Here is a 115,343-nt window from a genome sequence, read left to right on the forward strand (position 1 = left end):
CCCTACTCTTTTGATTGTTGGCTTTATGTTGTTTAGAGTTCAAATTTTGGAAGCCATTTTATACTTTATTAATTATATCACACCTAAGGGAGTCCCTGTTTTCGATAGGATGGATACCAAAATACTGAGGTTTATTAGGAAAATTAACAACCAAGAATTTGTGTTTTTTACAAATCATGATAATGTTGCTACATTAAATAAAGTCTTGCAATACATAGAACGAAATGAACACACAAGACGTCTGAAAATAGTTTCAGTCGTTCCTCCCGGAACAGAAGTAGTCCACAATTTAGTAGAAGATCTACAGGTCCTTGACCGCGCCTATCCAGATGTCTTCATTGAATTTGTAAAAGAAGAAGGCTCCTTTGGCCCGGAGAAGATTAAAGAACTTTCCAAACGATGGAACATTCCGGTAAACTTTATGTTTATTGGTACGCCGGGTGAAAATTTCAAATACAGGGTTCAGGAGTTGGGAGATGTAAGGGTAATCATCTAGGACAGTAGTTTTTTTAAAGTTACATTTGCATATGCAAGAAACTTCCCAAGAACACAGTAAACCAAATATAGAATTTATTGCACTAATGGCCTCTTTGATGGCCATTGTAGCTTTATCCATTGATGCACTGCTACCTGCTCTTCCTGATATCGCTGAAGATTTAAATGTAACCGATCCAACAAAAAACCAACTGCTCATTACCATGATCTTTTTAGGACTGGGGTTTGGACAATTGATTTTTGGACCACTGTCAGATAGTTTTGGAAGGAAACCCATTATTTATACGGGATTTTCGCTTTTTGTAATTGCCAGTATCTTATGTGTCACGACCAATTCATTTGAAATATTGGTATTTGGCCGTATTTTACAGGGAATAGGGCTTTCGGCACCGCGAACCATCAGTATTGCGATGGTAAGGGATACGTATAGCGGAGACCGGATGGCACAGGTTATGTCTTTTGTGGTCATGATTTTTATTTTGGTTCCAGTAATAGCTCCTACAATGGGGCAATTCTTGATTACTTTTTACGATTGGCATTCCATTTTTAACCTTAACCTTATTTATGGTTTATTGGTCTTGTTTTGGTTTTGGAAGCGCCAACCTGAAACACATACTGCAGAAAACAGAAATAAACTCTCCGTAAACCTATTTATTAAAGGCACCAAGGAATTCTTCAAATATAAAGAAGCGGTTGTGTACACCATTGTTTCGGGCCTAATTACGGGGTCGTTTATGGTATACCTGAGTACTTCGCAACAAATTTTTGAAAATCAATATAATTTGGCCGATTTATTCCCCTACATCTTTGCCAGCTTGGCTATTGCCATAGGGTTTTCTACCTTTTTGAACAGTACTTTGGTCATTCGTTTCGGAATGAAACGCATTGCGTTTGTGGCGGCCATAGCCTATTCCATAGTTTCTATACTGTATGTATTTTTGTTTTGGTCTGGAGTAAACCCTCCTTTATCCATCCTTTGGACGTTCTTTGGGTTTCAATTTATTTCTATAGGGTTCCTTTTTGGCAACCTAAGATCTTTGGCCATGCACCCTATAGGGCATATCGCCGGTATTGGAGCAGCCATCAACGGTTTTGCATCCACCATTATGGCCGTTCCTATTGCTAATTACATTGGTAGTTTTGTTATTGACACCGTCCTGCCTTTATTTATAGGATTTTCGGTTTGCGGTATCTTATCCGTTTTGCTCTTTTTGTTGCTCAAAAACAAAGACAGTGCTTAATATTGACACCTCTAAACAATCAATAGAGATTTAATAATATCCATAACAGAGCCAATTATGTATTCCACACCAATGGCTATGACAATAAACCCAATAACACGAGATAACGCATTGATGCCAGAGGCTCCCAAGAATTTCACAATATAATGGGAACTCTTTAAAATGAAATAGATAATAAGTGTTACGGCAACCAAAGCGCCTAAAATAGTACAAATTTGAAAGGAAGCCTGATATTCTTGATTATAGGTAATTAGCAGTGAAATAGTACCAGGCCCTGCCAACATAGGAATGGCCAAAGGTGTTAAAGCTATCGCTTCCCGGGTTTGGATATCCCGTTGCACGCGTTCCCGCTTCATCCCTTTATGTTCCCTAAACTTTCCCGTAAGCAAAGCAAAACCTGAAGAAGCAATAATTAGGCCTCCAGCAATCTTCAAAGCGGTTAAACTGATTCCGAAAAAAGACAAAATATATTTGCCTGCAAAAAACGACAGCAATAAAATGATTAAGGCATCGAGTGCGGTCCAAAAGGCTGTAACGGCCCGTTCCTTTTTGCTGTGTTCCATTGTCAATCCAACAAACACGGGTACTGTACCCAAGGGATTCATTATTGAAAATAAAGCTCCAAAACTCACTAAAAATAACTCCATTGTTTTTTCTGCAAAGTCAATACTTTTTAGCAGATCAAAAGTTACCTTACATTTAAACAATAGTGAGTAAATTGTTAGTTGTTCAGTGGTCTAATCACCTATTTTTTTCTTCGGTTAGACCTACGCTTGGGCTCCTTGATTCTAACATACATCAACTTAAACCTACCATTACCGCTTTCGCGTTTATCTATTTCGAAGTTTTTTATAGAACTTATCAGCGGAGTAAGTTTTTGAAACCCATAATTCCTCGAGTCAAAATTAGGTTGTTTCTTTTGAAGTAAGCTTCCAACATCTCCCAAAAAGGCCCATCCATCATCATCGGCCAAATCGGATATTGTTGAGGCTATGAACTTGATATCCTTTTCCGTGATTTTGTCATACCTACTTTTTGGGGCTGCTGTTTTTTCTTCATTATTATCTTCAGTCTCCTCTCCTTGTGATTTTAAAATTTCTATATAGATAAATTTATCACAAGCCACAATAAAGGGATTTGGGGTTTTCTTTTCTCCCATTCCATAAACCGACATACCGGCTTCCCGCAAACGGGTAGCCAATCGTGTAAAATCACTATCACTGGATACCAAACAAAATCCATTGACCTGACCAGAATATAAAATATCCATGGCATCAATAATCATTGCCGAATCGGTAGCATTTTTGCCAGAGGTATATCCATATTGTTGTATTGGCGTAATGGCATTTTCAAGCAATACGGTCTTCCACTTGGTTAAATGTGGATTGGTCCAATCTCCATAGATTCGTTTTATAGTAGGATTTCCATATTTAGCTATTTCTTCCATCATTTCCTTTACATAGGCAGACGGAATATTGTCTCCATCAATAAGTACGGCAAGTTTTATATCCATAGGTTGTAGTTATTTTCCTTAAAGGTAGCATTATTTTAATGTTTCCAAATTGTCTAGGATATATAAAAGAAAAAGCCGCTTCGATTTTTCGAAACGACTTTCTCACTCACCAACCAATCATTTGTTAAAATTGAAGGTCTGCTACAATATCGAATTCATCATAGATTACCTTATCCTTCAAATCGTCATAGAAACTTGAAGACCCATATCTCACGTTATATTTACTACGGTCAATTTTTAAAGTAGCACTAGCTTTACTACCATATACCGAAATCTCAAACGTTGCAGGATGTGTTTGTCCTTTAATGGTTAAATCTCCTGTTACTTCGTAAGAATTTTTTCCTGAAGGTTTCACAGAATTAAACACCATTTTAGCTGTTGGATAATTGTTTACTCCAAAGAAATCATCAGACTTCAAGTGACCGTCCAATTTGTCTTTGTATTCTCCTGTTAAATCTGTAGTTTCCAAAGAAGTCATATCTATAGTAAACTCTCCTCCTGTAAGAGTTTCTCCATTAAATCTTAATGTACCTGATTTTATAGCTATGGTTCCTTCATGAGATCCTGCCACTTTATACCCTTTCCATACTACTTTACTGTCTGTAGTATTTACGGTTTTTTGTTGGGCTTCCATAGTTGCTGTAAATGTTGCAAATGCAAGGATTGCAATTGTTAATCGTTTCATTTTGTATCTGATTTTTATTGTTAAATAATTACAGTACAAAATTGCAGCAGGACTGCTACAAATAAAATAGCATAGATTACAAAAAGAAGTTAATCTAGATTAACTTTTAGGCATCGGTGGCCAATTGACGCTTGATTTTGCTGAGGAATTCCTTTGTAATACCTAAATAGGAAGCAATCATATATTGAGGGATACGTTGTTCTATTAAGGGATACGTTTCTTTAAAATACAGATAACGTTCTTTAGCTGGCATACTAAAATTACGAATGATCCGCTTTTGGGAAGCTGCTAAACCACGTTCCAAAATCTTTCTAAAAAAGCGTTCCAGTTTGGGTACTGCGGCATACACCTCTTCTATGGTATCTACATGAAACTGGGCAAAAGTAGTATCTTCCAAACACTGTATATTGAATTGGGCCGGCTCTTGACTAATAAAACTTCCGATATCCGAACTCCACCAATCCTCAACACACAACATAATAATGTGTTCTTGCCCTTCATCATCCACATAAAACATACGGGTGCACCCTTTTAAGATAAAGCTACTGTATTTACACACATCTCCTTGTTGCAGGGCATACTGCCCTTTAAGATAGCGACGAATTGTAATATGTTCTGCCAAATATGCTTCCTCTTCAGGAGTTAAGCTCACATGTTTTCCTATATATTCTAACAGCGGTTGAATATCCATAAAATTGTATGAAAAGTAGGCTTCAAAAATAAGGAAAAATACGGAGGTACAGTCTATCACAGCTATGCCTTTACAGAAAAACAGTATTGTTAATTTTTAACAGTTAAGCCCAAGAATTTCCACGCATAGTGGGTATCAGTTATCAACAATTCTCTTTTGTTCCATTTTTATTTCTTAAATTAGAAACACATAGCCCATTTCCTACCCGTTGCCTTACAAAATTAATAGTGAAACATGAAGCCATTTACGATCAAACAGGCCCCTATCCCTATTGATATTTATCAAAAACTGAGAAACCGTTGTGGACTCTCTGACAAAACAGAAGAGGCCTGTAACATTGGTCTTAAAAATTCTTTGTATTCTGTTGTAATTGAATTGGACAGCACCATTATAGGTATGGGGCGCCTTGTGGGGGACGGTGGCTGCTTTTGCCAAGTCGTGGATGTTTGTGTTTTGCCAGAGCATCAGGGCAAAGGATATGGCAAAGCCATCATGAGTAGCATTTCCAAGTATATCAATAAAAATTTACCTTCATCTTGTTCCGTAAGTCTTCTTACCGATAGGGATGCTCCTGCCTTATACAAAAAATTTGGTTTTCAAGACACCCTACCCATTACTAAAGGCATGTACATAAAAACATAGTTTTAGCATCAAAAAAATGTCGTTTCGAAAGTTTTCATGCCTATCAACCGTTAACAACACCATGTCACTTGTAAACTTTTAACTACTAGATATTTTCATTTATAATCTTCAAGAAAGAAGCTGTTTGTTTAAAAAGTGTCGATATCTTTTAACAAAATCAAAAGAATATTCTCACAATTTTTCAATCAAACTTTTATATTTGATATATATGACCCAATCATATTATTAACTAACCAACTTCTTTTTATGAAAACCGACCAAATCAAACTATCTCCTGAATTCAAAACTCAGACTACTAAATCCATAATAGTAATTTGCTTTTTTACAATTACTTATATATTACTTCTAGCCTTGGCTTGTGCATTAACTGCGTTATGTGTATATGCTGGGATCATGCTCATCATTTCAGTGCCTAGGTTCATTACATTGGCCTTGGGTGTAGGATTGGCAAGTTTAGGAATTCTTATTCTTTCCTTTCTTATAAAATTTATATTCAAATCTCATAAAGTCGATCGCTCTCACCTAATTGAAATAACCAAGGAGGAACAACCTACCTTATTCTCCATGATTCAAGAAATTGTAGATGAGGTGGGCACCAATTTCCCTAAAAAGGTTTACATGTCTCATGATGTGAATGCCGCCGTTTTTTACGATTCCAACTTTTGGAGCATGCTGTTTCCTATTAAAAAGAACCTATTAATTGGTATGGGGCTAGTCAATACCGTATCCAAGGAGGAACTAAAAGCTATTTTATCTCATGAATTTGGTCATTTTTCACAACGAACCATGAAAGTTGGCAGTTATGTTTATAATGTAAACCAGGTCATTTTCAATATGCTTTATGATAATGATTCCTATGAAAAAGGCGTTCAAAGTTGGGCTAATATAAGTGGCTACATAGCCATTTTTGCAATTTTGGCCATGAACATTATTAGCGGTATTCAATGGGTTTTAAGAAAACTATACGAAGTTGTCAATAAAAGTTATTTGGCCCTTTCAAGAGAAATGGAATTCCATGCTGATGAAATTGCTGCTAATGTTACGGGTATAGAACCTTTAAAAACATCGCTATTAAGAATGTCTCTAGCAGACCATGCTTTCAATAACGTTCTCTCCTTCTATCAAGAAAAAATATCCGAAAATATTAGTAGTGAGAATATTTATAAAGAGCATTTGTTTATAATGAACTTTTTTGCAAAAGATGCCAGCATCCCAATTGTTGAGGGGCTACCGGATGTTTCCTTAGGGGAGTTAAACAAGTTTAACAAATCAAAATTGGTAATAAAAGACCAATGGGCATCACACCCCAGCACCGAAGAAAGAATAAAAAAATTAGAGGAAACCCGAATCACTACTGAGCGAGCAGAACACATTCCGGCTAACGTCATATTTCATAACATTGAAGCGCTCCAACAACAAATTACTCAATTAATTTTTAAGGATATAGAGTACAAAGAAGAAGTATCCCCTTTGCCATTTGACAAATTTGAATCCCTCTTTTGCAAAGAATTTGTAGACAATTCATTTTCAAAAATATACCAAGGTTATTATGACAATAAAAACCCTTTGTTTTTTGACATAAATAAAATTGATTCCGACGGAAGAGCTGTAAACATAGAAGAACTCTTCTCCCAAGAGATGATCGATTTAGTCTATACTTCTATAGGTTTACAAAACGACATTGAAACCCTAGAACACGTTTCAAATAAAACAGTCAAAATAAAGACCTTCGACTACGACGGTAAAAAATATAAAAGAAAAGAGACTAATGCCCTTTTACGAAAACTTCGTCTTGAATTAGAAGAAATAAACAAGATAATTACAACCAATGACATTGCGGTTTTCAAATTCTTCAAAAGAAATGCTCAAACCGAAAGCCATCTTACAAAGTTGGAAACATTGTACAGGCATTTCTTTGAATTTGATAAAGCCTATGAAGAAAAACTTGACATCTACAATAAACTTTCAACCGAACTACAGTTTTTAAGTGTTACCACCTCTTTTGATCAAATTAGAGCTAATTTTATAAGTATAGCTGGTTTGGAATCAAAGCTAAAACGAGCCATAAAGGAGATGTTACAAGATCCCACCTATGAAAGCTCTATAACACTTGAAATGAGAGAGAATTTTGATTTATACCTTTCCAAAGAATGGAAATATTTTGGCAATGAAAATTATTTTGAAAGCAACTTAGAAATGCTCTTTTCAGCGTTAAACAACTATGTGTATTTATTGTCAAAAGGTTATTTTTTACTTAAAAAGAACCTCTTAGGGTATCAAGTTGAATTATTTGAAACCATGCCAAAAGAACCAGTATTATCGGAAAGATGACCATTTAAACAGAAAGCGTTCCCAACCAATAATGGTGTTCGATTTTAGAATGCTTTAAAAGTGTCAGTTATTATTTCAATTTCCTTAGCTTAGGTAACAGAGGTGCATTTTTATCTTGATAAGGTTCCATATGCTGAATAATTTGATCCAACATATCAATGGCTCGTAATATGTGCGGGCCTTTGTTCAACATGATACATTCTGCTTTTGTTGCGGTAACGGCATCGGTAATTTCGGAACGGCTGGGCAAGCCTTTTTTAGCCAAATTCTCAAGTACCTGTGTGGCCCAAACTATAGGGATATGACAAGCATTGCAAAGAGCCAACATCTCCTTTTGAATATACCCCATGTTTTCCCAACTAGTTTCAATAGCTAAATCACCTCGAGCAATCATCACCCCTACTTTAGGAGCTTTCATGGCTTCCAAAAGAATAGCACTTAGCTGGTTGTAGGCTCCCTGAGTTTCTATTTTATATATAATACCAAGAGTTTCTAAAACCCCTAATTCTTCCAAATAGTGGTGCATTTCCTTAACATCCTCAACGGTGTTGACAAATGAAAAATTTACTATATCGGCATATTGGGCAATAAACTTTAAATTCTCTTTATCGGTATGGGTTAAGCCACGAATATTCAAATTGGAATCCGGAAAATTAATGCCTTTATCCGGTTTTAACTTCGAACCTTTTTCGCTGGCCCTTACAATTTTAATTTCAGCGCCTTCTTTAATTAATTTTGAAACAGTTCCTTTTATTGCACCATCATCAAAATAAACCCTATCACCTTCTTTTATATATGAAAACACCTCTGGCAAGGTACAGGATACCATACAAGGCTCTTTTCCCTTTTTATTTTTTTTGGCCATCATTGGGGTTTTGGACAACAGCAACGTATCGCCTTCCTTTAAAACAATGGCCTTTTCCATTTCACCCGTACGGATTTTTGGTCCGCCTATATCCATAGCTATAATGGTGCGTTTGCCCAACTCGATATCAGCTGCTTTAATATGTTCTATGATATGCAGCCAATCGTTCTGTGAATCATGGGCACAATTAATTCTGGCAATCTTCATACCTTTTTCAATCATCTGCTTGACAAATTCAGGATCATTAGCAGTAAATCCAGGCATGGTAACCATTATACGTTGCTTTCTGTTTCGAGGAGGCTCCCCAAATAAAAGTTCAGTGTTTTTTGCTAGAATCTTGTCGCTTTCTTCAATTGAAACCGTGTATTTCTCTGGCCATTTACTAGGGGCATCCAATAATTTAGACAAATAAAAACGGGTGATTTTTACACTGGCCTCTGTATGGGCTTCTGCCCTTGCCAAACGCGACATCCCTAACACGCCCAAGGCGTATTGCAGATTCCGTAAATCAAAAGATCTTAAAGAAAGATAATTGACTAAATTCAAGGCACTTTTTTGATGATTGGAATGTATCTCCTCCAATCTTTCCAAAAAAGTTTGTCCGTCAAGGTGCATTTTTTCAAGGATTGCATCCAATTCTTGAATCATTGCTTGCAGGTCTTTAGTCCCCATGGCTAATGTTTCTACAAAGTTCTAAAATTAAAAGGTGGCACTAGATGATATCCCTCATATCCAAGGGAATTTTTCAATAAGTTTAAAGATACTCATTTTGATGAGACCACTAACCAATTAAATACAATTCGATCTAAAAATATCATCGACAAAATAAAACCAACTCCCTAACTTACAACTTGTTAAAGAACACCGATTTGAGTATCTTAGTACAAGGTATTGCCTTTACCTACAAATCATTAGGTATAGGGTCTACCATAATTAAAATTAAAACTAAAAATCAATGAAACTTAAGATGCTGTTTTTGTTGTTAACAGGAATTGTATTAACAACATCTTGTAAAGAAACTCCCAAGGCCCCCAAAACAGACACTTCTACCCCTTTAGAAACCTCCAATGCTAAGGTTTATTACAACGGGGATATTATTACCATGGAAGGAGATACACCTGAATATGTGGAAGCTATTGTTGTAAAAGATGGAAAAATTGCCTTTACGGGTAAAAGCGATGAGGCTATGACTGTAGCTGGACCAGGCCATAAAATGATCAACCTTAATGGACATACCTTACTTCCTGGGTTTATGGATGGTCATGGTCATGCTTGGAATGCCGGATTTCAAGCCGTATCTGCCAATTTATTACCGGCACCAGACGGTGAGGGCAAAAGCATCGACGATATCATACGTTTACTCAATGATTGGAAAGCAAACAACACTGACGCCATTTCAAAATATGGTGCTATTGTAGGGTTTGGATATGATGACTCTCAATTAAAGGAAAAAAGGCATCCAACAGCTGATGATTTAGATAAAGTTTCCACGGAAGTACCTGTTTTTATCATTCACCAATCAGGCCATTTAGCCTCTACCAACCATAAAGGTTTGGAAGCAGCAGGTTATACTGAAGGTGTCCAAGATCCAGCGGGAGGTTCTATCCGCAGAGAGGAAGGCACCGATATTCCAAATGGCGTATTGGAAGAAATGGCCAGTTTTATTCCTCTAATAAAGTTCATGTCCACTTTAGACACTAAAGCCAATGAACTTATCGCCAAAGCAGGAATTGACGCTTACCTCAAGTTTGGTTACACCACCGTCCAAGAAGGAAGAGCAACATCAGACAATTGTGAAACTTGGAAAACCTTGGCCAGCAGGAATGAACTCCCTGTAGATGTAGCAGCTTATCCAGATATACAATCTCAAATGGATTATATGTTGGCTAATGGCGCTAGTGACAACTATACTAATCATTACAGAATAGCGGGTGTAAAACTATCCTTGGATGGTTCTCCTCAGGGGAAAACCGCATGGTTAACCCAACCTTATGTGGTACCGCCTACTGGAAAATCTAAGGATTATAAAGGATACCCTGCTATAAAAGAAGATACGGAAGTTACTAGATTTATAGATTCAGCCTACGCCCACAATTGGCAAATTTTAACACACTGCAACGGTGATGCTGCGGGTGACCAATTGATAAAAGCTGTTACAAAAGCTACGGAAACGTATGGAAAAGAAGACAGACGACCTGTAATGATACATTCGCAAACCGTTCGGTTTGACCAATTGGATAAGATGAAAGATTTAGGTATGTACCCCTCCTTTTTTAGTATGCACACCTATTATTGGGGCGATTGGCACCGAGATGAGACCCTAGGAAAAGAACGTGCCTATAAAATATCCCCAACGGCAACAGCCTTGAAAAAAGGCATGATTTTCACCGAGCACCACGATGCCCCTGTGGCTTTACCTAGCAGTATTATGATTTTACATACTACGGTAAATAGAGTGAGCAGATCTGGAGACATTATTGGACCACATGAAAGAGTAAGTCCATACATTGGTTTATGCTCCCTTACCAAATGGGCCGCCCACCAATATTTTGAGGAAAACACTAAAGGCACTTTAAAAGCAGGAAAATTAGCTGACTTGGTAATTTTGGACCAAAACCCTTTAAAAATTGACCCTATGAGCATTAAGGATATCACCGTTCTAGAAACTATTAAAGAAGGGAATACTGTTTATAAGAAGTAATTTTTCCTTGTCATTGTTACAGTAATATACCCTCAACTTTGGTTGGGGGTATTTTACTCAACAAGACTCCTATTTCACTCATTTTAAGTTAAATTATATTTCATAACCATATATCTTTAGAAAAACAACGTATATGAAATCAATTACCTTTTACGCCTTATTACTTTTTTGTGTTTTCACTCTACAAGCTCAAAACATCCAACAAAGATTTATAGAAGTTACTGGAAGTGCTGAAATGTTAATAGACCCTGATGAATTTACCTTTATTATTGGAATCCAAGAATATTGGAAAGAAGAATTTGAACCTAAAAAAGAATTTGAAGATTACCAAACAAAAGTCCCCATGAATGAAATAGAAAGTCAATTAATAAAGGATTTGACAAGCATGGGAATTTCCAAAGAAAATATCAAAGCCACAGAAGTAGGGAATTCTTGGAGACATCGTGGGAAAGAGTTTTTAATAGGTAAGCAGATTGAAATAAAACTAGTAAACTTTAATACAATAAACACCTTAATTTCTCAATTGGACTCCAAAGGAATAGATTACATGCGTATTGGAGAATTGAAAAACAACAACCTCTCAAATTACAGGAGAGAAGTTAAAACAAAAGCTCTATTAGCTGCAAAAGACAAGGCTTCATATCTACTTCAAGCTTTAGACGAAACTCTAGGCAATGTAATTTCTATTACTGAGATAAATTCAGACAACTACTTTTGGCAACCTGCTATGGCTAAAAGTAATGTTATGATGAGCTCTCCAGAAAACAGTCTAGTGGAAAACGAGAAAAAAATAAAATTACGTTATGAGATAAATGTAAGATTTGAAATACAATAATATTCTATATATTTAACCAAACAAATTAACTAACCTAACATTTTTTTCATGAAGAAACTACTTCTTTTAATGGCTTTGGTATTGGCATGTCCTTTCGCAAAGGCCCAAGATTTTTCAAAATTAAATAACTACGAGTTCAAAACCGCTGAAAGCTACCAACCTCAAGAAGACAATGTCCTGCTTTGCGCCAATTATCTATTTAACAATCCTGCTAATCAAAATGAAATGAATAGAAAAATCTCTATACAATTCATTACAAAATGGATGACCGGAACTCCAAATTATGATTTTGTTTTAGATGAAAATGTACTAGAGCTTACCAAAGGTAATGACGCCCTTTTTGGATTATATATGGCTGCTATGACCAAGGTCGTTTTGGAGCACAAAGGAACAACGCTTTCTCCTGACCAAGTATATCAACAAGTAGAAAACATCTTGGTTGACTATTGCGCTAACGAGGAGAACAATATGAAACCCTCCAAAAAAATCAAGAAACTCATTAAAAACGGAAAACGTTAATACTCATTTTAAAACTTATTTTTAAAGGGCGCCTATTGGCGCCTTTATTTTTATCCATATATATTGAATTTCAATTAATATAAATACGGAACATCATAAAACAAACTCGTTCGTTTTCACTATCTTAGATTTAGGCTAATTCAAACATCATAAATACAATGAAAACAAGCTTACGTTTTCTCTTATTCCTCTGCTTCATTCATATTACAGGTACTGCTCAAATCACAAAACAAGCTGTGATTACAAACATGGACGCCAAACAAGACTACTACTCTGGGATAGCCAAACAACTTTGGGAAGAACCGGAATTGAGCTATTTGGAAGAACGCAGTGCAACACTTCTTCAAAACGAACTCAACAAAGCAGGGTTTTCCATTGAAAAAGGAGTCGCTAATATTCCTACTGCTTTTGTGGCTTCTTATGGATCAGGAAGTCCTGTAATTGCCGTTTTAGGAGAGTTTGATGCCCTTCCGGGAATGTCTCAGGAAGCAGTCCCCTATCAACAACCTAGAATTGAAGGGGCCCCAGGGCAAGCTTGTGGACATCATTTATTTGGAGCTGGAGCTCTTGCGGCGGCCATAGCTGTTAAGGACTGGCTGCAAACCACCAATACTTCTGGCACTATTCGTTACTATGGTACTCCTGCGGAGGAAGGTGGCTCCGGAAAAGTGTATATGGTGAGAGCTGGCCTTTTTAATGATGTAGATGCGGTATTGACCTGGCACCCTTGGAATGAAAACAATTCCAACCCTAGCACCAATTTGGCAACCATTTCTGGAAAATTCAGATTTAAAGGAACATCTGCTCATGCTGCCGCTGCCCCCGAAATGGGAAGGTCGGCATTAGATGCCGTGGAAAGTATGAACATGATGGTAAATTTGTTACGCGAACATACCACAGAATCCACGCGCATTCATTATGTAATTACCAAAGGAGGAGATGCTCCCAACATTGTCCCTGCCGAAGCCGAAGTTTATTATGTGGTGCGACATGCCAATAGAGACGAAGTCAAAAATGTTTGGAACAGAATTGTAAAAGCCGCCGAAGGTGCCGCTTTGGGCACAGAAACAACCATGAATTACGAAATTATTGGGGGAACCTATGACAAACTCCCCAATGAGGCCTTAGCCCAAATAATGCATGACAACTTGACCTTGGTTGGAGGCGTCCACTACACACAAAACGAACTGGATTTTGCCAAAGCCATTCAAAAAACACTCTCCAAGCCAGAGCCTTTGGATAAGGCAGAAATCATCCAACCAATGGCCTTTACCTATGGAAAAGCTTCTGCCGATACCGCTGACGTTAGTTGGGCTGTGCCACTAAGCCAAATTAGAACGGCAACCTGGGTACCCGGAACGCCAGCACATAGTTGGCAGGCCGTTGCAGCAGGTGGCAGCAGTATTGGCTTTAAAGGTATGATGGTAGCCGCCAAAACATTGGCATTGTCTGCCATAGATTTATACACTTCTCCAGAATTATTGAAAGACATCCGCACAGAGTTTAACCAAAGGCGCGGAACAGATTATAAATATGAAGCACTATTGGGAAACAGGCAACCAGCCTTAGACTATCGCAAATAGACAGCACCAAGAATCCTCTAAATTAATAAACAGTGAATTACAGCATTTACACCCCCGACGACTTTAAACCAAAATCTTGGAGTGGAGGCACCACTACTGAACTGTGCATTTTTCCCTCTGAAGCTTCCTATAAAGCATTGAATTTTGATTTCAGATTAAGCACAGCTACAGTAGACATTGAAACTTCAAAATTTACCAAACTGCCGGGAATCTCACGTCAATTGATGGTTTTGGAAGGCAATATTACCTTAAAGCATCAAAATCATCATAACGCTACGCTTAATGCAGGAGAGATTGATTGCTTTGATGGTGATTGGACAACTACTTCCAAAGGGACTTGTACAGATTTCAACCTAATGACCTCCAAAGACATCAAAGGAAAACTGTCTGCTCTGGACTTAAAACTCTATAAACGTACAAGTTTTGAAATAGATAAGTCAACATCGTTTTTCGGTTTGTATCTCTATACCGGTTCTTTAAGTATTTTCTTTGAAGACCAGCAGGTGAACTTGCAAAAAGGGCATCTATTTTGTTTTAAAGATCCAATTCCAACATCCTTGTCTTTATTTGCAAATGCGAATTGTCTGGGAGCTATTGTTGACATTAAAAAACATTGAAATGCGATGACTTTCCAATGAACAAATCCCTACAATTTAAATTCAATCAATAGTTTTTATTAATTTCACTGAAGCAATTAAACTCCATATGAAAACCGAAAGAGAAAAAATGATAGCTGGAGAGCCTTATGATGCGCATTGTAAAGAAATGATAGACTTAAGAACCAAAGTCAAGCGCATTCTTCACAAACTAAATGTCACCGAATACTACACCGATAAATTTCAGGAGACCATAAATGAACTTTGTCCTAACTCCGCAAAAGACATTCATCTAGAACCGCCTTTCTATTGTGATTATGGTGAACACATCTTTGCTGGAGAAGGTGTATTTGTGAATTTTGGAGCCGTCATCCTTGATGGCGCCAAAGTAACCATTGGTAGAAAAACCTTGATTGCACCTGGTGTACACATTTACACGGCACAACATCCTCTAAATATTGAAGACCGTCGAGTTTGGGAAGACTGTAAACCCGTAACCATTGGTGAGGAATGTTGGATTGGAGGGCACGCCACCATTTGTCCGGGCGTAACCATTGGAGACCGAAGTGTTATAGGTGCTGGTTCCGTAGTCACTAAAGATATTCCAGCAGATGTTTTGGCGGTTGGCAATCCTGCAAGAGTAATTAGAAATCTGAATGAAGCATAACAATCCGTAACTATTTTGAAATTCATTGTATTCCCTCTAATAGCGTTTCTAATTTCTACTTCCGGTATATTGTGCCAAACAAAGCAAAAAGATGCACCTAGCTCCTATTTGGATGACTTCCATTTTAAGTGGATAACTAAAAAAGATACTTTCCATCTAAAGGCTCAAAGCAAATCCTATGCGCCCATCGAAATCATTATTAGCGACAGACAAACCGAAAAAGAACTGTATTCACTGTTGCTTCAACCTTTTGACAGTGTTGCTATTTTAAAATTAAAAGGAAATGACTTAAACTCGGTAAAACAAAAAATTTCAGACAGTTTGAAAATTGGATACTATTTTGGGCATCCAGACATCATTAAACCCAATTTAAACCATCCCTACACGTTACCTTTCAGTAAAGGTAAAGCTTATGAGGTAAGCCAAGGTTTTAATGGAAAAACATCCCACAACCATATAGCTTCAAGATATGCTATAGACTTCCAACTAAATATTGGAGAACCTGTTTACGCAGCTCGTTCAGGAACTGTAGTAAAAGTAATCGACTGGTTTTCCAAACAAGGAGGCCCTGAATTAAAAAATGCAGCCAACAAGATTATAATCTTGCATGAAGATGGCACTATAGCCAATTACGCCCACCTAGATTATAAGGGATCTTTGGTACAGGAAGGTATGTATGTAGAAGCTGGACAAAAAATAGGCACTTCTGGTTTAACTGGATATACCAATGGTCCTCACTTACATTTTGTTGTTAGGAAGGAACGTGACATAGCCATTCCAATCCAATTTGAAGGATATGAAAACCGTAACCTCAAAAAAGGTAAGCGTTATATAAGAAAACAATAGAAAAGTTCGATTTCTCTTTAAAAGCCTCCACAACTATTTCATGAGTTGAATGTCTGCAATTCGCTCCATGCGATTACGTTCCAAAAAGGCATCGATCGTTTCAAAATGCTCAATCACACGTTGATCCTTAAATTCGAATACTTTTTGTGACAAGCCTTGAAGGAAATCACGATCGTGGGATACTAGAATCATTGTTCCGTCGAAATCTAAAAGAGCCTCTTTCAACACCTCTTTAGATTTTAGGTCCAAGTGATTGGTAGGCTCATCCAGAATCAAAAGGTTCACAGGTTCCAATAACAACTTTACCATTGCCAAACGTGTCTTCTCCCCTCCTGAAAGTACGCCTACTTTTTTATCGATATCGTCTCCAGAGAACATAAAACGTCCCAATATATTCTTGATTTGGGTTCTAATTTCTCCTTGTGCCACTTCATCTACGGTTTGGAAAATGGTCAGTTCATTATCCAATAATGACGCTTGATTTTGGGCAAAGTAGCCCACTTTTACATTATGCCCTAATTGGCAAGTTCCTTCAACCTCAATTTCATTTAAAATAGCCTTGATCATGGTCGACTTTCCTTCTCCATTTCGCCCAACAAAACATACCTTCTCACCTCTTGAAATAGACATGCTGGCATTTCGAAACACCACTTTATCTCCATAGGCCTTAGATACTTCCTGAACCGTTACAGGATAATCCCCTGAACGAGGTGCTGGCGGGAAACGTAATTTTAATGCTGAGGTATCGATTTCATCCACCTCAATAATTTCCAATTTTTCCAACATCCGTTCTCGCGAAGCTACTTGATTGGTTTTGGAAAACGTCCCCTTGAAACGCTCAATAAACGCCATGTTATCGGCAATAAACTTTTGCTGTTCTTGATAGGCCTTCAATTGATGAGCACGGCGTTCTTCACGCAATTGCAAATAATGGGAATAGTTGGCTTTATAATCATAAATGCGGCCCATGGTTACCTCAATGGTCCTGTTGGTAATATTATCAATAAACGCCTTGTCGTGAGAAATTACCAACACCGCATTGGCTTTATTCACTAGGAAATCCTCTAACCAAATCACCGATTCAATATCGATATGGTTGGTAGGCTCATCCAAAAGGATCAAATCCGGTTTTTGAAGCAAGATTTTGGCCAACTCAATACGCATACGCCATCCACCACTAAACTCCTTTGTTTGTCTTTTAAAATCTTCCTGCTTAAACCCCAATCCCTTCAAAGCCTTTTCAACCTCGGCATCATAGTTCACTTCCTCCAAAGCATAGTACTTCTCTCCAAGATCGGCAACTCGTTCAATTATTTTCATGTATGCCTCACTTTCATAATCGGTTCTGGTTTCCAATTCCTTGTTCAGGGCATCCATTTCATCACGCATAGCAAACACATGTTTAAAGGCTTTGGCAGCCTCTTCAAACACCGTGCAATTATCTTCCGTCAACAAATGCTGTGGCAAGTATGCAATCACGGCATCTTTAGGGCTTCTCACATGACCTCTGGTAGCTTTTTGTGCTCCAGCGATAATTTTCATCATGGTAGATTTTCCCGCACCGTTTTTTCCCATTAAGGCAATCTTATCGGTTGGATTAATCACAAAGGAAACATCTTTAAATAAAGTTGTTCCGTTAAATTCTACTGCTAAATTATCTATCGAGATCATGGTTTCATTTTTAAAGGCGCGAAGGTACTAAAAAGGGCAATGCTGTGGAAGATTTTATAAAAAATCACATTCCCTTATAGCATTGCCCAATAAACTTAAAATATGTTGTGTTTTTAAAAGTCCTTAGTTCAAACTAGGAACCTCAAACGTCCCAAAAGGACTCTCTTCTTTCATCAAAGATTCAATCCCCTCAGAGGTTCTTGGGGCTTCCGCTGAAAGGTTTACCGGACCGTTTTGGGTAATTAGAATATCGTCCTCGATTCGCACCGCAATGCCCCACCATTTTTTATCGCAAGGACTACCCTCCTGAATATAGATGCCGGGTTCCACTGTAATCACCATATTAGCTTCCAAATCGCCTCTAAGTCCCGCGTCATGAACATCCAATCCTAAATAATGAGACGTTCCGTGAGGGAAATATTGTCTGCCTTCCTCCAATGATTTTGTGATGCCTAATTTCATAAGTCCTTCGTAAACCACCTCTCGAGCGGCCTTGTCTGGAGCTTTATAGGCACTACCTACTTTGGAAGCTGCAATACCGGCCTCCTGAGCCTTGTATACCAAATCATAAATTGCTTTTTGTTCTTTCGTAAATTTTCCATTGGCAGGAATGGTTCTAGTCACATCGGCTGAATACCCATGATACTCCGCCCCCAAATCCATCAACACCAAATCGTTTCCAACTTTGGTTTTGGAATTCTCAATATAGTGCAGCACACAACCGTTATGCCCGGCGCCTACAATACTCGGGTAGCCCTCATACTCGCTGCCATATCGTTTGTAAATATACTCATGAACTCCCTGAATTTCAGTTTCGGACATTCCAGGGTGCATTGCCTTCATAATTTCTCGTTGCCCCATGGCAGAAATTCGGATGGCTTTGGTCAGCAATACCAATTCTTCTTCTGTTTTAATCTGACGCAACCCTGCCATTAAATTGGACAAGGTTTTAGTATCTGTTTTTACGTTCGTATTTTTTAAGATAGCTTCATCAGGAAGTTCTGGATTTTCACCTGTATGGGAAATGCTGTAATTCGTTTGCCATTGTACTTGGCTTTTAAAGGATTTGATCAAATCAAACAAATCGGCTTTATCTCCTTTGGAATCTCTATAATCATCCTGGAATGGTTTGAATAAAACACTATCAAAACCAGCATAGTCAATTCCTGAATCCAAAAATTCTTTCCCGTTAAGAGCTGTTTCAAATTCCAACTGTTTCTTTGCGCCTTCTACTCCCAAACGATAGCCTGTCCATTGTTCTGCCTTAGCATTACGCTCCTGCACATAAATAATTTCATTATAAGAATTCCCCTCAGCATCCGTTTGCATTTCAGAAAAAATTACCAAAACGGCATGTGGTTCCTTATAGCCTGTCAGATAATAAAAATCCGGATCTTGGTGGTATACGTAATCCACATCATTGGCACGATTTCTAACCGCATTGGCAAAAAATACAGCCACACTGTGTTCTGGCATAGACTCACGCAAAGCCTCTCTTCTTTCTTTGTGGAATTCAGCCGACAAATAATCTTGTGGAACATCTTTTTGAGCCTGTACCGTTATACAAAACAGACTACTTAACACCATAAAAACGAGAGATTTCATATACTATAAATTTGTTAGCGTGTAAAAATAAGAACATTCTTAAATGTACAGCCCAATGCTTTTCTGTTTAACATAGTTTTAAACCCATTTTATGGGATGCCCTTTCTTCAAAACCAGATAAAATTCTCTACTTTTGCGCAACATTCAATATAATTTAGAAATGAAAAATACAGCCTTAACAGCCACTCATGAAGCACTTGGCGCCAAAATGGTTCCGTTTGCAGGATTTAATATGCCCGTACAATATGAGGGTGTTAATATAGAACATGAAACCGTTAGAAAAGCCGTTGGTGTTTTTGATGTAAGCCATATGGGCGAATTCTTGATTGAAGGGCCTCACGCTTTGGAATTGATACAAAAAGTAAGCAGCAACGATGCTTCCAAATTAGCAATCGGAAAGGCACAATACAGTTGCATGCCAAATGACGATGGTGGTATTGTTGACGATTTAATTATCTACCAACTTAAGGAAGAAACCTATCTTTTGGTGGTAAATGCTAGTAACATTGAAAAGGATTGGAACTGGATTTCTTCCAAGAATGATGTTGGTGCAGAGATGCGCAATTTAAGTGACGATTATTCGTTATTGGCTATACAAGGTCCCAAAGCCGTAGAAGCTATGCAATCACTTACAAGCCATGATCTATCCGCAATCAAATTCTACAATTTTGTTGTAGGTGACTTTGCTGGGCTTGACAACATCATCATTTCTGCGACTGGCTATACTGGAAGTGGTGGTTTTGAAATTTACTGCAAAAACGACCAGGCTCAACAAGTTTGGGACAAGGTGTTTGAAGCTGGTGCCGACTATGGTATCAAACCAATTGGTTTGGCTGCTCGCGACACTTTGCGTTTAGAAATGGGATACTGTTTATACGGTAACGATATCAATGACACAACCTCTCCTCTTGAAGCAGGTTTGGGATGGATTACCAAATTCACTAAAGACTTCACCAATAGCGAAGCTTTAAAACAACAAAAAGAAGAAGGTGTACAACGTAAATTGGTTGCCTTTGAACTTGACGAGCGTGGTATTCCAAGACAAGGTTACGATATTGTTGACGCTGAAGGCAATGTGATTGGTCAAGTTACTTCTGGAACCATGTCTCCTTCATTAGGAAAAGGTATTGGATTGGGTTACGTTCCTACTGCCCTTGCTGGAGTAGACAATAAAATCCACATTCAAATTAGAAAAAATGCCATTCCTGCAACGGTGGTTAAATTGCCCTTTTATAAAGGCTAGCAAACTATTGGGAAAAGACGGAAATTAATGCAGGAGGCCACAAATAAACATAGGATTTTAATTTTAGGAGCAAGCGGCTTTTTGGGCAATGCCCTTTATAAAGAGCTTTGCTCCTATTTTAAAACCTTTGGCACCTACCGAATTCCTAAAAAAGACTTTGAAAACAACGCTCATTTTTTTCCTTACAATGTAGAAGAAGATGACGTTATAGAAATCATTGAGGCTGTTAAGCCAACGATTATCATTTCTTCTCTACGCGGCGACTTTCATGCCCAAACTATTGCACATCAGCATATCTCGGATTATTTACTATCCCATAAACAATGTAAACTAATCTTTTTGTCGTCTGCCAATGTGTTTGATGCTTATAGTAAGTTCCCTAGTTACGAACTGGACAAAACCTTTAGCCATAGCATTTATGGGCATTTCAAAATAAAAATTGAGAACATGCTATTACGGCTTCCCAAAAAGCAAGTCGTTATTGCTCGCTTACCAATGGTATTGGGAACACAATGCCCTAGAATCAAAGAGCTTAAGCAACATATTGGAGAAGGTACCGCTGTAGAAGTGTTCCCAAACATTATCATGAACGTTACCACAGATGCTAAAATCACCCAACAACTCCATTACATTATCAACAGGAACAAGTCGGGAGTTTTTCATCTTGGTAGTACAGATTTGGTGCACCACGACGAATTTATTAAAGACATTGTAAAACTGCTCACGGATAATAAAATCAATTTTAAGCAGGTCTATACCACCAATGAAGATCGTTATTTGGCAGTTTTACCTAAATACAACCTTTTGCCAAAGCACCTTCAAATTTCCAGTACTCAAGTTTTAGAAGAACTCAACAAATAAAACAAGGCTTCCTCCAATTATTTTTTTAAATTTAAGGGTAACCAATTTTATATTTTATGAAAGCATTAACCCAAGAAGCCATTGAAAAAAAATTATTGCGTTTCCCTGACTGGGAGTATTACGAAAACGCCATTCATGTTGAATTTGAATTTGACAACTTTAAGGATTGTTTCAGCGCTATGAGCCGAATAGCTTTTGAGTGCGAAGCCTTAAACCACCATCCCAATTGGACAAATGTCTACAATGTTCTTACCATTTCACTGTCTACCCATAGTGCCGATGGTGTAACCGAAAAGGATTTTGAACTAGCACAAGCCATAGAAACCATTGTTGAAGTGCAAGAATAAGAAATTGGCAACCTTATTTTTATAGCATCACTTTTTTGCTAAATTTGCGTTGCAATTTAAAACCACAAGATTTTTCGCATTAGCGAAACACTAATAATATTTATCCTATGGGAAGAGCTTTTGAATTTCGTAAAGCACGTAAAATGAAACGTTGGTCGGCAATGAGTAAGGCCTTTACACGTATTGGTAAAGACATTGTAATGGCCGTAAAAGAAGGTGGACCAGATCCCGATAGTAATGCTCGTCTTAGAGCGGTAATCCAAAATGCCAAGGCAGTAAACATGCCAAAAGACAATGTGGAACGTGCCATTAAACGTGCGTCCGACAAAAGTCTTGGGGACTATAAAGAGGTCCTTTTTGAAGGGTATGCACCTCATGGAATTGCCATTTTGGTAGAAACCGCTACCGACAACAATACCCGTACCGTGGCTAACATTAGAAGTTACTTTAACAAATGTGACGGAAGTTTAGGAACCTCAGGCTCTGTAGTATTTATGTTTGACCATACCTGTAACTTCAGAATTAATGCTGAAGGTTTGGATGCCGAAGAACTAGAACTTGAATTGATCGATTTTGGTGCCGAGGAAGTATTTGTTGACGAGGATGGTATTCTGATCTATGCCCCATTTGAGTCTTTTGGAGCCCTTCAAGCTGAATTGGAGTCCAGAGATATTGAAATCCTATCTTCAGGTTTTGAGCGCATCCCTCAAGTGACCAAAGAGCTTACCCCAGAACAAGCAGCCGATGTAGAAAAGCTTTTGGAAAAAATTGAAGAAGACGACGATGTTCAAAACGTGTACCACACAATGCAAGAACAGACCGAATAATAAAAGATTCTTAAAATTATTACAAAAACCTAAACATATGTTTAGGTTTTTTTATATTCATACGTTACAAAACCCAATCAAACTCGTTATTAATTAAAAAGAACGTATGAGTAAAACGTCTACTCCAAAATTCACTTTAGCATTTTTGCTAATTACAGGGATTCTTTCTATTCAAAACATAACAGCTCAAAATGTATCGGGCAGAGTGCTCACAAAAGAAAATAATCCTATTTCTTTTGCTACCATCCAAATTGGAGAACATCATGGTACAATAAGCAATGAGGAAGGCAACTTTTCCTTAGGAACTACGGGATTCAAACCAAAGGATTCTGTGTATATTTCTTGTTTGGGCTATGAAAAATTAGGGATGGTTGTAGAAGAGTTTACTTCCAAAGATTACTTCTTGAAAGAACAGGTCAATGAGCTTTCTGAGGTATTTTTAACCAATAGAAAACTTAGCGTTGACTCCATCCTGTATTATGTTAATCACAACTTATCCAAAAACTACAAAACAGAACTAGTGGATTATGAAGTTTTCAGTAGAAAAACCGAATTCATACAAGGTAAGGATGTAAATTTTGAAATCGATAAGTCCACGGGGTTTTCAAGAAAGCAATTAAAAGCCTTTAACCAAGATTTCAACCAATTAGAATCCGCACTTTTAAACAATAAATCCAAACAATACACGGATTTTGTAGGCCATTTAAATATACAAGACGAAAAAGCCTCCAAACTTGAGGTAGAAAAGGCCGTACGGCTTTTGGACAAAAACAACAGTCAGTCCTTGGAAGTACTAGCCGATAAAGGAAAAGAAATCATCTCAAAACATTTGGACAAAGACAAGGTATATACTATTAAAACGGGCTTACTCAAAATCTCTGATTCTGTCACCCTTTCCGGCGGAAACGATAAAATGCAGGACACCATCAATTCCATAGGAATTTTAAAGAGTAATGTAAAAAGTCCGTTGGAGCACCATGGCTTCAAAAACAATTCCAACCTTAATTTTGTACTGGAAACCAAATTGTATAAGTATACTTTAGAGGACATTACATTCCTGGGTAACGAAATGGTATACGTTATTTCCTTTATTCCTAGACGCAGCTCGGCCGATTACCAAGGAACTCTATACATTTCCAACGAAACATTTGCGGTTCTAAAAGCCGATTATAATTTTTATAAAGGCCGTGTTGGAGAGAAATTCAACTTAAAACTACTGTTGGGAATTAAGTTTGTAGAACAAAATCACCAAGGCTCTGTTATATACCAGCAAGATGCAGATGGCTTCTATTACCCAAAATATATTTCGGAACAAACCGACAGTTATTTTTACATAAGTCGTCCTTTTAAATTTATTGAAAACGACAACAGACGTAACAAAGTCGCTTTTGAATTTAAGGTAGAAGGAGTGTTCAAGGAACGTTCGGAGGTTTTGATTTTATCCCAAAAACCTATCACTGCCGCTCAGTATGTTGAAACCGTAGAGCGCAAACATGTCGATTACGAAACTCCAAAACAATATGATCCAAGTATCTGGGCAGACTATAATGTGTTGGAGCCGCTCAATGAAATGAAGTCTTTTAAAGTTGAAGAATAGCGTCACAAAGCTGGCTTCAATTTTCAATTAATTATCATATCTTACAGCCCAGAACTAAATTTAATCTGCATATGAAATGTAACTACTATTCTCCGCGACTCCTAACCGTGGTGATGGCTGGTCTTCTTGCCTTTTCCCCAATGAATATGGAGGCACAACGCAAAAACAAAAAAAAGAAGTCCAAAGACAACCAAGAAACGGTTCAAAAACCAAGTAACAACGGAAAGTCCATTAGCGATTTAATTAAAACTTCCAAAGTTAATGAAGGACTCTTTACAGTGTACCAAGATTCCATAACAGGATCCATTAAAATGTTGGTTTCCGAAGAGCAATTGGACAAGGAATTCATCTATTTTTCACAAATCATGGATGGTGTTATGGAGGCTAACAGCTTTAGAGGAGCCTATGGCGATTCAAAGGTCATTAAAATCAAAAAGTATTTTAATAACATTGAGTTCGAAACCCAAAACACTTCTTTCTATTTCGACCCAAATAGTCCTTTGGCCAACGCTAAGGATGCCAATACCAGCAATGGTGTTTTGGCCAGTTTAAAAATTGAAGCTCATGACAGTGACAAGGGCCTATATTTAATTGATGCCGACGACTTATTCCTGAAAGAAACCTTTACACAAATTAAGCCTCCTAGATATCCAGGCCAATCGCCTATGGCTTTTAGCTTAGGGAATCTGGATAAAGGAAAATCAAAAATCCTAAATATCAAAAGTTATCCAAACAATACGGATTTAGCAGTTGAGTATGTGTACTCCAATGCCTCCGTACTTAATGGAGGTTCTGAAGCTATTGCTGATGGTAGAAACGTGAGTATTGAAGTTTACCACAGCTTAATTGAAATGCCTGAAAATGATTATGAAATTCGCTTTGACGATCCAAGGGTTGGATATTTTACAACTCAAGTAGACGATCAAACATCAACAAGCACAACTCCATATAGAGATTTAATTCACCGTTGGAATTTGGTAAAGAAAAATCCAGCTGCCGATTTATCGGAGCCTGTAAAACCAATTACATGGTGGATTGAAAATACCACTCCTTTGGAATGGAGAGAAACTATCATGGAAGGAGTTTTGGCGTGGAACGAAGCTTTTGAAAAAGCAGGATTCCTTAATGCTGTACAAGTTAAATTCCAACCGGACGATGCGGATTGGGATGCAGGAGACATCAATTACAACGTATTGAGATGGGCCTCTTCCAGTGCCCCAAGGTTTGGAGGTTACGGACCTAGCTTTGCCAACCCTAAAACTGGGGAAATTTTAGGTGCCGACATTATGTTGGAATACCTTCACTTTACCAACAGAGTATTTTATGACAAGCTATATGGTAATGCACAGGGCGCTACAAACATGGAAGCCCAACAATTTTCAAAAAACAGTCCAATGTACTGTTCTATGGGCCATGTAGTTCATGAAAACTTAATGTTTGGGAACACCATGTTGCAGGCCTATAATGCCTCTGATATGCAAATGGAACGTATGAAGAAGGAAGCCATGAAAGCTTTGATCATGCATGAGGTAGGTCATACCTTAGGATTGAACCACAACATGAAGGCCAGTCAAATCTATACGCCTGAGCAATTGGCAGACCCCGAATTTACAAAAGGTAAATGCCTTACTGGCTCTGTAATGGATTATGCTCCTATCAATTTAAGTAAGGATCCTGCAAACCAAGGTCAATTTTACGACACAGCTGTAGGTCCATACGATGTTTGGGCTATTCAATTAGGGTACACACCGTTTAAATCAAAAGCAGAGCATGAAATGCTTTTAAACATGTCCACAAGACCAGAACTTGTTTTTGGTAACGATGCCGATGATATGCGTAGTCCTGGAAAAGCCATAGACCCAAGAGTTAATGTGGGAGATATGTCTAGTGATGCCATTCAGTATGCCATCAACACCATTGAACTTTCCAAAGACTTAATGGATAATATCCGTTTGAAATTTTCTACCAAAGGCAATTCATACGACGATTTAAAACGTGCCTACTCCAACTTAATTAGACAAGAATCCAATGCTGCAAATGTCATTTCCAGATACATTGGAGGTGTTTATGTAGACCGAGCTATGATTGGTCAGGAAGGTGCCACTCAACCGTACACTCCAGTAAGTTTAGAAGACCAAAAACGGGCTATGGACGCTCTTAACAAGTATGTATTTGCGCCAGATGCATTCACCGCTCCAAATGAGCTTTACAATTATCTGGCAAGCAGACGAAGAGGTCAAAATTTCTTCAGAGGACCAGAGGATATCAAAATTCATGACCACATCCTTTCCAGTCAGAAAAATGTATTACGCCATTTATTGCATCCTAATACCCTACAAAGAATTACAGATTCCGAAATGTATGGCAACCAATACAAAATGTCTGATTTCATGGTAGATTTGACCAATGCTATTTTTAAGGCGGACATCTATGGAGATGTATCTTCAACCCGTCAAAATTTACAAGTTGAATACACTAAAATGTTAATTGAAATGCTTACTGGTAACCAAAGTGCCAGATTTGACAACAATGCTAAATCCATGGCTCTATACAACCTGAATAGAATTAAGATTATGGCTGCCCCTTATGGAAATATTTCATCGAAAGCACATAAACTTCATTTAAAAACGTTGGTTGAAAATACCTTAAAGGAAATTAAATAAGTATAATAACATCCTATTAAAAAAAGGCTATCCAAATGGATAGCCTTTTTTATGAATATTCAGGAATTTTACCTTTTACTCCCTTAAAAAAAGCCTGCATATATTTAAAATCAGCTTCTTTATCATCCGTAGGGTAAAAGGGCTCTGATATTAAGTTCTGTTTATTCTTAAAATCAAGTGTGAACATAATAATAGGAACATTTGCAGCCTTAGCAATATAATAAAACCCTGTTTTCCACTCCTCGACTTTCTTACGAGTTCCTTCTGGAGCCAAAGCCAACCGGAATTCATCTTTATCTTTAAAAATCCTAGCAATGGCATCTACCTTATTCTCTTTCGTTCCTCTGTTGATTGGAGCTCCTCCAATAGCTTTCATGTACCACCCCAAAGGTCCTACAAACAATTCCTTTTTGGCTATAAAATTAGATTTGATTCCCACCACTTGGCGCAACAAAACGCCAATATAAAAATCATGCCAACTGGTATGGGGTACTGCAATAAGCACTGCCTTTTTAACCGCGTCCTTAGACATGGTAACATTTCCTACCACTTTCCAGCCCAAGATTCGGAAATAAATGAATTTGGCCAGCTTACGCATACTACATCTTTTTATACAAAGCTTTTAACCGTTCCCGAGTAACTGTCTGCTTCCAGTTTTTTCCAACAGCATTTTCCCATAAAGGTTCCAAACTCATGGCTACATCAATCATGATATCGAACTCTGAGTCTTCTAGATTTGCACACAGACCCTTTGGCAGGGTAACATTGTGCAGTTTTTTCATTTTCTTGAACAACTTCACCCCTTCCGGATAAAACTCTTCCAAATGATCAAATACAATACAATTTCCAATCCCATGCTTGGTTCCCAACAAATAGCCTAAACCATAACTCATGGCATGGGCCACTCCCACTTGAGAATATGCTATACTCATTCCACCGTGCCAGGAAGCCATCATCAACTTATCCTGCATATCTTCTTCACTCAAGGAATTTTCTATAAAAATTTCCTTACATAGTTCCAATGCCTTCTCTCCATAACTTTGGCTAAAAGCATTCAAATAAGTCCCATTTAAGGATTCTATACAATGAATATAACAATCCATTCCTGTATAGAACCATTGGTCTGTTGGTACATCCTTTGTAAGTTCTGGATCCAAAATAACCTGATCAAAAGGTGTATGGTCGGAATTGATACCCAACTTTTTATCTGGGCCAGTCAATACCGTAGTGCGTGACACTTCCGCACCAGTACCTGAAATGGTAGGAATCCCTACATGATAGATAGCAGGATTTTTAACCAAATCCCAACCTTGATAATCCTTGGATTCGCCTTCATTGGTAAGCATTATGGCTACGGCTTTGGCCAAATCCAAAATAGTTCCTCCTCCAATTCCTATAATCCCCGAAGGTCTATCTTTATGATCCAAAATAATCTTCTCCACCAATTCATCCACTTGAGATGTTTTGGGCTCTTCATCGGCCGAAATATAAATTAACTTATCGTCGTAGGCCAATGGAATTCTTCCGGTAATCCAAGCATTTCCCTCAAAAACATCATCCACCAAAAAAATGAAAGGCGCTTTTGAATTGATACGCTTAGGCGCCAACATATCTTCTATTTGATTAAAACTACCGCGTCCAAAGACCACTCTGGATACCATTGGATAATTTTTAAAACTCATGTATTTCTTTTATTGTTCAGTTAATACCTGAATAATTTCAGGCAAACTATTTACTGTTTTGTAATTTTTATTTCTTGTTTCTGTTTCCGATACCTGCTCATGTATCCATGTGGTATGAAACGGAACATGTATGGCCTTTGCCTTAAGGTTTACCAAAGGCAAAATATCTGATTTTAAAGAGTTCCCGACCATAAGGAACTCTGATGGTTTGATATCTAAATGGTTCAACAACTTGGAATAATCCCGTTCTTCCTTTTCGCTTACCACCTCAATGTGGTGAAAGTAATTTGAAAGACCCGATTTTTGTAACTTGCGCTCCTGATCCAATAAATCGCCTTTGGTCACCAATATCAAACGGTAATCCTGTGATAATATTTTTAGGGTTTCCTCTACTCCATTCAACAATTCCACCGGTTTGTTGATCATATCCTTACCAATGTTCAAAATTGAGGAAATCGTTGCATTTGAAACCGAATTATTAGATAGTTCCAAAGCCATTTCCACCATGGACAACACAAAACCTTTCACGCCATAGCCATAAAGGGGCAAGTTTTTGATTTCCATTTTGAACAGTTCCTGATCTATCTTATTGGCCGTCTCGTAAGGCGCCAATAATTTAGCCACCTCCAATTCAGCTTCCCGGAAATAAGTTTCGTTCACCCACAATGTATCGTCGGCGTCAAACCCTATAACCTTTATATCTTGATATTCATTCTTCAAACTAGTTCAAAATTAGAATGGCTTACTTCCAAAGTTGTTTGGCACGTTCCAAGTCTTCGGGTGTATCAATTTCAACACCTTCCACATTGGTTTCTACCATTTTTATTTTTTTCCCGTATTCCAAATACCTAATACATTCTATCTTTTCTGTGGCTTCCAAAAATTGCATTGGCAACTCATAAAAATCCAACAAGGCTTGTTTTCTAAACGCATAAATCCCTTTGTGCTTAAAGTATCTTGCTCCCGCCTCCTTATCTCTTGGATACGGAATAGGACTTCTCGAAAAATATAAGGCAAAGTTTTGCTGATCGACAATCACCTTGACTGTGTTGGGGTTGCTAATTTCGTCCCAATCCTTGATTTCCACCATCAGAGATGCCAAATCGATTTCCTTGTGAGGGTCTTCTTTAAACACCTCAATCACCTTTTGAAGACTCTCTCTTTCTGTAAAAGGTTCATCTCCTTGTACATTTACTACAATATCCACATCCAAATTGGCCACTGCCTCGGCAATTCTATCACTGCCCGATTGGTGTTCCCTTTGACTCATAATAGCTTTCCCTCCATTGCTTACAATTTCATCATAAATGATATCGCTATCGGTTACCACATACACATCATCAAACAATTGCGTCGCCACAGTAGCTTCGTAAGTCCTAAGAATTACCGTTTTACCGGCCAGATCTTGCATTAGTTTTGCAGGAAATCTAGAGGCACTGTAACGTGCCGGAATCATGGAAATTATTTTCATATCAGCTGATATATTTCAGTCCAAAAATAAAACTTTTTGGAGGATTTTATAATTAGGACCTCTTAATCTTTTTGTAAAGTCTGAAAAAGACATATAACAAGGTAAGTGTCAAAATGAAAGCAATAACGGGCAGAAAAATTGACATAACCGACATGACTGCAGAAGCCCCCGTTTCTATTGAAGATACAATGGGATTTCCCAATCCAGCTGTAGAAACCGAGGAAGTAGCCCTTGTAGCCGAAGCTCCACTTTTAATGGCTGCCGCCGTTCCGCCACCTGCAATAATGGCTAGAGACCACATGACTACAGGATCTAAATTGGTGGCTGTGACAACCACTACCAAAGTACCTGCAATGCTGGCCAAAGGAATGGCAATAGTATCCAATAAATTGTCTACAAATGGAATATAATATGCTACGATTTCCACTAAAGTTGCTATACCTAAAGTAACCAAAGCTGTGGAACTACCTACCCATAGCCAAGCTTCATTGACTTCCCAAAGACCAAAATGTGTTACCAAACTTAAAGCAAAAAGAGGTAAAAACACCCTAAATCCCACAGAAGCGGACAAACCTATACCTAGACATATACCAAGGATTGCATCCATTGTCATAACATATCATATAAGAACTCGACTAAGTCTAAAAACTAAGCTTCAAAATTTTCGTCTTTAAAACCTATAAGGTACAACTTTTCTTTAGCTCTTGTTACTGCTGTATACAACCATCTCATATAATCCCGATCCATTCCGTTGGGCAAATAAGGTTGTTCAACAAATACCGTGTCCCACTGCCCTCCTTGTGATTTATGACAAGTAATGGCATAGGAAAACTTAACCTGCAAAGCATTAAAAAAACGATTCCCTTTTATTTGTAAAAACTTACGGTAATTAGACGTCTCATTTTCGTAATCCTTCTGAACCTCTTGATACAACCTGTTAGAGTCCTCATAAGTTAACGAAGGGGTTTCAGCTTCAATGGTATCGAGCATCAGCACTGTTTCAAAAGGTTTCATTCGTGGGTAATCTACCATTTTAACTTTCACTTCGGCAAACCTAAATCCATAGAGCTCCTTGATGCTAAAAATCTCCAAAACCTCTATAATATCACCATTGGCAATAAACCCAGCTTCGGTTGTGGGTTTAATCCAAAAATAATTGTTCTTTACAACCATTAAATAATCACCGGCAGACAATTCATTCTCTTTAAATAAAATCCGGTTCCTTATCTGCTGATTATATAAATTGGCGCGTTTATTACTTCGTACAATTATGGTAGTTTCTTCATGTCCCTTGTCACTATAGGCATCATTGATGGCATCCATTATTTCATGGCTATCAATTAATCTAACAATATCATGGAAACCTTTTAAGTTAAACTTAAACCCATCATAAAAATGGTCTTCCAGAATTTCACGAATATTGGTTGCATTCCATAAAATGCCCGATTCCTGACCTTGACGCATTACTTCATCCAACTCAATGCTGGAAACCTTTTTATTGTAATTAAGGTCTAGACGTTGTCCATCCAAGGCTGGACTTAAATCGGATTTGACTGGCGGAAGCTGAGCCTTATCGCCAATTAGAAGCAATTTGCATTGGTGACCAGAATACACATATTGCATTAAATCATCGAGCAGCGAACCGTTGTCCATCAATTTGGATTCTCCAGGAGTATCAGGAATCATGGATGCCTCGTCTACAATAAATATAGTATTGCGGTGTTTGTTAGGCTGAAGCACAAACTTAACGCCTCCTCCCTTTTCTTTTTTAGGAAAGTATATTTTTTTATGAATTGTAAAGGCTTCCTTTCCCGAATAATTGGAAATCACCTTGGCGGCTCTTCCCGTAGGTGCCATTAAAACGGCACTTTTTTTGGCCTCCCAAAGATTAGAAACAATAGTTCCAATAATACTGGTCTTTCCCGTTCCCGCAAACCCCTTCAACAAATACAGAGCATTTGGCGATTTATCAAAAATAAACTCCGATAACTGTATTAAAACAGTATTCTGCTTTACAGTAGGTTCAAAAGGAAACTTTTTCTTGATGAGTTTATAGAAGTCGGCAGCCGTCATTAATCTTTTAAAATTGAATTTTTGGCAAGATACTATATATATAAGAGAGGGCTAAAGCATATCTAAATAAAATTAAACCCCAATAATGTGAAACAAATTTCATATCTTTCTTTTTTAAATGAATTTTATTTGCATTGGTTTTCGTGAATAAAAAAAAGTTGTAGATTTGCGTATCACCTTTAATAAAATAAAAATAACTAACTATGTTAACAATAATTATTGCTGTTGTAATTATTATTCTAGGTACGATAGGAATCGTATGGTTGATTGATAAATTTGTTCCGAAAAAAGTTAAGCCTTTGATCAATATAGCCTTATGGATCCTTATTGGCTTTTTGGCATATTCTACATTTATGTCTGTTTATGGAGAAATCCAATTCAACCAACTTAAAAAGAAGCGCTATGCGGCAGTAATTGAAAAATTGAAAGATATTAGAGATGCCGAATTAGCACACAAAACCGTGACTGGTAAGTTTACTGACAATTTTGACAATTTAGTAAAGTTCATTGATACGGCGCAGTTTACCATTACGCAACGTAGAGATTCTAGTATTGTTGATGAGGAGCTTACAAAACGCTATGGTGGTGTAGAAATGAGAAAAGATATTATCATTATTGACACCTTGGATTTTGTTCCTGTAAAAGACTCTCTTTTTGGGGCAGACACTCGTTATAAAACAATGATGAATGTACCTGTAGGAAAACCAGGAGCTAAATTTGAATTAAAGGCAGGAACTTTAGATGAAATCCCTGTATTTGAAGCCTCTGTTCAAAAAGACGTTATTCTTTTTGACCAAGATCAAAACTTAGTAGCGAAAGAAAACGAAGTGATTTCTGTGGACGACGTAAATGGTCCAGCGCTTAAAGTAGGTTCCATGAACGAAGTAAACACAAATGGAAACTGGCCTAAAAACTATTCAAACGAGTAAAAAATTGCATCAGAACGATATTAAAGAACTGTCCATTCAAATTAGTTTGAGTGGACTTTCTTTTTGTATTTTAAATAGATCCAAAAATACCATTGGGCACATTCAACACGTTCCTTTTGATAAGAAACTAACGCCTTTTGATATTTTGGAACGTATCATTGCAACTTTGGATGAAGGTGCCGTTTACGACCAGACCTTTAGTGAAGTGCTTCTTATTTATCAAAACGAACTGTCTTGTTTGGTTCCAAAACCCTTATTTGATGAAGCCCATTGTGCAGACTATCTAAAATTCAATGCCAAGATACTAACCACCGATTACATCTCATTTGATGACATCCACTTTAACGATTCGGTAAACGTATACGTACCTTTGGTAAATGTCAACAACTTTATGTTTGACAGGTTTGGCTCTTTTGAATACAAACATTCTTCTACCATTTTAATAGAACATATTCTAAAGCACCAACCGCTATCCAACGTTCCCAACATCTATGTAAACGTTAATGAACACAGTTTTGAAATTGTAGTCGTGAAAGATTACAACTTGGTACTTTACAACACGTTTGAATACATAACCAAGGAAGATTTTATTTACTACATCCTGTTTACCATAGAGCAATTGAAAATGGATCCCGAAACCTTAAAGTTAAAATTAATGGGAACCATAGCAGAAGGAGACGACCTCTATCAAATAGTCTATACCTTTATTAGAAATGTTGAGTTTGTCATGCCTCACCATAAATTTAATTTCATTGAAGAACCTAGCGTTGCCCATAACGATTATGTTCTTTTAAACAGTTTTAAGTAATGCGCATTATTTCTGGACAATACAAAGGAAGACGTATAACACCTCCCAAAAAACTCCCCGTGCGGCCAACTACCGATTTGGCTAAGGAAGCCTTGTTCAACATTCTCAACAACCTGTATTACTTTGATGAAATTTCGGTAATTGATCTATTTTCAGGAACTGGAAGTATTAGTTACGAGTTTGCCTCCCGCGGTACCGAGCAAATTACTGCAGTAGACCAAAATTTTGGATGTATCAAATTTATCAATGAAACATCCGAAGCTTTTAACTTGCCAATCTCCACCATAAAAAGTGACGTTTTCAAGTTTTTGGAAAGTACTAGGTCAAAAGCTACAGTCATTTTTGCAGATCCTCCTTATGGTTTTTCCCAAGAACAATTTGAAACCATTCCCAATTTAGTCTTTCAAAATCAGTTGTTGGAAGACGATGGGGTATTAATTGTAGAGCATTCAAAGCATACCGACTTATCAAGTATGGAGCACTTTGCCTACTCCAAAAATTACGGTGGTAGCGTTTTTAGTTTTTTTGAAATAGAAGCAGAAGATCTTTCCGAAGAGGAATAAACTTAAAAATCTCAATTATTTATAAAAAACAAAGCCCATTAAAAATGGGCCTGTTTAAGTAAGTAAATCTATAAGCCGAATTCTGTACTCCGTATGGAGCCCTTATCATTTATCTGAGTCTACTGTTACCAGCACACTTTAGCTGCCTACCCTCCAACATCGAACGTGCCGCCCTCAAACGCTGGTATACATGACATTGCACCGTATAGAGTTTACATGATTTCACTACAGCATTACCTGTACATCCTTTCTGTTGCACTATTCCTAGCCTCACGACTGGTGGCCATTAACCACTATACTGCACTATGGTGTTCGGACTTTCCTAACCAATAAATTGGTTCGATAAGGCGATTTACTTGGATGCAAATTTACAAATAACAATTCCTAATTTCTACCATTTAAAAGGTATTTATTTTATTGCCTTTATTTCAGCAATCTCCTCTACTTCTAAATAAGTTGTTGATAACTCCTTTTAAAATTAGACCTCATAATTCCCTATTTACAATTGAATTTTTAATTTTGTTGTTCTAAGTTTTTTCAATGGAACATTTCATCGTATCAGCCAGAAAATACAGACCTCAAATCTTCAAAGATGTTGTAGGTCAACAGGCTATTACCAATACTTTGCTCAATGCCATTGAAAACAACCATTTGGCTCAAGCCTTACTGTTTACGGGACCTAGAGGAGTTGGAAAGACTACTTGCGCCCGTATTTTGGCAAAAATGATCAATAGTGACGGTAACGAAAGTGAAGATGAAGATTTTGCTTTCAACATTTTTGAGCTGGATGCCGCCTCCAACAACTCGGTAGACGACATTAGAAATCTTACCGATCAAGTTAGGATCCCCCCTCAGGTTGGAAAATACAAAGTTTATATCATTGACGAGGTACACATGCTTTCCCAAGCCGCTTTCAATGCGTTTTTGAAAACCTTGGAAGAGCCACCAAAGCACTGTATCTTTATTTTGGCAACTACAGAAAAACATAAAATCATTCCAACGATTTTATCCCGTTGTCAGATTTTCGACTTTAAACGAATTACGGTTAAAGATGCCAAAGAGCATTTAAAGTATATAGCCGAAGAACAAGGCATCACTGCCGAAGACGATGCCCTGCATATTATTGCCCAAAAGGCAGATGGAGCGATGCGTGATGCACTTTCCATTTTTGACAGGGTAGTAAGTTTTTCTGGAACCAACTTGACGCGTCAAGCTGTTACGGAAAACTTGAATGTTTTGGATTATGAAACGTACTTAACCAGTACCGATTTGATTTTGGATAACAAAATCCCAGATTTGCTCATCCAATTCAATAGTATTTTAAGTAAAGGCTTTGATGGCCATCATTACATTGCAGGTTTAGCATCGCACTTTAGAAACTTGCTAGTCTGTAAAAACCCAAAAACGATAGAACTCTTGGAAGTTGGCGAAGATGCTTCTCAAAGATATTTGGAACAGTCTCAAAAAGCTTCACAAGATTTTCTGTTAAAGGGTATAGAACTTGCGAACGATTGCGACCTGAAGTATAAAACGAGTAAAAATCAACGCCTACTCGTTGAATTATGCCTTATGCAGCTTGCCTCTATCACTTTTGATGGAGAAAAAAAAAATAGCAGACGTTACATAATTCCGCCTTCCTATTTCAAAAATAAAGGGATTACTCCAGTTCCTGTTTCTGTACCGAAAGCTGAAGTTGCTCAAAAAACTGCTGCTACACCTACTAAAACAAGTAACGAAAACCCTAAGCAACCGGTCGCCCAAGAAGCACTTACTGCAGAAGAAATCATCGCCAAAAGGGAAGCCAATAAAGCGAGAACCTCAGGTCTTTCACTAAAAAGTATCCGTGCCAAACGAGAGCATCAAATAAAACAGCAGGAAGTAGTATTGAATCCAGCCGACCTTCCTACAGAGGAATTTACTCCAGAGGAATTTATGGATGCATGGCACGCCTATATAGAAAAACTTCACGCAAAGGGCGAAAAGATTATGGTATCCATCCTTGAGATGAATACACCAAAATTGAACGGAACAACTATTGGATTGGAATTCCCAAATTCCACCTTAAAAGTAGAATTGGAACGCGCTCAAAACCCATTGATGGAATTCCTCAAAAAGAGGTTAAGAAATTTTGACCTAAATTTGAATATCGTAGTCAATGAAGAAATTGTAAAGCAATATGCCTTTACCCCTGAAGATCAATATGAAAAACTAAAGGAAAAAAATCCTAATATTGAAGTCTTAAGGAATATGTTTGGACTTGATATTTAGCACTACCATGAAATATATTTTATTACTTTTTACGCTTTCTGCAATGGTTCTTACCAGTTGCGACGGACGTCAAAGCTCAACGGAATCTTTGCAACAATCTATTTCTGAATTCAATCAAAAACAAACCCCTTTAGAGCTCATCAGTTTTTATCCAAAAGAATATACTGAAGTTGAAACCGACACTATCATGTACAATAACCTTAGAGTAAACATCAAAAATTACAGTTTGATGAACCAAGAAGTAATTCTACACAAAAAAACTATTGGAAATAATAAGGACATTCAATACCATAGAGCATTTGAATCGGAAATTATAGTCTATAATACCAATCAAAAAATTTATACCACCACCATTAACGCACATCAATTCCAAAATAAAGACAAGTCATCTTTTTGGAATAATGCAACTTTAGAGCATGTTTGGGTAAATCAGGAAACTTCTGGCTTAGATTGGGTGAATTTAGAAATTACCTTTATCGATCCCCAAACACATGCCTACAGAGTTTATGAAATGACCATCAACCAAAATGGTAAAGAAAATACAATTTTAAAGGAACAAAATAGTTAAACAGATGTTAGGCTTAAAACTCCCTACAGACCCACGTTGGGTCAATATCGTTGAAAAAAATATTGAAGATATCCTTACAGACCATGCTTTCTGTGAGCAAAAGGCAACCAGCACTGCTATTTCCCTAATAGTAGGATTCCCAGAATATACTGAATTGGTTCAGGAAATGGTAGCCTTGGTAAAAGAAGAAATAAGCCATTTTAAAATGGTCCACGACAAAATATTGGAGCGTGGCTGGACATTAGGTCGTGACCGCAAAGATGACTATGTCATTGCCTTAATGAAATTCTTTCCAAAAGGAGGTAGTAGAACCACTCAACTAGTTAACAGGTTGCTGTATGCAGCTTTAATTGAAGCTAGAAGTTGTGAACGCTTTAGATTACTTTCAGAAGAGTTGGAAGATAAAGAACTTGCGGAATTTTACAGAAAACTTATGGTAAGCGAAGCCAACCACTATACTATGTTTTTAGGCTTTGCCAGACAATATGGAGACCGCACGGAAGTGGACAAAAAGTGGCAAGATTTATTGGATTTTGAGGCCCAAATAATGAAAGATTTGGGCAAAAAAGAAACCATACACGGTTAAATAATGCACAAAAAAAATCCCAATAACAAAACCTACTTTGTCAATTGGGATTATACCATTTTATAAAAAAAACGATTAATAGCCTTAACTAAAACACTCTAAAGTTCACACCAACTTGAATCACATTATTAGTTGCTTCGGGGCTAAGGTCATCATCAAAAACATTTGAAAAACCATAATTATATCGAGCATCGACATACCAGTCTTCGCATACTTTAAATTCAATAATTCCTACTCCAGAAAACACAAAGTTTTTAAAGTAATCTCCTTCTTTATGCACCTTTAAACCTGCTTGAGGTCCAACACCAAGTGCCACCCTTCCATCAAACATAGCGTACTTAAAAAGTACAGGCAAGTTAATGTAGTCGTTAGCAAAATCTTCAACATTTGCTCCTTCAGGCGAAAATTGTAACTCTGGCATAACAGAAAACTTCTCGCTTAAACCAATATCTGCATGAACGCCAAACAAAAATCCGTTTCTATGCGGATTTCTAACAATTGGGGCATCTTTATAATCTAAATTTGAAATGGTTACCCCTGCCCTTACTCCATATTTAACTTCTTGAGAATATCCAAGTGTCGCGCACAACACTACCAATAAACTAGTAAAAATTGTCTTCATAGTTTGAATGATTTGAGTGTTCGAATATAATTGGAAATAACAAATAACTGTTAAATATTAGATATGTAACAAAAAAAATAAGATAAAGTGCTTATTCTTATTCCAAAGAGGAACTAGAAACCGTTTTAAAGTACATACTTTTAATAATTCCATCCGAAAGTCCAATTTTTGGCACATAAATATCCTTGGCACCACTCCATTTCATGGCCGACAAATATATTCGGGTTGCCGGAATAATTACGTCTGCTCTATCCTGGTTAAGATCCAATTCCGTTATCCTTTCTTCATACGAATAGGTCTGCAGCTTATCATAATACGAAGATAAATAAAAGTAGGTCAAAGGTTTCCCCATGGCCTTTCCTGAAATTTTGAAAATTTTATTGATGTTCCCCCCGGAACCAATTAGATCGAGTTTGTCATATTCCCTGGTATGTTCTTTTATCCAAGACTCCAATTCTTGCCAAGTTTCTTTATTGACAATATCATTTAATAATCTAACGGTTCCTATTTTAAAAGACTTGGATTCTACTTTTACTCCAAGGTGGATTACAGAAAATTCAGTACTTCCCCCTCCCACATCCACATATAGGTAGGTTTTGCTTTCGTCAATGTAGCTATGTAAATCTGTAGCTGCAATAATAGCAGCTTCTTCCTCTCCATCAATAATATCGATGTCTATTTGCGCTTGCTCCGAAATTAATTTGGCTACTTTACTACCGTTTTCCGCTTCACGCATGGCCGAGGTGGCACAAGCTTTATAGGCTACCACTTTATGGGATTTCATCAACAACCTAAAAGCTGTCATGGTATCCAACATGCGGCGCTCGTTTTCCTTTGAAATCTTTTGCTTTAGGAACACATCGGCTCCCAAGCGAATGGGCACCCGTACCAATGAATTCTTTTTAAACCTTGTTGGTTTTCCTTTTTGCTCTATAATGTTAGAAATTAGCAACCTCACTGCATTGGAACCAATATCAATAGCCGCATATTTTTTAATTGAAAGCATTTATTCTTGTAATTTTTTTAAATAATAATCATAAGTTGCAAATTGAGCTCTCACCTTAGGCTTGTTATTACGCCTATATTTGTTGTCTTGGAACTCATCCAAAATTCTTGCTTTCACGTTATCATTCCAACAAATATCAAAGATTTCCAAAAGCTCTTCTTTTATGGCATCATCGTAAATAGGACAAGTTACTTCTACTCTGTTTTCGATATTACGAGTCATCCAATCGGCTGAAGAAATGTAAATCTTAGGGTCATTGTCATTACAGAATACATACAGTCGTGTATGCTCCAAAAACTTATCGACAATGCTAATCACTTCAATATTCTCGCTCATGTTGGGAATTCCAGGAACCAAACAACAAAGTCCACGAACAATCATTTGAATTTTCACGCCAGCCCTACTCGCTTCATATAGTTTATCAACCATGGCATAACTTGAAATACTGTTCATTTTCAACTTAATGTAAGCTGGTTTGCCTTCCTTTACATTCTCTATTTCCTTATCAATAAGTTTAAAAAACTTGGACTTGGTATAATGAGGCGAAGTAATAATGTGCTTATATCTGAAAATTTTATAGTTGATTTCAAAGAAGTTAAACACTTTATTAAGGTCCTTTAATATTTTTTGATCGGCCGTAAACAAGGTGAAGTCTGTATAAATCTTTGCTGTGGATTCATTAAAATTACCTGTACTAATAAAGCCATAACGTTTTAGTTTATGATTTTCCTCACGCTCTATCACACACATTTTACTGTGCACCTTCAAACCGGCTACACCAAACAACAAATTAACACCTTCATCCTGCATCTGCTCGGCATAAGCTATGTTAGCAGCTTCATCAAAACGCGCTTGAATTTCGATGGAAACCGTTACCTTTTTTCCATTTTTAGCCGCATTAATCAAGGAACTAGCCACATGCGAAATTTGCGCCAATCTATAAATAGTAATGTTTATAGTTTTTACTGTGGGATCTAAAGCCGCCTCTCTTAAAAACTTTACTACATAAGAAAAGGTATGGTAAGGAGTGTATAATAAATAATCCCTTTTCGAAATATTTTCAAAAATACTACTCTCCAAACTAAGCCCTTTTATAGGCAATGCTTTAATTTTATCATAAAGTAAATCCGTTCTGCCCAAACTAGGGAAATTCATATAATCCCTTCTGTTATGATATCGTCCTCCCGGAATGACACTGTCCTTTGCATCAATTCCCATTTTGTCCAATAGATATTTCAAGGTTTCCTTATCAATTGTTTTATCGTAGACGAACCGAACAGGATCACCAATTTGACGATGTTTAACGCTTTCGGATATCTTATCAATAAAACTTTTACTTAAATCACTATCAAAATCGAGCTCTCCATCCCTAGTGATTTTGATCATGTGCGTAGTAATGCTTTTGTAATCAAAAATATTAAAAATGTCATCTAAACAGTAACGCAACAAATCATCCAAAATAATGATATAATCCTTATTGTCCTGCTTTGGAAGTACTACAAATCGCCGAATGGATTTAGGAATTTCTATGAGGGCAAACTGTTTTTCGTCATTGGCCAAAATCATCTTAACGGCCAAATAGGCCGCACTGTCCTTCAACATTGGTAAGTCAACAGTGTCGTTAAGTATGATGGTTACCAAAGCTGGACTAACATGTTGCAGGTAGTAATTCTTAATAAATTCATGCTGATTGGGATTAATTTGATTTTCATCTATGATGAAGATATCATAGTCCTCTAACTTTTTATGAATGTTATGAAGAATATCCAAACTTTCACTTTGCTGCCTAATAACCACCTGAGTGATTTTCTCCAATAATTCACTAGCCTTTATACCTCCAAGTTCACTTTTCCCCGCTTTTCCAGCCTCATCAATACGTTTTACAGTTGCATAACGAACTTTAAAGAATTCATCTAAGTTATTTGAAAAAATTCCTAAGAACCTTAAACGCTCTATCATAGGCACAGATTCATCAGCGGCTTCCTGCAAAACTCTTGCATTAAATTGAAGCCAACTCAATTCTCTGTTTACATATATATTTTTGTCCTTAACAGTTATATTGGTCATCGTTGATTGTTTACACAAATATATTCTATTTAACTTTGAAAGTCCTTTGAGAATAGGTGATATTTATATTATGTTTTGAAAATTTACCATGCTAAAAAGCTACACCAACAAAAAATTTTAAAGCAAGACATTTGGATTCATCCTCGTTTAAAATTTCATACAACTTTTACTTTAGTTTACTGTTTCAAATCTCGCGGAAAGATCATAACATCGGTGTGTCCTTTGGCTATATATTTCCAATCTTCAGCATAAAAGTCAATTTTAACCAAACCGCAAGTCGGTAAGTTTCCAATGAACTGGTCCCCTAAATCATTGACAATTGTGGTTAAGGCATGATTATGTCCAAAAACCATTATTTTATTTAAGGAATTGTCGTTTATCGAATGTATGAAATTCATGACTTTTTCTCCACCAAAATCATACAAATCCTTCACAATTTCCAACTTGGCTTCAGGCAAATTTAGGTACTTCATCACCCCTTTGCAGGTCGTTAAGGCCCTGTTTGCTGGACTCGAAAACACCTTGTCTGGGTCATAATTATAAGATTTATAGTGGTTTGAAACCAATTTTATATCATTAATTCCCCTACTACTTAGGGGGCGGTCCAAATCGCTGAATCCCCCATCCCATGAGGATTTCGCGTGTCTGACAAATACTATTTCTTTCATTTTTCACTCGATTAAATGCATTTTTTACCGATAAAGTGTTGTTTATCTTCGTTTTAACGATTATTTTAGTGCCTTTAACATTTATTTTTGTTCAAGATTTGATTAATGAGTTGCTTTGTTCTGTAAAATTAATGTAAATGGCCCCAAATCAACAACATATTAATTTATCCATCTATAATGCATTGATTTCCAATGCACTTCCCTCAACACGTTTTAACAATTTTATTTTTAGACATTTAACGCTAAAAAGAGCTGTATTTATATTGTAAGAACAATTGCCTAAACGGGCTATTATATATATTAATTAACATATCAACTTAAATGAGTTTACAAATTTCATCAATCAACCAAAGTAACCCCTTGCACCAAAGTGAAAGGCAATCTAATTCTGAAACAATAAATAAACGAAATATAATTAGTTCTTACTAATTAATCCTATAAACTAAAATTAGGGCTTATGAAAACAAATACACATAGAATTTGGTATAAACATTCCTTGATTCTATTAATGGTACTTATTCAAAGCTTTGCATTTGCTCAGGTGCGAACCCAAAGGACCTTTAAGAGAATCAATTTGGATGCTCCCCTAACAACATTCAATACCTCTAGTACCACTTTGAATGATACCGACAGAGCTTTGAGTGGCTGTTCTGCAAACGACTTTACCCTTAGTAATTTCTATTTGGCCGATGCCAATGGAAATCCTTTGGATAACGACTGTACCCCGGGAACACCTCAAACGGCATACATATATGCATATTTTGATGCAAATACCAATGCTGACAGATATAGTTTATATATGAATTTTGACATTGAGGTCAATGGTGCCTTCACAGAAAACATTGACCAATGTTTATACGATTCTACGCCAATTCCAGTAGGTCAAAACCTTCCAGTATTTGAATTGACCTGGAATTGTGGAGATCAAATAGAATTGGTAAACTTCTATATGGCATGGCAATCCAATGCCAATCAGGCGTGTGGTGAAAACCCATCAAAATGTTACTCCAATCCTCCTGGATTTATTGTAAACGCTCCTTTAATCACCAACTTTACCTACACTCAAAGTTGTGACACCTATTCAGTTGCATTTACAAACATAACCACCGGTGGAAATCTGCAAGGTGGTTACACTTATTCTTGGAATTTTGGGGATGGAGCAACCTCAACGGCTGCCAACCCAACACATACCTATGCTGGATCTGGAACTTATACTGTAACATTAACCGTTAATGATTCAGATGGGGATTCAGATGTGCATACAGATACAGTAATAGTAACTCCTCTTTTAACAGGTCTAACGCTAACTGCTACTAACATTGAATGTACTGGTGGAAACACAGGAACCATTACTCCTAGCGGTGTTAGTGGAGGTACCGCTCCGTATACTTATAGTATTAGTCCACAAGAAGGAAGTTTCCAGTCTGGAATGTTTGTTAATTTACCTTCGGGAACATACACAGTTACTGTTACCGATGCTAATTCATGTTCTATTAGTGAAGACATTACAATTTCAGTTGATGACAATACACCACCTGTAACCAATGCTCCTTCAGATTTACAAGTTGAAGGTTGTACTGCTGCAGATGTTACCAATGACAACTTAACCTCTTTAGCCTATAGCGAAACTCCTCAAACTATTTCTGAGTTGATTTTCTTGGCAGAAGGCGGAACTTTTACAGAAAACAATGTAAACGAAATTACTTATCAAGACAGTGCTTCTGGTACTTGTCCTGTAGTAATTACAAGAACTTTTACTATCACAGATGATTGTGGTCTTTCTAGTTCTGACACGCAAACAATAAACATTCAGGATACCACAGATCCTACAATTGATACTGCAGCTGCCGATACAACGGTTGAATGTGGTAGTGATACAACAACCGCCTTAAATAGCTGGTTGACCTCCAATGGTGGAGCCATTGCTTCAGACAACTGTTCGACCATTAACTGGACAAATAATTACAATGAATTAGATGCTGATTGCGGAAATACAGGTTCTGTAACAGTTATCTTTACAGCAACTGATGACTGTGGCAACTCTGTTACCACAGAAGCTTCATTCATTATTGAAGACACCACTCCTCCAAGCATTGACACTACGGCTTCAAGTCTTACTGTGGAATGTGACGGCAGTGGAAATACTTCAGATTTATCAACTTGGTTAAGCTCTTTTGGTGGAGCCGCTGCCTCTGATACCTGTGGAGGTGTTACCTGGACAAACGATTATAGTGCCTTAAGTGATGATTGCGGCGCTACAGGATCCGCTACAGTAACGTTTACTGCAACCGATGATTGTGGAAATACAGCAACCACCTCTGCAACCTTTACTATCGAAGACACTACGGCCCCGTCCATTGATACTGTGGCTGCTAACCTGACCGTTGAATGCGACGGTTCTGGAAATACTGTAGAATTAAACGACTGGTTGGATACTGCGGGAGGTGCTGCCTCTTCAGACACTTGTGGAAGTGTGACTTGGAGTAACGATTTTACTGCCCTTAGTGATGATTGTGGTGCTACAGGTTCGGCAACGGTAATCTTTACTGCTACTGATGATTGTGGCAATACATCAACTACTTCCGCGACATTTACTATTGAAGACACTGTAGCTCCAGCTATGGATATTGTAGCTGCCGATCAAACGGTACAATGTAATGGTGCAGGAAACACGGACGAACTTGAGTCTTGGCTAAACACACATGCTGGTGCCATGGCTTCTGACGATTGTTCTGATATTACATGGTCTAATAATTTCACGGAACTTACAGATGCTTGTGGAGAAACCGGATTGGCTTTAGTAACCTTTACCGCTACTGATGAATGTGGAAATGCAACCAGCACAACAGCCTTGTTTACAATTTTAGATTTAATAGCACCAACTATTGAAACCCAAGCTTCTGACATTACTGTGGAATGTGACGGAACTGGGAACCTTTCAGAATATACAGATTGGTTAAATGCCAATGGAGGAGCCACTGCTACAGATTCTTGTGGAACCGTTTCTTGGTCTTATGAAGAGGGAGCCTTAAGTGATGACTGTGGGCTTACAGGAACCAGAACAGTAGTATTTACCGCTGAAGATGGTTGTGGTAATTTTGTAACTACAAGTGCTACCTTTACTATTGAAGATACAACTGCTCCAACATTTACAGTACCTGCTTCAGTGACTTTGGAATGTGATCAAGATCCAACAGACTTGGCATTGACTGGTGACGTAACCGATGAAACTGACGGTTGTTCTGCAGATCTTGAAGCAACCTTTACAGATGCAACTGCTCAAGGAGCCTGTGCCAATGAGTCAATCATAACACGTACTTGGACTTTGACTGATGACTGTGGCAACACAACTACTCAAGTTCAAACCATCACTATTCAAGATACTACAGCACCTACATTTACTGTACCTGCTGCCGTAACCATTGAATGTGACCAAGATGAAAACGACTTGGCACTAACTGGAGATGTAACCGATGAAGCGGACAACTGTTCTGCTGATTTGGAAGCAACCTTCACCGATGTAACTGCTCAAGGAGCTTGTGCTAATGAAACTATCATCACACGTACTTGGACTTTGACTGATGACTGTGGAAACACTGCTACAGAAGTTCAGACGATCACCATTCAAGATACTACTGCGCCTACTTTCACAGTACCTGCTAGTATAACCCTTGAATGCGACCAAGATGTTACTGATTTAGCATTAACTGGAGATGTAACTGATGAAGCGGACAATTGTTCTGCCGTTTTAGATGCTACTTATACTGATACAACAACTGAAGGTGCATGTGCAAATGAGTCAACAATCACTCGTACTTGGACTTTGACCGACGATTGTGGTAACTCCACAACGCAAACGCAAACAATCTCTATCCAAGATACTACTCCTCCTATTATTGAAACGGCTCCTTCCGATATCGTTGCTGAGTGTGACGGTTCTGGAAACAACGGAGCTATTGAAAACTGGTTGGATAACAATGGTGGAGCCACTGCTTCAGACAATTGTGGTGAGGTCACTTGGACCAACGATTATAGCGGAGCAAATTCTGATTGTTCTGCCCCAGTAACGGTAACATTTACTGCGACTGACGAATGTGGAAATGCTGTATCTACCTCTGCTTCCTATGCTATTCAAGATACTACTGCTCCAACTATTACCGAAGCTAATGATGTAACTGTCGAATGTGATGGATCGGATATCGATGCTGCTATCCAGGATTGGTTAGATACTTATGGCGGTGCTACTGCTACAGACGATTGTTCTGCAATCGCATGGTCTAACAATTATACTGGCCTAAGTGATGGATGTGGAACTACTGGTTCTGCCGAAGTAATCTTTACGGCAACTGACGGATGTGGAAACGCTAGCTCGACTACAGCCACTTTCACAGTTCAAGATACAACTGCTCCAACATTTACAGTACCTGCTTCAGTGACTTTGGAATGTGATCAAGATCCAACAGACTTGACTTTGACAGGAGACGTAACCGATGAAACTGATGGATGTTCTTCTGATCTTGAAGCAACCTTTACAGATGCAACTGCTCTAGGAGCCTGTGCCAATGAGTCAATCATTACACGTACTTGGACTTTGACGGATGATTGTGGAAATACAACTACTCAAGTTCAAACCATCACTATTCAAGATACTACAGCGCCTACCTTTACTGTACCTGCTGCCGTAACCATTGAATGTGATCAAGATGAAAACGACTTGGCACTAACTGGAGATGTAACCGATGAAGCGGACAACTGTTCTGCCGATTTGGAAGCAACCTTCACCGATGTAACTGCTCAAGGAGCTTGTGCTAATGAAACTATCATCACACGTACTTGGACTTTGACTGATGACTGTGGAAACACTGCTACAGAAGTTCAGACGATCACTATTCAAGATACCACTGCTCCTACATTTACAGTACCTGCAAGTGTAACCCTTGAATGTGATCAAGATGCTACAGATTTGACATTGACAGGAGATGTAACTGATGAAGCAGATAACTGTTCTGCTGATTTGGAAGCTACTTATACGGATGCCACAACTGAAGGTGAATGTGCTAATGAGTCAGTAATAACACGTACTTGGACCTTGGTTGATGCCTGTGGAAACACAACAACGCAAACGCAAACAATCTCTATCCAAGATACTACCGCGCCAGTTATTGAAACCACTCCTTCTGATATCGTTGCTGAATGTGACGGTTCTGGAAACAACGGAGCTATTGAAAACTGGTTGGATAACAATGGTGGAGCCACTGCTTCAGACAATTGTGGTGAGGTAACTTGGACTAACGATTACGATGGAGCGAACTCCGACTGTTCTGCCCCAGTAACCGTAACATTTACGGCAACCGACGAATGTGGAAATGCTGTATCTACCTCTGCTTCCTATGCAATACAGGATACCAATGCACCTGTAATCACTGAAGCGACTGATGTAACCTTGGAGTGTGACGGTAGCGATATTGAAGCTGCTATCCAAGATTGGCTGGATAATTATGGCGGTGCTACTGCTACAGACGATTGTTCTGCAATCGCATGGTCTAACAATTATACTGGCCTAAGTGATGGATGTGGAACTACTGGTTCTGCCGAGGTAATCTTTACGGCAACTGACGGATGTGGAAACTCTAGCTCTACTACAGCCACTTTCACAGTTCAAGATACAACTGCTCCAACATTTACAGTACCTGCTTCAGTGACTTTGGAATGTGATCAAGATCCAACAGACTTGGCTCTGACTGGTGACGTAACCGATGAAACTGACGGATGTTCTGCTGATCTTGAAGCAACCTTTACAGATGCAACTGCTCAAGGAGCTTGTGCTAACGAGTCAATTATTACACGTACTTGGACTTTGACGGATGACTGTGGCAACACTACTACTCAAGTTCAAACCATCACTATTCAGGATACTACAGCACCTACATTTACTGTACCTGCTGCCGTAACCCTTGAATGTGATCAAGATGAAAACGACTTGGCACTAACTGGAGATGTAACCGATGAAGCGGACAACTGTTCTGCCGATTTGGAAGCAACCTTCACCGATGTAACTGCTCAAGGAGCTTGTGCTAATGAAACTATCATCACACGTACTTGGACTTTGACTGACGAGTGTGGCAACACTGCTACAGAAGTACAAACCATCACCATTCAAGATACCACTGCTCCTACATTTACAGTACCTGCAAGTGTAACCCTTGAATGTGATCAAGATGCTACAGATTTGACATTGACAGGAGATGTAACCGATGAAGCGGACAACTGTTCTGCCGATTTAGATGCTACTTATACTGATGCAGCAACTGAAGGTGCATGTGCCAATGAGTCAACAATCACTCGTACTTGGACTTTGACCGACGATTGTGGAAATACAACAACACAAACGCAAACAATCTCTATCCAAGATACTACTGCGCCAAGCATAGAAACAGAAGCCACTAGCTTAACTGTGGAATGTGACGGTACAGGAAACCAAACAGATTTCAATGAGTGGTTAGCTTCTAACGGAGGGGCTTCCGCAACTGATAATTGTAGCGAAGTAATTTGGACTAATAACTTTACTGAATTAAGTGCTGCCTGTGGAAATACAGGAGCTGCTACGGTTACCTTTACAGCTACAGATGCTTGTGGAAACACGGCTACGACCACTGCTACATTCAGTATAGAAGATACTATTGCACCTAACATTACAACTGAAGCTTCAGATATCGTTGCTGAATGTGATGGAAATGGCAATAACGATGCCATCCAGAACTGGTTAGACAGTAATGGTGGTGCTGTTGCCGAAGAATTATGTGGAGAAGTTACTTGGACTAACAATTATAATGGAGCAACCTCCGATTGTTCCGCTCCTGTATCAGTAATCTTTACGGCTACTGACAGTTGTGGAAACACAAGCACTACAACGGCTTCATATGCTATTCAAGACTCAACACCTCCTGTAATTACTGGAGGAGATAACTTGACAGTAGAATGTGATGGTACAGGAAACGACGCTGAACTTCAAGCTTGGTTATCTTCCAATGGAGGTGCCACTGCTACCGATAACTGTTCTTCTATTACATGGTCAAATGACTTTGAATCCTTAACAGAGGCTTGTGGAGCCACTGGTACTGCAGAAGTAACCTTTACAGCCATCGACGGATGTGGAAATGAAAGTACAACAACTGTATCCTTTACTATTGTTGACACTACTGCTCCAACATTTACAGTGCCTGCTTCTGTTACTTTGGAATGCGATCAGGAAATTACAGACCTTACTTTAACAGGTGATGTAACGGATGAAGCAGATAACTGCTCGTCTGAATTGGAAGCTACTTTTACCGATGCCACTGCAGAAGGTGAATGTGTAAACGCTTCTATCATTACAAGAACTTGGACATTGACTGATGACTGTGGAAACACGACTACTCAATTACAAACTATCACAGTTCAAGATACGACTGCACCTACTTTCACTGTACCGGCTTCTGTAACTATTGAATGTGATCAAGATGCTAATGACTTAGTGTTGACTGGTGACGTAACTGATGAAGCAGACAATTGTTCTTCTGAATTGGAAGCCAGCTTTACCGATGCAACTGCAGAAGGAGAATGTGCAAACGCTTCTATCATTACAAGAACTTGGACTTTAACTGACGATTGTGGTAACACAACAACTCAAGTGCAAACTATCACAATTCAAGATACTACGGCGCCTACATTTACTGTACCAGCTGCTGTGACTATAGAATGTGATCAAGATGAAAATGACTTATCATTGACTGGAGATGTAACCGATGAAGTTGACAACTGTTCTACCGAATTGGAAGCTACTTTTACCGACGCTACGGCGGAAGGTGAATGTGCTAATGCCGCTATCATCACACGTACCTGGACTTTAACCGATGATTGTGGAAACACAACCACTCAAGTACAAACCATCACCGTTCAAGATACTACGGCGCCTACATTTACTGTACCTGCTGCCGTAACTATAGAATGTGATCAAGATGAAAATGACTTGGCGTTGACTGGCGATGTAACCGATGAAGCTGACAACTGCTCTACTGAATTGGACGCTACTTTTACCGACGCTACTGTTGAAGGTGAATGTGCCAATGCATCAATCATTACAAGAACTTGGACTTTAACTGATGATTGTGGAAATACCGCTACAGAAGTTCAGACAATCACAATCCAAGATACTACAGCGCCTACATTTACTGTGCCGGCTGCTGTAACTATCGAGTGTGATCAAGATGTAAATGACTTGGTATTGACTGGAGATGTAACTGATGAAGCAGATAACTGTTCTGCTGAATTAGATGCAACCTATACTGACGCTACTGCTGAAGGTGAATGTGCCAATGCATTAATCATTACAAGAACTTGGACTTTAATTGACGATTGTGGTAACACAACGACTCAAACTCAAACTATCACTGTTCAAGATACTACAGCACCAACATTTACAGTGCCTGCTGCCGTGACTATTGAATGTGATCAAGATGCTAATGACCTAGCATTGACTGGAGATGTAACTGATGAAGCAGACAACTGTTCCGCTGAATTGGAGGCAACCTTTACAGATGAAACTACTGAAGGTGAATGTGCCAATGCATCAATCATTACAAGAACCTGGACTTTGATGGACGAGTGTGGAAATACCACTACCCAAGTTCAAACAATCAATATTCAAGATTCTATAGCGCCAACCTTTACAGTACCGGAAAACTTAACTGTAGAGTGCGATATGGATACAAGTGATTTAACATTAACTGGTGATGTAACCGATGAAGCCGACAACTGTTCTACTAATTTGGAAGCAACCTTTACAGATGAAGTTACTGAAGGCGCTTGCGTAGGAGAAAGCACAATCGAAAGAACTTGGACTTTAATCGATGAGTGTGGAAACACAGCAACACAAGTACAAACAATTAGTGTTGTAGATACTACGGCTCCTGAATTAATTGTGGATTTAGATCCATCAATCGATGTGAATTGTTCTGAAGTTCCTGATGCACCGGAATTGAGCTTCGAGGATGCTTGTTCAACTGATATTTCAGTAGTATTCAATGAAACAATCAATCCAGAAGAAGGATCAGAAAATTACAGCATTACGCGTAATTGGACTGTTAGTGATGATTGTGGCAATGAGGCAACTTACTCCCAAGTGGTTAATGTGAACGTTGAAAATGTAATTTCGGGATCCAATACTGCAATTTGTACTGAGGAGGGGCCATTAGATTTGTTTGACTTATTAAGTGGTGATGTTGATGAGAGTGGTATTTGGGAAGTTGTTTCTGGAAACACTACTCTAGATGGAAGCTGGTTCGACACAACGATAGTTGCTGAAGAAGATTTAGGAGATTTCATCTTCACTTACACAATCACTGAAGGTGACTGCCCAAGTGTGACAGAAGTTAATGTAAACGTTCATGACGATTGTATTGTATTCCCTTGTGGAGAAGAAGATGTTGTTATCTCAAAAGCTGTAACTCCAAATGGAGACAGTTACAACGAATTCTTTACAGTAACTGGTGTTGAAGAATGTGGCTTTACTATTGAAGTACAAATATTCAACCGTTGGGGTGCTAAAATTTATGAAAACTTCAACTATGAAAACGATTGGAACGGCTCGTCTTCACGATCATCTGTAGGTGGAGCTAACAAAGTCCCTTCAGGAACATATTACTATATCATTAATTTAAAGAATAGTGGATTAAAGCCTTTCTCAGGTCCAATCTACGTAGGAACTAAATAAATTATAACCTATGAAGTTATTAAAGTTTAACATAATCGCTTTTATACTGTTCAATTGCTGGACGGGAGTTGCACAACAATTACCGCAGTTTACACAGTATATGTACAACACTATCTCTATTAACCCTGCCTACGCTGGTAGTAGAGAGACGTTAAGTATCGTAGGATTGCACCGTAGCCAATGGGTAGGTTTAGATGGGGCCCCAACCACTCAAACCTTATCCATCCACTCCCCTCTTAGAAATGATAAGATAGGATTGGGACTCTCATTCATTAATGATGAGTTGGGGTATGAGAATTTCTCTTATCTGTATGGGGATTTCTCATACAGTATCCATACGGGAGAAAATACAAAATTGGCCTTTGGAGTAAAGGCCGGTTTTACCCACTATAATATTGATATGGCTTTGTTGAATGACCCTAGTATTGCTGAGGATCCCTTCTTCAACGATGTATCCAATAGATGGAGTCCAAACATTGGGGCCGGAATTCTATGGCATTCCACCAGATGGTATATCGGTCTATCTGCACCGAGACTTTTAAACACCGATTACAACAAGGGAACTGTAGGAGGTACCGATTATGTTGCCGTTGAAAGAAACAATTATTACCTGACTGGAGGATATGTGTTCGATTTGGGTGCAAACACCAAATTTAAGCCTGCAGCCTTATTGAAAGTGACTAACGGTGCTCCCCTATCATTCGATTTTACGGCCAACTTCCTATTCTATGAAAAACTATGGTTGGGAGCTGGTTACCGAGTTGACGAAAGAGCTGGAGAGATTAGTGGTATTGCCGATTTCCAAATCTCCAAACAAATCCGAATTGGATATGCCTACGGATATCCCCTTTCAGATCTGAGACCTTACACAAGTGGAACCCACGAGATTCTACTAATGTTCGAATTATTTAAAACGCAACGTGTTAAATCGCCTAGATACTTCTAAAAAAGCCTGTTATGAAATCAAGATTACTTATAATATTAATAGCATTCAGCAGTACGTTTATGGTTGCTCAAAAGCAACAGGTAAAAGTTGCCGATAAGTTCTATAAAAATTACGCTTATACTAAGGCTGAAGAATTTTACAAGGAAGCTGTAAAAAAAGGAGATAGTAGCGCCCACGTATTAACTAGACTTGGTGATTGTTACTACAACAATTCTAAATCTGCCGAATCTGCAGAGTGGTACGGAGAAGCCCTGAGACTTCATGAAGGTGAGCTGGATTCTAAATACATGTTTAGATACTCACAAGCCTTAAGAGGTCAAGGGAACTACGAAGAAGCCATTATATGGTTGGAAAAATATAAAGCTGCCAACCCTGATGATGACCGTATTGCCAATTTGGATTTTGACGATATTGCGATATACGAACAACTATCTTCAACAGATGGTATTTATGTACGAGTAGAATCACTTCCTATTAACACAAAATATGCTGAATTTGGAGCCTTCAGACAGGATAGCATTTTATATTTCTCTTCTGCTAGAGACGGCAAAGACAAAATCTATGACTGGAACGGAGAGCCTTATTTGGATATTTATGAAGTAGTGATCAATGAAGAAAATGGAGTGGAAAATTTCAAAAAAGTGAATAGTATCAACTCAAAGGCCATCAACTCAGAATTCCACGAGGCCAATGTTGCCATTACCAAGGACGGAAAAACAATGTACTTCACTAGAGACAATGTGAACAAAAACAACCGTCTTAAGACTGACAAGGAAGGTACCTCTCACTTAAAAATTTACAAAGCCTCATACAAAGACAGTATTTGGAAGGAGATTAAAGAATTGCCATTTAATGATAAAGTGTATTCTTCTGGACACCCAGCCTTAAGTCCTGATGACAAAACCCTATTTTTTGTATCTGACCGAGAAGGAGGTTATGGGGAAACAGACATTTACAAAGTGGCTATTTTAGGAGATGACAGTTATGGAGACCCTGTAAACCTTGGCCCATCCATCAATAGTGATGGAAAGGAAATGTTTCCTTACGTGGCAAAGGACAATACCCTTTATTTTTCTTCCGATAGCAATATCAATCTTGGATTCTTGGATATTTTTAAATCGGATATCCTCAATGATTCCAGTGCAGAACTTGAAAATTTAGGAGCACCTTTCAACACAGGGTATGATGATTTTGCCTTCTCAATCGATTCTGAAACTGAGAACGGATATTTTTCATCCAACCGTCCTGGTGTTGGCAGTGATGATATTTACAGCTTTACGGCTTGTTCCCAAATGGTGAGAGGTGTTGTTAAGGACAGCCTTACAAAATTGCCTTTGCCGTTGGCTACTGTAAAACTTATTGACGCAGATGGTAAGATTTTGGAGGAAAAAATGACCGATTCTACCGGTACTTATGAATTCAAATTGAAGTGCAAAACGGCTTACACCGTCATGGGTACAAAATTGGACTATAAAGATGAACTGAAACAAATCCTTACCGGAACCGATAGTGATGGTGATTTGCTTGTTGATTTGGAATTGGTACCATTAATCATCGAAAACCAAATTGTCATCAATCCTATCTTCTTTGACTTCGATAAATGGAATATTAGAACCGATGCTCAAGTAGAGCTTGAACATATTGTTGATGTAATGCGTACCCACCCTAACATGGTGATCAAAATTGAATCGCATACGGACAGCCGAGGAAGCGACAAATACAATATGAAGCTATCGGATCGTAGAGCTAAATCTACCCAGGAATATCTATTGTCTCGTGGTATCGCCCCAGAACGTATAGAAAGTGCTATAGGTTATGGAGAAACCCAATTGTTGAATCAATGTTCTAACGGTGTTAAATGTACCGAAGAAGAACACCAACTTAACAGACGTTCTTATTTCTATATTCTTTCGGAATAGAGAGTTTTAAGCTGAAGTAATAAAAAAAGGCAGACCCGTTGGTCTGCCTTTTTTTATTTCAAATAATGAAGCCCTTTCCTATCCTACCCAACTTGTACTGGAAACTCCCTTGTCCTTTGACATATTAAGAGAGCCCCAATTTTAAGTTTAATATATCGATAACAAAAAAGATCGTCATGGCACACATAACGATCTTTTAAGGAATTTAAAGTTAACAGCGGATTTATCTTTTTATGAATATATTGGTATAATACCATTTGCCTTCACTATTCTGCTCTGCAGAAATATCAAAATCTGTAAAATCACCTTCTATATTTTCTCTATGTCCTTCACTATTTAACCATGCATTTACCACTCCTTGTGCAGTACTATAAGCATAAGCCACATTTTCGGTTACTTTAGTGGCAGAAGCATTCTGTATTAAACTTTCTTTTCTTTGGTAAAAGTTATTGTGGTTTACTACATTTTTAGTTACCATATAATCTGTATGCGTATAGGCTACCGATTTAATGACATCTAGATTATTTAAAGGATTAAGTCCCTTTTCTATCCTATGGGCATTGATCAGTTCTAGAATTTCTATTTCAATGGTTTTGGCGGTTGGAGCATTTTCTAAAGTAATGGTATTGATATCCTCTTCAGAAAAGCTATCGGTAGTGCAGGAAAACGACAGCAAAGCCAGCAAAGCCAATAAAGGCCATAGAGTTTTGATAGTCATAAGTAGGTTAAATTTGATTTGGTTTAGTAAAATTAGTAGACTATCAGAAACTAACTGTTAAAGAAATGTTAAAATCGACAAAAAACATGTATTTCGTCGATTTTATGTGTCAATAATCGAAAAAATACTTGGTTTACAGTAAAAAACAAGCCTTATATCGGCAATATATGCTTTTTATCGACACAAGGCTTGATATGTTTATTTTCTATTTTCTAAAGCCTTTTTTAAGGAGCCAAACGTTCCTTAACCCAATTAAACTCTGCATCCAAAACACAGCGAATTCGATCGTGAAGTCTATTGGGTCTCCCTTGCCAAAATTCAATCTCTACCGGCTTTACTATATAACCACCCCAATAGTCCGGCCTAGGAACTTCTTTACCCTCATACTGTGCTTCCAAACGCTTCAACTTTGTTTCCAACTCCTCTCGGTCTTTAACCACCTCACTTTGGTTGGATACCATTGCTCCTAATTGACTTCCCTTGGGGCGCGATTCAAAATAGCCATCGCTTAAATTTTCAGCAATCCTTTCAGCTTTTCCCTTTATGATGATTTGCCGTTCTGCGCCATGCCAAAAAAAAGATAGACATACATTAGGATTTGCGGCAATAGCCCTTCCCTTTTCACTTAAGTAATTCGTGTAAAAAATGAAGCCTTCATAAGTAAATTGTTTCAATAGCACCACTCTACTTTTTGGAAAACCATCCAAACCAATAGTTGATAATGTCATGGCGTTTGCCTCCACATCCGGAAAAAATCGATCTATTTCATGGAACCATTTTTGAAACAATTCCAATGGGTTTTCCGATACATCTTTCAGAAGTAACTCCCCCTTTTCATACGATTTTCTGTAATTACTTAAGTCTGTATTCATTAGAATTTATTCTAGAAGTTTTGATTAATTTTAATTTTCAAAGTGAAAAAATTCCTATAGTTTTACCCCTATATTTCGCTTAAATGAGATTTGAAGACAGTAAATATTTTCACCAATTTAAACATGTAAAAGTAGAATTTTCCTTTGGGAATATATACTTTTTCGACAAATTTATCCTTTCTGAAATCAATGAGGGCGTCCATTTTGATTGGGAGAAAATTGAAGAAGTAATCGCCTTGGCTCAAGATCATTACGGTCCTCATTTTAAAATTGCCTATATCTCCAACAGAGTAAATTCTTATTCTTTAGATCCGCATTCCTGGAGTAGGTTTCAAGATGAATTAGACCATATTGTTGCTAGTGCTATTGTTTACTACTCCTACATCAACTTTATGAACGCCTCTATAGAAAAGTTGTTCTCACCGGCTAGTATGAAGCGTTGCGAAACCTTGGAAGAGGCTTTTGAATGGATTCATAGTTTGAGGGAATTTCAGTACATTAATCAAAACTAAAACTCTTGCCGTCTTCAGCTAATAGCACCTTTTTGAACACTGTCTGAGCTTCCTCTTTAAACGCATTCAAATTATCATACCGTGTGGAATAATGTCCTAAAATAAGTGTTTCCACATTACTTTTCTTGGCTATTGTTGCGGCCTCTATAGCTGTAGAATGTTTGGTTTTAGGAGCTAGGTGTCCATGCTTTTCCAAAAAGGTCGATTCATGATATAATACAGAAACATTTTCAATAATTGGAATTATTTTCTCATTATAAGCAGTATCACTACAAAACGCATAGCTTTTGGGGGCCGCTGGTGGTTTGGTTACACTGGCATTCTTTACCAAATTTCCCTTATTATCAAAAATATCATGGCCTTGCTTTAGCTTTCTGTAATATGCTACATCGATATCTTCATTCAGCACAGCATTCATATCCAATTTCCGCTCTCCTTCCTTTTCCTTAAACAAAAAGCCATTAGTATAAACCCTATGTGTTAAAGGGATGGTATGTACTTCTACTAAATCGTCTTCATAAATTAATTCAGATTCAGTTGAAGTCAATTCATGAAAGATTAAGCGGTAATTGGTCCAGGAATCTGCCAATTTCATTTGCAAAGTAATGACTTCTTTAATTCCTTTTGGCCCGTAAATATGAAGGTCTGTTTCCCTAGTCAACAACCTAAACGTAGAAATCAAACCTACCAAACCAAAAAAATGATCGCCATGCAAATGCGAAATAAAAATATGTTTGATTCGTGCAAACTTCACCCTGTTTTTACGTAATTGCACTTGAGTTCCTTCTCCACAGTCTATCAAAAACATATGGTTTCTAATTTCCAAAACCTGAGCTGTTGGATTGGTGTTGGCTCTTGGTGTTGCACTGTAACAACCGAGTATTGTAAGTTTCAAAATATTGCTAAAATTTATAGATTTCTGAAATGCCTAACCTCTTGTCCAAGGAAATGAAAGGGAACATATGGGTGTTCTCCAAACAATTATTTCCTAAGAATGATTGACATCTGAAATTTCCGAATTTTTTATGGAACCATCAATTTTTCTTATTATTTAAATCTTGCCATCAAAACAAGTGAAATTCCCATTAAGTTATAAAACAAAAAACCAGCAAGTTAATTTGCTGGCTTTATTTCTGTATTGTTATAATCTTACGTCCTAAATTCCTAAGTCACGTTCCATTTCCTCCATTTCAATAATGTCGTAGGCCTCTTTCATAGTTGGCACTACCATAATCTCATCGGGCATTTCATTGAAGTCCACCTTATCCGTTACTAAAACAAATGAATGTTTAGACCCTCTATGCCTGTTGGAGATTTCCAAAAATTCCACCACCTGTTCCAGTGGAATTTTATTTAAACTAGTTAAGTTCACTATAACATTGTCATTCTTGAAGCGCTCATAGAGCACGCCCAATTTCTTTACTAATTCTTGGGGGGTAGCCTTTTCCTGCGTAATGATGGTAATGTTTTCGTCTTTGTCAAAAATCATGATTGTTAGTGTTTAATTTTAGAAGCTAATAAATAAATTACAGCCATCCTAACAGCCACTCCATTTTGAACTTGATCCAAGATAATGGCTTGCTTAGAATCTGCAACATCACTCGTGATTTCTACACCACGGTTAATAGGTCCTGGGTGCATAATGGTAATCTCTTTGTCCAAAGAGTCCAATAATGCCTTGTTAACACCATACTGTTGAGTATATTCTCTAGTAGACGGGAAATAGCTTATGTCCATGCGCTCATTTTGCACCCTTAGCATATTGGCAACATCACACCAATTTAAGGCTTTGCGCAAATTAGTTTCAACCTTTACTCCTAATTTATCGATATATTTTGGAATCAATGTTTTTGGTCCACAAACCATTACATTGGCTCCCTGCAACTGCAATGCAAATATGTTGGAAAGCGCTACACGGCTGTGCAAGATATCTCCAACAATTACTACATTTTTACCTCCAACATCGCCAAGTCGCTCTCTAATGGAATAAGAATCCAACAAAGCCTGAGTAGGATGTTCATGGGCTCCATCTCCGGCATTTACAATGCTGGCATTTACATGCTTCGATAAAAACACGCCTGCCCCTGGGTTGGGATGTCTCATTACAACCATATCAACCTTCATGGACAGAATGTTGTTTACGGTATCAATAAGGGTTTCTCCCTTTTTAACTGAAGACTGCGCCGCAGAGAAGTTAATAACGTCTGCTGAAAGCCTCTTTTCTGCCAGTTCAAAAGACAACTTAGTCCTTGTTGAATTTTCAAAAAACAGGTTAGCAATAGTAATGTCCCTGAGCGAAGGCACCTTTTTTATAGGCCTATTGATAACTTCTTTGAAGTGATCGGCAGTTTCAAAAATCAATTGAATATCTTGAGAGTTTAGATATTTAATTCCCAATAAGTGGTTGACACTTAACTCGCTCATAGATTTTATTGTTTTCCCCATTACACTGGGGCTGATAATTTAAATTCGGTTATTCTTTCAAAAGTTTACTCGGCAACTTCCTTCTCTATTAAATACACAGAGTCTTCCCCTTCATTTTCCTTCCAGTTTACCTTGACTTTTTCTTTATTGATGGCATCTACCTGACGGCCGCTATAGGTTGGCTGAATTGGCAAGTGTCGGCTAAAACGACGATCTATCAGGGTCAATAATTCAATGTCCTTGGGCCTTCCAAAGGACTGTATTGCTGTTAAGGCGGCTCTTATACTTCTACCGGTGTACAGCACATCATCAATAAACACAATATTTTTACCCTCTACCAAAAAGTTGATTTCGGTAGTGTTGGCTTCCAAGGTTTTGTCACCTCTTCTAAAGTCGTCTCTAAAAAAGGTAATGTCTAAAAATCCTAATTGCAGATGCTCTACTTGGTATTCTTCCTGCAACATTTTAGCCAAACGTTGTGCCATAAACTTTCCTCGAGGTTGAATCCCTATAAGGACAGTATCGGTAAAATTATTATGATTTTCAATGAGTTGACAGGCCAATCGATGTAGAATGATATTAACCTCTTTAGCATTAAGTAATACTTTTTGACTCATATTGTTTCCAAAGGTATTTGGATTACAAATTTAAGCTAAAAAATCCTTGTACACAATGTAGATTTTGGATTTAGGCCATAAAAAAAGCCTTCAGATTTCTGAAGGCTTTTTAGGCTTAATGCGGTTTGAATTATTTCTTACCGTCCATTTTATCTTTAAGTGCCTGTAATGCGTCATTAGCATCTCCTAAAGTAGGTTTTGCTTCTGCAGCTTGTGCTTCTGCTTTTTCAGCAGCAGCTCTTACGTTGGCAGCTTCTTCAGCTCTAAAGATAGCAGTGTGAGAGGCTACAACACGCTTGAATTCTTTATTGAACTCAATAATTTTGAATTCAGCTTCTTCACCTTTCTTAAGTTTCTTACCATCTTCTTTTTCTAAGTGACGAGCAGGAACGAATGCTACGATATCCTCATTGAACTCTACAGTAGCCCCTTTATCTACGATTTCAGAGATTTCTGCTTTGTGAGTTGTGTTGATCGCGAACTCAGTTTCGTACTTATCCCAAGGATTGTCTGTTGTTTGTTTGTGACCTAAACTTAGTTTACGTCCTTCAACATCCAATTCCAATACTACAACGTCTAACTTGTCTCCTACGTTACAGAACTCACTTGGGTGCTTGATTTTCTTAGTCCAAGATAAATCAGAGATGTAGATCAATCCGTCAATACCTTCTTCCAATTCTACAAATACACCAAAGTTTGTAAAGTTACGCACGATACCTGTGTGGTGAGAACCTACAGGGTACTTAGAAGTAATGTCTGTCCATGGATCTGGAGTCAATTGCTTGATACCAAGAGACATCTTACGATCTTCTCTATCCAAAGTCAAGATAACTGCTTCGATTTCATCTCCAACAGATACAAAATCTTGAGCAGAACGCAAGTGAGTAGACCAAGACATTTCAGAAACGTGAACCAATCCTTCAACACCGTCAGCTACTTCGATAAATGCACCGTAATCTGCAATTACAACTACTTTACCTTTTACTTTATCTCCTACTTTAACGTCTTCTCCAAGCGCTTCCCAAGGGTGCTTGCTCAACTGCTTCAATCCTAATTGGATTCTTGATTTGTTTTCATCAAAATCAAGGATTACAACGTTAAGTTTTTGGTCTAGTTCCACAATTTCGTTCGGGTGGTTAATTCTTGACCAAGAAAGGTCTGTAATGTGAATTAATCCATCTACACCACCAAGATCAATAAACACACCGTAAGATGTAATGTTTTTAACAACACCTTCCAATACTTGACCTTTTTCTAACTGACCGATGATTTCTTTTTTCTGTTCTTCGATGTCAGCTTCGATAAGTGCTTTGTGAGATACTACTATGTTCTTAAATTCGTGGTTGATCTTAACAACTTTGAATTCCATAGTTTTATTTACATATTGATCGTAATCTCTAATTGGCTTCACGTCGATTTGAGAACCTGGCAAGAATGCTTCGATTCCGAATACGTCAACGATCATACCACCTTTAGTTCTACATTTAACGAAACCGTTAACGATTTCTCCACTTTCGTGAGCAGCGTTAACACGATCCCAAGCTTTGATTACACGAGCTTTACGGTGAGACAACACCAATTGTCCAGTAGCATCTTCACGAACATCGATCAATACTTCTACTTTGTCACCAACTTTAAGGTTAGGGTTGTAACGAAACTCGTTTAAAGAGATTACACCTTCAGACTTAGCGTTGATGTCGATGATAGCGTCACGATCTGTAATGTGAACTACTACACCTTCTACAACTTCATCATCTAAAGTGTCAACGAAATTTTCAGAAACTAATTTTTCAAATTCTTGTAATTGTTGATCGTCAACTTGGTCAATTCCTTCTTCGTAATTGTGCCAGTTGAAATCTTTTAAGAATTTTTCTGGGTTTGCTTGAGCTTCAGATACTGGAGCCTTAACAGTTTTAGCTTCAGTTGCTTCAACTTCTGCTTGTTTTGCGTTTTCAGCCATGTGCTGATAATAATTTGTATTCTGTATATTTGAAAAGTGTCATGCGGAAACACACAGAAGAATTATTGTTTATTTTTTTAAAAGTCCTTTTTTACTTTTCCAATCCGCCAAAAAGGAGTGCAAAAATACAACTATAAAACAAAATAAACAAACAATTCACTCAAAGGATAAACTTCTGATTTTAAATAATTAAAAAGAAGGATTTCTATTAGCTATTTTTTATAGAAATAGCCTTTTGTGCCAGATCTAAAATTTTATCGAACTGCTCTTGCAAGCTCAAGTAAGAATTATCAATTAAGATCGCGTCGTCAGCCTGCACAAGCGGTGAATCTTTTCTAGTAGAGTCCAAATGATCACGTGTTTGCACATTTTGCAACACCGATTCATAATCTACCTCATCCCCACGTTGCACCAACTCGTCATAACGACGTCGGGCTCTTGTTTCGGGAGAAGCTGTCATGAAAATTTTCAATTCAGCATTTGGGAATACCACAGTACCAATATCACGGCCATCCATAACAACCCCCTTATCCTCTCCTATTTTACGCTGCAAAGCCACTTGCTTTTCGCGAACTTCCGGCACCGCAGCAATTTGGCTAACCAAATTGGAGACTTCTAACGTCCTGATATCTTTTTCTACATTTATGCCGTTAAGATACACTTCGGCATACCCTAATTCTGGATTGAATTGAAATGAAATTGAAATATCTTCCAATTGATTTAACAGCCCTTCTTTATTGAAATTTGTTTCATCAATAAAATTATTCCTCATAGCATAAAGCGTCACCGCTCTATACATAGCACCTGAATCCACATAAACATAACCTAAGGCCTTGGCCAATGATTTTGCTACTGTACTTTTACCTGTTGAAGAAAAGCCATCAATGGCTATGGTGATATTCTGCATTATCTCAAATCTATTTGCAACCCAAAAAAATTAGTGTTTGAAGCACTGGTATATCTGGCATGGGTATAACTGAATCTTAATTTATTAAGTTTCAAGCCAACTCCAAAGGATAATCCCGAAAAATTACGCTGATCTTCAATACGCAACTCCTCCGATCGTCTAAAGTTATAGCCTAATCTTAAATTAAACCCTCGATCTGGAAACAGTTCTGCCGCCACAATAGTATGCCGCAATACTTGGTTGAAAAAACCAACCTTTTCTTGAGTTTGGTTGCCTTCCAAATCGGTAGTGGCTCTTGCTGGGTTTGAAACCCCAATGGGCCATTCCTGTAAATTCTCGAACGTTAAATGCCAACGTAATGGGACATTCTCCAATTGTTGCGACAATCCCAAATTCACTTCTAAAGGAAGGTTTTCATTTTGTCCGGCATAGGTTTTCAACTGAGCTCCTGCATTTCTAACCGTTATAGCCGCATTAAATCCTAAATCTTCATCGATATAAATCACCCCTAAATCTACCGCAGCCCCAATAGAGTTGTACTGCTCTAGTTTGGAGGTAATAAACTTTACATTCGCACCAAAATAAAAATCCGAATACCCTATTTGCCTTGCATACCCAAAGGATATTGCTGCTTCGTTTCCAGAAAAAGAACCTGTAGACACTCCATTTTCATCATAGCCATCAAAATCGCCATAATTAATGTAGGTAACTCCCATATGAAAGGTTTGCACCCTGCGGTCCCAAGTGTAAGCATAGGCACCTGTTCCATAACTGATCCCTCCTAAATAACTACTGTAGTTAAGAGCTAACTGATTATCCATTTCATTATTGATAGTTGCAGGGTTATAGATAGCTCCCGTAACATCATAATCGTAGTTGGTAATGACCTTTCCTCCTAAAGCGGCTTGCCTTGGAGAAGACACAAGATTTAGAAATTGATAGGTAGATTCACCGCCTAATTGCGAGTAAATGGTTGATACAGTGAAAAGACAAAAAAAAGTGGTAAACCTCTTTAGCATAGGTGTGCAAAGTAAACAAATCTTACTTAAAACGAATGCATGTTTGATTTATTTTTCTTGCATAAAAAAACCTCAATTTTCATTGAGGTTTTTTTATTGATTTAGACTCTTTTCATTACAAAGTCTTTGCATTATCCACTTTTTGATTGGTAAGTGCCAACTTAAGCACTTCACTCATATCAGTAACATAATGGAACTTAAGACCTTTTAAGTATTCGGCCTTTATTTCTTCAATATCACGTCTGTTTTCTTCACACAGTAAAATTTCTTTGATTCTAGCGCGTTTAGCCGCCAATATCTTTTCCTTGATACCACCAACTGGCAAAACTTTTCCTCTTAAAGTAATCTCCCCAGTCATAGCCAAACTATTCTTCACTTTTCGTTGTGTGAACAACGACACCAATGATGTCAACATCGTCACCCCGGCACTTGGCCCATCCTTAGGCGTGGCTCCTTCCGGCACGTGGATATGCACATTGTATTTATCAAAAACATCTGGATTAATATCAAATTCTTCGGCATGTGCTTTGATGTATTCCATGGCAATAGTAGCCGACTCTTTCATGACCTTACCTAAATTACCAGTAATACTTAAATTCCCTTTTCCTTTAGATAAAATAGATTCTATAAAGAGAATATCTCCCCCTACACTTGTCCAAGCCAAACCGGTTACTACACCGGCAACATTGTTGTTTTCATATTTATCACGCTCCAATCGTGGCGCCCCCAAAACCTTGATAATATCTTCATTGGTCACCTTGACATTATAGGATTCCTCCATGGCGATGTTTTTGGCCGCATGCCTTACCATTTTGGCAATCTGTTTTTCCAATCCTCTCACCCCAGATTCGCGTGTGTACCCTTCTACAATTTTTTCTAATTGCGGCTTAGCTATTTTCAAATCTTTAGTTGAGAGTCCATGTTCCTCTAATTGTTTAGGCAACAAGTGGCGTTTAGCAATCTCCACTTTTTCTTCAATAGTATATCCGCTTACGTTGATAATTTCCATTCTATCCCTCAACGCAGGCTGAATAGTATTAAGGCTATTGGATGTAGCAATAAACATAACTTTGGAAAGGTCATAGCCCATTTCCAAGAAATTGTCGTAGAACTCACTGTTTTGCTCTGGGTCCAACACTTCCAGCATTGCGGAAGATGGATCTCCTTGATGACTATTGGATAATTTATCTATTTCATCCAAAACAAATACGGGATTGGAAGTCCCCGCCTTTTTAAGACTTTGCAGGATTCTACCAGGCATAGCTCCAATATAGGTTTTACGGTGCCCTCTAATTTCGGCTTCGTCACGTAAACCACCTAATGACATTCTTACATACTCTCTACCCAATGCCTCGGCAATAGATTTCCCCAAAGAAGTTTTCCCCACACCCGGAGGTCCGTACAAACACAAAATAGGAGATTTCATATCGTTACGCAGTTTTAACACCGCTAAGTACTCCACAATTCTATCCTTAACATCATCAAGTCCATAATGGTCTCGATCCAAGATTTTTCTAGCACGTTTTAAATCGAAGTTATCCTTGCTATATTCGTTCCATGGTAAATCCAAGAACAAATCCAAGTAGTTACGCTGAATAGAATATTCGGCTACCTGAGGATTCATACGTTGCAATTTGGAAACTTCCTTATTGAAATGCTCCTCTACATCTTCAGTCCAAACCTTATCTCTGGCACGCAATTTCATTTCCTCAATTTCCTCTTCATATGATGTACCACCAAGCTCTTCCTGAATGGTTTTCATTTGCTGATGAAGGAAATACTCGCGTTGCTGTTGGTTCATATCACTTTGAACCTTGGACTGAATATCGTTTTTAAGCTCCAATTTTTGAAACTCGATATTCATATATTTTAGGGTCGCCAAAGCACGCTCCTTCAAATCGTTTATTTCAAGAAGCTTTTGTTTTTCTTCCACAGAAAGATTCATATTGGAAGACACAAAATTCACCAAGAAGGAATTGCTTTCAATGTTTTTGATCGCAAAGCTTGCCTCTGTTGGAATATTTGGACTTTCCTTGATAATTTGAAGCGCTAAATCTTTAATGGACTCAATTATCGCGGAAAATTCAGCATTATTGGGAGCTGGCTTTGCCTCTGATAAATCCTGGATCGTTGCCGTCATGTAAGGCTCCTCACTAACCACTTCGTTAATTTCAAAACGTTTTTTACCTTGAATGATAATGGTCGTATTTCCGTCAGGCATCTTTAATACCTTTAAGATTTTAGCTACAGTCCCCGTTTTGAAAATATCCTTTGCACTAGGATCCTCTACATTTTCATCCTTTTGGGATACCACACCAATTACCTTACCTCCGTTATTGGCATCGTTAATCAACTTAATGGATTTATCACGACCGGCGGTAATAGGAATCACAACACCAGGAAATAATACCGTATTCCTTAGCGGCAATATTGGCAATGATTCCGGTAGGACTTCATTATTGATTTCTGCCTCATCCTCAGGGGTCATTAAAGGAATTAACTCTGAATTTTCATCGAACTCCTGAAATGACAAACTGTCAAGACTTAAAAAATTAGATTTCGCCATAGATATATTTTGGTCATTCTGTCACCTCTTTAGTAACCGAATTTACATTTTACTTACGTTAAACAAAATTAAACACATACTGCAAACCAATGTTTTAGCATGTTTTCATATTATTTTCTGCTATATTTATTCAATAGTTATGCCATTGCTAAAAAAATACAACAGATTTTTTTAGCAAACTGTAACAAATTCCTTTCAACGCCATCTTTATACTAAACAATTGTTTTTTTGACCTTGACCAAGCAAAATATAGAGCAACTATTACAACTCTGCAATAAAGGCAACCAAAAAGCTCAAATGGAAGTCTATAACAGATATTACAGAGCCATGTACAATACTGCCTACAGAATTGTTCAAGACAAATATGAGGCTGAAGATATTATGCAAGAATCCTTTTTGACGGCTTTTACAAAACTGGACAGCTTGAAAGTTTACAGCACATTTGGAGCATGGTTAAAACGAATAACAATTAACAACAGTATCCACAGATACAACAAAAACAGTAAACATAATGATATCCATTTGGATGATGTCCTTTATAAAGTGGAAGACCAAAGTGGCATCACGGAAGATTATGAGTTTACCAACTTAAAAGCCAAACAGGTAATGGACACGATGAAAACCTTGAAGGAAAACTACAAAATATGTCTTACCCTTCATTTAGTTGAAGGCTACGACTATGAAGAAATTTCCGAAATCATGAATATTTCATATGCCAATTGCCGCACCATGATCTCTAGAGCTAAAGATAGCTTAAGACAAAAACTTCAGCTAATTGCTGAGCATTAAACAAAACGATGAAACGAGATAATCTAGACAAACTGTTTGACTCCATAAAGGACGATTTGGATTACGAGATGCCAAACCTTGGCCATCAAGGTCGTTTTTTGGAAAAGCTACAAACACAAAACCAAACTCCCCCTGTTGCCCAACCAAGGATGAAAGGTTCCTATTGGCAAAACGCGCTGGCAATTGCTGCTTCCATAGTTATTGCACTTGGACTATTTACTGTGTTCATGCAGAATCCGGAACCTAAAGATTTGGCCAGCGTGTCTCCAGAATTGTCTAAAACGCAAACATTTTTTACAGCTGCCATTGAGCAAGAACTAGCAACTCTAAAAAATGAACGGTCCCCGGAAACAGAAAAGCTCATTGATGATGCCTTAAAACAAATGGAGGTTCTAGAAAAAAAATATGAAACCTTAAAAATAGATTTAACACAAAGTGGCGATGATAAACGCGTAATCTACGCCATGATTTCAAACTTCCAAAGCAGAATAGATTTACTCAACGATGTTTTGGAGAACATAAAACAAGTAAAACAGTTAAAGCAAGAATACAATGAAAACCAAGTTACCATATAAACTCGTTATTGCCTTTTTATTGATATCGGCAGTGAGCATTGCTGGCAACTCCATGAACTGGAAAGGCAAGCATACCAAGGAAAAAACCATAAAAAAGGAATTTCCTGTAAGTCCAAACGCCCTGTTGAAAATAAATAACAGCTACGGCAACATTAATGTGGTTACCTATAGAGGTAGCACCACTACCATTGAAGTAAACATTAAAACCAACGGCAACGACCTTGATAAAGTAGAAGCTAAACTAGAGGACATTACAGTGGAATTTAATGCCACCTCAAACCTCGTAGAGGCCAAAACCATTTTCAACAAGAACAAATCGAAATCCTGGTGGAATTGGGGAAACAACAATAATGTCAATATGGAGATCAACTACCTAGTGAAATTGCCCATCACTAACAGTGTAGACCTCAATAACGACTATGGCTTTATAAACTTGGATAAACTTGAAGGAAGGGCAATGCTTAAATGTGATTACGGCAAAATTACCACCAAGGAACTCATGGCCGATGGCAATGAAATACGCTTTGATTACACCAAAAACAGTTATTTTGAATACATTAAAAGTGGAAAAATCAATGCCGACTACAGCGCTTTTACCGTAGCTAAATCCAAAGATCTGGACATTGTAGCGGATTACACAAAATCAGTTGTGGAAATTGCCGAAAATGTTAAGTACAATTGCGATTACGGTTCCATGACCATTGACAATATCAACAACGTACAGGGCAATGGAGACTATCTCACCACAAGAATTGGAAAGGTGTACAAAAATGTTTCCATTACTGCAGATTATGGTTCCCTAAAAATTGATGAAATGGCTTCTAATGCAGGAAATATTAATATCAAAACAGATTATGTAGGTATTACCATTGGTTATCAAGCAGGCTACAGTTTCAACTTTGAAATCGATTTGGAATACGCTTCATTAAGAGATGCCAACGAATTTCATTTTACTAAGGAAAGAGAAGAGTCTTCCAGAAATTATTACTTAGGGTATTATGGAGACGCCTCCTCCTCTAACAATATTAAAATTTCATCCGATTACGGAAGTGTCACATTCAAGAAAATATAACACCATGAAAAAATTAGTATTCTGTCTATTCGCAATTTTTGCCATAGGCACCACTCAAGCTCAAAAGAAAGTAAAGGGGAATGGTAGTGTAACCACTATCACCAGAACAACATCAGACTATAATACCATTAGCTGCGCGGGATCATTTGACTATATTTTGGTAAAAGGCACCGAAGGCCAAATAACCTTGGAAGGTGAAGCCAATTTACTCAACTACATTAGCACGGAAGTAAAAAACGACCGATTGATCATTAAAGTTGAAAACTCCGTTAACCTTAGAGGCAGTAAACCAATAAAAATCATCATTCCGTTCGAGGATATTGAAAAAGTTTCCTTTGCAGGTTCTGGAGATCTTTGGAACGAAGACACTATTGTCGCTAACCATTTTGATGTAGAAATGGCTGGCTCAGGAGATTTAAAACTTTCTGTTGAAGCCAATGCTGTTGAAGCTAGTTTGGCTGGATCTGGAGATTTGGTGTTATCCGGCAATACAACCTCACTTGAAGCTAGCGTAGCTGGTTCTGGAGACCTCAATGCCTATAAACTCATTTCAAACAATACGGATGTCTCGGTAGCAGGTTCTGGTGGAGCCAAAGTATATTCTAAGGAAGTCCTTAAAGCTCGTGTAGCCGGTTCTGGTTCCGTCAGCTACAAAGGCAATCCTGTAAAAGAAGACACCAAAGTTTCTGGATCTGGCCGAATTCGAAATAACTAATAATTTACTACATTGCACAAACAAGCAAAAAACCACTCATATGAGTGGTTTTTGTTTTGCATATTTCTTCAACAGCTCTAAGGTGTTTTTCCGTCTAATTTTACCAGAGATTGTTTCTTCAAAATGATCTACAACATAAACCGCTTTCGGTTTTTCATATTTATCAAGAGCCTTAAACGTAGATGGCGTAATGCTGCTATCGTCCTTCTCCACAACCAAAATCACTTTCTCTCCTAGAACTTCATCTTCTTCAGAAGAAATAAAAAAGCGTTGTCCTATGTTGGCATCCAATTTGGCTTCTATTTGCTCTGGAAATAACTTTACTCCTCCAGAATTGATAACATTATCAATGCGCCCAATAACATCAAACTCCTTTTCGGAATAGAGTTTTACAATATCATTGGTTACCATATTTTCAACCATCAAATCAGGGGCATCAATTACCAAACAACCTCTGCCATCTTGCGAAATCTCAATACCGTCCAAAACCTGAAAATGACCTTCATCCTTCAAATGATTCAATGGCTTTACGGCTATGTGACTTAAGGTTTCTGTCATACCGTAAGTTGCATACACTTTTCCTGGCAAATCTTCAATTAAAGGCATGAGCGTAGCAGGAAACGCCGCTCCTCCAACAATTAAGGTTTTTATATGATTTAAGCGCTCTATATTTTCTTTCACCTGCATAGGAATCATGGCACAAAAATCGTATTCCACTTGATCATCATAGGCAGGAAGCCTAGAAGGCGCCACAACATCCAATTCTAAACCTAAAATCAGAGCTCTTACCAACATCATTTTACCTGCAATAAAACTTGTAGGCAGACAATGCAGTGCCCTATCCCCTGGCGATAATTTGAAATAATTCCCCGTTGCCAATGCCGAATGCACCATGGCCTGTTTGCTAACCGAGACTATTTTAGGTGTTCCCGTAGAGCCCGACGTTTGCACTTCTACAGTATCTTTTTCGTCCAGCCAATCGAGCAAAAAATTACCGATGACGCGCTCATAAGTTTCCCCTTCCTTTATCAAACTATAACTCACTTCTTTAAGGTCCTCTTTATCATAACTAGAACCGTTGAGTTTGAATTTTAAATGTATCTTATCGTAAGTTGGAATCATTTTGGTATGGTATTAGATAAGCTAAAATTATACTATTTTTAACTGATTTTAAGTTAAAATTTAAAATTAAAAAAAATATATTTGAAAATTAAGAACGAATCTATGAACAAGACCCTATTACTCCTACTGTTAAGTCCCTTTTTCATATTTGCTCAAGATTTTTCTGACGAAGACTTCATTTACCTTAAACGTCATGAGCACATTAAGATTAAACTGAACGAACACCAGTTTGACATCTCCAATAACATCTCGGAACAGGCAGAATACCTTACTTCCAACAAGCTCTATTTTGCCAATGAATCTATGAGTTTTGACAGTTTTAGGACGATTGAGGACATTGAGGCCTACACCTACATTCCGAGTACCGATAAAAAAATAGCAGTCGACTATATTGAAACCAAAAGAGACTTTGACAATGGTGTGTTTTATAGCGACCAAGAGTCTAAAAGCTTTATTTTCCCTGCAGTCACCAAGGGTGCCATTACCAATTTAAGTTATAAGGAAATTATTAAGGATCCACATTTTCTGGGATTGTTCCGCTTTGGAACTTATGTACCAACCAAGAGCGCACAATTATCCATCGAATTTCCTAAAAATGTCACCATCGGACATATTGAATTCAATACAAATAACATTGATGTAGACTTCCAGAAAAAGGATTCCTCAAATGGTTACACCTATACCTGGACAGTTAATAACATTGAAGGATTTCAAGGAGAAGAAGATAGCGAATCTATGCTCTATTACCTTCCGCATATTATTGTGTATATCAAAAATTACACTGCAGACGGTAAAACATATAATGTATTAAACGATGTATCCGACCTTTATAAATGGTACAATTCTTTAGTAGAACAAATCGATGTTAACGACTTAAAAAAAGTATATGACATTGCCGATAACATCACAAAAGATCTAAAGACAAAACGCGAAAAAGCAGAAGCGATCTTCAATTGGGTTCAGGATAATATTACCTATGTAGCTTTTGAAGACGGATTAGGAGGGTTCATCCCAAGAGGAGCGGCCAGCGTTTGCGATAAACGATATGGTGACTGTAAAGACATGGCCAATTTACTTTATGAGATGCTTAATCACGTGGGGATTGAATCCTATCGCACTTGGATTGGCACAAGAGACCGTCAATATTCCTATCATGATGTTCCTACACCTATGGTAGACAACCACATGATCAACACGGCTATTGTAGAAAATGATACTATTTTTCTAGATGCCACAGACAGTTATGTGCCGTACGGTATGCCCAGTGGTTTCACTCAAACTAAAGAAGCTCTTTTAGGAATTGACAAGGACACTTTTAAAATCATTAAAGTCCCAGTGCAAGATGCTAGCAAAAGTATTTCAAAAGTGACCAGCGAGTTCATTTTGGATGACACCGCGGTAAAAGTTGCCGAAAAAAGAGAAATGACCGGATACGAAAAAGTCGATTTTATTGCTGACTATACCTTCAAAAAAAATGACAAAACCGATGAGGAGTTCTTGAACACCAACTTGGCCTTGGGTAATAACAAAACAAAATACACCAATATCAACAAGGCTAATTTTAATAACAAACAGACCCCACTAGTTCTTCAATACGATCTTAACATAGAAAACTATGCTAAAAATATAGGGAACAAAACCTACATCAATTTAAACATCGATAGAAGCTTATCCAAAAGTGGTATAGACCTTGAAGGCAGAAAATACAGTAAAAAAATCGATTACCACTTCGAGAAACAGTTTACAAGCCACTTAACCATACCAGAAGGCTACAAAGTAAGCTACATTCCAGAAGAATTGAGTTTTGAAAATCCTCATTACGGATATAAAATTACTTATGACGTAGAAGGCAATATTTTAACCCAGCACAAAAGCATCTACGTAAAAACCCTAAGCATCCAAAACGAAGAATTTGAAAGTTGGAACAGCTTCATTAAAAGCCTTATCAAAGCCTACAAGAAAAGTATAATACTAGAAAAACTATAATGATAAAAAAAGCTCTTTTTATACTGCTTCTTGCTACAAGCAGCAGTTTTGCACAGCAATTCAGAACCTATGATTGGGAAAAAAAACCCAAACTACATAAATTAACAGCCGAAGAAACCCAAGAATCTTCCATTGGGATCCTAAAAAAGCATATCGTTGAATATTCGGCTAATATCATGTCTCCAGAACCTAAGCGTTATGAAACCGAACACACCATTACTCGTGTGAACGATGAAAAGGGAATTGCCCGACACAATACCGTTTACATCCCCATGTACGAGGTAAAAAAGGTGGTAGACATTAAAGCCCGTACCATTAGCCCAAAAGGGAAAGTAACAGTCCTTAATCAAGAAAATATCAAAGAAGTTAAGAATGTTGATGAATACGGTGACTTTAAGATTTTTGCTATTGAGGGTGTAGAAAAAGGATCGGAAATTGAAGTTTTATACACCGTTGAAAAAGAATTTGATATGTATGGCGCCGAAACCATCCAGAGCAATTACAAAATCAAAGAAGCCCAATTTACCTTTATTACGGGAAGCTTAAATGCCAACATCAAGGCTTACCGAACCGATGCTAAGTTTGAAGACATTTCGGTTGACGGTAATAATGCAAAATCTCTAGTTATAAAAGACATTCCGGCTATGGTGGAGGAAGAATACTCCACTCCTGATGCCAATAAAATTGCAGTAGTTTACCAATGCTTTCCTAATGGACAGGACATTTCTCAAGAAATGTTCTGGACCAACGTTAGTTACAATGTAGGGACCAAATTCTTCCCTTCAGAAGTATCAGAAAAAGTAAATAAGGACCTTCCGATAATCACCGAAGGAAAAACAGAAATGTCTACATTTGAAAGAGCTTCTCGAGTAGATAATTTTATAAAAAGCAACTTCAACATTGTAAAAAACAACAACGAAGAACTCTCTAACCTAGATTACATTTTAGAAAACCGTTCCGCCAGTAGTTTTGGAATTTTAAAAGCTTATGCCAATTATTTAAAGGCTTTGGATGTTGAATATGAAGTAGTAATCACAGCCAGTAGATTTGAATATAAATTCGATCCTACATTTTTCATTCCAAGTATGCTAAGAGAATTTTTAATCTATTTACCTTCGGAGAAAAAATACATTGCTCCTGACCGTATAGAATATAGAGTTGGGGAGGCTCCTGCCAACCTACTTGGTAATTATGGACTGTATATCAAACGTGATTTGGGGCATTATTTCCAAAAAATTGAACAAACTGACCCCAACTATAGCCAAGTTAATCGCACAACAGATATAACCTTTAGCGAAGATATAGAAAGTGCAATAATAGAAATGCACCAAGAATACACCGGACATTGGTCTGCTACTAATAGAGCTATTTTAAGCCTTTCTACAGAACAAGGTATAAAAGAATTTAAAGAGTATTTAACTAGCTCTGGAGTTGAAGACAAGGAAGAAATCAGTTTTTCAACTGAAAACAATGACCTTAATCAAACCACGTACAACGTACCCTTTATTGTCAACTCTAAAGTATCCTCGGAATCCTTGATTGAAGACGCAGGAGACAGCTATATTTTTCAGGTTGGCCTTATCATAGGAACCCAAAGTGAACTGTATCAAGAAACCGAACGTGTGAACCCTATTGAAATGAGCTATCCAAACCAATACGACTACACCATTACAGTTCATATACCAGAAGGGTACACAGCAGAAGGTTTGAGCAGTTTAAACCTTAACAAAAGTTACAAAAACGAGAAAGGAGAAAAACAGGCAAAGTTTGAATCCAGCTATAAATTGGAGGGTAATAAAATTATTATCACCATACAGGAATTCTATAAAACGGTGGATTATGATTTAAATCGTTACGAGGAGTTTAGAGAAGTTATCAATGCCGCTTCCGACTTTAATAAAGCTGCCATTTTATTAAAGCCTGTGGAATAAATCATTATTATAATACATAAACAAAAAGCGACCATTTTGGTCGCTTTTTTTATTCAAGTATTTTATAGTCTTCGGCAGGAGGCTCTTCCACCGTTCCAAACAATTTCCCTTTCCAATCGGTCCAATTATACTTTTTAGCAAACACAAATAACAGTATTGGAAACAATATAAATACGGGAACAAACACATCCATAAAACCAGCTTCTGTTGGACTGGACATATCCTTTAATATAGAATGCGTTTGGAACGCTGTCCAATCGGCAGTTACCAATAAAGCCGTAAACAAATTATTGGCGGCATGGAAACCCAAAGCCAATTCCATTCCTTCATCCATTAAAGTAAGAATACCCAAAAACAAGCCTGTACCTATATAATAAATCATGATAATGTTACCTAATTGGGTTACTTCAGGATTGGCAATATGCAACCCTCCAAACACTACAGAGGTCATCAATAACGGCTTCCACTTGGATTTTGTAAGCACTCCAATGCCCTGCATTAAATACCCACGAAACAAATACTCTTCAAAACTAGTTTGAAGCGGCACCATTACAATAGCTACAGCACAAAGAATCAAAAACGGCACCAATTTGAAGTTTAGAACATAACCTTCCGGATTCATAAAGTAATCCAACAAGGACAATCCAGATGACACCATTCCCCAAAAAATGAAAGCAAACCAAAAACGCTTCCAATCAATTTTTGACCTACTAGTGGTTAACGAGCGAATGCTTTGATGATGAATGGTCTTTGCCACAAATAAAACACCTGCCAAACCGAAGGCAAAAGATAGCAGCATTAAAAATAAGTTTAAGTTAGGCTCCAACATAGTCATCATGGTTTTCTCATTCATATTGAACATGTCCATCCCTTGGTTGTGAGCTTCCAAAAAAACTGCTCCAGAAAAAGGTATTTGCCCAATAATAACTGCCATTACAATGAGTAAAACACCAATGGCATAGCGCCACCATTCGTGCAAAACTTTATAAGCTTGTGCTATATACATATGTTATAAATTAAAATTCCAGTTTAAAATGTTATTATAATACAAAGCCCCATTCTTGACTTCCAAAGGGCTTTCAAAATTGTTCGTAAACAAACTTCCCGTTCCCAAACCTTGTGGTAGTTGTTGATGTAGAGTATAGGTCCATTGCGCAATGGCATTCAAGCCAACATTACTTTCCAAAGCACTGGTTACCCACCAGCCTATTTGCCGTTCTTCAGCCATTGTAATCCATTCGTCACTTCCACTATATCCTCCTATAAAACTTGGCTTTAAAATGATGAATTGAGGCTTTACTACCTCCAAAAGTTGTGCTCTTTCATCAGTATCAAATACCCCAATCAACTCTTCATCCAATGCGATAGGCAAAGGCGTCTTTTCACACAAGGCTGCCATCTCTTCAAATTGCCCTTGTTTGATAGGTTGCTCTATGGAATGTAAATCCAAATCGGAAAGGCGTTTGAGCTTTTCTAATGCTTCCTGGGGAGAAAAGGCGCCATTGGCATCTACCCTAAGTTCTATATCCTTAGAGCTAAACTCTTTTCTGATAGACTGCAACAAACTAATTTCTGTATCGAAATCTATCGCACCAATTTTCATCTTGATGCAACCAAAACCAGCTTCAATTTTAGCAGCTATCTGTTGCTTCATAAAAGCTCCATCTCCCATCCATATCAAACCATTAATTGGAATAGCCGCTGTACCCGTTGTGAAATTGGTTTCAAACAGCAAAAAAGGTGAGGTGCTTGCCAAAGACCTAAAAGCCATTTCCAACCCAAATTGAATGCTAGGAAATTCTCGATTCTTTTCAAACAAGGCCTCCAAGCCCAATGCTATGTTATTGCAAGTCCATTGTAACTGACGCTCATAATCTGGTCGATCATCGATGCTCAACCCTCTTAAAATACCACACTCTCCCACTCCACGCTTTCCTTCGGATTCTAAGACTATAAACCAAGTCTCTTTAGTTCGTAAAACACCTCTAGAGGTACCACTGGGTTGCTTAAAATTTAAAATGTATTGATGATATGTTGCTTTCATATACTGGCAAAAATACACCTTAATTAAAACTTGTGGTGCATGCTTACCTGAAATTGTGCCTTGCCATTATTGGCCGTTTTTTGGTTCATCCAACCCAATTGAAAACGAATGGATTCATTCAACACATAACCAACACCCAAATAAGTTCGGTTCCTATCAAATAGTTCTACTTCTCTTCCGTCTCCAATATCTGTTTGGCCATTTATAAAGAGTTCGTTATATAATGCCGCATAAAAAACCTTAGGGCTCAATGTTTTTGCAGTGAAAGGAATATTTAGAAACAAATTGTAGCGGTAACGCGTTCTAAAATCCTGATCTTCCACAAAGCGCTGCTCATACCTAAATCGGTGCGTTAAATAAAAACGTCCTCCCACTTTATGGGGCAACAACGCTTCTTGATATATTCTACTTTCTGCACTGGTATCATTTGAATCTCCCAAAGCTCCAGTTGTAACATGAGCATATCCCAATGTAAACAATACATCTGCTTCCTTAGGTTTATAAGTAACCCCTGAGCGTAATAATAACTGCTCTAAATCGCCTATGATATTCCAATTGCGGTATTGTACATCCCCTTGAATCCCAAATTGACTATTTTGAAACTGGTGTTTGTAAAAATACATGTACCAACTCCCAGTTTGATTTGGGTTTTGACTAAACAAAAACTGACTTGTAGATATAAAGCATAGCAAAGCTAAAGCTCGCAAGGAAAAGGTCATAACAATAAAATTTTTAGGGAATATAAAATAAAAAAGACAATTAAAAATCTGTAATTTTAGAATTCAAATATCGCATTAAATGCCAGATTTTCCAAACATCATTCACTTTGCCATTCCAGTATTTATATTGGCCATGGGGCTAGAACTGTACGTTACAACCAAGCAAAATTTAAAAGGGTATCAAACCAAGGATGCCCTGTCTTCTATTGCCATGGGTATTGGCAACGTCCTGCTTGGATTTTTAAGTAAAGGAATTGTATTAATGGCCTTGTTTTACATATACAACCATTTTAGAGTCATGACGATTCCCATAACATGGTGGAGTTTTGTGTTACTGTTTTTTGCAGATGACTTTTCATACTATTGGTTCCACAGGGTTAGTCATGAGTGTCGATTATTTTGGGCTTCGCATGTGGTTCACCATTCCTCTGAGCACTACAACCTGAGCACAGCACTTAGGCAAACTTGGTCTGGAGGTTTCTATTCTTTTGTCTTTTGGTTGTGGTTGCCCCTAATGGGGTTTCACCCTGCTATGATTTTACTGCAAATGTCCATAAGCCTGCTCTATCAATTTTGGATTCACACAGAAACCATCCACAAAATGCCCAATTGGTTTGAAGCCATTATGAACACGCCCTCCCATCACCGAGTACACCATGGCAGTAACCCTTTGTATTTAGACCGAAACCATGCCGGAATACTTATCATTTGGGATAAATTGTTTGGAACGTTTCAACCAGAATTGGAGGATGAAAAAGTGACTTATGGATTGGTAAAGAATATCCATACCTATAACCCGTTTAAAATAGCATTTTTGGAATGGTTTCACATGTTTAAAGACTTCCTTCAAACAAAAATATCTTTGAAGGATAGGTTACGCTACTTAATAAAGCCTCCAGGTTGGCGACACGACGGCAGTGGAAAATTGAGTAATGACTTAAGAGCCGAGTGGCTTAAAAGAAAAACGCTAGACCAAAAATTACCCTAGCGTTTATGCTTTGATACTATAAAAATACTATCTTTTTAAAGCTCAATACTTTCTCCTATATCAAGAAGCATCAAATCCTTATTGGAATCAAAAAACTTGCGCTTGGCCTCTTCATGATCAATTTCTATATAACCAAAAGTATCGTAGTGATAACCTAATACCTTATCGCATTCTACAAAATCACTCGCCATAATGGCATCCTCCACATCCATGGTGAAATTATCCCCTATTGGCAATACAGCCAAATCCAATTTGGTTTTCATCGGAATTAATTTCATATCCATTGTTAAGGCCGTATCCCCTGCTATATAGATATTTTTATGTTCACCTTCAATCACAAATCCTCCTGGTTGACCTCCGTAACTACCATCCGGAAATGAAGATGTATGAATGGCATTCACATATTTAACCACACCAAATTCAAAATCCCATTTACCCCCATGGTTCATGGGGTGCACCTCAATACCTTTTGCCTCATAATGATTGGTTACTTCAAAATTTGAAACAATAATAGCATTGTTCTGCTTAGCAATAACTTCGGCATCCAAAGTATGGTCTTGATGGGCATGGGTCAGCAAAATATAATCGGCTTTGATCGTCTCTATATCAATATGATCTGCCTTAGGATTTCCTGTAATGAAAGGGTCCACAAGAATATGGACATCATTAACTTCTATTTTTAGGCAAGCATGCCCGTAAAATGTAATTTTCATGGAATAATTGGTTATTGAATTGTTGAAACAAAAAAACTCAGATAAATTTAACAATTTATCTGAGTTTCAAAGCCCCAAATTTTATTGCCAACATATAGCATAAATTGTTGACCTACAAAATTATTACTGTAAAGATACAATCAAATTACTGATTTACAACATTTTACAGTTAAAATTTTTATAAAATATGACCTATACCCAACAACAAAGAAAATACAAAGGTTGTTAATGCAAGAGGTTTCAACTGCTTGTCTAAATCTTCTGATGTTTTTGCCCTGTTAACACTAATCAAGTGCTTAACCAATGGAATAAAGGCCACTACAAAAATTAAGTTATATGGCGAATTATAATATAAAATACCAAATAATGCTGCACATAAAATAGCGCCACCAACTAAAACATAGTGGTATATTTTTGCCTTTTGCTTCCCTAATCTCACCGCTATCGTAATTTTATTGGATAAAGTATCGGAATCTATATCCCTCATATTATTCAAATTCAAAACTCCAATACTCAATAGGCCCAAAGCAATTGAAGGCAGCACCAATACATGATCCAAATGTTTAGCGTATAAAAAGTAACTTCCCATTACACTCACCAATCCAAAAAATATAAAGACGAACACATCTCCCAACCCCCTATAGCCATAGGCGGAGTTACCCATGGTATAATTAATTGCAGCATAGACGCAGGCAGCAGCCAACACGATAAACAAAATAGAATACAACAGGTATTCGTGCCCTAAAGCCACATAGATTAAGGACAAGGACAATACTATAACTACCAATATATTTATTTTAATGGCCTCCATCATTTGTGAAGGTGTTATACTGCCACTTTGTATAGCTCTTTGCGGTCCCAAACGGTTTTCATTGTCGGTTCCCTTTACCCCATCACCATAATCATTGGCCAAATTAGAAAGCACCTGAAATCCTACGGTTGTTAGCATGGCTAATACAAAAATGACGGTATCGAAAAGGCCATTATAGGCAGCCAAACAGCTTCCAATAATAATCCCGGATAAAGACAAAGGCAAGGTACGCAAACGAAATGCTGAAATCCAGCTGCTAAGTTTACTCATAAAATAGTACTAGCTAATTAAGGAATCCACTTTTTGTCGAAGTTAGGCTTACGCTTTTCCAAAAAGGCATTTCTACCTTCTTTAGCCTCATCTGTCATATAGGCCAAACGCGTCGCTTCTCCCGCAAATACTTGCTGCCCCACCATGCCGTCGTCGGTAAGGTTCATTGCGAATTTTAGCATTTTGATAGAGGTTGGGGATTTTGCCAATATTTCCTGTGCCCATTCAAAAGCGGTATCTTCCAATTCGGCATGAGGTATCACGGCATTTACCATTCCCATTTCAAAAGCTTCCTGAGCCGAATAATTCCTTCCTAAGAAGAAGATTTCTCTCGCCTTTTTCTGCCCTACCATTTTGGCCAAATAAGCTGAACCATAACCACCATCAAAACTGGTGACATCGGCATCGGTTTGTTTAAAGATGGCATGTTCCTTACTGGCAAGCGTTAAATCGCAAACCACATGCAAACTATGACCGCCACCAACAGCCCATCCGGGCACCACTGCAATCACTGCTTTGGGCATAAAACGAATCAAGCGTTGTACTTCCAAAATATTTAAACGATGGTAGCCATCCTCTCCAACATAGCCTTGATGCCCCCTAGCTTTTTGGTCTCCACCACTACAGAAAGAATACACACCATCCTTAGTCGACGGTCCCTCGGCAGATAATAATACTACGCCAATATTTACATCTTCGTTGGCATCGTAAAAAGCATCGTATAATTCACTTGTGGTCTTTGGCCTAAAGGCATTTCTTACATTCGGCCTATTGAATGCAATACGTGCAACCCCATCACATTTTTTATAGGTGATGTCTTCGTATTCCTTGGCCGTTTTCCAATTTATATTACTCATGATTATTAATTTCAGCGTAAAAATACATATTTACAACTAATATGAATTCATTTTTTTGGTAGGGAAAATCTCCCTTGTTAATTTTGCTTTGGTTGTTAGATTTTGTTAAGAAATGAAAGTATTGGAATCGCCTTTCGCTAAAAACGTGGAAGCCACTTATTGTATTGAGATAGGTGACTTTCATTTTTTCAGCAATTATGTAGTTGCCGAATTTAGGCAAGGCACCAACGTCGCCTTCAAGGATTTCGAGGAAATTTTTGATTTATGCGACGAAATCTTCGGCGACCAACCCTATGGCTTTATTTCCAATCGTATCCATTCATTTTCTGTAGACTTAGTAGATGCTTTGGAACACAGCAGTAAAGTAAGCCATATTAAAGCATATGCGGTTGTTACCTACAACCACAACGCCAAACGAATGTTGGCCATTGAGGAACATTATTTTAGCTTTAAAAGAAAACGTTTCAATGCGCTTACCGATGCTACAGAATGGGTTTTGGGCCAATTACAATTGGCGCCTAAACCAAATAAATTCCATCCTCTTTAATCTCTATCAAGCGCTGCTTGTACAAATTACCAATACCTTTTTTAAAGTTCTTCTTACTCATTTGAAGCACTTCCTTAATAAGTTCAGGGTCTGATTTATCCGTGAGTTCTAAATACCCTCCGTTGTCTTTTAATTCTTTCAGAATAATATCGGCATTGGGCTCTATACTTCTATATCCAATCTGCTCCAATACTATATCCAATTTATTGTCCTTACGAATCTTTTTTACATACCCCTTCAAACGATCACCAACACTTAAATCCTTAAAAATATTGTCCTTAAAAATGAGCCCTAAATGCTTTTTGTTCACTATAACATTCATCCCAATCTCTGAAGGATGAGATACAATTAGGTCTACTTCATCAAAGACTTCTACGGTAAGATTTGTATTGTCCAAAAATCTATTGGTTTTACTGGAAGCCACCAATCTTTCGGTTTCTTCATCTAGATAACAATGCACCAAATACCAACCACCTTCTTTCATTTTAAAGACCTGCTCCTTAAATGGACAGAACAATTCTTTTACCATTCCCCAATCTAAAAAAGCCCCAAATTTCGTCACCGCATTACATCTTAAAAGGGCAAAATCGCCTTTTGTAATGTACGGATGATCTGTAACTGCAACCAAACGCTCTTCGTTATCCAAATAAACAAAGACGTCCAATTCATCTCCAATCTCAAAAGATTCCGGAACATAACGGTTGGGCAATAAAACCTCGTTATCTTCTTTATCAGACAAAAACAAACCAGGCTCGGTTTCTCTTACAATTTCTAAAGTATTGTATTCTCCAATGTGTATCATGCGGCAAAGTTAAGCATTATAGTGAACCCAAAAACAAAAAGCGCTACATCTTTGTAGCGCCTTTCTATTCTTAGAATGAAAGTTTAATAAACGGTTTCCTTACTGAAATGTTTGGTCAATAAATAATAAATTACTACCCTATATTTAGTTCTGTTGGAGCGTCCATAAGTGTCTATCACGGAATTGATAGCCTCATCAAGTTCTGGTGTATCCTCAAGCCCTAGTTTTTTAATCAAAAAGTTATTTTTTACGCGCTCCAATTCAGACTCATCGGAGCTAGATACTGTGGCTGAATCTGCATTGTAAATAGATGGACCGCAGCCAATAGTAATTTTGGTGAGCAAATCCATATCAGGTTCCAAGCCAAACTTATCTTTTAGCTCAGCAGCATACTTAATGATTAATTCTTCGCGCTTGTTCATAGGTTTTATAGTGTTTTAATTTATTAGAAATGGACTTTAAAGATATGCATTTTTTATGCTCAAGTTATACCTTTCCCTTCCTCTATCAACGTATAAACTTAAAATAGTTCAGCAACACTTCATCATTAACTCTACTTGGGGTAAAGATTTCCAATAATTTAGGTTGCTCAGAATTATTATAAAAATCCTCCAAAGCCACAGATAGACCTTCTTCATCATCTGCCGTTTGATACGCCAACCCATACATGGCACATAAATGCTTAGCCGTTAAATGGTGCTTGGTTTCAAAGTACGTATCAAAATTCTCTGTGTTCTTATCTCCCGGAAGAATTCTAAAAATACCACCTCCGTAATTATTGATAACGACTATTCTAAAGGATTTCGGAATATGAGCATTCCACAAAGCATTGCTATCGTAAAAGAAACTCAAATCCCCCGTAACAAAGGTTGTTTGGGCTTGATTTGCGTGTGCAAACCCAATAGCTGTGCTTGTACTCCCATCAATACCACTGGTACCTCTATTACAATATACTGCCACCGTTGGATTTCCTTTAAAAAGTTGCGCATATCTAATGGCCGAGCTATTTCCAATCTGCAAATTTGTATGATCAGGAATGCTCTTTAACAACTTTGAAAACACCTTGAAATCGCAAAACGGAATTTCATTTAAATAGTCGCTATGCTTTTCTCTTCTATGAGTTTTAACCGCCTTCCAAACCTGTTTATAATTACTTTTCTTGATATGGGTTAACTTGGGCAACAAACTTTCAAAAAATTGGTTTGGAGTTACCTTGATGTGTTTTTCCAGACAGAAAAATGTGTCATTGGCCTTCTTCTCATCTACGTGCCAATGCTGTTTTGGTCTATATTTTCTTAAAAATGCCTTTATTTTTTTTGAAACGATCAAACCACCAAACGTCACCAAAATGTCTGGTTGCAAATCCTGAAACTCCTCATCATTTAAAGGCGCAATCATTTTATCGATACTAGGAAAGAACTCTTTATGGTGTAAATTAGAAGTCGTTTCGGTAAACACCAACACACTGTTGTCATTTGCCAGTTCTTCAATCCATTTTGCCTCTAAGGCATTTGGCCCATTTACCCCCACCAAAATCATTTTTTTGGAAGCATTGCTCCAGTCTTCCAAACACAATTTTAAATCTAAAGCGTCTATTTTTTTAGATTTCACTTCTGGTTTGATAACCTTAGCAGACACGCTCAATGTATCGACCACGCCATACAAAGGTTCATCAAAAGGAATATTAATATGAACAGGTCCCTTTTTTGTAAGCGCAATATTAATGGCCTTGTTAATTTCGTGTTCGTTCTCTTCCTGAAGTTCCTGTTTCAATCCTAAAAACCGCTCTAGCTTATGCTCAATGCTTTTTATAATGGCGGGCTCATCATCATCGAAAGGTTTTGCTTTTACATCCAGATCCTGCTTTAAATTGGCCGAATACAAAATGTGATTTTTGAACACATTCTCTTGATTAATGGTCTGTCCGTCTCCAATTCCCACCAAATATTTTGGGCGATCTGCAGACAACACCACTAAAGGAATATCGCTATAAAAAGCTTCGGCCACTGCAGGATAATAATTCAACAAAGCACTTCCGGAAGTACAAACCACCGCCACTGGCTCTTGGTTACTTTGTGCAATTCCCATTGCAAAAAAGGATGCACAACGCTCATCTACGACGCTATAACAGGTGAAAAATTCATCATTTGAAAATCCAATAGTTAAGGGTGCATTACGGCTACCTGGAGAAATAACAATATGTTTTATGTTCTTGGCTTTACACAGCGCTACTACAGTTTGTGCGAGTGGAATCGCGGAATATTTCATGAATAAAGTGTATAGAAATGAGCTGTAAAATTAAGCATTCTAAGAATGATACTAAATTAAAAGACCCCATAATCAATATAGCATTTTAAATTTTTTAAATGTCGGACAAGTTCCTTCTTTCGCATTTATTATTGAATAGAATACAGAACTCTTTTCATGGTTTTGGATTTGTTCACAGTTTCCTCCCATTCCAATTCTGGATTGGAATCTTTGGTAATGCCCCCTCCAACATAAATTAGGGCAGCATCAGACTCTAGTTGCATGCAGCGCAAGTTCACATATAAATCAGATACCGTTTTTACAGTATCATAAGCATTGTTTTCGATATTTCTTCTCCTGGTATTGCGAGTGTTCTTTTCTTTTACATTAAGTTCACCAAGAAAGCCTGTGTAATAAGTACGATTGTAATGCTCCTTTTCGATAATAAATGTTTTTGAAGCCAATTTTGGCAATCCACACACCGCTGGTGTTGGATGCAATCTTTTAATGACCTCTTCCAAATTGCCATTCAAAGTGCCACTGATTTTAGTTTGAATATGAAGTAAACCGCCTGCCCTAACCGTTGCAGGCTTTGTAACTCGCAAATTCTCCATAACACCGTGAAGACTTTCCACAATAAAATCCGTAACGAATTGTTGCTCCTGCTGTTCTTTGACTCCCCAAACGACATCTTCTGAATCTTTGTAAGCCTGTGTTCCAGCCAAAGCCATGGTAGACATTCTATTATTTTCCACTTTCAGTAAGGTTTCTGGCGTTGCCCCAAGCCAAAGTCCTATTTTAGGATGATACCAACAATACGTGAAAGCCGTTGGATATTTTGCTAATAATCTCCGGAACAACTCGATAGGATTAAGAGCGTCTAAATCAACCTTTTCCAGTCTTGAAAGCACAACTTTTTCAAAGGCTCCCTTTTGAATGGCATTCACCCCTTCATTCACCAAATCAACGTGTTGCTTTTTGTTTTTTTCGAAATTGGTAGAAACTGATAGATACTCTCCTTCTTCAAAATCCTTTACATTGTAAGCTTCCAATTCAAAAACTTCTGAATTATGAAAAGGAATCAACACAATTGGATCCTTATCATCAAACGGCGCCATTACAAACCCTTGTTCCGAAAAATCCTTTACAAAATGTAAATCATCATCTTTTTGCACCAAGCCTTTAATGGACTTTTTGTAGGGTTTTCTATAAAGCACAAAAGGACGTTGGGATTTGTAGAAATCCTGAAATGGTGTCAAAAATGCATCTAGATCCATTACTTATTTTTAGGCAGGGAAATGGTGGACAACTTGCACACAGAAATCAAATTATCGTCATCGTCGGTCACACGAATATCCAAGAGCTGGGTGGTTCTTCCTTTATGGATAAAAGTGGCTTTGGCATAAACATTGCCTTCTCGAATTCCTTTCAGGTGATTGGCCGTAATTTCTATACCTCTCACAAAAAACGTTTCGGAATCCACAAAAATATGGGAAGCAAAGCTCCCAACACTTTCCGCCAATGCCGCAGTGGCGCCTCCATGCAACACGCCGTCTGGTTGGTGCACTCTGGAATTAACAGGCATTTTGGCTACCAAAAAATCCTCTCCAAAGTCCACAATTTCAATATTCAAGGTTTCCATCAAGGTGTTTTTACATTGTTCATTGGCGCGTTTCAGAACCTCTTCTTTCGATAATTGCATAGAAATAGTGTAATTTTAAAGTCGATTGTAAAAATACAAAACCAAGACTAATAATGAATTTATCCGAAAAGGAAATCAGCTATACTACCACAAATTCGTACGCTACCCTCAACCAACTTACAGAGCACACCAAAAGCATTTGGTTTGTTTGCCATGGCATGGGCTATTTAAGTCGTTATTTCTTAAGGCATTTTGAGCATTTAAATGCTGAAGAAAACTATATCGTTGCGCCGCAAGCCCAGAGTAAATATTATATTCCCCCCAAACTAAGACATGTGGGCGCCAGTTGGCTCACAAAAGAAAACACGCTTAAGGAAACCGAAAATGTCATGCGGTATTTTGATGCCGTTTGGGAGGCAGAACAATTCCCTTTGGATAAAAAACTGATTGTCTTAGGCTATTCCCAAGGTGTTAGTGTTTCTTTACGCTATTTAGCTAAGCGAAAATTACAATGCCAAGAATTAATTATCCATTCAGGTGGTATCCCAAAAGAATTGACTCCTGAAGATTTTAACTACATGGACCCCGCCACAAAAGTATCTCTTCTATACGGCACCGAAGATGAATACCTAACAAATGAACGTATGGAAACAGAAATTGCCAAAGCAAATTTGTTATTTCCAAAGAACTTAAACATCATTCCTTTTGAAGGCAAGCATGTGGTAAACACCGAACTTATTTCTGAATTTGCATAACAAAAAAGTGGCCATCTTTACAATGACCACTTTTAAAATAAGAATTACGCTATTACTCAATTTTTAACGTTTAGCATTTGAGGAAATAATCTTCTTAATTTCGCTTCCTTTGTTAGATGTTATTCTTACATATAACATTCTGTCTAAGGCATGTGACAAATCAAATTTCACTTCTCCAGTCATATTAGCACTATAATGATCATCTCTATATGATGCTACCACAACACCTCTAATATCCGTGACCTCAATGGTTACATTAGTATCAAAAGCATACTGGTATTTAATATTTACTGCCGTTTTAAATGGCACTGGGTAGATATCAAAAGTATTAGCTGTACGCTGGTTTTTACCTTTAGGCCCCTTAGGTCCTTTAGGCCCTCTAGGATCTTCTACAACAAGCTCCTCTTCGGTACAATCAAGAGTATCATTATTCGGCTCATAAGTATCGCCTTCCACTACCGGAGAACATTTACAAACTACTTCACAAACAACAGCATGGGCAATCACATAAATAGGGCCTTCCACATTTACTGGACCAACGGTATAATTGGACGCATATCCTAAAGTGCCACTAGGGTTAAAATTATACTGACCAGGCGCTACCGTATATTTTTTGCCCTTCCCTTTTTTAGGATATTCTTCGCAACCAATGTATACATGCGCTTCGTTCATTACAAAACCATCAAGCAAATCATAGGTTACCGTTGCTTGCCCATCCACATAATTTACCGTTACAGTTCCCACAGGAGTCCGGTTGGTGATGTCACATTGCGCTGCACCGGCATATAAATCCATCACATATGGCTCACCAGGCTCATTTTCGTTTTCAAAATAATTGGTCCACCCCCAATTGCCAAAATCTGGAATGAAACAGGAATTTGTTTCTGGATCTCTGCCATAGGCCGTTTCACAATTGTCGTATAAATCAAATTCACGTTGTACTTTTAAGGTAACCTCCGTAGTATTACATTGATCTGAAGCGACAAATACATAATCGGCATACTCCACACAATCCACGACTGTTATATTGGTTGGTCCTGCATAAACAAAACCAGAGTCCACACAATTATCGGAATAATAAGCCTCTAACTCTTCTGGGAAATTTTCATTACACTTTAGTTCCACCACCGGTAGTTCAATTTTAGGATCTTCGTAATCTTCTATCCAAGTGAAGGTCACACTCAATTCGTTTGCTGAATTATTACATTCATCCATAAAACTAGCAGTCCATGTTTGCATATAGTCACATCCTCCTGTACATATTGCACCTTCTGTATCTGCTTCAATTTCTATTTCATTCTCTCCATCAGTGACAGTAAACACAGGAGGAATAATTTCTGAAGGGTTACAGCCCAAATCCATGTCAGACACATCTGAAATGATTTTTGGGAATTCATAATCAACTATAGTAACAATAACATGATCACTCACGACACAGCCATTAGGCAAAGTAGCAGTTAATATATAAGTACCCGATTCATCTACAACAACAGATATTATAGAAGCATCTCCCACTATATGTCCATCATTTGTTGTCCACTGAAGAATAACATCTTCATACGGTACTTCACCTTCCAATATAATTTCGGGAGACACTTGACATGTTATCAACACATTTGCTCCGGCATCAATCACTGGTGGCTCACCCGACACATCCCAAGTACAAGTTATTGAGTTCCAAAGGGCAGTTTCATAACATTCAATATTCGGCATAAGAGGTTTTGTTCCTACCACATCCCACATACAGGTTTCACTATTGAATGTTGCCGTTTCATAGCAAGCAATTTCTGGCATGGCTGGCATGTCTCCGCTTACGTCCCATTCACAAGAATCTGTGTTAAAGGTTGCTGTTTCATAACAGGCCGTTGCTGGCTCGGTAGGCATGTCTCCGCTTACGTCCCATTCACAAGAATCCGTATTAAAGGTTGCTGTTTCATAGCAAGCAATTTCTGGCTCGGCTGGCATGTCTCCGCTTACGTCCCATTCACAAGAATCCGTATTAAAGGTTGCTGTTTCATAGCAGGCCGTTACTGGCTCGGTCGGCATGTCTCCGCTTACGTCCCATTTACAGGAATCCGTGTTAAAGGTTGCTGTTTCATAACAGGCCGTTTCTGGCTCCGTTGGCATGTCTCCGCTTACGTCCCATTCACAAGAATCCGTGTTAAAGGTTGCTGTTTCATAACAGGCCGTTGCTGGCTCGGTCGGCATGTCGCCCGTTACGTCCCATTCACAGGTTTCAGTATTAAAAGTCGCTGTTTCATAGCAGGCCGTTACTGGCTCGGTCGGCATGTCTCCGCTTACGTCCCATTTACAGGAATCCGTGTTAAAGGTTGCTGTTTCATAACAGGCTGTTACTGGCTCGGTAGGCATGTCGCCCGTTACGTCCCATTGACAAGAATCCGTATTGAAGGTTGCCGTTTCATAGCAAGCAATTTCTGGCTCGGCTGGCATGTCTCCGCTTACGTCCCATTCACAAGAATCCGTGTTAAAGGTTGCTGTTTCATAACAGGCCGTTTCTGGCTCCGTTGGCATGTCTCCGCTTACGTCCCATTCACAAGAATCTGTGTTAAAGGTTGCTGTTTCATAACAGGCCGTTGCTGGCTCGGTAGGCATGTCGCCCGTTACGTCCCATTGACAAGAATCCGTATTGAAGGTTGCCGTTTCATAGCAAGCAATTTCTGGCTCGGCTGGCATGTCTCCGCTTACGTCCCATTCACAAGAATCCGTATTAAAGGTTGCTGTTTCATAGCAGGCCGTTACTGGCTCGGTCGGCATGTCTCCGCTTACGTCCCATTTACAGGAATCCGTGTTAAAGGTTGCTGTTTCATAACAGGCTGTTACTGGCTCGGTAGGCATGTCGCCCGTTACGTCCCATTCACAAGAATCCGTGTTAAAGGTTGCTGTTTCATAACAGGCCGTTGCTGGCTCGGTAGGCATGTCGCCCGTTACGTCCCATTGACAAGAATCCGTATTAAAGGTTGCTGTTTCATAACAGGCCGTTTCTGGCTCCGTTGGCATGTCTCCGCTTACGTCCCATTCACAAGAATCCGTATTGAAGGTTGCCGTTTCATAACAGGCCGTTGCTGGCTCGGTAGGCATGTCGCCCGTTACGTCCCATTCACAAGAATCCGTGTTAAAGGTTGCTGTTTCATAACAGGCCGTTGCTGGCTCCGTTGGCATGTCTCCGCTTACGTCCCATTCACAAGAATCCGTGTTAAAGGTTGCTGTTTCATAACAGGCCGTTGCTGGCTCGGTAGGCATGTCGCCCGTTACGTCCCATTGACAAGAATCCGTATTGAAGGTTGCCGTTTCATAACAGGCCGTTGCTGGCTCGGTAGGCATGTCGCCCGTTACGTCCCATTCACAAGAATCCGTGTTAAAGGTTGCTGTTTCATAACAGGCCGTTTCTGGCTCTGGCACTTGAATTACTTCAATAAAAAAGATACAAAAGTCACTACAACCATTTGTTTCAGTAAAGGAGTAAGTGATTTCATAAATTCCAGGTGTCACTTCAGATGGATCAAAAACACCTTCAACAACTCCATTACCGCTATAGGTACCATTTTCTGGAGTTCCTCCACTAAGTTCAAAAGGATTACCTCCACTACACAAAACAATATTTTCTGGACAACTTACCTGTGGTTGCGTCGTATCTAATGCTATCTCCACTGTATCTGAGGCTGTACACCCATTTTCACCTGTTACTGTTAGAGTATAAATTCCTGGAGCATTAAAAATAGAAATACTAGGGTTCTGTTCAGAAGACGAAAATCCATCCGGGCCACTCCATTCATAGCTTACATTAGGTGTGTTACTTGATCCTTCCAAGTTTCCTTCAAAAACCTCACAGGTCAGCAGCTTATCTGGCCCCGCATTAACATCTGGCGTTGAATTCCCTAACACTACCTCTACTATATCTGTAGCAGTACAACCATTTTCATCGGTCACCGTTAAGGAATAAGTCCCAGGGGCATTCAAGAAAAGAGAAACCGTAGGGGCGGCTTCAGTGGACATAAAGCCATCTGGACCACTCCATTCATAACTTACATTTGGTGTACTACTTGATCCATCCAATGTCACCTCTAATACACTACAAGTAAGAACCTTATCAAGACCTGCATTTACATCTGGTAGAGGATTGATAGAAATTACTAATTCCTGAATAGTGTAACAATCCTCAGAAACCTGACTTCTCACAAAAAAGGAAGTGCCCTCAAAAGGACTTACTTCTGTATCGGTCAATGCATTTGTATTATTTTGGGCATCCTCCAAGGTTTCATGAAAACTCACTACTGCCCCTTGGTCGGTTGTCACAAGATTTTCCAAATCTACACTTGACTGCCCCTCTGCACAAACAGAACCGGAAGTAACTTCCAAATTTGGTTCGACACAACAATCTGGAGCATCATCCCGAATAATCACTACACAACTATCAGAATTTCCATTGTTAGGATCTCCTGGATAAGGATCTGGATGACTACAACTTTCACTAACATCTATAGATGTAGGGGGACTAGAACTATTTGTTTCAAAAATTTCAATTGCATAGCTAGTACCTACATCATAGGTCAAAGAAATTACTCCAGAAGTAATATTAGTATCTCCCGAATTGGTTAAACAAACAAAATTGGAAAGGCCATTTTCATTATTTGAATTCGCATCATACCCTACATACTCGCCATTAATTCCCTCGATAGGCACATTAATAGTAAAAGTCCCATCATCATTACAAATTTCTTCTGGAACTCCATTAAACAATGAGCACGTTAAAAAATCGGCATCGCCACAACCAAATCTTGCTTTAAAATTATTTATTTCAACATCTCCATCGGCATCTTGATCCCAAACTGCCAAATAAAAATTGGAAGCCAGCAAAAAATCAGCACCATTTATAGGAATAGTGTTCCATGTACTAGAGCTCTCAACGCCACATGCTACTTTTTTTAGATCACCACAATCTCCACTTAAATTCTGTCCATTGTCACCTTGATGTGTACCCGTTTCATGTACTTCAGACAAATACAAAGCCCATGCTATTGTATCACCTGAGTTATCGTTTATTTGAATTTGAAAACTACCGGCTTCCGGTCTCACATCAAAGTTCAACCAAATTATAGGCTGACCGTCCGTTGGATTTGACGCACTCACTTGAAGTCCTGAACTAGGATCAATACAGGCATCACCTTCCACATCTATTTCAAATTCAGCTGAATCATAAACCGAGCCTAACAAAGGAACAATTCCAGATTGCGTTTCGGCCGCACTTCCACATTTTACAATTCCTTTGGGCTGAAAACTTTGGGATGGACTATCATCAATAGTACCATCTCCATTCCAAGCAGCTCCATCTTCCCATCTAAAAGCTCCTTCACAGGGTGTTTGAGCCATAGCATTAAAGCTTCCCAAAAACAAAAAAGCCAATAGCAACAGCAGTTGTTTATTGACTAACCTTTCAAATAATTTACGCCAAAACAGAGAATTGTTAGGACATGAAATGATAGCATAGTTTTTCATAATGGTTGATTTTTAGTTAAAACCAAACATTAAGCAGATTTCCCTCAGAAGTAAATTTAGGTTGATATGCTATTAATCAACACTATAATCGAAAAAATATTTGCTATTAATTGCGTAAAGGAAATTTTACGTAAGACTAAAGTAAAAAAAATATTGCCCGAAAAATAAAACTTCTACCAATTGAAAAATAAAAAGGTAAACGCATTTAAAAAGTAAGAATAAACTTTCCAAATAATCATATTTGACTACTTATGATATGAAAATTCTTAATTATTAAGTTAAAATTGAAAGAAATGCCATTCATACATACAGTTATTAAATGTGTACTTCCATAGGATACTCTTTTTCTCCAAAATTGAAATAACAGTTTAAATAACGTTCCATTTCAACTCTATTAAATTTGCTAAAATCACAAAAAATATTGCTTAAACTAACAAAGCCAAAATAAGTTTAATAATATGTAAGATATTTCGTTAAAATTAAAGAATGTTTATATATTTGAGAGAAATAAAAGCAACTTAAGTATTATTAACAAACACATTAATTTAATTATTTATGAATGTAAAATTACCCAACCTCTTTTTAGGTACCTTTTTAGGAGCCTCATTAATGTTAAATGCTCAAGAATATGAGCCCTTAATAGTAGATTCTGGATTTACAGCGGATATTGTCGCAAATGGTGCAACTACAGCCATGGCTTCAACCACAGATGATGTCGACGGTGTCGACTGGTGTTTTATGAGTACCGACTTTAACCCTACCGGTACCGCAAACTTTGATTTTGCCCTTCCTGCCGATGGACTATTTAATTCTGAAGCAACGCCTGATATCAGCTTTCAATTAGCCGATTTTGCCTCCAATAATTCTTTAAGATTGGTGAGTCAAGGTAATAGTGGGACACTAACATTTACAAATGACGTACAGGCCTCCAAATTATTTGTGGTAGGAACCACAGGAAGTGGAAGTGGGCAATTTACAACGATTATCACCTTTACAGATGCGTCAATCCAAATTTTTAACGGTTCTCTGATGCCCGATTGGTACAGTAGCAATGAACAACCTATTGCTCTATCTGATTTTGGCCGAGTAAACAGAAGCGATGACGAAATCGAAACTGATCCTACAAATGGAAACCCAAGACTTTATCAAGTTCAATTGGATATTCTTCCAGAAAACTATGGAAAAACCATTGAAAGTATTGAAATAGAGAAAACAACTTCTTCTCCAGGTATCATAAATATCATGGCTATTTCAGCTGAGCTAGCACCCTCATGTTTACCTGTTACTAACCTAGAAGCTTCTGCCACAGCTAATACCGCAGAAATCTCTTGGGATTCACCAACAACAGCCCCTGCTAATGGATTGGATTACTACTTAACTACAGATAGTACTGCTCCAGACGAAACGACAGAGCCAACCGCTAATTTGGCTGCTACCGAAACATCTGTATCTCTTGCTGACTTAACTACAGGAACTACCTATTATTTCTGGATCCGTACCAACTGTGGAGTTGACGACTTAGGAGCTTGGGAATTGATAAGTTTTACTCCTGGCCAAGTAAGTGCCACCTATACAGAAGGAGATTTACCTACGGAATATGATACACCTTCTGCAAGCTCTGTTAGCAGTTGCCCAGGTTTATTAACAATTAGTGTGCCTGAAGGCTATCAAATTGCTAACGTAGACGTTTCTTATAGCATGACTGCCAATGATGCTGGATGGATTAGTGACCAAGCATCCCTTTTAGCTTGCAACACAACAGGACAGGCCGAGTCTTCTTTATCTGGAGGATCAGGATTTGGCGGCACCTATAATTACAGCCGTACCGGTTTGGACATCGCTGACGGAGCCACGGGAGATGTGGAATTCGCTCTTCATGCTTGGAAAACTTACACTACTGGCGATGATGGATGTACTACGGTAGACAACAAAGTAGACAACAATACCTGGACCATTACTGTAACCTATGAAGCTACGTTATCCAATCCAAATTATGAATTGGAGCAATTGTCTGTGTATCCAAATCCTGCAAACAATCTTGTAACTGTAAAAGCTGGTGAACAAATTACAGACATCACGATACTTAACTTGTTAGGACAAGTTGTATTAAATCATAAAGGAAACAGCTTATCTGAAGAAGTAAACATTTCCAACTTAGCGCAAGGTAACTACATCCTAAAAACTTCTACCGCTACAGGTAAACAAGCCACCACAAAATTAATCAAGCAATAAGCTTAAATAATTCCATAAAAAAAGGGAAACTAAATGTTTCCCTTTTTTTATTCAAACATCTTTCATCGCGTCAATCTTCTTACAATATCCTTTACAGGAAGAATCTTCGTTGTGTATTCTATACTAGGTCCAGCTACCCACACTGTTTTATACGTAGCTTTAAGCGCCGCATTCTCTGTGGCTTTCATACCTAAATAAAAACGCAGCATTTTCACCCACTTTTTTAGTTTTTTGTTTTTATTCATCACCCCCTCCAACCACGTCGTTTTTGTGCCTATTTTTTTTACATATGGTGTATTGATGACGGTACAAGGTGTTCCCGATATTCTTTCAGTCATCACGATGTCGTCCTTTCCATAATCGATACATGCTTGCTTATATTCATTAGTGACATTAGCTTCTTTGGAAGCAATAAACGGACTCCCTACCGAAACTCCCGCAGCGCCATATTGCAACATGTCATCCACATGTTGTTTCATTCCAACACCCCCAGCAGAAATCACAGGAATATTACAATGCGTCTTGATTTCCTTGATGAGCTGCTCTGGCGACATCCCACCTCGATGACCTCCTGCTTGATTGTTGACGGCAATCACAGCGTCTGCTCCAAGCTCAGTTACTTTTTTGGCATAAGCAAGATCAGTGACATCGCAAAAAACTTTAATATTGTGTTTATGCGCTTCGCGAATCGTTTCTTCGGGACTTCCCAAAGAGGTAATAATAAAATCACAACCTTCTTCACATAACAATTTTAATTGCTCTTTGTATTTGACATTGGATTTGTTGACAATTAAATTAAACCCAAAGGCGCCACCTAAAGGCTTGGCCGCCTTAAGTTCTCTTATAGCTGCCTGTAGTTCGGGAAGGGTTCTATAATTTAACGCAGGAATACACCCTGCAATCCCTTCCTTCATAGCTTCCTTTACCATGTCTGTATTGGACACCAAAAACATGGGTGCCATGATAATGGGATATTTAATATCGAGAATTTCTGTAAGTTGTGAGGTCATATAGTTTGCTTATACAACAAATATAAGCATTTTACTATGCGTGCATAACAAAAATATGTCTAATCTAAAAATCGATAGTAACCGCATTTCAAGTAGGCTCCCTCTGGAAAGTTAACAGGATGATCGCTGTCATGCTGAGTTTTTAAGATCAATTCAAAGGTTCTCCCTGAACTATTTAATACTTGTTTGTTGATATCAAAAAAGGCCTGAGCAACCACCCTTGAAGAACAAGAAGCCAACACCAACAACCCTTTTTTAGCAGTTAACTGCGCACCCAATGTTGCCAATTGTGCGTATTTCTTTTTTGCCAAATCCACTTCAGAAGCCTGTTTGGCAAAACTAGGCGGATCAATAACCACCACGTCAAATGTCTCTCCTTGCTTGATTAGGTTTTCCAGTTCTTTGAATGCATCACCTGCGATGGTGTTATGTACACCGGAATACGCATTTAATTTTCCATTGGCCACCGCCACCTCCAACGCCTGTTTACTAATATCCAAACTAGTTACTGCAGTAGCTCCATTATACAACGCATGTACCGAAAATCCTCCTGCATACGAAAACACATCCAAAACAGTTTTCCCATCACTCCATTCCCCCACCTGTTTTCTATTGGCGCGATGATCTAAAAAATAGCCTGTTTTATGCCCTTTAATCACGTTAGCAGAGAAATTCACGCCGTGTTCCACAAATTCCACAACCGCACTCTCCAATACTCCATACACAACTGCCCCATCAACTAACTTTTGATTAGGCTTATTTTGAAGACTTCTACTCAAACGAATCACTACGGTTTCAGCATTGGACAACTCCCGCATCATGGGTAAAATAGTTTCCAAATACGGAAGCCAAATTTCGGAATACAGTTTCACCACCAAAACATGGGCATATACATCGGCAATCAACCCCGGAAACCCATCATTTTCACCAAAAATAAGACGGTAACTATTGGTGTTGGTCTGCAATAATTCCTGACGTTGTGCAAAGGCTTCCTGAATTTTCTGATGAAAAAAGTCGGTATTTATGACGGCTTGCTCTGCCCCACTATGCAACATTTTAATGCGGATTGGAGAGGCTGCATCATACAACCCCAAGCCCACTACCTTATTTTTGTTTTTACTAAAAATAATGGCCAAATCACCAGATTTTGCATCCTCATTGATTTTGACAATACTGTTTGAAAACACCCAAGGATGGCCTTTGACTACAAACTGCTCGCCTTTGGCATTTAATTTTACCGCCAAACGCTTGGGCTGATAATTGGACTTTATAGTTTCAGAAAATAACATAGCTGTGTATTAAGGTTTCAAAATTATAGGTTTTAATTGGATTAAAGCCAATAAAAAAACGCAACCAGAAATGGTTGCGTTTTTTGTTTTTTCGTTTTTTTTTATTACTCCTCTCTAACAAAAGTTTGAAAAGTAGTCATTGTTTGAGTAACTTCATAACCTTGTTGGTTTTGAGTATCTGAAATATCACTTTTCAATTTCATCATTGTTTCTGTCATTTCTAGTATCACAAACTCTTGTATTAACTCATCACTAGTCATTGTAATTACATCTCCTTCCATTTCCCAAGTTCCTTCTAAATATTGTGAAATCATACCAAAATCTTGAGTTTCACTCTCTCCCTGACTTGTTGCGGTTACCTCAAGCCCAAAAGCACCATCGGCAATTACTTCATTAGGAGTTTCAGTGAACGTCCAAACGTAATCTATGTCGTAAGCTTCCCCTACAACATCAGAGGATACTGATTGCCCCATATATTCATAGGATGTTTCCCCTTCATAGTTATACTCTACCATGGACCAAGACCCTGCAAGTTCTCCGGTAATAACAGCAGGATTATCATTACCATCATCACTAGAACACGACACAAATAGCAATGTAACGAATGCAAACAATAGATTAAGTTTTTTCATAATTTTTTTTGAATAATTATAATTGGTTAATAAAATTGAAGATCAAACTTAACAATAATAAAATGTTAAAATAAAACTTTTTCCTACTTTTTTTAACAACAAAACCAATAAATAAGCACATAAACCCTTAAATCAAATATTTACAGTTCACTTTTTCACAACCTTTTTAACCAATTTAAAAAAAACATCTATTTCATAAGCTATCTTGCCAAAAAGCAAAAAACGCAACCATTTCTGGTTGCGTTTTCATTGCTTGAAATTCCTTCTTTCGAAGGAATTTGTTATTTCACTTCTTCGAAGTCTACGTCTTCAACATCGTTGCTTTCGCCTGCATCGCTACCTGCGTTTCCTTCAGGTTGTGCTCCAGCCCCGTTTTGTTGTGCTTCCGCTTGTGCTTTGTACATTTCTTCGCTAGCTACTTTCCATGCTTCGTTAATTTTCTCCAAAGCAGGATCAATTACCGCGATATCCTTGGTTTCGTAAGCTTTCTTCAACTCTTCCAAAGCATCTTCGATTGGCTTTTTCTTATCATCAGATAATTTATCACCAAACTCCTTCAACTGACTTTCGGTTTGGAAAATCATGGCATCGGCACTGTTCAACTTATCCGCAGTCTCCTTAGCTTTAGCATCTGCTTCGGCGTTTGCTTCAGCTTCTTGCTTCATCTTTTGGATTTCTTCTTCTGTCAATCCTGAAGAAGCTTCAATACGGATATCTTGAGATTTACCTGTCGCTTTATCTGTTGCGGATACTTTAATGATACCGTTGGCATCAATATCAAAGGTTACTTCAATTTGTGGTGTTCCTCTTTTTGCTGGTGGAATACCGTCTAAGTGGAAACGACCAATTGTTTTATTGTCTGCTGCCATTGGACGCTCTCCTTGCAACACGTGGATTTCAACCGATGGTTGGTTATCCGCTGCCGTAGAGAACACCTGTGACTTTTTGGTAGGAATAGTTGTATTGGCCTCGATAAGCTTGGTCATTACATTACCCATAGTTTCAATACCTAAAGACAACGGCGTCACATCCAATAACAATACATCCTTAACATCTCCTGTTAATACACCACCTTGAATAGCGGCACCAACAGCTACTACCTCATCTGGGTTTACACCTTTACTTGGTTTTTTACCGAAGAATTTCTCAACCGCATCCTGAACTGCAGGAATACGTGTAGATCCACCTACCAAGATAATTTCATCGATATCACTCTTAGACAAACCAGCCGCTTTCAATGCAGACTCACATGGTGCAATGGTACGTTTTACCAAATCGTCGATTAATTGCTCAAATTTAGCTTTCGTCAAGGTACGTACCAAGTGCTTTGGTCCACTAGCAGTTGCAGTAACATAAGGTAAGTTGATTTCTGTTTGCGCAGAAGATGACAACTCAATCTTAGCTTTTTCTGCAGCTTCTTTTAAACGTTGTAATGCCATAGGATCTTTACGAAGGTCCATGTTTTCTTCAGCATTAAACTCTTCTGCCAACCAGTTGATGATTTTCTCATCTACGTCGTCACCACCTAAGTGCGTATCTCCATCGGTAGACAATACTTCAAATACACCGTCTCCCAATTCCAAGATAGAAACGTCATGTGTACCTCCACCAAAGTCGAATACGACGATTTTTTGATCGTGACCTTTTTTATCCAATCCATAAGCCAAGGCAGCTGCCGTAGGCTCGTTAATAATTCTTTCTACCTTTAAACCTGCAATCTCACCAGCTTCTTTAGTAGCTTGACGCTGAGAGTCGTTAAAATAGGCAGGTACTGTAATTACGGCACGGCTTACATCTTGTCCTAAGTAATCTTCAGCAGTTTTCTTCATTTTTTGAAGAATCATAGCCGAAAGTTCTTGAGGTGTGTACAAACGTCCGTCGATATCCACACGTGGAGTATCGTTATCTCCTTTTACTACTTTATATGGTACGCGTTCTGCTTCTTTTTTAGATTCAGAATATTTATTCCCCATAAAACGTTTAATAGAATAAACCGTTTTAGTTGGGTTGGTTACTGCTTGTCTTTTGGCTGGGTCACCTACTTTAATTTCGCCTCCTTCAACAAAAGCAATAACCGATGGCGTAGTACGCTTACCTTCTGCGTTTGGGATTACAACAGGCTCGCTACCTTCCATTACAGAAACGCAAGAGTTTGTTGTACCTAAATCGATTCCAATAATTTTACTCATAATACTAATTTCTTTATTTGTTGCGTTGAATGTTCAGTTTTAAATTCAGGAGGTATATGTCAATGATTATGCCATGACAAAAAATATGACACGATGTCACATTCTTATTTAAAGCCTTTTGCAACCCCTTGAAAAGAAAGGCAATCACTTTGTCTAAACTCTTTTTATTTTAATAGTAATAGCCCATCCATTCTTTTAAATTCTGTAACTTTAGTGTTTTAAACATCAGTTTTACACAAAAAAAGAATTATTATGAAAAAACTTTTTGCACTTTTAATGTTTGCCTCCCTGCTATTTACAGCTTGTGAAGGTGACCAAGGTCCTCCTGGCCCTCCTGGACAACCAGGCAGTATCTTTGTGGCTAGTGCCTTTGAAATAGAAGTCGATTTTACTTCTGGTAATGGCTATCAAATTTTAGAGCCTTATGGCTTTCAGGTCTACCCTTCGGATGTGGTATTAGTTTACATTTCTTGGGAATTTGATGGTCAAGATATTTGGCGCCCTCTACCACAAACAGCTGAATTTGTTGAAGGTTCCTTGGTATACAACTTTGATTTCACTCAAGATGATGTACGATTATTTTTGGACGGAACCATAAACCCAGACATCCTTGGACCAGAGTGGACCCAAGACCAATATTTCAGAGTGGTTGTAGTCCCTGCCGACAATATTGATGGTGTAGACCTTAATAATTTAGATGCCGTTATGGAGGCTGGAGGCATTTCTACTTTTGAACAAAAGTAACTTCACCCTAGTGTAAATCACTAAAATTAAAACACTTAAAATAAACGTTGATGCCTCTAGAGCATTAACGTTTATTTTGCACTTTTATACCCCTTATCTTCTTCAACAAACTGTATATTTGCGCTCAATTATATCGTTTTCGTAAATGGAGTGCATTAGTGTATTTGACATGTTAAAAATTGGTGTGGGACCATCTAGTTCCCATACACTTGGGCCTTGGAGGGCTGCAGAACGTTGGATTGCAGAATTAAAAAACAACAATAAATTTGATAAGGTTGAAAAAGTTAAAGTTGACCTTTACGGTTCTTTGTCATTAACCGGTAAAGGGCATGCCACAGATTACGCCGTGCTTTTAGGTTTAAGTGGTGCCGACCCAGAACGCATTCCAACCGAAGATATTGATGTTATCATCTCCAACATCAAAAATTCCAAAGCACTTTGTTTCAATAACGAAAAAATGATTCCTTTTGAGGTTTCCGAAGGAATTGTGTTCAATCGAAAATTTCTGCCATTCCATGCCAACGGTCTTACTTTTACAGCAACCATAAATGGCAGAAACTATAAATCTACCTACTACTCTATTGGCGGTGGATTTGTTGTTCAGGAAGAACGCAAAGTATCCAAAGCCAATAAAATCATCTTTTACTGCACGTTTCCCTACCCTATCGAGACAGGCACCCAATTATTGGATTTCTGCAAACAATTGGAATTGCCCATTTCAGGAGTTGTTTTGGAAAACGAAAAATCCATACGAGAAGAAGCTGCCATCGATTTTGAATTAAAACGTGTTTGGGACACCATGTTGGAATGCATGTACCTAGGTTGCCACACCGAAGGAAACCTGCCAGGTGGCCTTAATGTGAGAAGGCGTGCCTACGACACCCATCAAAAACTTAAAGGAGATCTCCCTTACAATACACCGGAGGAATGGTTAGAGACCATTCGCCATACCGAGGTGAAATTCAGACAGATCTTTAAATGGGTAAGTTGTTTTGCTTTGGCGGTAAATGAAGTAAACGCCTCCTTGGGACGTGTAGTTACAGCTCCTACCAATGGTAGTGCCGGGGTAATTCCTGCCGTATTGATGTACTACATGGTGATTGAAAACCACAAAGCCAATTTTGAACATATAAAACAATTCCTTTTGGTGGCAGGAGAAATTGGTAGCATCTTTAAAAAAGGCGCTACGATCTCTGCTGCAATGGGTGGATGCCAAGCCGAAATAGGTGTATCCTCTGCCATGGCCGCTGGTGCCCTTTGCGAGCTTTTGGGAGGTACTCCCGAACAGGTATTGGTAGCTGCAGAAATTGCCATGGAACACCATTTGGGACTTACTTGCGACCCAATTGCCGGATTGGTACAGGTGCCTTGTATCGAGCGTAACTCTATGGGAGCCATTAAAGCCATTAATGCCGCTGAATTGGCCCTGGACACAGACCCCAACAATGTAAAAGTGCCATTGGATAAAGTAGTCAACACCATGTGGGAAACTGCAAAGGACATGAATTCCAAGTACAAAGAAACTTCAGAAGGAGGTTTGGCCGTAGGAGTTAACCTAACCGACTGTTAACAAAGTTTTAGCGTTTCAACACAAAGGAATAATAGCTTTAATAGCATAATTTCTTATTTAAACTCATTATTTTTGCATCTCCTAAATGTAAAACACGATGTCTGTAGCTAAAAAAGAATACAAACGAATTACGGTTAAGTCCTTGGTAGAAATGAAGCAAAACGGAGAGAAAATCTCTATGCTTACTTCCTACGACTATACTATGGCGAAAATTGTTGATGAAGCTGGAATAGATGTTATTCTTGTTGGAGATTCTGCCAGTAATGTTATGGCTGGTCACGAAACAACACTTCCCATCACTTTAGACCAAATGATCTATCATGCCTCTTCTGTAATAAGGGCGGTTCAACGTGCTTTGGTTGTAGTGGATTTACCTTTTGGTAGCTATCAGAGTGATCCTAAGGAAGCCCTTAGATCTGCCATTAGAATCATGAAAGAAAGTGGCGGACATGCCGTAAAACTTGAAGGTGGTAAAGAAATCAAAGAGAGTATCAAACGTATTCTTCACGCCGGTATTCCTGTTATGGGGCATTTAGGATTGACGCCACAATCTATTTACAAATTCGGAACGTATACCGTAAGAGCTAAAGAAGAGCAAGAAGCCAAAAAGCTTAAGGAAGACGCCTTAATGTTGGAAAAAGCTGGTTGTTTCGCCATTGTTTTAGAAAAAATCCCTGCTCAACTGGCCAAAGAGGTTGCTGAAAGCGTTTCCATTCCTGTTATTGGTATTGGAGCCGGAAATGGTGTAGACGGACAGGTTTTGGTATTACACGACATGTTGGGAATGACCCATGAGTTTAATCCAAGATTTTTGCGTCGCTACATGAATCTTTATGAAGACATGACCTCGGCCATCTCACAATACGTAGACGATGTGAAGACCCTGGATTTCCCTAACGACAACGAACAATACTAAGGTTCTAATTTACCAATATCAGTCTAGTGGGCACAAAAACCATATCCACGCCAGAAAATCTTCAAGTTTTATATGAAGACAACCACATTATTGTGGTCAACAAGCGCGCTGGTGATTTGGTACAAGGAGACAAAACCGGGGATTCGCCGCTTAGCGATATTGTTAAGGCGTATTTAAAAGACAAATACAACAAACCCGGAAACGTATACCTTGGCGTAGTACACCGTTTAGACAGACCCACTACAGGCATTGTGCTGTTCGCAAAAACCAGCAAGGCACTTCCAAGACTCAACAAATTGTTTTCAGAAAAAAGCGCCTCCAAAACCTATTGGGCATTGGTTAAAAACCAACCTCCCAAAATGGAAGACACGCTTATCCATTGGTTAAAAAAGAATCCGAAAAACAATAAATCCTCCGCATTCCACAAGGAAACCAACGGTAGCAAAAGAGCCGTATTGCACTACAGCCTTCTCAAGCAATTGAACAATTATTTTCTGCTGGAAATTGAATTGGAAACAGGCCGCCACCATCAAATTAGATCTCAATTATCTAGTATTGGATGCCCAATAAAAGGGGATTTAAAATATGGTTTTGACCGAAGCAACCCTGATGGCAGCATTCATTTACATGCTAGAAAACTGGAATTCACACACCCTGTGTCAAAAGAAGCGATAAGCATTTCCGCTCCACTTCCCAATGATCCACTTTGGGATGCTTGTCTAGATTAACGATTCAAATTCCATGGTTTCAAACGAAATCTTATGGTATTACCTGTAGTTTTCTGAGCCAATGAATTGATAGAAGCTTCCGTAAGCTGCAACACCCTTGGATAGCCTCCCGTTGTTTGACAATCCCGCATCAATACGATTAACTGGCCAGAAGGTGTCAATTGCACCGTTCCAGGGAGCACAGGAGCGGTTATAATGGCGTTTAAACTATTTTGAAGGGTTTCATTCAACTGATAGGCCATACGGCTGTTATGGTTCGAAATTGTAAATGTTTTTGAAAACAAGATGGTTTGTTGCTCTTTGGAGAGCTCATTGAACTCTGGCCCTTCAAAAACCTCCAAAGTCTCCGAAACAACATAGGAGTCATCAAACCTAACAACTGCATGCCTTTCTAAAGAATGTTTCTTCATTTCCACAAGCTTCAACTCATCTCCCTTTTCAAGTCTACTTTGTAGCGTCACTGGCCAATACATACTCCGACTTCCCAATACGGATTCTGTTTGAACACCTCCCAAAACCGCCAAATAGCACCTCATCCCCTTTTGCAATCGTCCAAAAGTCAATCGATCTCCTTTAAAAACGTTAATAGCCATATTGTTTTTAACAGCTGCTCCGTTAACCTTGGGGCTCATTTCAGCTCCAACAATACAAATACTCGTCGCCTCTGTAAATTCCAATTCTGGACCTACCATGGTAATCTCCAAAACAGCCGCATGTTCCGGATTCCCTAAAAGTACATTCGCAAACTTTGCAGATTGCATATCCATAACACCAGACATAGGTACTCCAAAACTAGCTTGCCCAAACCTGCCCAAATCTTGAACCGAAGTATACAATCCTGACTTTAGAACCTTAATCATAACCGCTTTCTAAATTTAGGCTGACACACTCCAAGATCCACATCCCTTTTTATCTTTTCGTACTCCTGAATGTCTATTGGAACAAACTGAACTTGATCCCCCGCTTTTACAAAACAGGGCGGCGATTGCTGCGGATTAAAAAATTCTAAGGGAGAATTTCCAATAATATTCCACCCTCCCGGACTTTCATTTGGGTAAATTCCGGTTTGATGGCCACCTATGGCCAGCGCTCCTTTTTCGACCTTCATTCTCGGTTTGGATTTTCGTGGAAACTGAAGCTGATGATCCAATCCTCCCAAGTATAAAAATCCGGGTAAAAACCCGATAAAATAAACCGTGTAAAATGGTTGGGAATGCAGTTGGATTACTTCTTGTTTTGTCAACTTTTTTTCTTCTGAAATTTCGTTCAAATCTAAACCAAATTTAGTATCATAGCAGACTGGAATTTCCCAAACCAAAGATTCCAAATTTACATCATCAACTTGCGATTCACTCAATGATTTCAACTTCCAGATTTCACCATTGAAATCATCAATAGTTGAATCATAAATAACTAATAATGAATTATATGATTGGATTACCTCAACAACAACTTTAGAAAGATTTTTCTGAATAATATTTTTAAACAAAAGTACATCTTTTAACACATCTTCATCAATACGAGAAGGCCATTCCACTAAAATAGAACGTTCATTGAAAGGTAAAAACTTCAACTGAAAACCCTTCATAACATCATAAAATTTTCACATTATTCACTTTTAATTTGGCAGTCAATTCTTGAAGTATTTGTACTGCTTTTGGATGGTCGCCGTGAACACAAAACGTATCGGCTTTTAAATCCATTTCAAAACCAGAAACAGTCCTTACTTTTTGCGTTAAAATCATGTTGTAGACATGATCAAAAACAGCTTCTGTAGTTTCAATAATAGCCTCAGGTTCCTTTCTGGACACCAAGGTCAAATCATCATTGTAATTCCTATCGGCAAAAGCCTCATAAGTCACCTTAATATTTTCCTTTGAGGCCAAATCGGCAATCACCGACTTATAGGGCACATATAGAGCAACCGGCATCGCAATGCTTTTAACCACCTCAATAATTACCTGAGCTGTTTTTACATCAACAGCTACTTTATTGTACAAGGCACCATGAGGTTTGATATGGTGCAACGGTACATTTTCTTGATACAGAACCGCTGTTAAACTCCTTACCTGTTTTTTAAGGGAGGTATATAAATCTGCGCAGGAAATCTTTATGGGTTCACGACCAAAATTCTCTTTGTCCGGATATGAAGGATGTGCCCCCACCTTTACTTTATACAATTTGGCCAACTTCACCACAGCCCGCATACTCTCCTCATCTCCAGCATGCCCACCACAGGCTATGTTACATGACGAAATATAAGGCATCAACTGCGCTTCGTTGCCTAAACCCTCACCTACATCCGCATTAATATCTACAACAAAACGACTCATTATACCACTTGTAAAACTTTCAATATACTTTTCAACCCTAAAAGAATGGTCACAACTAAGATAATCATTCCCATACTATTTTGAAACATGGAATTCTTGTAAGTCCCCAACAAAGTCGCTCTATTCATAGCCCATAGTAAAAACCCAGCGATTAACGGCAACAACAATCCGTTTGAAAATTGAGCAAAACGAATGATTTCTATTAAATTAAAACCTCCCATCGAAACTAAAACTCCAACTAACAAAACAACACTCCAAACTACTTTAAATCGAATCGATTTTAAATTGGAAGGCCACCCAAAACACCCACAGGCCACATAAGCTGCTGCCAAAGGCGCCGTAATAGCACTAGTGATTCCTGCTGCAAATAGGCCTACGGAAATGACATATTTTGAAAAGGATCCAAACAAGGGCTCCAAGCTTTTTGCTAAATCGCTTGCATTAGTCACCTCCAAGCCGTTTACGGCCGATGCTGCAATAATTACACACATAGAAACCATTCCTCCTAACACCACAGCAATACCCGTGTCTATTCTCGCGAATTTTAAGCTCTCTTTATCTTTCCATTTCTCTTTCGCCAATGAGGCGTGCAAAAACAAATTATAAGGCACCACAGTGGTCCCTATAAGCCCCACAATGGTCATCAAACTTCCTTCAGGGCTCTTAAGCATGATAATCCCTTTTATGATGTCCACTATATTGGGACGAGTCACAACTGCAACAGCCAAAAACGACACACTCATAAGAATGACCATTGCCAAAAGAACTTTCTCCAACAACTTATAACTTCCCTGAAACAACAACAAAAAGGCTAAAATTCCAACGAGGATTACATGGAGATTAATAGAAAATCCTAAAAACTGAAGATTTATTTTTCCAAACACAGCCTCCAATCCCAACACAGCACCACTAATATTTCCGGCTTCATAAGCCGTATTGCCGACAACAATCGCGGATAACACCAAAAGCACTAAAAATCGTTTAGCCAATTTGTTCTTTATCTCACTCTGCAACACATCTGCCAATCCCTTTTGCGTCACAATACCTAGACGAGCTGCCATTTCCTGCAATACTATGGTAGCCACAATAGAAAAAACCATAGCCCACAACAAATCCAGACCAAACTGAACCCCTGCAATGGTACATACGGTTACTGTTCCAGGCCCAATAAAGGCAGCTGCTACCAAAGGCCCTGGGCCAATGTTCTTAAGCCACTTACTCATGAACAGAATTCAATGCATAAATAGCAAAACTTCCCAACCAGTGCCCACCTTCATAACTATCCCCAACAATAGAGGGCAACGAATGATTGATATGTTTATAGGCGATGTTCTGTAAATATTGATATTCTGGAATGCCTTCTGATATTTTCATCAAACTCCAAGCTCTTGAAAAATTCACGCCATCCAAGTGCACCAATTTTCCATCAGAACGGTCGGACACCTTACCTACCTCTAAAGCAAAATTAGACGCTACTAGTTGCGGTAAAAAGTCAGCCAACCATGGTTTAAAGGTTTCTTTTGGCAAAATTCGCTTCATTAAAGCAGCCTCTTCCAAACAAGGCGACAAAAAATCAAAACCTCCCGGTTCCCATGATAAAGGGCACCCTTGATCATTCATATAAAAATCCTTGGCTCTACCCTCAATCATCTCTTTCAAAGCTATATGCCCCACACTTAAAGCATAATCATAGGCAAAGGATAAGCCAAAGGCAGTGTTTGGGTGCTCTCCTACCCTAATGGGATAGTTCAATTTGGGAAGAAACTCCAAATATTTTGTCACGATTAAATCTGTCAATGGCTGTAGATTACTCTCTAACTCTTTGGCAACTGGATCATCCCAAGTATGAAGCTCCTCTGCTAATTTCAACAACCACGCCCAACCATAAGTCCGTTCATAAGTCTTGTTATGTTCGCCATAAAAATAAGCGACTTCTTGAGCAATGTTCTCTTTAGAAATATGCCCCAGTAGCTTTCCTTTTATCTCTGAAGCACCTTCCAACTCAGGAACCCTCTTCAACAAACTCACCAAACTCCAATGCCCATGTACCGCCGAATGCCAATCGAAACAGCCATAAAATGCGGGATGCAATGCCTTTGGGGATTGCAAATCCTCCTCACTTCCAATCACCTGATTTAATTTATTGGGATATTCGGTGTCCATACAATGCAAGGGCATTTGGGATAGCCTTCTGGCTTCTTCAAGATTTAGCACAGGTGCTTTTTCTGTTTTTTCTCGGGCTATTTCTTTAGCTACTTGCTTATTTTCACCTGACGGATTCTTGCAGGAGAACACCACAGCAAGCGCCATTACAACATAATATTGTTTCATTTACTAATAGTTATTTTAAAATTTAGGCCAATCACCCTAACCAACCTTCCCTATCCAAACTTCTGTATTGAATAGCCTCACTAATATGAGCTCCCTGAACCTCAGCACTGCCTTCCAAATCGGCGATTGTTCTTGCCACTTTCAAAATACGGTCATAGGCCCGCGCAGACAGGTTCAAGCGTTCCATAGCCGTTTTTAACAACTGCTTGGAAGCCTCATCCAATACACAATAGTTTCTGATTTGTTTGGTATTCATTTGCGCATTGTAATGCACATTATCATATTCCTTAAAGCGTGTCGATTGCATTTCCCTAGCCTTGGTTACGCGCCTTCTAATATCTACGGAAGCCTCTCCCTTTCTGTCATCGGAGAGTTTTTCAAAAGGCACTGGGGTTACTTCAATATGGATATCAATTCTATCTAACAAAGGCCCTGAGACCTTACTCAAATACCGCTGCATTTCTGCGGGAGAAGAGGTCACAGGTGCACTAGGATCATTAAAATACCCACTAGGACTGGGATTCATACTGGCCACCAACATAAAACTGCTGGGATAGGTCACGGTAAACTTTGCCCTAGAAATGGTCACTTCCCGATCTTCCAAGGGCTGCCGCATCACTTCCAATACCTCTCTTTTAAACTCTGGAAGTTCATCCAAGAATAATACTCCGTTATGCGACAATGAAATTTCACCTGGTTGCGGATAACTCCCACCGCCTACAAGCGCAACATTTGATATGGTATGATGCGGGCTTCTAAACGGCCGTTGTGACATCAACCCTGTGTGTTCTTTCACCCGCCCCACTACCGAGTGTATTTTTGTGGTTTCCAAGGCCTCACTTAAGGTCATAGGCGGCAAAATACTAGGCAAACGCTTTGCCAACATGGTCTTTCCTGCTCCGGGAGGCCCAATTAAAATAATGTTATGCCCACCTGCCGCCGCAATTTCCATACAGCGCTTGATACCTTCCTGCCCTTTGACATCCGCAAAATCGAATTCAGGAAACTCTAGGTTTTTATAAAACTTTTCACGCGTATTGATAATGGTTTGCTCTAAAGGTTCCTCCTTATCAAAAAAGTTAATGACCTGCGTGATGTTATCCACTCCAAACACTTCCAAGTCATTTACAATGGCTGCTTCCTTAGCATTCTGACTCGGTAAAATAAAACCTTTAAAGCCTTCCTCTCTAGCTTTCACTGCAATGGGCAATGCCCCTTTTATAGGCTGCAAGGTACCATCCAAAGACAATTCTCCCATAATCAAATATGATTCCAGAGCTTCGGCTTTAATCTGACTTGAAGCTGCCAAAATGCCAATGGCCAAAGTCAAATCATAGGCAGAGCCTTCCTTTCGCAAATCTGCCGGAGACATGTTAATGATGATCTTTTTCCCTGGAATTTTATAGCCGTTATTCTGAAGCGCTGCTGCAATTCTAAAATTACTTTCCTTTATGGCGTTATCGGGCAATCCCACAAGGTGATACCCTATGCCGTTGTCCACATTAACTTCCACCGTAACCGTAGTAGCCTCAACTCCGAACACAGCACTTCCATAGACCTTTTTTAGCATCGTTGATTGGTTTTGCTTAAAAATAGGAAAATTTGGGAAATAATAATATTGTTTGAAAATTCACTATTATTACATGACAAAGCATTTATTACATGAGTACCACAAAACGCATTGGTTTCTTCCTTGGCCCGATTCTGTTTATTCTTATTCGCTTATTTTTCCATTCTGAAGGTCTTTCCACTGAAGCCAACGGTGTATTGGCATCCACCGCATGGATAGCCGTTTGGTGGATTACCGAAGCCATCCCCATTGCAGCCACCGCGCTTTTACCGATAGTTTTGTTTCCGCTTTGCGGCAGTTTGGACATAGGATCCACCACAGCATCCTTCGGCCATAAATATGTTTTTCTTTACTTGGGAGGTTTTATTATTGCCATTGCTATTGAAAAATGGAACCTCCATAAACGCATCGCCCTAAACATCATCAATCTTATTGGCTCCAACATTCATAAAATCATTTTGGGGTTTATGGTCGCCACCGCCTTTCTGTCTATGTGGATTTCCAATACAGCCACTTCTGTCATGATGCTCCCCATTGGTATGGCCATCATCAACCAGTTAAAGGACAATCCCAAAACCTTGAAAAATGAAAACGAGCTCTTTGGAAAAGCTTTAATGCTCGCCATTGCCTACAGCGCTTCCATTGGAGGCATCGCCACTTTGATTGGAACTCCTCCCAATTTGGTGTTAGCAGGCATTGTGAAGAGCACCTACAATTATGAAATTACCTTTCTACAGTGGTTTCTGTTTGGATTTCCCATTTCTGTTTTAATGCTTTTTATCTGTTGGAAATATCTAACCCAAGTAGCTTTTAAATTTCACCAAAAGGAATTTCCAGGAGGCAAAGAAGAAATCGAAAAACTTCTAAAATCACTAGGAAGCATTAGTTATGAAGAAAAATGGGTGACTGCAATTTTTGCGACTACAGCATTTTGCTGGATCACCAGATCCTTTTTACTTCAAAACCTACTGCCAGGGCTAGACGACACCATTATTGCTATCCTTTTTGCACTGGTATTATTCTTTATCCCCTCCAAAACCAAATGCGAACAATTGATTTCTTGGGAAGACACACAAAAACTCCCTTGGGGCATTATTCTTTTGTTTGGTGGCGGTATGGCTCTTGCCAAAGGCTTTGAAAGCAGCGGACTTGCTCTTTGGATCGGCAATCAAATGACCTCGCTAACAGGCATTGCAACCTTTCTTATAATATTACTTCTGATTGCGGCTGTTAATTTCTTAACTGAAATCACTTCCAACCTAGCCACAACCGCCATGTTGCTTCCCGTATTGGCCCCTATGGCCTTAACGGTAGACATGCATCCTTTTATCTTGATGGTTAGCGCAGCCGTAGCGGCATCTTGTGCCTTTATGCTTCCGGTTGCAACACCTCCTAACGCAGTTGTTTTCGGGTCTGGTTATTTAAGAATTCCCGACATGGTAAGTAAAGGGGTTGTAATGAATTTGGTATCCATTCTCATCATCACACTGTTTGTCTATTTTGTGCTTCCTGAGCTTTGGGATATCAACCTCTTAGGCTTTCCTGAAAGTTTAAGGCTTAATCCAATCCCTGAATAAACTCTAAAGTCCGTTTTTCATTATAATAAAACCCATTTCTCAAACAGAAGCCTACATGACCTCCATGCTTGGGCATCTCCAAATAAATATTAGGATTTTCCTTGGCATCTTTTACAGGGTAACATTCCGGTGATAAAAACGAATCATTCAGTGCATTGATGATTAAAGTCGGAACTTTAATACCTTTTAAGAATTGTAAACTACTGCATTGTTCATAATAATCCACCGCATCCTTAAAACCATGTGCTCTTGAAGTATAAACGTCATCAAAATCACTTAATGTTTTAATGGACTGTAATACAGCATCATTCAACTCTTCCGAATATCTTAGCTGTTTCACCTTTAATTTATTGAGCAAATGTCTTTTGAATCGATCGTGAAAAAGAACATTTTTAAAGGTATGTAATTCCTCGGCCGACCCTTGAAGATAACAAGGCACAGACACCGCAACTCCAGCCTTAATTTCAGGGACCAATTCTTCTCGTTCGCCCAAATACTTAAGCACTATGTTTCCACCAAGACTCACGCCATGGAAAAATATCTGTGAATAGGATTTGGTTTTCAAAATATGCTGAATGATCTCATCCAAATCATTGGTCGCTCCAGAATGATAGGAATAGAATTTTAAGTTATCCTCCCCACTACAACCTCTGAAATTCACACAAACGGCGTCAATAGTATTGGCATTGCATAATTTGGCAACACCTGTCATATAAGGGCGTTGTGCATTCCCTTCCAGACCATGTAAAACAATTATGAGTTTGTCAGTTTTGGTTTCGGCGTAGCTCCAATCCAAATCCAAAAAATCGCCATCGGACAAAGTAATGCGTTCACGTTCCTGCTCCACGCCTTTCACTTTACGAATCAATCCGGAATAAACCGTAGAGACAAATCCGTTTTTTAATAACACAGGTGGTTTATAGTCCGAATGAAGAATAGGCATAGTACATTATTTATGGGAGACAAAACTAAGAATGAAATACCTATTTAAAAACAGTTTACAGTTCTAAATCCACAAATTTGAAGGCATTGCCATCAAAAAGCCCTTTGTCACTCAGTTTGAGTGACGGAATTACCAACAATGCCATAAAGGATAGGGTCATAAAAGGTGCATGCAAAATACTGCCCAATTGTTTTGCTTTTTGACTTAACTCGGCATAAGCTTTCCCTACTGACACCCCATCTTGATCACTCATGATTCCAGCCACAGGAAGCGGCACCACCTGCTCTTCCTTATCAGAGACAACGCAAATCCCACCTTTATTGGCTATGATTAGGTTAACAGCCTTACAAAGTGCAGCATCATCCACTCCCACGGCAATGATATTATGAGAATCATGACCTACAGAACTAGCAATCGCCCCTTCTTTCAAGCCAAAATTCTTTATAAATGCCAAAGCTGGTTTCTGGTTTTCATAGCGATTCACCACGGTCATTTTCAAGATATCCTTTTCAGTATTGGATACCAATTCACCATTAACCGCCAAGGCCTCTTCTATTAGTGGGTTAGTTACCAATTCGCCATCCAAGGCTTCAATGACCCTAATTTGTTTTGCTAAAGATGGTATTTTGAAATCAGAAATTTGTTTGGGCTCTGCCTCAAAGTTGTTAGGAGTTTTAAAAGTAATTGGCTCAATGAGGCTCTTTCCATCAAAAACCAATTCACCTCCAATATAGGTTTGCAGTGTTTTAAAATTCAGCAAATCTTCCACCACGATGCAGTCCGCTATATCTCCCTCTTGAAGCAATCCTACCTCAAGGCTATAATGCTTCACAGGATTCACGCAAGCTATTTGCAACACGTTAAACACATCATGACCTTTGGCAATGGCTCTAGCGCAAAGCTGGTTAATGTGACCAACAATTAAATCGTCTGGATGTTTGTCATCACTACAAAACATCATGTTGTGACAATGGTCAGGCAACAATTCTATCAAGGCTTCAAAATTCTTAGCGGCACTACCTTCCCGAATCAACACTTTCATGCCTTTCTGCAGTTTCTCCAAACCTTCTTCATACGTAAAGCACTCATGATCGGTAGTAATTCCTGCATTTATATAGGTAGACAAATCGTCTCCTCGCAATCCGGGCGCATGTCCATCGACAGGTTTGTTATAATGTTTGGCCAAAGCAATTTTCTTAAGAACCCCTTCATCTTGAAATAACACCCCGGGGTAATTCATCATTTCGGCCAGATATTTTATCTCAGGATTTTCCAAAAGTGTTTTAATCCCTTCGGAATCGATGACCGCTCCCGCCGATTCAAAATTAGTTGCCGGTACACAGGATGGAGCCCCAAAATTGAACTTAAAGGGCGTTTGTTTACCGTTTTCAATCATGAATTCCACACCTTCCACTCCTAAAACATTGGCAATTTCGTGAGGATCGGACACCGTAGCCACCGTACCATGACACACTGCCAATCGGGCAAATTCACTGGGCACCAACATGGAACTTTCAATATGGATATGGGCATCTACAAAACCCGGAAGAATGAAATGTTCAATGCCATGTTCCTTTTCTTCAATAGAGAAAATCTTTCCATCCCGTATGGTGACTTCCCCTTTAAAAATCCTTCTATTTGGAATATCTACGATTTGTCCCTGTAATACCATAGTCTATTTTAATTCTATTTTAATGATATGATGCGTATGGTCACAAACTTTAAAACGACCATCGGGACGTTTTCCTATCACCCAAATGATATAATCACCCGAGCAAAGCACCAACGCATTTTCCTTTTCCAATAAGGACATTTTTTCGTCCTTAAAGTATTTGCTCAATTTCTTCTTCCCTTTCATTCCCGATGGATGAAAATAGTCACCTTCTTTCCAATGCCGAATAGTCAATGGGTATTTGAGCTTTTTCTTGTCCACAAAAATTACATTGGGTCCTTGATTGGACACCTCAGCAGCCTCACTAAAACACAAATTTCCAAGAGGTGTTTTTATTTTATCATCACATTCAGACACAAGAATAAGCGTTTCCTGTTTGTCCTCAATTTCACTCAACAACAGAAACTCCCGATCTTTAATCAAACGATGGGTCTCAGAAAAGAGTTGCTTTCCTGACTGGGCATCCAAAAGATCTTCCACATCATTCCACTCGGTGAAATTGTAGGCTTTTAGAAGTTCATACAAATAGGCTTTGGGATTGCTCAATGCTTTTATTTTGGAGATATCGTATTTCACATCATATTCGGAGATTTCTTTAATCACGGAATCTTCCACTTCTTCCACACGATCTTCAATAATTGATTTAGACGCTTTTAAAAACCCAATAGTTTTCTCAAAATTCTGCAACAATTTTGGATTGATTTCCTTCAACAAAGGAATCACATCATGGCGCAATTTATTTCGCAGGTATTTTGTAGACGCATTACTACTATCCTCTCGCCAAGTTAACTGATGTTCCTCTGCATATTCTACCAAACTGTTTCTTGAAAAGGGCAACAATGGCCTTACAAACAAACCATTCACTTCAGGAATTCCGGTTAAACCATCGAGTCCTGTCCCTCTAGTTAAATTGATTAAAAATGTTTCCAAATTATCATCGGCGTGGTGAGCTGTGAGGACAT

95 protein-coding genes and 1 other RNA gene (2 of these 96 running past the window's edge) are annotated in these 115,343 nt (G+C 38.4%); 42 read left to right on the forward strand and 54 right to left on the reverse strand.

Features of this window, described 5'->3' with window-relative positions; translation table 11 throughout:
* Together RBH95_RS09890 and RBH95_RS09895 are read left to right on the forward strand one after the other, a co-directional pair.
* On the forward strand, nt 1-496 hold the 3' end of the coding sequence (locus RBH95_RS09890) for an APC family permease (protein WP_307899427.1). The gene continues 1,232 nt to the left of window position 1, outside the view; the window shows 496 of its 1,728 coding nt (coding positions 1,233-1,728); its start codon lies off the left edge, out of view; the stop codon is at nt 494-496.
* A gap of 31 nt (nt 497-527) precedes the next feature.
* Entirely contained in the window at nt 528-1,736 is a 1,209-nt protein-coding gene (locus RBH95_RS09895) for a multidrug effflux MFS transporter (RefSeq protein WP_307899428.1), read from the forward strand.
* An 11-nt stretch (nt 1,737-1,747) separates the two neighbouring features.
* Here RBH95_RS09895 and RBH95_RS09900 read toward each other — a convergent pair whose 3' ends face one another.
* The 4 genes from RBH95_RS09900 to RBH95_RS09915 all read right to left on the reverse strand — a co-directional run bounded on the left by RBH95_RS09900 (nt 1,748) and on the right by RBH95_RS09915 (nt 4,685).
* Entirely contained in the window at nt 1,748-2,383 is a 636-nt protein-coding gene (locus RBH95_RS09900) for a MarC family NAAT transporter (RefSeq protein ID WP_307899429.1), read from the reverse strand.
* Nucleotides 2,384-2,481: 98 nt separating this feature from the next.
* Nucleotides 2,482-3,249 (reverse strand): NYN domain-containing protein, encoded by a 768-nt coding sequence (locus RBH95_RS09905; RefSeq protein ID WP_307899430.1) that lies wholly within the window; start codon nt 3,247-3,249, stop codon nt 2,482-2,484.
* Between the two features lie 124 nt (nt 3,250-3,373).
* Nucleotides 3,374-3,934, reverse strand: a complete 561-nt coding sequence (locus RBH95_RS09910) for a YceI family protein (protein WP_307899431.1) — start codon at nt 3,932-3,934, stop codon at nt 3,374-3,376.
* A gap of 106 nt (nt 3,935-4,040) precedes the next feature.
* The gene (locus tag RBH95_RS09915) at nt 4,041-4,685 is read right to left on the reverse strand and encodes a Crp/Fnr family transcriptional regulator (protein ID WP_307899432.1); all 645 of its coding nucleotides are present in this window, start codon (nt 4,683-4,685) and stop codon (nt 4,041-4,043) included.
* A 174-nt stretch (nt 4,686-4,859) separates the two neighbouring features.
* Here RBH95_RS09915 and RBH95_RS09920 point away from each other — a divergent pair, with 174 nt between their 5' ends.
* Together RBH95_RS09920 and RBH95_RS09925 are read left to right on the forward strand one after the other, a co-directional pair.
* A complete protein-coding gene (locus RBH95_RS09920; RefSeq protein ID WP_307899433.1) occupies nt 4,860-5,267 on the forward strand; it encodes a GNAT family N-acetyltransferase in 408 nt (135 codons plus the stop codon).
* 246 nt (nt 5,268-5,513) lie between these two features.
* The gene (locus tag RBH95_RS09925) at nt 5,514-7,598 is read left to right on the forward strand and encodes a M48 family metallopeptidase (RefSeq protein WP_307899434.1); all 2,085 of its coding nucleotides are present in this window, start codon (nt 5,514-5,516) and stop codon (nt 7,596-7,598) included.
* Nucleotides 7,599-7,668: 70 nt separating this feature from the next.
* Here RBH95_RS09925 and RBH95_RS09930 read toward each other — a convergent pair whose 3' ends face one another.
* Entirely contained in the window at nt 7,669-9,135 is a 1,467-nt protein-coding gene (locus RBH95_RS09930) for a pyruvate kinase (RefSeq protein ID WP_307899435.1), read from the reverse strand.
* 283 nt (nt 9,136-9,418) lie between these two features.
* Here RBH95_RS09930 and RBH95_RS09935 point away from each other — a divergent pair, with 283 nt between their 5' ends.
* The 7 genes from RBH95_RS09935 (at nt 9,419) to RBH95_RS09965 (ending at nt 16,210) form a co-directional block, all read left to right on the forward strand.
* Entirely contained in the window at nt 9,419-11,164 is a 1,746-nt protein-coding gene (locus RBH95_RS09935; protein ID WP_307899436.1) for an amidohydrolase, read from the forward strand.
* A 133-nt stretch (nt 11,165-11,297) separates the two neighbouring features.
* A complete protein-coding gene (locus RBH95_RS09940; RefSeq protein WP_307899437.1) occupies nt 11,298-11,999 on the forward strand; it encodes an SIMPL domain-containing protein in 702 nt (233 codons plus the stop codon).
* A gap of 48 nt (nt 12,000-12,047) precedes the next feature.
* Nucleotides 12,048-12,518, forward strand: coding sequence for a hypothetical protein (locus RBH95_RS09945; RefSeq protein ID WP_307899438.1), 471 nt, complete (start codon nt 12,048-12,050; stop codon nt 12,516-12,518).
* Nucleotides 12,519-12,676: 158 nt separating this feature from the next.
* Nucleotides 12,677-14,101, forward strand: coding sequence for an amidohydrolase (locus RBH95_RS09950; RefSeq protein ID WP_307899439.1), 1,425 nt, complete (start codon nt 12,677-12,679; stop codon nt 14,099-14,101).
* A gap of 32 nt (nt 14,102-14,133) precedes the next feature.
* Nucleotides 14,134-14,718: a HutD family protein gene (locus tag RBH95_RS09955; protein WP_307899440.1), complete on the forward strand. Its 585-nt coding sequence runs from the start codon at nt 14,134-14,136 to the stop codon at nt 14,716-14,718.
* 88 nt (nt 14,719-14,806) lie between these two features.
* The gene (locus tag RBH95_RS09960) at nt 14,807-15,364 is read left to right on the forward strand and encodes a sugar O-acetyltransferase (RefSeq protein WP_307899441.1); all 558 of its coding nucleotides are present in this window, start codon (nt 14,807-14,809) and stop codon (nt 15,362-15,364) included.
* A 15-nt stretch (nt 15,365-15,379) separates the two neighbouring features.
* A complete protein-coding gene (locus RBH95_RS09965; RefSeq protein WP_307899442.1) occupies nt 15,380-16,210 on the forward strand; it encodes a M23 family metallopeptidase in 831 nt (276 codons plus the stop codon).
* A gap of 33 nt (nt 16,211-16,243) precedes the next feature.
* Here RBH95_RS09965 and RBH95_RS09970 read toward each other — a convergent pair whose 3' ends face one another.
* Nucleotides 16,244-17,881 (reverse strand): ABC-F family ATP-binding cassette domain-containing protein, encoded by a 1,638-nt coding sequence (locus tag RBH95_RS09970; protein ID WP_307899443.1) that lies wholly within the window; start codon nt 17,879-17,881, stop codon nt 16,244-16,246.
* 123 nt (nt 17,882-18,004) lie between these two features.
* Nucleotides 18,005-19,486 (reverse strand): aminopeptidase P N-terminal domain-containing protein, encoded by a 1,482-nt coding sequence (locus RBH95_RS09975; protein ID WP_307899444.1) that lies wholly within the window; start codon nt 19,484-19,486, stop codon nt 18,005-18,007.
* 160 nt (nt 19,487-19,646) lie between these two features.
* On the opposite strand from RBH95_RS09975, the gene gcvT reads away from it, so the two are divergent.
* The 6 genes from gcvT (at nt 19,647) to RBH95_RS10005 (ending at nt 27,024) form a co-directional block, all read left to right on the forward strand.
* Nucleotides 19,647-20,729, forward strand: a complete 1,083-nt coding sequence (gene gcvT, locus RBH95_RS09980) for a glycine cleavage system aminomethyltransferase GcvT (protein WP_307899446.1) — start codon at nt 19,647-19,649, stop codon at nt 20,727-20,729.
* Nucleotides 20,730-20,756: 27 nt separating this feature from the next.
* Nucleotides 20,757-21,590, forward strand: coding sequence for a sugar nucleotide-binding protein (locus tag RBH95_RS09985; RefSeq protein ID WP_307899447.1), 834 nt, complete (start codon nt 20,757-20,759; stop codon nt 21,588-21,590).
* 56 nt (nt 21,591-21,646) lie between these two features.
* Nucleotides 21,647-21,937, forward strand: coding sequence for a 4a-hydroxytetrahydrobiopterin dehydratase (locus RBH95_RS09990; RefSeq protein ID WP_307899448.1), 291 nt, complete (start codon nt 21,647-21,649; stop codon nt 21,935-21,937).
* 107 nt (nt 21,938-22,044) lie between these two features.
* Entirely contained in the window at nt 22,045-22,764 is a 720-nt protein-coding gene (locus RBH95_RS09995; protein ID WP_307899449.1) for a YebC/PmpR family DNA-binding transcriptional regulator, read from the forward strand.
* A gap of 106 nt (nt 22,765-22,870) precedes the next feature.
* Nucleotides 22,871-24,361, forward strand: coding sequence for a carboxypeptidase-like regulatory domain-containing protein (locus RBH95_RS10000; protein ID WP_307899450.1), 1,491 nt, complete (start codon nt 22,871-22,873; stop codon nt 24,359-24,361).
* A gap of 71 nt (nt 24,362-24,432) precedes the next feature.
* The gene (locus RBH95_RS10005; protein WP_307899451.1) at nt 24,433-27,024 is read left to right on the forward strand and encodes a zinc-dependent metalloprotease; all 2,592 of its coding nucleotides are present in this window, start codon (nt 24,433-24,435) and stop codon (nt 27,022-27,024) included.
* A gap of 49 nt (nt 27,025-27,073) precedes the next feature.
* Here the strand turns inward: RBH95_RS10005 and RBH95_RS10010 are convergent, their stop codons facing one another.
* The 6 genes from RBH95_RS10010 to RBH95_RS10035 are packed head-to-tail and all read right to left on the reverse strand — an operon-like array spanning nt 27,074 to nt 32,250.
* Nucleotides 27,074-27,622 (reverse strand): 1-acyl-sn-glycerol-3-phosphate acyltransferase, encoded by a 549-nt coding sequence (locus RBH95_RS10010; protein ID WP_307899452.1) that lies wholly within the window; start codon nt 27,620-27,622, stop codon nt 27,074-27,076.
* A 1-nt stretch (nt 27,623) separates the two neighbouring features.
* Nucleotides 27,624-28,706: an iron-containing alcohol dehydrogenase family protein gene (locus RBH95_RS10015; RefSeq protein WP_307899453.1), complete on the reverse strand. Its 1,083-nt coding sequence runs from the start codon at nt 28,704-28,706 to the stop codon at nt 27,624-27,626.
* Between the two features lie 9 nt (nt 28,707-28,715).
* A complete protein-coding gene (locus RBH95_RS10020; protein ID WP_307899454.1) occupies nt 28,716-29,426 on the reverse strand; it encodes an HAD family hydrolase in 711 nt (236 codons plus the stop codon).
* Between the two features lie 22 nt (nt 29,427-29,448).
* Nucleotides 29,449-30,177: a 3-deoxy-manno-octulosonate cytidylyltransferase gene (gene kdsB, locus RBH95_RS10025; RefSeq protein ID WP_307899455.1), complete on the reverse strand. Its 729-nt coding sequence runs from the start codon at nt 30,175-30,177 to the stop codon at nt 29,449-29,451.
* 52 nt (nt 30,178-30,229) lie between these two features.
* Nucleotides 30,230-30,790, reverse strand: coding sequence for a DUF4126 domain-containing protein (locus RBH95_RS10030; RefSeq protein WP_307899456.1), 561 nt, complete (start codon nt 30,788-30,790; stop codon nt 30,230-30,232).
* A 35-nt stretch (nt 30,791-30,825) separates the two neighbouring features.
* A complete protein-coding gene (locus RBH95_RS10035; protein WP_307899457.1) occupies nt 30,826-32,250 on the reverse strand; it encodes an ATP-dependent RecD-like DNA helicase in 1,425 nt (474 codons plus the stop codon).
* A gap of 203 nt (nt 32,251-32,453) precedes the next feature.
* Here RBH95_RS10035 and RBH95_RS10040 point away from each other — a divergent pair, with 203 nt between their 5' ends.
* From RBH95_RS10040 to rsmD, 3 genes are read left to right on the forward strand one after another with little or no spacing between them, the layout of a single operon-like run.
* Entirely contained in the window at nt 32,454-33,179 is a 726-nt protein-coding gene (locus RBH95_RS10040; protein WP_307899458.1) for a hypothetical protein, read from the forward strand.
* Nucleotides 33,180-33,183: 4 nt separating this feature from the next.
* The gene (locus tag RBH95_RS10045) at nt 33,184-33,987 is read left to right on the forward strand and encodes a DUF3822 family protein (protein ID WP_307899459.1); all 804 of its coding nucleotides are present in this window, start codon (nt 33,184-33,186) and stop codon (nt 33,985-33,987) included.
* A complete protein-coding gene (gene rsmD, locus RBH95_RS10050; RefSeq protein ID WP_307899460.1) occupies nt 33,987-34,550 on the forward strand; it encodes a 16S rRNA (guanine(966)-N(2))-methyltransferase RsmD in 564 nt (187 codons plus the stop codon). The genes RBH95_RS10045 and rsmD overlap by 1 nt, the downstream gene beginning before the upstream one ends.
* A 55-nt stretch (nt 34,551-34,605) precedes the next feature.
* Here the strand turns inward: rsmD and rnpB are convergent.
* Nucleotides 34,606-34,909, reverse strand: an RNA gene (gene rnpB, locus RBH95_RS10055) — RNase P RNA component class A.
* Between the two features lie 181 nt (nt 34,910-35,090).
* Here rnpB and RBH95_RS10060 point away from each other — a divergent pair.
* The 3 genes from RBH95_RS10060 to RBH95_RS10070 are packed head-to-tail and all read left to right on the forward strand — an operon-like array spanning nt 35,091 to nt 37,972.
* Nucleotides 35,091-36,818: a DNA polymerase III subunit gamma/tau gene (locus RBH95_RS10060; protein WP_307899461.1), complete on the forward strand. Its 1,728-nt coding sequence runs from the start codon at nt 35,091-35,093 to the stop codon at nt 36,816-36,818.
* Nucleotides 36,819-36,825: 7 nt separating this feature from the next.
* Entirely contained in the window at nt 36,826-37,386 is a 561-nt protein-coding gene (locus RBH95_RS10065) for a hypothetical protein (RefSeq protein WP_307899462.1), read from the forward strand.
* Between the two features lie 4 nt (nt 37,387-37,390).
* Nucleotides 37,391-37,972 carry a tRNA-(ms[2]io[6]A)-hydroxylase gene (locus RBH95_RS10070; protein ID WP_307899463.1) on the forward strand — a complete coding sequence of 194 codons (582 nt, stop codon included), beginning with the start codon at nt 37,391-37,393 and terminating at the stop codon, nt 37,970-37,972.
* A gap of 88 nt (nt 37,973-38,060) precedes the next feature.
* Here the strand turns inward: RBH95_RS10070 and RBH95_RS10075 are convergent, their stop codons facing one another.
* The 4 genes from RBH95_RS10075 to RBH95_RS10090 all read right to left on the reverse strand — a co-directional run bounded on the left by RBH95_RS10075 (nt 38,061) and on the right by RBH95_RS10090 (nt 42,335).
* Nucleotides 38,061-38,594, reverse strand: coding sequence for a porin family protein (locus RBH95_RS10075; protein WP_307899464.1), 534 nt, complete (start codon nt 38,592-38,594; stop codon nt 38,061-38,063).
* Between the two features lie 97 nt (nt 38,595-38,691).
* Entirely contained in the window at nt 38,692-39,600 is a 909-nt protein-coding gene (locus RBH95_RS10080) for a Ppx/GppA phosphatase family protein (RefSeq protein ID WP_307899465.1), read from the reverse strand.
* The gene (gene ppk1 / locus RBH95_RS10085) at nt 39,601-41,667 is read right to left on the reverse strand and encodes a polyphosphate kinase 1 (protein ID WP_307899466.1); all 2,067 of its coding nucleotides are present in this window, start codon (nt 41,665-41,667) and stop codon (nt 39,601-39,603) included. It abuts the gene before it with no gap.
* A gap of 176 nt (nt 41,668-41,843) precedes the next feature.
* The gene (locus RBH95_RS10090; protein ID WP_307899467.1) at nt 41,844-42,335 is read right to left on the reverse strand and encodes a histidine phosphatase family protein; all 492 of its coding nucleotides are present in this window, start codon (nt 42,333-42,335) and stop codon (nt 41,844-41,846) included.
* A gap of 457 nt (nt 42,336-42,792) precedes the next feature.
* Between RBH95_RS10090 and RBH95_RS10095 the strand changes: the two genes are divergently transcribed.
* From RBH95_RS10095 to RBH95_RS10105, 3 genes are read left to right on the forward strand one after another with little or no spacing between them, the layout of a single operon-like run.
* Entirely contained in the window at nt 42,793-52,086 is a 9,294-nt protein-coding gene (locus RBH95_RS10095; protein WP_307899468.1) for a gliding motility-associated C-terminal domain-containing protein, read from the forward strand.
* A 10-nt stretch (nt 52,087-52,096) separates the two neighbouring features.
* A complete protein-coding gene (locus tag RBH95_RS10100; RefSeq protein WP_307899469.1) occupies nt 52,097-53,032 on the forward strand; it encodes a type IX secretion system membrane protein PorP/SprF in 936 nt (311 codons plus the stop codon).
* 11 nt (nt 53,033-53,043) lie between these two features.
* The gene (locus tag RBH95_RS10105; protein ID WP_307899470.1) at nt 53,044-54,951 is read left to right on the forward strand and encodes an OmpA family protein; all 1,908 of its coding nucleotides are present in this window, start codon (nt 53,044-53,046) and stop codon (nt 54,949-54,951) included.
* A 223-nt stretch (nt 54,952-55,174) separates the two neighbouring features.
* Here the strand turns inward: RBH95_RS10105 and RBH95_RS10110 are convergent, their stop codons facing one another.
* Both RBH95_RS10110 and pdxH read right to left on the reverse strand, forming a co-directional pair.
* A complete protein-coding gene (locus RBH95_RS10110) occupies nt 55,175-55,669 on the reverse strand; it encodes a CAP domain-containing protein (protein ID WP_307899471.1) in 495 nt (164 codons plus the stop codon).
* 224 nt (nt 55,670-55,893) lie between these two features.
* Complete coding sequence (gene pdxH / locus RBH95_RS10115) at nt 55,894-56,541, reverse strand: pyridoxamine 5'-phosphate oxidase (RefSeq protein ID WP_307899472.1); 648 nt, start codon at nt 56,539-56,541, stop codon at nt 55,894-55,896.
* A gap of 83 nt (nt 56,542-56,624) precedes the next feature.
* On the opposite strand from pdxH, the gene RBH95_RS10120 reads away from it, so the two are divergent.
* Nucleotides 56,625-57,053, forward strand: a complete 429-nt coding sequence (locus RBH95_RS10120; protein WP_307899473.1) for a hypothetical protein — start codon at nt 56,625-56,627, stop codon at nt 57,051-57,053.
* Here the strand turns inward: RBH95_RS10120 and RBH95_RS10125 are convergent.
* From RBH95_RS10125 to lon, 8 genes are all read right to left on the reverse strand, one after another.
* The gene (locus RBH95_RS10125; protein ID WP_307899474.1) at nt 57,040-57,948 is read right to left on the reverse strand and encodes a ribonuclease Z; all 909 of its coding nucleotides are present in this window, start codon (nt 57,946-57,948) and stop codon (nt 57,040-57,042) included. The genes RBH95_RS10120 and RBH95_RS10125 overlap by 14 nt on opposite strands.
* Before the next feature lie 261 nt (nt 57,949-58,209).
* Nucleotides 58,210-58,542: a ribonuclease Z gene (locus tag RBH95_RS10130; protein ID WP_307899475.1), complete on the reverse strand. Its 333-nt coding sequence runs from the start codon at nt 58,540-58,542 to the stop codon at nt 58,210-58,212.
* A 5-nt stretch (nt 58,543-58,547) separates the two neighbouring features.
* Nucleotides 58,548-59,477 carry an aspartate carbamoyltransferase catalytic subunit gene (locus RBH95_RS10135; protein WP_307899476.1) on the reverse strand — a complete coding sequence of 310 codons (930 nt, stop codon included), beginning with the start codon at nt 59,475-59,477 and terminating at the stop codon, nt 58,548-58,550.
* 65 nt (nt 59,478-59,542) lie between these two features.
* The gene (gene pyrR / locus RBH95_RS10140; protein ID WP_307899477.1) at nt 59,543-60,094 is read right to left on the reverse strand and encodes a bifunctional pyr operon transcriptional regulator/uracil phosphoribosyltransferase PyrR; all 552 of its coding nucleotides are present in this window, start codon (nt 60,092-60,094) and stop codon (nt 59,543-59,545) included.
* Between the two features lie 130 nt (nt 60,095-60,224).
* Nucleotides 60,225-62,054 carry a 30S ribosomal protein S1 gene (rpsA, locus tag RBH95_RS10145; protein WP_307899478.1) on the reverse strand — a complete coding sequence of 610 codons (1,830 nt, stop codon included), beginning with the start codon at nt 62,052-62,054 and terminating at the stop codon, nt 60,225-60,227.
* A 208-nt stretch (nt 62,055-62,262) separates the two neighbouring features.
* Nucleotides 62,263-62,961, reverse strand: a complete 699-nt coding sequence (cmk, locus tag RBH95_RS10150) for a (d)CMP kinase (protein ID WP_307899479.1) — start codon at nt 62,959-62,961, stop codon at nt 62,263-62,265.
* Nucleotides 62,961-63,980, reverse strand: coding sequence for a type IX secretion system protein PorQ (gene porQ, locus RBH95_RS10155; protein WP_307899480.1), 1,020 nt, complete (start codon nt 63,978-63,980; stop codon nt 62,961-62,963). The genes cmk and porQ overlap by 1 nt, the downstream gene beginning before the upstream one ends.
* Nucleotides 63,981-64,095: 115 nt before the next feature.
* Complete coding sequence (gene lon / locus RBH95_RS10160) at nt 64,096-66,546, reverse strand: endopeptidase La (protein ID WP_307899481.1); 2,451 nt, start codon at nt 66,544-66,546, stop codon at nt 64,096-64,098.
* Nucleotides 66,547-66,774: 228 nt separating this feature from the next.
* Between lon and RBH95_RS10165 the strand changes: the two genes are divergently transcribed.
* Genes RBH95_RS10165 through RBH95_RS10180 form a run of 4 tightly spaced genes read left to right on the forward strand, consistent with a single transcriptional unit; the run spans nt 66,775 to nt 69,697 of the window.
* Entirely contained in the window at nt 66,775-67,335 is a 561-nt protein-coding gene (locus RBH95_RS10165; RefSeq protein ID WP_307899482.1) for an RNA polymerase sigma factor, read from the forward strand.
* Nucleotides 67,336-67,343: 8 nt separating this feature from the next.
* The gene (locus RBH95_RS10170; RefSeq protein WP_307899483.1) at nt 67,344-67,910 is read left to right on the forward strand and encodes a hypothetical protein; all 567 of its coding nucleotides are present in this window, start codon (nt 67,344-67,346) and stop codon (nt 67,908-67,910) included.
* Complete coding sequence (locus RBH95_RS10175) at nt 67,888-68,982, forward strand: hypothetical protein (RefSeq protein WP_307899484.1); 1,095 nt, start codon at nt 67,888-67,890, stop codon at nt 68,980-68,982. The genes RBH95_RS10170 and RBH95_RS10175 overlap by 23 nt, the downstream gene beginning before the upstream one ends.
* A 4-nt stretch (nt 68,983-68,986) precedes the next feature.
* Nucleotides 68,987-69,697: a head GIN domain-containing protein gene (locus tag RBH95_RS10180; protein WP_307899485.1), complete on the forward strand. Its 711-nt coding sequence runs from the start codon at nt 68,987-68,989 to the stop codon at nt 69,695-69,697.
* A 36-nt stretch (nt 69,698-69,733) separates the two neighbouring features.
* Here RBH95_RS10180 and RBH95_RS10185 read toward each other — a convergent pair whose 3' ends face one another.
* Complete coding sequence (locus RBH95_RS10185; RefSeq protein ID WP_307899486.1) at nt 69,734-70,819, reverse strand: AMP-binding protein; 1,086 nt, start codon at nt 70,817-70,819, stop codon at nt 69,734-69,736.
* 81 nt (nt 70,820-70,900) lie between these two features.
* On the opposite strand from RBH95_RS10185, the gene RBH95_RS10190 reads away from it, so the two are divergent.
* Together RBH95_RS10190 and RBH95_RS10195 are read left to right on the forward strand one after the other, a co-directional pair.
* Nucleotides 70,901-72,805 carry a DUF3857 domain-containing protein gene (locus RBH95_RS10190; protein ID WP_307899487.1) on the forward strand — a complete coding sequence of 635 codons (1,905 nt, stop codon included), beginning with the start codon at nt 70,901-70,903 and terminating at the stop codon, nt 72,803-72,805.
* A complete protein-coding gene (locus RBH95_RS10195) occupies nt 72,805-74,736 on the forward strand; it encodes a DUF3857 domain-containing protein (protein ID WP_307899488.1) in 1,932 nt (643 codons plus the stop codon). Before RBH95_RS10190 ends, RBH95_RS10195 begins: the two co-directional genes overlap by 1 nt.
* 49 nt (nt 74,737-74,785) lie before the next feature.
* On the opposite strand, the gene RBH95_RS10200 is transcribed toward RBH95_RS10195, so the two are convergent.
* The 3 genes from RBH95_RS10200 to RBH95_RS10210 are packed head-to-tail and all read right to left on the reverse strand — an operon-like array spanning nt 74,786 to nt 77,499.
* Complete coding sequence (locus RBH95_RS10200) at nt 74,786-75,742, reverse strand: CPBP family intramembrane glutamic endopeptidase (protein ID WP_307899490.1); 957 nt, start codon at nt 75,740-75,742, stop codon at nt 74,786-74,788.
* Between the two features lie 3 nt (nt 75,743-75,745).
* Entirely contained in the window at nt 75,746-76,780 is a 1,035-nt protein-coding gene (locus RBH95_RS10205) for an o-succinylbenzoate synthase (RefSeq protein ID WP_307899491.1), read from the reverse strand.
* Between the two features lie 23 nt (nt 76,781-76,803).
* On the reverse strand, nt 76,804-77,499 hold the full coding sequence (locus RBH95_RS10210; RefSeq protein WP_307899492.1) for a DUF2490 domain-containing protein: 696 nt from the start codon (nt 77,497-77,499) through the stop codon (nt 76,804-76,806).
* Nucleotides 77,500-77,578: 79 nt separating this feature from the next.
* Here RBH95_RS10210 and RBH95_RS10215 point away from each other — a divergent pair, with 79 nt between their 5' ends.
* Nucleotides 77,579-78,487: a sterol desaturase family protein gene (locus RBH95_RS10215; protein ID WP_307899493.1), complete on the forward strand. Its 909-nt coding sequence runs from the start codon at nt 77,579-77,581 to the stop codon at nt 78,485-78,487.
* A gap of 35 nt (nt 78,488-78,522) precedes the next feature.
* Here RBH95_RS10215 and RBH95_RS10220 read toward each other — a convergent pair whose 3' ends face one another.
* The 3 genes from RBH95_RS10220 to RBH95_RS10230 form a co-directional block, all read right to left on the reverse strand.
* Nucleotides 78,523-79,200: a metal-dependent hydrolase gene (locus RBH95_RS10220; RefSeq protein ID WP_307899494.1), complete on the reverse strand. Its 678-nt coding sequence runs from the start codon at nt 79,198-79,200 to the stop codon at nt 78,523-78,525.
* 178 nt (nt 79,201-79,378) lie between these two features.
* Nucleotides 79,379-80,281 carry a 1,4-dihydroxy-2-naphthoate octaprenyltransferase gene (menA, locus tag RBH95_RS10225; RefSeq protein WP_307899495.1) on the reverse strand — a complete coding sequence of 301 codons (903 nt, stop codon included), beginning with the start codon at nt 80,279-80,281 and terminating at the stop codon, nt 79,379-79,381.
* Nucleotides 80,282-80,298: 17 nt separating this feature from the next.
* Entirely contained in the window at nt 80,299-81,138 is an 840-nt protein-coding gene (locus RBH95_RS10230; RefSeq protein ID WP_053977665.1) for a 1,4-dihydroxy-2-naphthoyl-CoA synthase, read from the reverse strand.
* Nucleotides 81,139-81,250: 112 nt separating this feature from the next.
* On the opposite strand from RBH95_RS10230, the gene RBH95_RS10235 reads away from it, so the two are divergent.
* Complete coding sequence (locus RBH95_RS10235; RefSeq protein WP_307899496.1) at nt 81,251-81,685, forward strand: hypothetical protein; 435 nt, start codon at nt 81,251-81,253, stop codon at nt 81,683-81,685.
* Here the strand turns inward: RBH95_RS10235 and RBH95_RS10240 are convergent.
* The 5 genes from RBH95_RS10240 to RBH95_RS10260 all read right to left on the reverse strand — a co-directional run bounded on the left by RBH95_RS10240 (nt 81,657) and on the right by RBH95_RS10260 (nt 86,436).
* Nucleotides 81,657-82,487, reverse strand: coding sequence for a S1 RNA-binding domain-containing protein (locus RBH95_RS10240; protein WP_307899497.1), 831 nt, complete (start codon nt 82,485-82,487; stop codon nt 81,657-81,659). The two genes, RBH95_RS10235 and RBH95_RS10240, sit on opposite strands and share 29 nt — an antisense overlap.
* An 83-nt stretch (nt 82,488-82,570) precedes the next feature.
* The gene (locus tag RBH95_RS10245) at nt 82,571-82,909 is read right to left on the reverse strand and encodes a DUF2853 family protein (RefSeq protein WP_307899498.1); all 339 of its coding nucleotides are present in this window, start codon (nt 82,907-82,909) and stop codon (nt 82,571-82,573) included.
* A gap of 85 nt (nt 82,910-82,994) precedes the next feature.
* The gene (gene menD / locus RBH95_RS10250) at nt 82,995-84,755 is read right to left on the reverse strand and encodes a 2-succinyl-5-enolpyruvyl-6-hydroxy-3-cyclohexene-1-carboxylic-acid synthase (protein WP_307899499.1); all 1,761 of its coding nucleotides are present in this window, start codon (nt 84,753-84,755) and stop codon (nt 82,995-82,997) included.
* 128 nt (nt 84,756-84,883) lie between these two features.
* Nucleotides 84,884-86,011, reverse strand: coding sequence for a chorismate-binding protein (locus RBH95_RS10255; RefSeq protein ID WP_307899500.1), 1,128 nt, complete (start codon nt 86,009-86,011; stop codon nt 84,884-84,886).
* Nucleotides 86,011-86,436, reverse strand: a complete 426-nt coding sequence (locus RBH95_RS10260) for a PaaI family thioesterase (protein ID WP_307899501.1) — start codon at nt 86,434-86,436, stop codon at nt 86,011-86,013. Before RBH95_RS10260 ends, RBH95_RS10255 begins: the two co-directional genes overlap by 1 nt.
* Before the next feature lie 53 nt (nt 86,437-86,489).
* Between RBH95_RS10260 and RBH95_RS10265 the strand changes: the two genes are divergently transcribed.
* A complete protein-coding gene (locus tag RBH95_RS10265; RefSeq protein ID WP_307899502.1) occupies nt 86,490-87,131 on the forward strand; it encodes an alpha/beta hydrolase in 642 nt (213 codons plus the stop codon).
* A 63-nt stretch (nt 87,132-87,194) separates the two neighbouring features.
* Here RBH95_RS10265 and RBH95_RS10270 read toward each other — a convergent pair whose 3' ends face one another.
* The gene (locus RBH95_RS10270; protein WP_307899503.1) at nt 87,195-92,645 is read right to left on the reverse strand and encodes a BspA family leucine-rich repeat surface protein; all 5,451 of its coding nucleotides are present in this window, start codon (nt 92,643-92,645) and stop codon (nt 87,195-87,197) included.
* 555 nt (nt 92,646-93,200) lie between these two features.
* On the opposite strand from RBH95_RS10270, the gene RBH95_RS10275 reads away from it, so the two are divergent.
* Nucleotides 93,201-94,877 (forward strand): T9SS type A sorting domain-containing protein, encoded by a 1,677-nt coding sequence (locus RBH95_RS10275; RefSeq protein ID WP_307899504.1) that lies wholly within the window; start codon nt 93,201-93,203, stop codon nt 94,875-94,877.
* A 62-nt stretch (nt 94,878-94,939) separates the two neighbouring features.
* Here RBH95_RS10275 and RBH95_RS10280 read toward each other — a convergent pair whose 3' ends face one another.
* The 4 genes from RBH95_RS10280 to dnaK all read right to left on the reverse strand — a co-directional run bounded on the left by RBH95_RS10280 (nt 94,940) and on the right by dnaK (nt 99,997).
* Nucleotides 94,940-95,887, reverse strand: coding sequence for a nitronate monooxygenase family protein (locus RBH95_RS10280; protein ID WP_307899505.1), 948 nt, complete (start codon nt 95,885-95,887; stop codon nt 94,940-94,942).
* Nucleotides 95,888-95,946: 59 nt separating this feature from the next.
* Nucleotides 95,947-97,176 (reverse strand): class I SAM-dependent rRNA methyltransferase, encoded by a 1,230-nt coding sequence (locus RBH95_RS10285; protein WP_307899506.1) that lies wholly within the window; start codon nt 97,174-97,176, stop codon nt 95,947-95,949.
* Between the two features lie 104 nt (nt 97,177-97,280).
* Nucleotides 97,281-97,808, reverse strand: a complete 528-nt coding sequence (locus RBH95_RS10290) for a lipocalin family protein (protein ID WP_307899508.1) — start codon at nt 97,806-97,808, stop codon at nt 97,281-97,283.
* A gap of 281 nt (nt 97,809-98,089) precedes the next feature.
* Nucleotides 98,090-99,997, reverse strand: coding sequence for a molecular chaperone DnaK (gene dnaK, locus RBH95_RS10295; protein ID WP_307899509.1), 1,908 nt, complete (start codon nt 99,995-99,997; stop codon nt 98,090-98,092).
* A 252-nt stretch (nt 99,998-100,249) separates the two neighbouring features.
* Here dnaK and RBH95_RS10300 point away from each other — a divergent pair, with 252 nt between their 5' ends.
* The 4 genes from RBH95_RS10300 to RBH95_RS10315 all read left to right on the forward strand — a co-directional run bounded on the left by RBH95_RS10300 (nt 100,250) and on the right by RBH95_RS10315 (nt 103,955).
* The gene (locus tag RBH95_RS10300) at nt 100,250-100,741 is read left to right on the forward strand and encodes a hypothetical protein (RefSeq protein ID WP_307899510.1); all 492 of its coding nucleotides are present in this window, start codon (nt 100,250-100,252) and stop codon (nt 100,739-100,741) included.
* A gap of 145 nt (nt 100,742-100,886) precedes the next feature.
* On the forward strand, nt 100,887-102,311 hold the full coding sequence (locus tag RBH95_RS10305) for an L-serine ammonia-lyase (RefSeq protein ID WP_307899511.1): 1,425 nt from the start codon (nt 100,887-100,889) through the stop codon (nt 102,309-102,311).
* Between the two features lie 97 nt (nt 102,312-102,408).
* Entirely contained in the window at nt 102,409-103,227 is an 819-nt protein-coding gene (gene panB / locus RBH95_RS10310) for a 3-methyl-2-oxobutanoate hydroxymethyltransferase (protein WP_307899512.1), read from the forward strand.
* A 26-nt stretch (nt 103,228-103,253) separates the two neighbouring features.
* On the forward strand, nt 103,254-103,955 hold the full coding sequence (locus RBH95_RS10315) for an RluA family pseudouridine synthase (RefSeq protein ID WP_307899513.1): 702 nt from the start codon (nt 103,254-103,256) through the stop codon (nt 103,953-103,955).
* On the opposite strand, the gene RBH95_RS10320 is transcribed toward RBH95_RS10315, so the two are convergent.
* The 6 genes from RBH95_RS10320 to RBH95_RS10345 are packed head-to-tail and all read right to left on the reverse strand — an operon-like array spanning nt 103,952 to nt 110,189.
* Entirely contained in the window at nt 103,952-104,815 is an 864-nt protein-coding gene (locus tag RBH95_RS10320; RefSeq protein ID WP_307899514.1) for a biotin-dependent carboxyltransferase family protein, read from the reverse strand. The two genes, RBH95_RS10315 and RBH95_RS10320, sit on opposite strands and share 4 nt — an antisense overlap.
* Nucleotides 104,812-105,543: a 5-oxoprolinase subunit PxpB gene (gene pxpB / locus RBH95_RS10325; protein WP_307899515.1), complete on the reverse strand. Its 732-nt coding sequence runs from the start codon at nt 105,541-105,543 to the stop codon at nt 104,812-104,814. The genes RBH95_RS10320 and pxpB overlap by 4 nt, the downstream gene beginning before the upstream one ends.
* A 4-nt stretch (nt 105,544-105,547) precedes the next feature.
* Entirely contained in the window at nt 105,548-106,288 is a 741-nt protein-coding gene (pxpA, locus tag RBH95_RS10330) for a 5-oxoprolinase subunit PxpA (RefSeq protein WP_307899516.1), read from the reverse strand.
* Entirely contained in the window at nt 106,288-107,511 is a 1,224-nt protein-coding gene (locus tag RBH95_RS10335) for an Nramp family divalent metal transporter (RefSeq protein ID WP_307899517.1), read from the reverse strand. Before RBH95_RS10335 ends, pxpA begins: the two co-directional genes overlap by 1 nt.
* Nucleotides 107,504-108,619 (reverse strand): DUF2891 domain-containing protein, encoded by a 1,116-nt coding sequence (locus RBH95_RS10340; protein WP_307899518.1) that lies wholly within the window; start codon nt 108,617-108,619, stop codon nt 107,504-107,506. Before RBH95_RS10340 ends, RBH95_RS10335 begins: the two co-directional genes overlap by 8 nt.
* A gap of 31 nt (nt 108,620-108,650) precedes the next feature.
* Entirely contained in the window at nt 108,651-110,189 is a 1,539-nt protein-coding gene (locus tag RBH95_RS10345) for a YifB family Mg chelatase-like AAA ATPase (RefSeq protein ID WP_307899519.1), read from the reverse strand.
* A 92-nt stretch (nt 110,190-110,281) separates the two neighbouring features.
* On the opposite strand from RBH95_RS10345, the gene RBH95_RS10350 reads away from it, so the two are divergent.
* Entirely contained in the window at nt 110,282-111,766 is a 1,485-nt protein-coding gene (locus tag RBH95_RS10350) for an SLC13 family permease (protein ID WP_307899520.1), read from the forward strand.
* Here the strand turns inward: RBH95_RS10350 and RBH95_RS10355 are convergent.
* The 3 genes in view from RBH95_RS10355 to tilS are tightly spaced (at most 55 nt apart) and all read right to left on the reverse strand, a layout consistent with a single transcriptional unit that may run on beyond the window.
* Nucleotides 111,747-112,709, reverse strand: coding sequence for a YheT family hydrolase (locus RBH95_RS10355; RefSeq protein ID WP_307899521.1), 963 nt, complete (start codon nt 112,707-112,709; stop codon nt 111,747-111,749). The two genes, RBH95_RS10350 and RBH95_RS10355, sit on opposite strands and share 20 nt — an antisense overlap.
* Before the next feature lie 55 nt (nt 112,710-112,764).
* On the reverse strand, nt 112,765-114,381 hold the full coding sequence (gene ade / locus RBH95_RS10360; RefSeq protein ID WP_307899522.1) for an adenine deaminase: 1,617 nt from the start codon (nt 114,379-114,381) through the stop codon (nt 112,765-112,767).
* Nucleotides 114,382-114,384: 3 nt separating this feature from the next.
* Nucleotides 114,385-115,343 carry the 3' portion of a tRNA lysidine(34) synthetase TilS gene (gene tilS, locus RBH95_RS10365; protein ID WP_307899523.1) on the reverse strand. 355 nt of this gene lie beyond the right edge of the window, so the window shows 959 of its 1,314 coding nt (coding positions 356-1,314); its start codon lies off the right edge, out of view; the stop codon is at nt 114,385-114,387.

The sequence above is a fragment of the Mangrovimonas sp. YM274 genome (assembly GCF_030908385.1).
Taxonomy (GTDB): domain Bacteria; phylum Bacteroidota; class Bacteroidia; order Flavobacteriales; family Flavobacteriaceae; genus Mangrovimonas_A.

Bases quoted from the DNA above. Each gene is read 5' to 3' on its own strand.
- RBH95_RS09895 (WP_307899428.1), top strand. From the start codon at position 528: ATGCAAGAAACTTCCCAAGAACACAGTAAACCAAATATAGAATTTATT.
- RBH95_RS09900 (WP_307899429.1), bottom strand. From the start codon at position 2,383: ATGGAGTTATTTTTAGTGAGTTTTGGAGCTTTATTTTCAATAATGAAT.
- RBH95_RS09905 (WP_307899430.1), bottom strand. From the start codon at position 3,249: ATGGATATAAAACTTGCCGTACTTATTGATGGAGACAATATTCCGTCT.
- RBH95_RS09910 (WP_307899431.1), bottom strand. From the start codon at position 3,934: ATGAAACGATTAACAATTGCAATCCTTGCATTTGCAACATTTACAGCA.
- RBH95_RS09920 (WP_307899433.1), top strand. From the start codon at position 4,860: ATGAAGCCATTTACGATCAAACAGGCCCCTATCCCTATTGATATTTAT.
- RBH95_RS09925 (WP_307899434.1), top strand. From the start codon at position 5,514: ATGAAAACCGACCAAATCAAACTATCTCCTGAATTCAAAACTCAGACT.
- RBH95_RS09930 (WP_307899435.1), bottom strand. From the start codon at position 9,135: ATGGGGACTAAAGACCTGCAAGCAATGATTCAAGAATTGGATGCAATC.
- RBH95_RS09935 (WP_307899436.1), top strand. From the start codon at position 9,419: ATGAAACTTAAGATGCTGTTTTTGTTGTTAACAGGAATTGTATTAACA.
- RBH95_RS09940 (WP_307899437.1), top strand. From the start codon at position 11,298: ATGAAATCAATTACCTTTTACGCCTTATTACTTTTTTGTGTTTTCACT.
- RBH95_RS09945 (WP_307899438.1), top strand. From the start codon at position 12,048: ATGAAGAAACTACTTCTTTTAATGGCTTTGGTATTGGCATGTCCTTTC.
- RBH95_RS09950 (WP_307899439.1), top strand. From the start codon at position 12,677: ATGAAAACAAGCTTACGTTTTCTCTTATTCCTCTGCTTCATTCATATT.
- RBH95_RS09960 (WP_307899441.1), top strand. From the start codon at position 14,807: ATGAAAACCGAAAGAGAAAAAATGATAGCTGGAGAGCCTTATGATGCG.
- RBH95_RS09970 (WP_307899443.1), bottom strand. From the start codon at position 17,881: ATGATCTCGATAGATAATTTAGCAGTAGAATTTAACGGAACAACTTTA.
- RBH95_RS09975 (WP_307899444.1), bottom strand. From the start codon at position 19,486: ATGAAATCTCTCGTTTTTATGGTGTTAAGTAGTCTGTTTTGTATAACG.
- gcvT (WP_307899446.1), top strand. From the start codon at position 19,647: ATGAAAAATACAGCCTTAACAGCCACTCATGAAGCACTTGGCGCCAAA.
- RBH95_RS09985 (WP_307899447.1), top strand. From the start codon at position 20,757: ATGCAGGAGGCCACAAATAAACATAGGATTTTAATTTTAGGAGCAAGC.
- RBH95_RS09990 (WP_307899448.1), top strand. From the start codon at position 21,647: ATGAAAGCATTAACCCAAGAAGCCATTGAAAAAAAATTATTGCGTTTC.
- RBH95_RS09995 (WP_307899449.1), top strand. From the start codon at position 22,045: ATGGGAAGAGCTTTTGAATTTCGTAAAGCACGTAAAATGAAACGTTGG.
- RBH95_RS10000 (WP_307899450.1), top strand. From the start codon at position 22,871: ATGAGTAAAACGTCTACTCCAAAATTCACTTTAGCATTTTTGCTAATT.
- RBH95_RS10005 (WP_307899451.1), top strand. From the start codon at position 24,433: ATGAAATGTAACTACTATTCTCCGCGACTCCTAACCGTGGTGATGGCT.
- RBH95_RS10010 (WP_307899452.1), bottom strand. From the start codon at position 27,622: ATGCGTAAGCTGGCCAAATTCATTTATTTCCGAATCTTGGGCTGGAAA.
- RBH95_RS10015 (WP_307899453.1), bottom strand. From the start codon at position 28,706: ATGAGTTTTAAAAATTATCCAATGGTATCCAGAGTGGTCTTTGGACGC.
- kdsB (WP_307899455.1), bottom strand. From the start codon at position 30,177: ATGAAAATAATTTCCATGATTCCGGCACGTTACAGTGCCTCTAGATTT.
- RBH95_RS10030 (WP_307899456.1), bottom strand. From the start codon at position 30,790: ATGACAATGGATGCAATCCTTGGTATATGTCTAGGTATAGGTTTGTCC.
- RBH95_RS10035 (WP_307899457.1), bottom strand. From the start codon at position 32,250: ATGACGGCTGCCGACTTCTATAAACTCATCAAGAAAAAGTTTCCTTTT.
- RBH95_RS10040 (WP_307899458.1), top strand. From the start codon at position 32,454: ATGTTAACAATAATTATTGCTGTTGTAATTATTATTCTAGGTACGATA.
- rsmD (WP_307899460.1), top strand. From the start codon at position 33,987: ATGCGCATTATTTCTGGACAATACAAAGGAAGACGTATAACACCTCCC.
- RBH95_RS10060 (WP_307899461.1), top strand. From the start codon at position 35,091: ATGGAACATTTCATCGTATCAGCCAGAAAATACAGACCTCAAATCTTC.
- RBH95_RS10065 (WP_307899462.1), top strand. From the start codon at position 36,826: ATGAAATATATTTTATTACTTTTTACGCTTTCTGCAATGGTTCTTACC.
- RBH95_RS10070 (WP_307899463.1), top strand. From the start codon at position 37,391: ATGTTAGGCTTAAAACTCCCTACAGACCCACGTTGGGTCAATATCGTT.
- RBH95_RS10075 (WP_307899464.1), bottom strand. From the start codon at position 38,594: ATGAAGACAATTTTTACTAGTTTATTGGTAGTGTTGTGCGCGACACTT.
- RBH95_RS10080 (WP_307899465.1), bottom strand. From the start codon at position 39,600: ATGCTTTCAATTAAAAAATATGCGGCTATTGATATTGGTTCCAATGCA.
- ppk1 (WP_307899466.1), bottom strand. From the start codon at position 41,667: ATGACCAATATAACTGTTAAGGACAAAAATATATATGTAAACAGAGAA.
- RBH95_RS10090 (WP_307899467.1), bottom strand. From the start codon at position 42,335: ATGAAAGAAATAGTATTTGTCAGACACGCGAAATCCTCATGGGATGGG.
- RBH95_RS10095 (WP_307899468.1), top strand. From the start codon at position 42,793: ATGAAAACAAATACACATAGAATTTGGTATAAACATTCCTTGATTCTA.
- RBH95_RS10100 (WP_307899469.1), top strand. From the start codon at position 52,097: ATGAAGTTATTAAAGTTTAACATAATCGCTTTTATACTGTTCAATTGC.
- RBH95_RS10105 (WP_307899470.1), top strand. From the start codon at position 53,044: ATGAAATCAAGATTACTTATAATATTAATAGCATTCAGCAGTACGTTT.
- RBH95_RS10110 (WP_307899471.1), bottom strand. From the start codon at position 55,669: ATGACTATCAAAACTCTATGGCCTTTATTGGCTTTGCTGGCTTTGCTG.
- pdxH (WP_307899472.1), bottom strand. From the start codon at position 56,541: ATGAATACAGACTTAAGTAATTACAGAAAATCGTATGAAAAGGGGGAG.
- RBH95_RS10120 (WP_307899473.1), top strand. From the start codon at position 56,625: ATGAGATTTGAAGACAGTAAATATTTTCACCAATTTAAACATGTAAAA.
- RBH95_RS10130 (WP_307899475.1), bottom strand. From the start codon at position 58,542: ATGATTTTTGACAAAGACGAAAACATTACCATCATTACGCAGGAAAAG.
- RBH95_RS10135 (WP_307899476.1), bottom strand. From the start codon at position 59,477: ATGAGCGAGTTAAGTGTCAACCACTTATTGGGAATTAAATATCTAAAC.
- pyrR (WP_307899477.1), bottom strand. From the start codon at position 60,094: ATGAGTCAAAAAGTATTACTTAATGCTAAAGAGGTTAATATCATTCTA.
- rpsA (WP_307899478.1), bottom strand. From the start codon at position 62,054: ATGGCTGAAAACGCAAAACAAGCAGAAGTTGAAGCAACTGAAGCTAAA.
- cmk (WP_307899479.1), bottom strand. From the start codon at position 62,961: ATGCAGAATATCACCATAGCCATTGATGGCTTTTCTTCAACAGGTAAA.
- porQ (WP_307899480.1), bottom strand. From the start codon at position 63,980: ATGCTAAAGAGGTTTACCACTTTTTTTTGTCTTTTCACTGTATCAACC.
- lon (WP_307899481.1), bottom strand. From the start codon at position 66,546: ATGGCGAAATCTAATTTTTTAAGTCTTGACAGTTTGTCATTTCAGGAG.
- RBH95_RS10170 (WP_307899483.1), top strand. From the start codon at position 67,344: ATGAAACGAGATAATCTAGACAAACTGTTTGACTCCATAAAGGACGAT.
- RBH95_RS10175 (WP_307899484.1), top strand. From the start codon at position 67,888: ATGAAAACCAAGTTACCATATAAACTCGTTATTGCCTTTTTATTGATA.
- RBH95_RS10180 (WP_307899485.1), top strand. From the start codon at position 68,987: ATGAAAAAATTAGTATTCTGTCTATTCGCAATTTTTGCCATAGGCACC.
- RBH95_RS10185 (WP_307899486.1), bottom strand. From the start codon at position 70,819: ATGATTCCAACTTACGATAAGATACATTTAAAATTCAAACTCAACGGT.
- RBH95_RS10195 (WP_307899488.1), top strand. From the start codon at position 72,805: ATGATAAAAAAAGCTCTTTTTATACTGCTTCTTGCTACAAGCAGCAGT.
- RBH95_RS10200 (WP_307899490.1), bottom strand. From the start codon at position 75,742: ATGTATATAGCACAAGCTTATAAAGTTTTGCACGAATGGTGGCGCTAT.
- RBH95_RS10205 (WP_307899491.1), bottom strand. From the start codon at position 76,780: ATGAAAGCAACATATCATCAATACATTTTAAATTTTAAGCAACCCAGT.
- RBH95_RS10210 (WP_307899492.1), bottom strand. From the start codon at position 77,499: ATGACCTTTTCCTTGCGAGCTTTAGCTTTGCTATGCTTTATATCTACA.
- RBH95_RS10215 (WP_307899493.1), top strand. From the start codon at position 77,579: ATGCCAGATTTTCCAAACATCATTCACTTTGCCATTCCAGTATTTATA.
- RBH95_RS10220 (WP_307899494.1), bottom strand. From the start codon at position 79,200: ATGAAAATTACATTTTACGGGCATGCTTGCCTAAAAATAGAAGTTAAT.
- menA (WP_307899495.1), bottom strand. From the start codon at position 80,281: ATGAGTAAACTTAGCAGCTGGATTTCAGCATTTCGTTTGCGTACCTTG.
- RBH95_RS10230 (WP_053977665.1), bottom strand. From the start codon at position 81,138: ATGAGTAATATAAATTGGAAAACGGCCAAGGAATACGAAGACATCACC.
- RBH95_RS10235 (WP_307899496.1), top strand. From the start codon at position 81,251: ATGAAAGTATTGGAATCGCCTTTCGCTAAAAACGTGGAAGCCACTTAT.
- RBH95_RS10240 (WP_307899497.1), bottom strand. From the start codon at position 82,487: ATGATACACATTGGAGAATACAATACTTTAGAAATTGTAAGAGAAACC.
- RBH95_RS10245 (WP_307899498.1), bottom strand. From the start codon at position 82,909: ATGAACAAGCGCGAAGAATTAATCATTAAGTATGCTGCTGAGCTAAAA.
- menD (WP_307899499.1), bottom strand. From the start codon at position 84,755: ATGAAATATTCCGCGATTCCACTCGCACAAACTGTAGTAGCGCTGTGT.
- RBH95_RS10255 (WP_307899500.1), bottom strand. From the start codon at position 86,011: ATGGATCTAGATGCATTTTTGACACCATTTCAGGATTTCTACAAATCC.
- RBH95_RS10260 (WP_307899501.1), bottom strand. From the start codon at position 86,436: ATGCAATTATCGAAAGAAGAGGTTCTGAAACGCGCCAATGAACAATGT.
- RBH95_RS10265 (WP_307899502.1), top strand. From the start codon at position 86,490: ATGAATTTATCCGAAAAGGAAATCAGCTATACTACCACAAATTCGTAC.
- RBH95_RS10270 (WP_307899503.1), bottom strand. From the start codon at position 92,645: ATGAAAAACTATGCTATCATTTCATGTCCTAACAATTCTCTGTTTTGG.
- RBH95_RS10275 (WP_307899504.1), top strand. From the start codon at position 93,201: ATGAATGTAAAATTACCCAACCTCTTTTTAGGTACCTTTTTAGGAGCC.
- RBH95_RS10280 (WP_307899505.1), bottom strand. From the start codon at position 95,887: ATGACCTCACAACTTACAGAAATTCTCGATATTAAATATCCCATTATC.
- RBH95_RS10285 (WP_307899506.1), bottom strand. From the start codon at position 97,176: ATGTTATTTTCTGAAACTATAAAGTCCAATTATCAGCCCAAGCGTTTG.
- RBH95_RS10290 (WP_307899508.1), bottom strand. From the start codon at position 97,808: ATGAAAAAACTTAATCTATTGTTTGCATTCGTTACATTGCTATTTGTG.
- dnaK (WP_307899509.1), bottom strand. From the start codon at position 99,997: ATGAGTAAAATTATTGGAATCGATTTAGGTACAACAAACTCTTGCGTT.
- RBH95_RS10300 (WP_307899510.1), top strand. From the start codon at position 100,250: ATGAAAAAACTTTTTGCACTTTTAATGTTTGCCTCCCTGCTATTTACA.
- RBH95_RS10305 (WP_307899511.1), top strand. From the start codon at position 100,887: ATGGAGTGCATTAGTGTATTTGACATGTTAAAAATTGGTGTGGGACCA.
- panB (WP_307899512.1), top strand. From the start codon at position 102,409: ATGTCTGTAGCTAAAAAAGAATACAAACGAATTACGGTTAAGTCCTTG.
- RBH95_RS10320 (WP_307899514.1), bottom strand. From the start codon at position 104,815: ATGATTAAGGTTCTAAAGTCAGGATTGTATACTTCGGTTCAAGATTTG.
- pxpB (WP_307899515.1), bottom strand. From the start codon at position 105,543: ATGAAGGGTTTTCAGTTGAAGTTTTTACCTTTCAATGAACGTTCTATT.
- pxpA (WP_307899516.1), bottom strand. From the start codon at position 106,288: ATGAGTCGTTTTGTTGTAGATATTAATGCGGATGTAGGTGAGGGTTTA.
- RBH95_RS10335 (WP_307899517.1), bottom strand. From the start codon at position 107,511: ATGAGTAAGTGGCTTAAGAACATTGGCCCAGGGCCTTTGGTAGCAGCT.
- RBH95_RS10340 (WP_307899518.1), bottom strand. From the start codon at position 108,619: ATGAAACAATATTATGTTGTAATGGCGCTTGCTGTGGTGTTCTCCTGC.
- RBH95_RS10345 (WP_307899519.1), bottom strand. From the start codon at position 110,189: ATGCTAAAAAAGGTCTATGGAAGTGCTGTGTTCGGAGTTGAGGCTACT.
- RBH95_RS10350 (WP_307899520.1), top strand. From the start codon at position 110,282: ATGAGTACCACAAAACGCATTGGTTTCTTCCTTGGCCCGATTCTGTTT.
- RBH95_RS10355 (WP_307899521.1), bottom strand. From the start codon at position 112,709: ATGCCTATTCTTCATTCGGACTATAAACCACCTGTGTTATTAAAAAAC.
- ade (WP_307899522.1), bottom strand. From the start codon at position 114,381: ATGGTATTACAGGGACAAATCGTAGATATTCCAAATAGAAGGATTTTT.